We start from the raw sequence: 111031 nt of genomic DNA, 5'->3' as shown, positions 1-111031 counted from the left end.
GAAGAGGCCGACGGTCCAGAAATCCGGGCCTTTGTCGGGAAGACGGGTGGAACTACCGTTGCCGAGCTGGTCGTAGTGGATGACGGGACGGCCGTCGAGGGCGGCGATGTCCTTGAAGGAATCGACATAATCATGCGTGCAGCCGGGCCCTCCATGGGCGACGACGAGCGGCAGCTTGCCTCTGTCAAGCGATCCGGTGACGCGATACCAGGTGCGATAGTCGCGAAAGGGCAGATAGGCTTCACTCGTTGCGATTTCGGCCACCGGCGTCTCCATCTCTTGGGCGTTTGGAAACCATAATGCGGCGGCAGCGGCGAAGGCAGCTATCACAACTTATAGGGTGGGCCCGGGAACCGCTCTAGCTTCGGCCAGGCTCCTCGAGCAGGCGGTAATGGGTGGCGCGCACGACGGCCTGGGTGCGGTTGCGGGCGCCGAGTTTCTTGGCTGCGGCATTGAGATGCATCACCACGGTCGGCACGGAACGGCCGATGATGCGCGAGATTTCCTTGGCGGAATAACCCTCCGCCGAATGACGCAGGCATTCGCGTTCCCGCTCGGTCAGATGGATGGTGCCGACGCTGCGCGCCTTCCTGTCAAAAAGCGAATAGGCCGTCTCGTGGAAGACCTGGGCGAGCAGGTTGAAGTCGGCGATATAACGCAGCGCATGCCGTTCGAAATCGCTGTCTTCGCCGAAGCGGATGCCGGTGACGGTCGCATAGTCGCCGCCCGGCATATGGACCGGCACGGTGACGCCGGTCGACATGTCGCGTTCGCGGAGATAGCGCGTCACTGGCGCGGTGTCGTCGCTCATGAAGCGGTTGATCAGCGTGTCGGCATTCGGATCGTAATTCCAGAAGAAGGGCGCGCTGCTGCGCAGCGCCACCTGCTGGACCGGATCGATGCGGAAATAACCGCGGCCGAACCAATAGTCGTGCATGTCGTCGGCGATGTTCCGGAGTTTCAGCAGCGAGGGTATCATGATCGCGCCGTCGAGATCGTAGGGCACCGGCGTATAGTCATAGATCAGGGCCTCGAAGCCCAACCGCTTCATCGCCTCGAAGGCCTGATCGATCCGGCCGTCCAGCGTTTCATGCGCTGTAAACTGCCGTCTGATCGTTCCGATGTCGTCAAGCATGGGCAGTTCCCCGGTTCGGATGCGCCCTACCCTATCACTTCTTATAGCTGGCACGGGACGCGATTTCCGGTAAAAATTTAACCATGCCCAAATATTGAGCAAGCGAAATCTTCTGCTGGAGCAATCAATGTGGCGTGAAATACAGCCGGACGACCGTTTCGACATCGATGTCGATGGCTATCGCGTTATTGCCTATAGTTTCGGGTCCGGCAGCGAGACGGTTTTTTGCCTGAACGGCGGTCCCGGCCTGCCCTGCGATTACCTGCGCGAGGCGCATTCCTGCCTGATCGACCAGGGTTATCGTGTCGTCGCCTTCGATCAGCTTGGCACCGGTGCCTCCGATCGGCCGGACGATCTCTCGCTCTGGACGATCGGCCGTTATGTCGAGGAGACCGAGACCGTACGCAAGGCGCTGGGGCTCGGCAAGGTTCACCTGCTCGGCCACTCCTGGGGCGGGTGGCTCGCGATCGAATACGCGCTGACCTATCCCGAGAACCTCAAGACATTGATCCTCGAAGATACCGTCGCTGACATGCCGCATCTGATCTCGGAGCTGGAGCGGCTGCGGGCCGCACTCGGCCCCGAGACCGTGTCGATGATGCAGAAGCATGAGGCTGCGGGCACCTACGATCATCCGGAATATCTCGCCGCCATCACCATCCTCAACTATCGCCATGTCTGCCGCCTGTCCGAATGGCCGGCGCCGGTGCGCCGCTCGCTCGACGACTGGAACATGGCGCCCTACGCGACCATGCAGGGCCCGAACGAGTTTCTCTATATCGGCAACCTCAAGGACTGGAACCGCATCCCCGATCTGCCGCGGCTGACGCTGCCGGTGCTGATCACCACGGGCGAGCATGACGAGCTGACGCCGGCCTGCGCGCTGAGGATGAAGCTCGCATTGCCGAATGCCGAATTGAAGGTATTTGCCAATGCCAGCCACATGCCATTCTATGAACACCCGCAAGATTATTATCCGGCGCTTTTCGATTTTCTAGCCCGGCACAAGGCAGCCTGATGCAAATGGAAGCGGCTCCAACCCGACGAAGACAGAGGGGCGATCGCCGCCATGCATCGCTATAAATTCGTTCTGACGCGACCGCTGCAGTTCCTGCCGGTCATTTTCGGCATCAGCGTCATCACCTTCATCCTTGTCCGGCTCATTCCCGGCGATCCCGCGCGCAACATCCTCGGCACGCGGGCGACGCCGGCAGCGCTCGCCAGTATCCGCGCTCAATACGGCCTGGATCAGCCGATGTGGCTGCAATATGTCTATTTCCTCAAGAACCTCGCCAATGGCGAGATGGGCAAATCGATCCTCTACAAGATCGACGTGCTGAAGCTGATCGCAACCCGCATCGAGCCGACGCTCGCGCTGGTCGTTTCCAGCGTCATATTGTCGGTGCTGATTGCCGTGCCGATGGCGGCGATCGCCGCGCGCAATGCCGGCCGGGCGCCCGATCATGCGGTGCGCATCGTCTCGACCTTCGGCATCGGCTTCCCGCCCTTCTGGCTGGGGCTGATGCTGATCATCCTCTTCAGCGTCGAACTCGGCATGCTGCCGGTTTCCGGTTACGGCGCGACGATCGGCGACAAGCTTTCGCATCTGGTGCTGCCGAGCCTGACGGTGGCGCTGTCGCTCTCGACCGTGCTGACGCGCAGCCTGCGCGCGGCGATGATCGAGGCGCTGAAATCGGATATCGCGACGGCGGCGCGCGCCCGCGGCATGCCCGAAGGTATCGTTTTCTGGCGCCACGTGCTGCCGAATTCGCTGGTGCCGACGATCAACCTGCTTGCCGTCAACATCGGCTGGCTGATCGGCGGCACGGTGGTGGTCGAGAGCGTCTTCGCGCTGCCCGGCATGGGGCAGCTGCTCGTCAGGGCGATCTTCTCGCGCGACTACATGGTGGTGCAGGGCGTCGCCATGGTCTTTGCCTGCGCCACCGTGCTCATCAACTTCATCGCCGACATCGTTACCGTCGCCGTCGATCCGAGGGTGAAGCTATGAGCATCGAGGCGACCGCTCCCGCATCCCACGGCTGGCACCGGTTCTTCGGCCGGCGGCTGATGTTTGCCGTCGGCGCCGGCATGCTCTTGTTCTTCGTCTTGCTGGCGATCGGCGCGCCCATCATCGCGCCCTACGATTCGATCATGCAGAATGCCGCGGTGCGCCTGCAGGCGCCGTCGCTGCTGCATCCCTTCGGCACCGACAATTTCGGCCGTGATATCCTTTCCCGGGTCATCTGGGGCGCGCGCCTCGATCTGCAGATGGCTCTCATCGGCGTCGCCTTCCCCTTCCTGATCGGTACGACTGTGGGCACGATAGCCGGCTTTTACGGCGGCATCGTCGATGCGCTGTTCATGCGCCTCGTCGATATCATCCTCGCCTTCCCCTTCCTGGTGTTGATGCTGTCGATCATCGCGATCCTCGGTCCCGGCCTCGGCAGCTTCTATATCGCCATGGCGCTGGTCGGCTGGGTCTCCTATGCGCGGCTGATCCGCGCGCAGATGCTGGTGCTGAAAAGCAGCGATTACGCGGTCGCCGCCGTCAGTCTCGGCTTCAGCCGCCCGCGCATCATGTTCCGGCACCTGCTGCCGAACGCGATCGCCGGCTCGATCGTCTTTTCGATGTCGGATGCGACGCTGGTGCTGCTGAGCGGCGCCGCCGTCAGCTATCTCGGTCTCGGCGTCCAGCCGCCGATCGCCGAATGGGGCGTCATGGTCGCGGAAGGGCAGAGCTTCATCACCACCGCCTGGTGGATCACGCTGTTTCCCGGCCTTTCCATCGTCTGCCTCGCCTTCGGCTTCAGCATGCTGGGCGATGCTCTCGGCGAATTGCTGGGGGTGCATGAATGAGCGGCTCCGTGCTTTCCGTCCGCGATCTGACCGTCCGGGCGCATCTCGATTCCGGCCCGCGCACGCTGCTCGACGCGGTCTCCCTCGATCTCGGCAAAGGAGAAATTCTCGGTCTCGTCGGCGAGAGCGGCTCGGGTAAGAGCCTGTTCTGCCGCTCGCTGGTGCGCTTGCTGCCCTCCTCCCTGTTGAAGATCGAGAGCGGTTCCGTGCTTCTCGAAGGGCGCGACCTCATGCGGGTCGACGATAGCGAGATGCTGAAAGTGCGCGGCGGCGAGATCGGCATGATCTTCCAGAACCCGACCAGCCATCTCGATCCGGTCATGCGGATCGGCGACCAGGTCGCCGAGGGTATTCGCTACCACCAGGGCCTTGGCGCTCGCGAGGCCCGCGCCGCGGCGGTGGACATTCTGGCGCAGGTCGGCTTTCCCGATCCTGCCCGCCAGTACGACCGTTATCCGCATGAATTTTCCGGCGGCATGCGCCAGCGGGCGATGATCGGCGTCGCCCTGTCCTGCAATCCGAAGATCCTGATCGCCGACGAGCCGACGACGGCGCTCGACGTGACCATCCAGGCGCAGATCCTGCGGCTCCTGATCGACATTCGCGATCGGCGCGGGCTGTCGATCATCTTCATCACTCACGATCTCGGCATCGTTGCGCAGACCTGCGACCGCATCGCCGTGCTGCGCAATGGCAAGCTCATCGAAGAAGGGCCGAAGCGGACGATCCTGGCACGGCCGCAGCACCCCTATACGATTAACCTGATCGACAGCCACCCTTCCATTTCAGGCGAGCAGCTCGTGCCGCCGTGCGTTCATGGGGAGACAGCCGGATCGGCCAGACCGCTGCTGGAGATCGACGATCTGCATGTGCGCTTCAGGGGCGGCGGACTGTTCAAGGGCGGCGCCAAGACGATCAGTGCCGCTGCCGGCATCAGCCTGAAGATCATGCCGGGCGAAACCGTCGGCATCGTCGGCGAATCCGGCAGCGGCAAGAGTACGCTTGCCCGCGCCGTGCTCGGGCTGACGCCGCTTTCCGCCGGCCACGTCACCTTCGACGGCATCGACCTGGCGCAGCAGAGGAGCGCGGGCTTGGCAAAGCTCAGGCGCGAAACGGCGATGGTGTTCCAGGATCCCTACAACGCGCTCAACCCGCGGCTGACGATCGGGCAGATGCTGGCCGAGGTATTGAAGGTCCAGGGCAAGGTCGCCAAGGCCGAGATCCCGGCGCGCATCGGCGAGTTGCTCGATCTCGTCGGCCTTGAGCGCGAATTCGCCGACCGCAAGCCGCGCAGCATGAGCGGCGGCCAGTGCCAGCGCGCCGGCATTGCCCGCGCGCTCGCCGTCGATCCGAAGCTGATCATCGCCGACGAATGCGTGGCGGCGCTCGACGTCACCATCCAGGCGCAGATCATCGAGCTTTTCCGGCAGCTCACCGCGAAGATGAACCTGACGCTGATGTTCATCGCCCATGATCTCGCCATCGTGCGCAATCTCTGCGAACGCGTCGTGGTGATGTATCGCGGCGAGATCGTCGAGGAAGGCCGTTCGGAAGAGGTCTTCGCCCGGCCGAAGCACGCCTATACCGCGGCGTTGATCGCAGCCATCCCCGACATCGATCCCGACAAGCCGCTGCTGCAGGGCGCCGGCCGCAGCCAGGATCCGCAATCCGTATCAATCAAGCGCATACCATAACAACGAAGGGAAACGAATTCATGACGAACAACTGGAAATCAATCGGGCTTGCAGCCCTGCTCGCCGGCCTGACGCTCGGCGCAAGCTATGCCGAGGCCGCCGGCGTGCTGACCATCGGCCGCCGCGAGGATTCGACGACATTCGATCCGATCAAGACCGCGCAGAATATCGACAACTGGGTGTTTTCCAACGTCTACGACGTGCTGATCCGCGTCGACAAGACAGGCACAAAGCTGGAGCCGGGGCTTGCCGAAAGCTGGACGGTGTCGGATGACGGTTTGACCTATACTCTCAAGATCCGCGATGCGAAATTCTCCGACGGTTCGCCGCTGACGGCGGAAGATGCGGCTTTCAGCCTGTTGCGCATTCGAGACGATGCCGCCTCGCTCTGGAGCGATTCCTACAAGGTGATCGACACGGCGGTGGCGACCGATCCGCACACGCTGACGATCAAGCTGAAGAACCCCTCCGCGCCGTTCCTGTCGACGCTGGCGCTGCCGAACGCGTCGGTCATCTCGAAGAAAGGCATGGAGTCGCTGGGCGCCGACGCCTATGCGGAAAAGCCGATCGCATCCGGCGCCTTCGTGATCGACGAATGGCGGCGCGGCGACCGCGTCATCCTCAAGAAGAACCCGAATTTCTGGGAAGCCGACCGCGTCAAGCTCGACGGCGTCGAGTGGATCTCGGTGCCCGACGACAACACCCGGATGCTAAACGTTCAGGCCGGCGAACTGGATGCGGCGATTTTCGTTCCCTTCTCCCGCGTCGAGGAACTGAAGAAGGATCCGAACCTCAATGTCGGCATCGACGCCTCGACCCGCGAGGATCATCTGCTGATCAACCACGCGCATGGCGCGCTCGGCAAGAAGGAAGTCCGCCAGGCGCTGGATCTTGCGATCGACAAGAAGGCGATTGTCGACACGATCACCTTCGGCCAGGGGACGATCGCCAATTCTTACATTCCGAAAGGCGCGCTCTACTATTATGCCGACAATCTGCAGCGGCCCTATGATCCGGCAAAGGCCAAGGAAATGCTGGCGGCAGCCGGGGTCTCCGACCTGACGCTGAATTACCTGGTCCGCGCCGGCGATGAAGTCGACGAGCAAACGGCCGTATTGGTCCAGCAGCAGTTGCAAAAGGCCGGCATCACCGCCAATCTGCAGAAGGTCGATCCGAGCCAGCAATGGGATATGCTGGTTGCCGGCGACTACGATGTTTCGGTCAACTACTGGACCAACGACATTCTCGACCCTGACCAGAAGACCACCTTCGTCCTCGGCCATGATTCCAACAATAACTATCTGACCAACTACAAGAACGAGGCAGTGAAGGACCTGGTCGCCAAGGCCCGTCTCGAGCTCGACCCGAAGAAGCGCGAAGCCATGTATGTCGATCTGCAGAAGATGGCCAAGGACGACGTCAACTGGATCGACCTTTATTACAGCCCCTACATCAACGTCTCGCGCAAGAATATCGAAAATTTCTACCAGAACCCGCTCGGCCGGTTCTTCCTCGAGGATACGGTGAAGAACTAAGGTCCGGCAGCATGCAAATGCTCCGTCGCCGTAAAGGCGGCGGAGCTCCACTTATTGCTGCGACGGGCCGCTTTTTTACTCGGCGGCCGCGAGCTTGTCCTGCGTTTTGGTCTCGAAGTCGCTGGCGTCGTGACGCTCGTGCAACTGGCTCGAAGGCTCGCCGGAGAGGCGGTTGACCATCCGGCCGCGCTGCACGGCCGGCCTATTGTAGATGGTATCGGCCCAGCGCCGCACGTTCTTGTAGTCCTCGACCTGCAGGAATTCGGCCGCACCGTAGGTCCAGCCCTTCACCAGGCCGCCATACCACGGCCAGACGGCAATGTCGGCGATCGTATATTGGCTGCCGGCCAGATACTCGCTTTCGGCCAGGCGGCGATCGAGCACGTCGAGCTGGCGCTTCACCTCCATGGCGAAGCGGTCGATCGCATATTCGATCTTCGTCGGCGCATAGGCGTAGAAATGGCCGAAGCCGCCGCCGAGATAGGGTGCGCTTCCCATCTGCCAGAACAGCCAAGACAGGCATTCGGCGCGTTCGCCCGGTTCGGTCGGCAGGAAGGCGCCGAACTTTTCGGCGAGATAGGTGAGGATGGCGCCGGATTCAAAGACGCGGATCGGCTTTTCGCCGCTGCGGTCCATCAGCGCCGGGATCTTCGAGTTGGGATTGATCTTGACGAAATCGCTTCCGAACTGGTCGCCATCGCCGATCCGGATCAGCCAGGCGTCGTATTCCGCACCGCTGTGGCCGAGCGCCAGCAGTTCCTCGAGCATGATCGTGACCTTCTGGCCGTTCGGTGTGCCGAGCGAATAAAGCTGCAGCGGATGACGGCCGATCGGAAGCTCCTTCTCATGCGTCGGCCCTGCGATCGGGCGATTGATGTTGGCGAACTGGCCGCCATTCGCCTTGTTCCAGGTCCAGACCTTCGGGGGTACGTAATCGGGAGAACCGCTCATCTTTCAAACTCCTGGCATTGGTCGGATAGAGCACGGCGCCTGGTCGGGCCGCCGCATTTTTCCTGACATAGCAGAGGCGACGAGGGTTTGTCACAGGTCTCAGAGCTGTTTCACGCAATCGTCAGAGCCTTGGCAAAGCTCAAGAAAAGAGGGGTTTCAGGCGTTGGCTTCAGGCAGGCGCCTGCCCGTCGCGGCCGAAAACAGATGTTCGCCGGCCGCCCGCAAGGTGAAGCGGATGGTGTCGCCGGGCTTTATCGCGATGCGCTCGCGAAACAGCATATTGACGTTTTCTTCGCCGATCCGGGCGACGACCTGTGTCTCTGCCCCGGTCGGTTCGACGACGACGATCTTCGCCGGTGTCCCCTCCTCGGCGATGGCGAATTGTTCCGGCCTGATGCCGTATATAAGCTCTTCGCCGGGATCGGCCGTGCCGGGGCGCAGCGACAGCGGCATGGCGACGCCGCTGTCGGTTCGGAAGATCGAAGGCGCATCGGCCTGGATGCGGCCCCTGAGCAGGTTCATCGCCGGCATGCCGATGAAGCCGGCGACAAAGGTGGTCGCCGGGCGGTCGTAGATCTCAAGCGGCGTTCCGATCTGCTCGACGATGCCGTCACGCATCACGACGATGCGGTCGGCCATGGTCATCGCCTCGGTCTGGTCGTGGGTGACATAGACCGTGGTGATCTTCAGCCGCTGGTGAAGCTCCTTGATCTCGGCGCGCATGGCGATGCGAAGCTTGGCGTCGAGATTGGAAAGCGGCTCGTCGAAGAGAAACACTTTGGGATCGCGCACGATGGCGCGGCCCATGGCCACACGCTGGCGCTGGCCGCCCGAGAGATGGCGCGGATGTCGGTCGAGATAAGGTTCCAGCGCAAGGATCCTGGCGGCGGACTGCACCCGCCTGCCGATCTCGTCCTTGGCCGTGCCGCGCAGCCTCAGGGAAAAGCCCATATTCTCGGCCACCGTCAGATGCGGATAGAGCGCGTAGCTCTGGAACACCATGGCAATGTCCCGCTCCTTCGACGGCAGATCGTTGACCATGCGGCCGTCGATCGAAAGCCGGCCTTCGGATATCGTTTCAAGACCGGCAATCATCCGCAGCAGCGTGGACTTGCCGCAGCCGGACGGGCCGACGAGCACGATGAACTCGCCATCGTCTATATCCACGTCGACGCCGTGGATGACAGGTAGCGTGCCGTAGGATTTGCGGATGTTGTGAAGCGCGATCGACGCCATGATGGTTCCTCCCCTGTCGTGTTCAGGCCGCGCCTTCGCCTTCATGGTTGACCGCCGTCCGGGTGCCGGAGGAGAACATGATCAGGGCGAAGAGCGGTTCGGTGCCGAGTGCGCGCGCCCAATGGCGGACATTGCGGGGAATGCGGATCGCGTCGCCGGCTTCGAGCCGGTAAAGCGCATCGCCGAGCTTGTGTTCGCAAAGGCCGGAAACGACGTAGAGGATCTCCTCGCAATCGGGATGCGAGTGCAACTGGTTGCGCTCGCCGGGATTGATGCGGCAGGTGCCGAAGGTCATCTCGGCGCCGGGCGTGCCATCGCCGGTGATCTTCCAGTTGAGTTCTCCCCATGTGGTCGGCATGAATTCGCCGCCGGCTTTCCTGAAAATAATATCGGTCTCGCTCAAGGCGGTCCCTCCCCGTCAGAGATTGGTGGTGACGCCGGCATCCGTGCGTCGGTAGAATTCGAAGAGCTTCATGATCTCGCGGGCGATTTCGAGCGTGCCCCGGGTGATCGATGTGCCGGAAAGGATCGCATCCGTCAGGTGCAGGATCTCTCCCACATAGCCGAGATAGAAGAGATTGTTGTTGTAGAGCTGGCCGAGCGAATGTTCCGGCTCGTAGATGAGCGCGGCATTCTCGTCCGGCTGGATGAAGCTTGCGGCGCGGCCATAGGACGGCAGGTCCGCCTTGCGGAAATAGGTCAGACGGCTGCCGTTTTCGACGATGGCGTTGGCGCCCTCGCCGATGATTTCGACCCGCTCGAAGATACTGCCGCCCGATTGGCCGGCGGCAAGGTGCAGCGTGCCGATCGCGCCGGAGCGGAAGCGCAGGCTGGTGACGGTTGCCCCGGTCAGCGCTTCCCACTCGTAGCCTGCGCGCTCGATCTCGCCGCCGAGAAAATTGAGGATCGCTCCTGGATGGTAAATATGATCGAGGAAGCTCTGCATCTTGACGAGGTCGGCGCGGTCTTCCGGGCTCGGCAGGCTCTGGGGATAGCGGACATTGATCGAGGTCAGCCGGCCGAAGCCGGGCGAGCCGATCAGGTCCTTGAGTTTCTCGATCGTCGGAAAGAAAGTCTTCTTGAGCCCGGTCATCACCATGCGGCCGGCCGCCGCACTTGCCGCCTGCAGCCTTTCGATATCGCCGATGCTTGCCGCTGTCGGCTTTTCCATCCAGACGTGGGCGCCTGCTGCCAGCGCGTCGAGGGCCAGATCGGTCGCCTGGACACGGCCGTCGGGATGATAGGCGGTGACGAGAAAGACCAGTTCCGGCTTTTCCCGCTCCAGCATCTCGCGATGATCGGTATAGGCTTTGCCGGCGCCGAAGAGTTTTGCGAATTTCTCGGCGCGGCCGAGATCGAGATCGCAGATGCCGGCAAGTTCCACCGGCGCATAACGCAGCGCCGGATAGACATTGCGGTAGGCATGGCCGCCGGCGCCGATGAAGCAGGCCTTGATACGGTGATCGAATTCGAAATTGTAGCGGATTTCCCGCTGGACGTGATGCGACATGGTCAGCCCTTGATTGCTCCCTGCGTCAGCCCCTCGGTGAAGCGGCGCTGCATCAGGATGTAGAGAAGAATGATCGGCAGGAACGAAATGACGGTGCCTGAGAAGACCAGGCGGTAATCGGAGGCGTAGGTGCTGGCGAAACGAACCAGCCCGAGCGGCAGCGTCTGCACCTCGGGGCTGATCAGCACGATCAGCGGCAGGAAGAAATCGTTCCAGGTGGAGAGCGCGCTGATGATGACGAGTGCCTGCACGGCGGGCGTCGAGATCGGCAGAAAGACCTTGGTGAGGATCTGGAAATGCGACGCGCCGTCGATCTTGGCGGCCTCGATCAAATCGTCGGGCACGCCGATGAAGAAGCTCCGCATCAGGAAGATGCCGAAGGGAATGCCGTTGCTGACCTGCACCAGCACGATACCAGCCAGCGTGTTGACGAGGTTCAGCCCGAAGAGCACCTGGTAGAGCGGGATGACGATCGCCTGGACCGGCACGGTCAGCCCGAGGATGAAGGCATAGAACAGCCATTCCCGGCCGGGGAAACGGATCTTGGCAAGCGCATAGCCGGCCGGTGCGCAGGTGATGAGCGACAGGGCGACGACGCCGGCGAGGTTGATGAGGCTGTTGCCGACGAGATCGCCGAAGCCGCCGATCTGCCAGGCGTCGAGATAATTCCGCCACATCAGGTCGGCGGGCCAGGTGAAGGGATCGGCCTGGCCGATCTCGGCCTCGGTCTTGAAACTTGAGACCAGCAGCCAGGCGAAGGGGGCGAGGATCAGGATCAGAACAGGGGTCAGCGCCAGCGCCACCGGCCATTCGCGATTGCGCACACTCATTGGGAGAGCCTCGCGCGCCAGCGGTTGAAGACGATGGTGATGGCGATCGCGAGCAGGCTGAGCAGGATGCAGAGCACCGCAGCAAGCCCATGATCCTGGGACTGGAAGGCAAGCCGGTAGATATAGGTCGTGATCAGCTCGCTCTGATAGAACGGCCCGCCATTGGTCATGACGAAGACCGTGGCGAAGCCCTTCAGGCCGTTGATCATCGCCAGCGAGACGACGAAGGTCGTCACCTCGCGAAGCCCCGGCAGTGTTACATGGATCAGCTTCTGGAATGCGTTGGCGCCGTCCACCTCAGCCGCGTCGTAGAGCGAACGGTCGATATTCTGCAGGCCGGCGATGAAGAGCAGCATGTAAAGGCCGAAACCCTGCCAGGAGCTTGCGAGATTGACGGAAAAGAGCACCAGCGCCGGATCGGAAAGCCAGCCCTGCGTGAAGGCGCCGAGCCCGATCCGCGTCAGCGCCGTATTCATGAGCCCGAAAAACGGATCGTAGATATTGGCCCAGATGACGCCGACCACGGCCAGCGACACCAGATGCGGCAGAAAGAACGCGGTGCGGAAGAAGACCTGGGTGATCCTCAGCCTGCTGACGGCGAGCGCCAGCAGCAGGCCGAGACCGCCCGCCATCACCACATGATAGGCGAGCCAAATGAAGGTATGGACCAGGCTCTTCCAGACGATCGGATCATGCGCCGCCTTGGCATAATTGCCGAGGCCGACGAAGCTCGCCGAGGTGTTGAAGCCGGCCGAGCTGTTGAAGCTCAGCCAGAAAGTGGCAGCGATCGGCAACAGCGTGAAGACAGCATAGAGGCCGAGCGCCGGCGCCATCAGCCAGAACGCGGTGCCGGCATCGCCGTCGGGCGAAGCTGACCTGGCCGTCCGGCGTTTGGACCTACGGGCGGACAGGCCGCCCGTAGGTCCCGCCACGGCAGGTGCATCCCTGAGAGGAGCCACGACCTTGCTTCCGGGCGTCTCTGGAATGACCACTATTTCGCCTCTGCCATTTTGGCCTGGATCTGCTTCATGCCTTCCTCGCCGCGGATCTGGCCGGAGATCAGGCCCTGGATGACCTGGAAATAGGTGTCGAGCACGGTGCCCGGCAGATAGACGCTCGGATTGTAGCCGACGCCGCCGGCCGCGGCCGCGAAGATATCCTTGAGCACTGGCGTCGGAGGTTCGATGCCGGGGATTTCGCGCGGATAGATCATCGTGCTTGCCGGATCCTGGGCGCGTTTCTTCATCACCGCGTCCGACAACATGAAGTCGATCCATTTCATCGCGAGTTCCGGCTGCTTGGAGTTGACGGGCACCAGCCAGCTCCAGCCGACGCCGCCGGTCGGCATCGCCGCGCCCTTGATGTCGGATGGCATGGGCGCATAGCCGGCGTTAGTGAGGTCATAGCCTGCCTTGCGGGCATTGGCGGTGAACCAGGGGCCGGCGACGAACATGGCCGCGCGTTTGTTGAACCAGAGGCGCGAGGCGCCATCGAGATCGAGACCCGCCATTTCCTTCTTGATGTAGCCCGCCTCGACGAGCTTCTGCAGCCGGATGGCGCCGGCGGCGACCGATGGGTCGTCCCAGGCGATCTCGCGGCGCAGCGCCTTGCCGATCACCTCCTTGCCGCTTGCCGATTGCAGCAGGTTGCCGAAGAGATGGCCGGCGCTGCCCGGCGTACGCGGGCCGATGGCGATCGGGTGCACACCGGTCTCGTCGATCGCTTTCATCAGCGTTTCGAATTCGCCCCAGCTCGCCGGAATCTTCCAGCCCGCCTGCTCGAAAATATCCTTGTGATACCAGATGCCCAGCGCGTCGAGCCCGTCGGGAACCTCATAGATCTCGCCGCCGAACTGGCCCTTCAGCTCGGTGTAGAGCCAGGGATAGATCTGGTCCTTCCAGCCGCGCTTTTCATATTGTTCGGTGAGCGGGATCACCTGCTTGGCGTTCTTGACTACGCTGATGCGGCCGATGCCTGAATTGGTGAGGATCACATCCGGGCCGGCATCCGACTGGATCGCCGCCTGCACCGCGCCGTTGCTGATCGTTCCGGTCGGCGGCATGAACTCGACGGTCACGCCGGGATTGGCCTTTTCGAAATCGGCCTTGATGCCGTTCCAGAGCTGCGCGACCAGCGGTTCGGTGATCTGTTCGGGACCCCACATCTTCAGGGTTTCGGCATGTGCCGTCAGCGAACTTGCGGCAAGCATCGCCGCCAGTGCCGTGCTGCGGACAGGAAATTTCAACATTGTTCCCTCCTCCGGGCCTCTCCTCGGCCACGTTTTTACTGTTGAAAAGGAGACCTCCCTCTCCTTCACGTTCTCGGCTAACCCTTCTGAAACCGCGCCATGACCGCCTGCTGGACGTCGCTGATATGCGCGTGCATCAGCGCCTTCGCGCGGCCAATGTCGCGCGCCCGGAAAGCCTGCAGGATCTGATCGCGCTCCTCGGCCGCCCTTTCGGCCAAGTCGCGGCTCTCATTGGCGATCGAGCGGCAGATCTGGATCTGCAGCGCCAGCCGCGCCAGCGTCTCGATCAGCGGCAGGCTTCCCGAAAGCTCGGCGATGGTCTCGTGAAATTCCTTGTCGCGAATGCCGTAGGTCTCCATGTCGCCGCGGCGCAGCGCCGCCACCGCCTCGTCCAGGATGCGTTCGAAGCCTGAAATATGCCGGTCGCTCATCTGAGGGACGGCGAGCTCGACGGCGAAACATTCGAGCGTCTTGCGCAGATTGTAGAGATCGTCGATCTCCTTCGGCGTGAAGCTGCGCACGAAGAAGCCGCGATAGGGCTTGATCTCGATCAGCCCTTCCTTGGCCAGCGTGCCGATCGCCTCGCGGAACGGCGTGCGGCTGACCTGCAGGCGTTCCGTCAGTTCCTTTTCATCGATCGAGACGCCGCTCGGCAGTTCGCCGGAGACGATGAGCCGAACGATTTCCTCGTAGATCCGCTCGCGAAGGGTGAGGTGGCGCGGTGCGTTCATGGTCTCCATTTCCGTCTGGCGTTCGTGATTTAAGTATGCAATATACGAAAGAATATACAATATGGAAAATACAAAATCGGGAATTTTATCGAGACACACACAGAGAAAGTCCAAAAAGAGGAGGAAAACCAATGGGAAAGGTCTATGTCGTCGGCACCTGTGATACCAAGGAAGCGGAACTGAACTACGCCGGGGAGGCGGTCCGTGCCGCCGGCGCCGATGCTGTGCTGGTCGATGTCGGCACGCTTGGGGAGGGTGCAGGCGCCGATATCCGGGCGCGCGAAGTCGCGGAATTTCATCCCGAGGGTGCGCCGGCCGTGCTCGGGCAGACGGATCGGGGAACGGCGGTCTCGGCGATGGCCAAGGCGCTGACGGCGTTCCTCAGATCGCGGGATGACATCGGCGCCGTTCTCGGCCTCGGCGGAACCGGCAATACCGCGCTGGTGACGGAGGCGATGCGCTCGCTTCCGATCGGCCTGCCGAAACTGATGGTCTCGACAGTCGCCTCAGGCAATGTCGCGCCCTATGTTGGACCGAACGATCTGACCATGATGTATTCGGTCGTCGACGTCGCCGGCCTGAACGCGATCTCGCGCAAGGTGATCGGCAATGCGGCGAACGCGGCGGCCGGCATGGCCCGCAACCCCATTCCCGCTTCGAGCGACGATCGGCCGGGTATCGGCATGACCATGTTCGGCGTCACCACGCCTTGCGTCACGCAGGTGCGCGAGATGCTCGGCAAGACGCATGAAATCTATGTCTTCCATGCGACCGGCGTCGGCGGGCAGTCGATGGAGAAACTTGCCGATTCCGGCCTGCTGCAGGGCGTGATCGATGTGACGACGACGGAGGTTCCCGACCTTCTCGTTGGCGGTGTCTTTCCCGCCACCGAGGATCGCTTCGGCGCCATCATCCGCACCGGCCTGCCCTATGTCGGTTCGGTCGGTGCCGTCGACATGGTCAATTTCGGCGCGCGGGAAACCGTGCCCGTGCCTTTCCGCGACCGCCGGCTTCACGTCCATAATGCGCAGGTAACGCTGATGCGCACCACGCCGGAGGAAAACGGCCGGATCGGCGCCTTCATCGTCGAAAGGCTCAACCGCATGCAGGGTCCGGTCCGTTTCCTGCTGCCGCTCCAGGGCGTTTCGGCCATCGACGCCGTCGGTCAGCCGTTCCACGATCCGCAAGCCGACGCGGCGCTGTTATCAGCCATCCGCAACGGCTGGCGCGATGCGCCGAACAGGCGTCTCGTCGAGATCGACGCCCATATCAACAGCCCGGAATTCGCTGCGGCACTCGTCGCCAATTTCCATGACATCCATGCCTCAAGGAGGGAATTTTGACCCGTATCGACAGAAACGACATTCTGAACAGGCTTCGCCGCAAGATCGCCGAGGGCCGGCCGATCATCGGCGGCGGCGCCGGCACCGGCCTTTCCGCCAAAAGCGAGGAAGCCGGCGGCATCGACCTGATCGTGATCTACAATTCCGGGCGCTACCGCATGGCCGGGCGAGGCTCGCTCGCCGGCCTCCTCGCCTATGGCAATGCCAATGAGATCGTCAAGGAGATGGGCCGTGAGGTTCTGCCGGTCGTGCGCCGCACACCGGTGCTCGCCGGCGTCAACGGCACCGATCCCTTCATGCTGCCCGATCACTTCCTCGACGAGTTGAAGGCGATGGGTTTTGCCGGCATCCAGAATTTTCCCACGGTCGGGCTGATCGACGGCACTTTCCGCGCCAATCTCGAAGAAACCGGTATGGGCTTTGGGCTGGAGATCGACATCATCGCCCGCGCCCACGCCAAGGACATGCTGACGACCCCTTATATTTTCAGCAGCGAGGATGCCGTCGCCATGACCAAAGCCGGCGCCGATATCGTGGTCTGCCATCTCGGCCTGACCACGGGCGGCGCGATCGGTGCCGAAACAGCGCTGACGCTCGACGGATGCGTGGAGAAGATCAATGCATGGGCCGATGCCGCGCGGTCGGTGCGCGACGACGTCATCGTACTCTGCCATGGCGGACCGATCTCCATGCCGGCGGATGCCGCCTATGTGCTCGCCCGCTGCAAGGGCTGCAACGGCTTCTACGGCGCAAGTTCGATGGAGCGGCTGCCGACCGAGATCGCGATCCGTGCGCAGGTCGAGGACTTCACCAAGATATAGGAGTGGCTTGGACCGGCCGAGTGCCAGCTGCCGGCGCCTCCCTCGCGGGGTGCCGGCAGCGGCTCTAAGGCATGACCATCGCGCCGGTTTCCGACGGTGCGAGGATCTCGTCCAGCTGCCTGACGAGGGCGCGGTCGCCGTCCACATCCGCCGCCAGCCGGGAGAAAAGCTCGGCCATGCCCCGAAAAATCGTTGCTGCCGGATCGTCCTCTCCGAGGAAATCGGCGATCTCCTGCATTTCGGCAACCCAACGATAGGCCTTCGGATACATATCGGGAATGGATTTCGACAGCTTGCGCTCGATGTCGGGAAGGCTTTCCGCGAGCTCGGCCTTCAGGCTCTCGGCGGCACCCGAGCGCGATGCGGCAAGCAGGATTGCGGCACCAAGCCCGGCAAGTCCCTTGTTGATGCCGGCATAACACATCTTCAGCGCCGATGCCGCGCCGAGCGGTCCGTCGAGCCTGCGGACTTTCAGGCTGTGCTCCTCAAGCAGCCGGCTCCGGCCCGTGCTATCGCCGCTGACATAGATCGTCGGACCAGATTTGCCGGCAGCAGGCGGACCGCCGATGATGGCGCCATCGAGGACTTCTACCCGGCTGCCTTCGAACCGCGCCGCCAGTGCCTGCATCGTTTTCGGCGCAATTGCATTGAGGTCGATGAAGGGCGGCGGCGCGGGATTCTCCCGTGATATTTCCGCGACTTGTTCGGCGACCTTGATCGCTTCCGCTGGCGGAACGATCGACAGGATCAGATCGGCCTTCGCCAGCTCCTTGAGCGCGACCGGAATCATTCCGGCTGCTTGCGCTCGTGCGATCGTCGGCTCGCTCCGGCCGTCGAGATAGGTCAGTACCTTGGCGCCATGGTCGATCAGCCGTTTGGCGACGGCGCTTCCCATCGCGCCCGATCCGATGATTGCGATATTGCCCATGTAAACCTCGATGATTGACGATATCGCGGTAAAGCTATTGCCGACGGCCGTGCCGTCAACTGCGACGATCCGCCCGAGCCCTTCCGGATGGCCGCTTCCTGCGTTGCGATGTCGCGGCATTTCTGCTTGATATCGGTCAAAGCAGAGGTGGCCGGCGCCGGGTATGATCGGCGAGGCTATTCGTATTCGGGGATATTGAGCTCAATGTATCGGACGATCATCTGCGGCATCGGCATGGGTTCCCGGGAAACGGCAATCCGCCTCCTGCGCCGGGCGGCGGCGCTGTTGGACCAAGGCGGCAGCATTGTCGTCCTGCACGTCGTCGAGAATATTCCGCACCGCCACCTCATGGATCTTCCGGAGCAATTCGAGACGACGGCGATGGCCGACTCCGAAAGGAAGCTCGTATTGCTCTGTCGGGAATTTGGTGTCCCGGCAACGGTCGAGGTTCGTATCGGCGTTGCGGCCTCCATGCTCGTGTCGGCCGCCAAGGAGAGATCGGCCGATCTCATCCTGCTGTCATCGCATGTCCCCGATATCACCGACTACGTCTTTTCCTCGATCGTCGAAAAGGTTGTGCGCCACGCGCGCTGCTCGGTTCTCATCGATCGGCGTACCGATCAGCCGCGGGAAGACGAAGCGCTGTTGTAGCTCTCCACAGCCTCCCCTCCCCTCCGGCGCCCTGACCACCTATATTTCAGGCAAATCAACGGCAGAATTGGCTGCCTGAGCGGAGACATGCATGAGCCAGGATCCCTATGAGCTTCTGGGCGTGAAGCGGGATGCGTCGCAAAAGGATATTCAAAGCGCGTTCCGTAAGCTTGCCAAGAAATTGCACCCCGATCTGAACCCCGGCGACAGAAAGGCCGAGGAGCGTTTCAAGGAAATTTCGACCGCCTACGAGATTTTGAGCGACGAAGAGAAGCGCGGACGCTTCGACCGCGGCGAGATCGATATGACGGGCGCCGAGCGGGCGCAGCGCAGCTATTATCGCGACTATGCCTCGGCCGGCAGCGCCGATAATCCCTATCGCAGCAGCGCCGGCTTTGCCGACTTCGGCGATGCCGACGACATCTTTGCGAGCTTCTTTTCACGCCGCACCGGCGGCGGCCGCGCGCGCAGCCAAGGCCAGGACCGGCGCTTTTCGATGGAGGTCGATTTTCTGGAGGCCATCAACGGCACTAGGACCGAGGTCAAGCTTCCGGATGGCCCGGCGCTCGAGGTGGGGATCCCGCCGGGAACGCGCGACGGCCAGACCTTGCGGTTGCGCGGCAAGGGGGAGCCGGGTGCTGGCGGCGGGCCGGCGGGCGATGCGCTCATCGAAATCCGTGTGCGTCCACACCGCTTCTTCACGCGCGACGGCGACGACATCCGCCTGGAGCTGCCGATTTCGCTCGGCGAAGCGGTGCTCGGCGGCAAGGTTCGCGTCCCCACGCCTTCAGGCCCCGTCAATCTGACGCTGCCGCCTCATTCCAACACCGGAAAAGTCCTGCGCCTCAAGGGCAAGGGCGTTCCGAAGCGCGGCGGCGGGCACGGCGACGTCTATGTCTCCCTGAAGATCGTCTTGCCCGATCAGCCTGACGAGCGGCTGACGTCCCTGGTGAAGGAATGGGCGGCGGCACATCCACATGATCCGAGGAAGAACATGGAGGCCTGATCATGGATGATCATGAGTTCCGTCTTTACTTGCAAATCGATGTGGTCCAGCTCGATTTCTGGATCGAACAGGGCTGGCTTATCCCGGAGACCTCAGGCGAAAAGCGACAGTTTCGCGATGCCGACGTCGCCCGCGCACGGCTGATCCTGGATCTCATGGGCAATATGGGCGTCAACGAGGCTGGCGTCGATATCGTCATGGATCTGGTCGATCAGCTTCATGGCATCAGGGGAACGATGGGCAAGCTGATGGCGGCCATTTCCAGGCAGGAGCGCGATGTCAAGCAGCGGCTGGTCGAAAGTCTCGAGGATTTGGAACGGTTTTGACGAGGCCGCGGCTCGTGCCTATGTCGTAAACCAGTAGCGAACGATATGGAAGAACAGCGGCGCCGCGAAAGTGATGGAGTCGAGGCGGTCGAGCACGCCGCCATGGCCCTCGATCACATAGCCCCAGTCTTTGGCGTTGAGATCGCGCTTGATGGCCGAGAGCACGAAGCCGCCGAAGAAGCCCGCAACCACGATGACGGTACTGACGGCCGCCGCCTGCAGGGGTGAGAACGGCGTCAGGCGATAGAGCAGCGTCCCGACGAGGATGGCCGAGGCGCCGCCGCCGATCAGGCCTTCGAGTGTCTTCGATGGGCTGATGTTCGGCGAGAAGCGATGCTTTCCGAGAAGCTTGCCCCAGACATACTGGAAGACGTCGCTGAGCTGCACGACGATGACGAGATAGACGAGGAGAAGCGCCGAAGGCGTGCCGGTCTCAAGCATCAGCAGCGCCGGCGCATGGCTGATCGAATAGACCGTCAGCATCAATCCCCATTGCACCCTGGCGGTTCGCGCCAGGAATTCGTTGACGTCGCCCGTGAGCGTTGCCACCGCCGGCAGGATCAGGAAGGCATAGACCGGGATGAAGATCGAAAACAGGCCGTACCACAGCGTCCCGAGCAGCACATATTGCACCGGCAGGACGACGAAGAAGGACAGGAACAGCGCCAGGTGATCGCCGCGCCGCGATGGCGTCAGCGTCCAGAACTCTCGGAGCGCCATGAAGGACAGGAAGGCGAAGAGGATGACCACCGCCGTATCGCCGAGCAGGATCGTGCCGCCGAAGACCGCGACCATGATCCACCAGGAGCGGATGCGGGCATTGAGGTTCTGGACGGTGGCGACGGAGCCGGGTTCGGTCGCGCGCCGTTGCAGGATGAAGCCGATGGCGGAGGCAACGGCGAGCAGGCCGAGGATCGCGGCAAGAACGATCGAGAAAAAGCTGGTCATGCGGTGCGCCCTCTGTCTGCCAGCTCGATGATCGCGGCCCGCGCCCGCGCCAGGAATGCGTCCTTGCCTTCGCCCGGTTCGACGCGCAGCGGCTTGCCGAAGCGGGCCGTGCAGGTGATCGGCACGATGAGCCAGCTTCCCTTGGGCAGAATGCGTTGTAGATTGTCGAGATGGATCGGCACGAGATCGACATCCGGGAAGCGGCAGGCAAGGCGATAGATGCCGCTGCGGAACGGGACGATCTCTTCGGTGGCGCTTCTCGTTCCCTCGGGAAAAATCAGGATCGAACGCCCTTCCTCGAGCAGGCGCTCGAGCGGCTCCAGCGGATTGCTGTCCGGCAGAGGCTTGCGGTCTATCAGGACGGCGCGCAGGCCCTTTTCCGCGATGAAGCGGCGAAAGGCGCTCGTTCCCCAATAGTCGCGCGCCGCCACCGGATGGGTCAGCCGGCGCACGTGATACGGCAGGGCGGCCATGACGGCGACGGTATCGACATGGCTGTTGTGATTGGCGAAATAGATGCGGCGGCGCGTGTCGGGCGTGCAGCCCCGCCACTCGCTTCGCGCGCCGACCATGATACGGACGAACAGCACGAGAAGACGACGGACGAGTACGGTCATGGTCTCTCCAGCGAACGGGCAAGCGTGCGCGTCACGCCGGTGCGCGCCAGCCACGCACTCAGGCCGATCGCCCGGGACGACGACCGGCTCGCGATCGGCCGCCGCGAGGCGCCTTCTTCATCATTCATTTTCTTGTGTCCCCACCCCAACAGTTCTCTGCATATCCTGCAAATATCGTCGCGCCAAGCCCTGCAGATCCGGCCCGAGCTCTCCTCGCGCCGAAGCGAAGGAGGCGCTTGTTGGAATGGAAATTCTCAACCGAAAAGCGCGGCGGCATCGGGGTGCAGCCTGCCACGCCACGTTCTTTCCGCCAAGTCGGGACGCCCGGCTGACACGCAAAAATTCGGCGGTGGTGGAAAGAGCCTAAAGGGTCGATCAGCCTGATTTTTAAGCCTGTTCTCTCCTTGACACATTTTTAGGCGCTACTATGATTTTTGAACCAGATGGTAAAAAAGGGGAGCAATCGATGACCAAAGACATCCTGATTTCACGCCGGGCCGTGATCGCATCGGGCATTGCGCTCGGCGTGAGCAGCCTCGCCCCGCTCGCAAGGGCTGCCGCCCCGCTGAAAGTTGCCGGCATTCATGCCTCGCCGGTTGAAAACGCCTGGAATTCCTGTCTTCACAAGGCCCTTCAGGACGCCGCCAAGGAAGGCGTCATCGAATATGTCTTTTCCGAAGGTGTCTCCGGCACCGATTATCCGCGCGCCATGCGCGAATATGCCGAACAGGGCAACAAGCTGATCATCGGCGAAGCCTATGCGGTGGAGAAGGAAGCCCGGCAAGTCGCGGCCGACTATCCCGAGACCGCCTTCGTGCTCGGTTCGAGCGGCGAGCAGGCCGGCGACAATTTCGGCGTCTTCGGCACGTGGAACCATGACGGCGCCTATCTGGCCGGCATGCTTGCGGGCAAGATGACCAAGTCGAACGTCGTCGGTTCGGTCGGCGCCATTCCGATCCCCGAAGTCAACATGCTGATCAACGCCTTTGCCGCAGGCGTCAAGGCTGTCAATCCCGACGCAAAGCACCTAGTCTCGTTCATCGGTACCTTCTTCGACCCGCCGAAGGCCCGCGAGGCCGGTCTCGCCCAGATCGACGCCGGCGCCGACATCCTGTTCGGCGAACGCATCGGCACGGCCGATGCCGCCAAGGAACGCGGCATCAAGTCCGTCGGTTCGCTGGTCGATTACACGCCGCGTTATCCGGACACGGTGTTTGCCAACGCCATGTGGTATTTCCGCCCGATCCTCAATGCCGCGATTGCCGATGTCGCCGCCGGCAAGCCGGTCGGCAGGAACTACACGTCCTACGGCCTGATGAAGGAAGGCGGCAGCGATATCGTCTTCGTGAAGGGCGTGGCGCCTGCCGAGGCGGAGGCCGCGATGGAAGCCAAGCGGACGGAGATCAAGGCCGGCACCTTCGAAGTGCCGAAGATGATGGAAGAGCCGAAGTAGTTCGGCTGATGCAGGGCGACGCGACGGAACTGGCGGCAGCGATCAGGCATGGCAGCCTGAGCGCTGCAGACGCGATGCAGACCTCCCTCGAGGCCGCCGCGCGGCATGAGCCGCTCGGCGCGATCGCCTATCTCGACGGCGCCATGGGCCTCGCGGCGGCGCAGGCTTGCGACCGGGAGCGGCAGCGCGCGCCCGATCGTTTCGCGGCGCGGCCCTTTGCCGGCGTGCCCACCTTGGCGAAGGATCTCGGCGGTCCCTTCCGAGGACTGCCGGTAACGGCCGGTTCCCGCCTCTTCGAGAGAAATGGCGGCGGAGCCGACTCCGATCTTGCTGCGCGGTTCCGCGAGGCCGGCTTCTGTCTGTTCGGCCTCACGACGAGCCCGGAATTCGGTCTTTCGCTCGCCAGCGAACCGGCAATCGGGCCGGTCTGTCGCAACCCGCTCGATCCCACGCGCACCGCCGGTGGCTCGTCCGGCGGTGCGGCGGCAGCCGTTGCCGCCGGGATCGTCGCGATTGCCCATGCCACCGACGCCGGCGGCTCGATCCGCGTGCCCGCCGCCTGCTGCGGTCTCGTCGGAATGAAGCCGACCCGCGGCGCCATCCCCGGCGGACCATCTTTCGGCAATCACCTTGCGGGAATCGCGAGCGAACTTGCGGTCTGCCGCTCGGTGCGGGATACGGCGCTGATCTTCAGCCGGCTGAGCGGCAATACGCGCGGACCCGTTCCGGATCTCTTCCCCGCCGATGTCGACACCGGCCGTTTGCGGGTCGGCCTGTTGACCGATACCGGACCGGCCCACCCGACGGAGGGCGATCGCCTTGCCGCCGTCGCGGACGCCGCGCGTGTGCTCGAGAAGGACGGACACGCCATCGTTCCCTTGGGCTGGGCCGACTTCGCATGGAGCGTCGCCGCCAGCGGCCGTGCCTTTGCCGATATCATTTCCGTCAACCTCTCCGCGCTCATCGAGGCGGCAGCCCTTGAGGAAAGGAGGGCCGAGCCCCTCACGCAGGCTTTTGCGATACGCGGACGAGCGCTCACGGCCACCGAACTCTGGAAAACGCTGAACGATGCGGTTCTGGTGAGCCACGCCGTCTGGGCGCTGTTCGATAAGGTCGACTGCATTCTGATGCCGATGCTCGCCTGCGCGCCTCTTGCGATCGGCTCGTTTCCGTCCGATCATGCCGACACCGATCTGCATCTGGAGCGAATGACCGCGTTTGCGCCGCTTGCCTGCCTTGCCAATATTTCAGGTTTTCCTGCTTTGACGCTGCCTTTCGGAGAGGATGAGCACGCCATCCCGCTGCCGGTGCAGCTCATGATGCCGATGGGTCACGAGCCGCGGCTTCTGTCGCTGGCGGCACGCCTGGAAGCGGAGGGGCGATGGCAGCACCGTTTTCCGGTGGCGGGGTTGCCGTCATGACCGGGCCCGTTCTGGAAATTGTCGGCGTCAGCAAACGCTTCGGCGCCAATCTCGCCAATGACGATATTTCCATGACGCTGGCCAGGGGCGAGGTCGTCGCCCTGCTCGGCGAAAACGGCGCGGGCAAGACCACGCTGATGAGCATCCTTTTCGGCCACTATGTGCCGGATGCCGGGCGAATTCTGATCGACGGCGCCGACTTGCCGCAGGGCAAGCCGCGCGCGGCGATCCGCGCCGGCGTCGGCATGGTGCATCAGCATTTCTCGCTCGCGCCCAATCTGACCGTTCTCGAAAACGTCATGACCGGCACGGAAGGCCTTTGGTCCTGGCGATCGGCAACATCGGCGGCGCGCAAGAAACTCCTGGCGATTTCGGAGCGCTTCGGCCTTCAGGTCGATCCAGATGCCCGCCTCGGCGACCTTTCCGTCGGCGAGCAGCAGCGGGTGGAGATCCTCAAGGCGCTTTACAACGATGCCCGCATCCTGATCCTCGACGAGCCGACGGCGGTGCTGACCAACATCGAAGCCGAGCGGCTGTTCACGACCCTGAAGGAAATGGCCCGCCAGGGCCTGTCGCTGATCTTCATCTCGCATAAGCTCGACGAGGTGATGGCGGCGGCAGACCGCATCGTCGTGCTGCGCGCAGGCAGGATGGTCGCTGAGCGCAGGGCATCGGAAACGAGCAAGGCGGAACTTGCCGAGCTGATGGTCGGGCACCGCGTAACGCGGCCCGTTCGCGAACCGTCGAGCCCCGGCGCCGTTGCGCTCGAGGCTTCAAGTGTGACCGTGCGAACCGGCGGCATCGATCGTCTGAAATCGATCAGTTTCCGGCTGCATCAGGGAGAGATCCTCGGCATTATCGGCGTTTCCGGCAATGGTCAGGCGGCATTGGCGCATCTTCTTTCCGGCACGCTGGCGCGCAGCGGCGGCGACCTCAGCCTGTTCGGCGTTGCGGTCGGCAATCTCGGCGTCGCCGATGTGGTCGAAGCCGGCATCGGCCGCATTCCCGAGGACCGCAACCACGAGGGCGTAATCGGCGAAATGGCGATCTGGGAAAACGCCGTCTTGGAGCGTATCACTTCGCCGGCCTTCTCGCGCCACGGCCTCGTCAACCGCAAGGCCGGCGTAGCCTTCGCGCGCGAGATCATCGACGGCTTCGACGTTCGCGGCGGCGGCCCGGCAATCCGCACGCGGCTGCTGTCTGGCGGCAATATGCAGAAGCTCATTCTCGGGCGCAGCCTCTATCGGCGGCCGCGCATCCTGATTGCGGCACAGCCTGCGCGCGGCCTCGACGAAGGTGCGGTCGCCGCCGTGCATGCGCGCCTGCTCGAAGCCCGCCGGCAGGGAACCGCTGTACTGCTGATCTCGGAGGATCTTGACGAGGTGATCGCGCTCGCGGACCGCATACAGGCGATTGTCGGCGGCCGCCTGTCGCCGCCCGTCGAGGCCGACGGCGCCGATGCCCGCAGGCTGGGGCTGATGATGGCAGGCGAATGGCAAGAGACCCGCGAGGCCGATCATGCGATTTGAGCGCCGCGAGGACCGCCCGCTTTACCTGCTGATCGTCACGCCCGTCATCGCCGTCATCGCGGCGCTGGCGCTGGCGGGCATTCTGATCTCGATCGCCGGCCCGCCTGTTTTCGATGCCTATTGGCGCATCCTGACCGGCGCCTTCGGCTCGCGGCTTTCGGCGACCGAGACACTGACGCGGGCAACGCCGCTCATGCTGACCGGTCTTGCCGCCGCCGTCGCCTTCCGGGCGCGACTCTGGAATATCGGCGCCGAGGGCCAGTTCTATCTTGGCGCCATCGCCGTTGCGGCGGCAAGCTCGAAACTGCTCGGCAATCTTCCAACGCCCCTTCTCATTCCGCTGCTGCTGCTGATCGGCGCGATTGCCGGCATGGTGCTGATTTTGATCCCGCTGTGGCTCAGGCTGCGCTTTTCCGTGGATGAGGTCGTCACCAGCCTGCTCCTGAATTTCATCGCCGTGCTTTTCGTCTCGATGCTCATAGACGGCGTCCTCAAGGATCCGCTCGCCTTCGGCTGGCCGCAGTCGCAATCCGTCAGCGATCACGCCATGCTGCCGAAGCTGATCGCCCGCTCGCGCCTGCATATCGGTTTGGCGATCGCGATCGCCCTGGCGGTCGCCGTTCACTTCGTCCAGTCCCGCACGGTGTTCGGCATGCAGTCCCGCGCTGCAGGCCTCAATCCCGCCGGCGCGGTCTTCGCAGGCGTGCCGCTCGGCAGGACGCTGGTCAAGGTCGCCTGTGTCTCGGGCGGGCTTGCGGGGCTTGCCGGCGCGATCGAGGTGATGGGCGTCAAGGGTTATGTGACGACGGACCTGTCGCCCGGCTTCGGCTATGCGGGCATCGTCGTCGCGATGCTCGCCAATCTCAATCCGCTGGGCGTGGTCTTCGCCGCCATTTTCACGGCCACCATGTTCGTCGGCGCCGATGGCATGAGCCGGGGTCTCGGCATCCCGACCTATATTGCCGACGTCACGGTGGCGCTGTCGCTCCTGACCATGCTGATCGCCTTGTTCTTCACCCAATACAGGATAAGGCGATGACGCAGCTGTTCGATATCATCGCGTCTGCCGGGCTCTGGGCGGCAATCCTGCGGATCGCCACGCCGCTGATTTTCGGCACGCTCGGTGCGCTGCTCTGCGAACGGGCCGGCGTGCTCAATCTCGGCATCGAAGGCATCATGACCTTCGGCGCGATGATCGGCTGGCTTTCCGTCTACCACGGCGCCGATCTGTGGACCGGCCTGCTGATCGCCGCGGTCGCCGGCGGCATCTTCGGCCTGCTGCATGCGTCGCTGACGGTGACGCTCGGCCTGTCCCAGCATGTCTCCGGCCTCGGCGTCACGCTCTTTGCTTCCAGTTTCAGCTATTATGTCTTCCGGCTGATCGTGCCGCTTGCCAATACGCCGCCCACCATCGTGCCGTTTCAGCCGATCGCCATCCCCGGTCTCTCGACGCTGCCGTTCATCGGCCCGGCCTTCTTTACGCAGACGGCGCCGACCTATCTTGCTATCCTTATCGCCCTGCTGATGGCCTACATTATCTTCCGAACTCCCGTGGGGCTCGCAATCCGCATGACCGGTGAAAATCCGCATGCAGCCGAAGCCCAGGGCGTCAATCCGATGAAGGTGCGATACGGTGCAGTCATCATCGGCAGCGCCCTGATGGGAATGGGCGGCGCTTTCCTGACATTGTCGGCGTTCAACAGCTTCTTCCCGACGATGGTGCAGGGGCGCGGCTGGATCTGCATCGCGCTTGTCGTGTTCGCCTCATGGCGGCCGGGCCGGGCACTCTTCGGCGCCCTGCTCTTCGCCTTCTTCGATGCGTTTCAGCTTCGGCTGCAAACCGCGCTGAGCGGGCTCGTGCCCTATCAGCTCTTCCTGATGACGCCCTATATCCTTTCCATTGCCGCCCTTGCCGTCATGGCCCGCCGCGCCCGCGTCCCGCAGGCGCTGATGCAGCCCTATCGCCGCGGCGAGCGCTAAAGCCGTCTTTTCCAGCGAGGTTCCAATGTTCGATCTAATCGTCAGAAATGCAAATCTCCGCGATGGCCGAACCGGCGTCGATATCGGTGTCGAGGGCGGCAGGATCGTTGCCGTCGAGCGCAATCTGCAGGCGCAGGCGGCAGAGGAAATCGACGCAACCGGCAGGCTGGTGAGCCCGCCCTTCGTCGATCCGCATTTCCATATGGACGCCACCCTGTCGCTCGGGCTGCCGCGCATGAACGTCTCCGGCACGCTGCTCGAGGGCATCGCGCTCTGGGGGGAGCTGCGCCCCATCGTGACGCGGGAAGAATTGGTCGATCGCGCGCTGCGCTATTGCGATCTCGCGGTCACGCAAGGCCTGCTTTTCATCCGCAGCCATGTCGATACGAGCGATCCCAGATTGGTGACCGTCGAGGCGATGATCGAAGTCCGCGAAAGGGTCGCGCCCTATATCGATTTGCAACTGGTCGCCTTTCCCCAGGACGGTTATTACCGCTCGCCGGGGGCGATTGACGCGCTCAACCGGGCGCTCGACATGGGCGTCGATATCGTCGGCGGCATTCCCCACTTCGAACGGACCATGGGCGACGGTACGGCTTCGGTCGAGGCGCTCTGCCGCATCGCCGCCGATCGTGGCCTGCCGGTCGACATGCATTGCGACGAAACCGACGATCCGCTCTCGCGCCATATCGAGACGCTGGCCGCGCAAACCATCCGCTTCGGCCTGCAGGGACGTGTCGCCGGCTCGCATCTGACCTCGATGCATTCGATGGACAATTATTATGTTTCCAAGCTCATCCCGCTGATGGCGGAGGCCGAGATCAACGTGATCCCCAATCCGCTGATCAACATCATGTTGCAGGGCCGGCACGATACCTATCCGAAACGCCGCGGCATGACCCGGGTGCGCGAGCTGATGGATGCGGGGCTGAATGTCTCCTTCGGGCACGATTGCGTCATGGATCCCTGGTATTCGATGGGATCCGGCGACATGCTGGAGGTCGGCCACATGGCGATCCATGTCGCGCAGATGGCCGGCATCGACGACAAGAAAAGGATCTTCGACGCGCTGACCGTCAATTCGGCGAAGACGATGGGGCTTGCAGGCTATGGCCTGGAGAAAGGATGCAATGCGGACCTCGTCATCCTCCAGGCGAGTGATACGCTGGAAGCGCTGCGGCTGAAGCCGAACCGGCTGGCGGTGATCCGCCGCGGCAAGGTCGTCGCCCGCTCGGCGCCGCGCATCGGCGAGCTCTTCCTGGACGGGCGTCCGGCACGGATCGACGGCGGCCTGGACTACATACCGCGCTATTGAGAGGTGGCGGCGCGTATAACTATTCCGCCGCCCGGCGAGCGGTGATGATCCACGCCTGCGAGTCGAACAGCACACCGCTCCGCGCTTTGCCACACCATCCAAACCAGCCGCCCGCCGGGACGTATCGCCCGGCCGATATTGGCAAAGGCCTCTGCCGGATCGGCAAAAAACATCACGCCGAACCGGCTGACGCAGAGGTCGAAACTTGCCGTCGGGAATGGGTGGAATTGCGCGTCGCCCTGTTCGAACGCTACATTCCGCAAACCTTCCCCAGCGCTCCGCTGCCTTGCGACTGCGAGCATCTCTGCGGAAGTATCCACGCCGACCGCTTCCCCCTGCCTCGCGGCACGGGCCGCCTCGCGCGTCGTCTTCCCCGCACCGCAGCCGATGTCGAGCACCCGGTCGGCCGCGCCGACATCGGCAACATCCCGAAGGTGCCGATTGTGCCGCGCCAATTCCGCATCATAAAAATCAGCGCGATCCCATGCCATGACACTCGTCCTCCTCTGACTTGGCGTCCGCCAAAAACAGATTGCATATCAGGATCAGTTGTGCAAGGCTAAACCAGTTTCAATATGCAATCGGAAATGTGACGCCATGGAAGCAATAAGCTCGTCTCCCGTCGCCGACAGGATTGTCGAATTCAACGGAGTACAGCTCCAGACTCAGGCATTCGGCGATCCGGCCAACCCGCCCGTGCTGCTGATCATGGGCGTGATGTCCTCGATGTTGTGGTGGCCGGAACGGTTCTGCGAGGCGCTCGCCGCCCAAGGGCGCTACGTCATCCGCTACGACCAGCGCGACACCGGCCTTTCCACGCATTATCCGCCAGGCAAACCCGGCTATTCGTTCAGCGATCTCTCCGATGACGCGATCGCCATTCTCGACGCCTATGGCATCGAGACCGCGCATCTCGTCGGCATGTCGATGGGCGGTTTCGTGGCGCAGGAAGCCGCGTTGCGCCTTCCCCGGCGGGTGCGGACACTCACCCTGATCAGCTCTTCGCCGGTCGGAGTTGACGGCCTGCCCTCCTCCACCGCAGCTTACAAGGCACACTCCGCCGCCGCCGAAAGCATCGACTGGTCCGACCTTGCAGCCATCGCCGATTTCCTGCGCCGCGATTCAGCCATGCTTGCCGGCACCGGGCATCCGCACGACGCCGAGGCGGTGAGCGCCCTGATCGCGCGCGACATGAACCGCGCACCGTCTTTTGTCAGTGCGACGAACCATTTCATGCTGTTGAGCGACGATAAGGGTGTCACGCTGCGTGCGTCCGATATAAAGACGCCGGTTCTCGTCATCCATGGCACGTCGGATCTGCTATTCCCAATCGAGCACGCAGAGGCCTTCGCGCATGTTGTTCCGAATGCAAAGCTGCACCGGATTGCCGGCGGAGGACACGAAATTCACGATCGGGACATCGATGAGGTGGTGCGCGTGATTGCCGGCCATACACTGTCCTGAAGGTCAAGTCAGCGCCAAGCAAACGCTGGCGCGATGCATGGCCGGCATCCGTATGCCGGCCATGCATGAACAGCGTCAGGCAATCTTCTGACGGGCCGGGAGCTTCCAGCCGGGCCGGACGAAATGGCAGGTGTAGCCGTTCGGTATCCGCTCCAGATAATCCTGGTGCTCGGGTTCGGCCTCCCAGAAATCGCTGACAGGCACGACTTCGGTGACGACCTTGCCGGGCCAGAGGCCCGATGCGTCGACATCGGCGATCGTATCGCGGGCGACACGCTCCTGCTCTGGGCTCGTGTAGAAGATCGCCGAACGATAGCTCGTGCCGACGTCGTTGCCCTGGCGGTTGCGCGTGGTCGGGTCGTGGATCTGGAAGAAGAATTCGAGGATGTCCCGATAGCTGATCCGGGCCGGATCGAAGATGATCTCGATCGCCTCGGCATGGGTTCCGTGATTACGGTAGGTGGCGTTCGGCACATCACCGCCGGTATAGCCGACGCGGGTCGAAATCACGCCCTTATAGCGGCGGATGAGGTCCTGCATGCCCCAGAAGCAGCCGCCGGCGAGCACTGCACGTTCTTCGGTCATTGGGTGTCTCCTTTGTTTGCCCAAAGATAGTGTCTCGCGCCGCCGATTTCCATAAGAGGCGCCATGAGCGCAGTCTTGCTATCACCGCCAATTGAAGATGACGCTGAGACCTATGTCGCTGCCGGTTGAAAACAATCAGGCTTTGCTTTGAAAGCCTTCCTTGAGCCAGGGATGCAGCGCCTGGCTGGCGGCGAGGATATCGCCTTTCCCGTCGACTTCCGCGCCGGAAAAACGGCTGACGATGCCGCCTGCCTCTTCGACCATCAGCGCCGATGCGCCGAAATCATGGATCGAGAGCCCGTCCTCAAAGAAACCGTCCAGCCGGCCGCACGCGACATAGGCGATCGACAAAGCCGCCGAGCCGAGGCGGCGGACGCCCGCCGTGTTGGCCATCAGGCGTTTGATCGCGTCGAAATAGGTCTCTTCCGCAACGGCCTTGACCTGGCCGGGAATCGGCAGACCGGCGCCGATCAGCACGTTCTCGATGTCGTCGACATCGGCGCAGCGGATGCGCTCGCCATTAAGATAGGCGCCGCCGCCGAGTTCGGCGCTGAACAGTTCATCCTGCATGGCGTCATAGACGACACCCGCGACCATTCTGCCGCCTTCGGCGATCGAGATCGTTATGCCGAAATGCGGAACGCCCCACGCATAGTTCGTTGTGCCGTCGATCGGGTCGATGTAGATGATCGGCGCCTCCGGCCCGGCCGTGCGGTTGCCGACGGCCTCCTCTCCCTGGATGGCGTAATCGGGGAAGGCCTTGACCATTTCGTCGACGATGATCCGTTCGACGGCGACATCGATCTCCGTCTGGTAATCGCGCGGCGCCTTGGCCAGCATTTCCGCCGACGTCCGCCGCCGAAGCGAGGCGCGGGCGGTTTCGCCCGCTTTCAAGACGGTTTCGGCCAGAACGATGAGGCGGGGCGACGCGGCCGGCGAAAGACGCGCTGATATCGGGGAGGATGCCATGAGAAGATCCGGATGCTGCAGATGTGACGGAAATGACTCGTGCGGAAGCAATCCCTTCGCAGAGGCCGATGATGGTTTTATGAAGCTGACCACCGCCCCTGTCCACCAGTTGTTATATCAATCGGTCCGTCGACGCATCGAAGAGATGGATCTGGGCCGGATCGACCGAGAGGCCAATCATGTCCCCCGCCTTGACCCTGTCGCGGCGCGTCTCAACGATTGTCAGTTCCGGTTCGGTGGCTGCGACGATGAAGGTCGAAGAGCCGGTCGATTCGACGAAGGCAATCGGGACGTCGAAGCTGCCCTGCCCGGGAGCGACGACCTCGATATGTTCCGGCCGGATGCCCGCGACGAGTTTGCGCCCGGGTTCGACGGCGCGTGCCAGCGCAAGCTTCTGCTTCACCGCGCCGAAATCCAGGACCAGACCCTTGCCGTCTTCCGCGACGATCGCCGGAATGAAATTCATCGCCGGTGAACCGATAAAGCCGGCCACGAACCTGTTCGCCGGCCGGTCGTAGAGATCGAGCGGCGCGCCCTGCTGTTCGATGATGCCGTCACGCATCACCACCACATGATCGGCCATCGTCATCGCTTCCACCTGGTCGTGGGTGACGTAGACGAAGGTTGCGTTCAGCCGGTCGTGCAGCGCTCGGATTTCCTTGCGCATGTGGACGCGGAGCGCCGCATCGAGGTTGGAGAGCGGCTCGTCGAACAGGAAGGCCTTGGGATGGCGGATGATGGCGCGGCTCATGGCGACGCGCTGCCGCTGGCCGCCGGAAAGCTCGCGCGGATAACGCTTGAGCAGATGCGAAAGGCCTGTCGTCGCCGCCACGTCCTCGGCCGCTTTCTTGGCTTCCGCCTTGGCGACGCCGCGGATGCGCAGGCTGTAGGTCAGGTTCTCCTCGACCGTCATATGCGGATAGAGCGCATAGGACTGGAAGACCATGGCAACGTCGCGCTTGCGCGGCGGCACGCCGTTCATCAGCTCGCCCGCGATCTTGAGGTCGCCGGTCGAGATGCTTTCGAGACCGGCAAGCGAGCGCAGCAGCGTGGACTTGCCGCAGCCCGAAGGACCCACGAGTGCGACGAAGGTGCCCTTGGCGATCGATAGATCGATGTTTTTCAGGGCGTGGAAGGCGCCGTAATATTTGTTGACGCCTCTGAGCTCGATCTGTGTGGTCATTTAAGGGCTCCAGAGGTGAGGCCGGATACGATGCGGCGCTGCAAGAGAACGAAGATGGCAAGGATCGGCGTCACATACATCGTGGCGTAGGCCATGATGTCGTTCCACTCGTTGGTGTTCGGACCCATGAAGGAGTTGAGGCCTACACTTGCCGGCTGAAGCTCGGCGGCCTGGATCATCGATTTCGAATAGACGAATTCGCCGAAGGCCTGCATGAAGATGAGGATGGCGCTGACGAGGATGCCGTTGCGGGCGAGCGGCAATACGATGTTGAAGAAGGCGCCGACACGCGAATTGCCGTCGACGAGGGCTGCTTCCTCCAGTTCCTGCGGAACACTCATGAAGGTGGCCCTCACCAGGACGACGAAGAAGGGCATGCTCTTTGCCGCAATTGCGATGACGACGGCAAGGCGGGGATAGTTGAGCAAGCCGATCTGCGAGAAGCCGACGAAGATCGGCGTGATCATCAGCGATGCCGGCAGGACCTGCAGCATCAGAATCAGGAACAGGCCCACATCGACCCAGACGTTGCGGTATCTGGCGAGCACATAGGCGCAGCCGACGCCGAGCACGGTGATCAGCGTCATGGCGCCGAGCGCGATGATCAGCGAGTTCCAGAGATAGCGGCCCATGTCGCGGCTTTCCCAGACATAGGTGTAGGTGCCCCATTGTGGGGCGGCCGGCCAGAAGCTCGGCGGCGTGGCGAACATCTCCGAGCCGCTTTTCAGCGCCGTGATGTACATCCAGTAAAGCGGGAAGAGATAGATCGCCGCCATGACGATCGATATTGCCAGCATCAGCCGGTCGCGGTTCGTGGTTGTGCTCATCCGCGCACCTCATGACGTGTGGAGCGGACATAGACGACGGACGCGAACATCACGAAGACGATCATGATCACGGAGATCGTCGCGCCTTTGGCGAAATCATACTGGCGGAAGGAGAGATCCCAGGCCCAATATTGCGTGACGTTCGACGAGTTGTTCGGCCCGCCCGAGGTGATCGCGGCGAAGAGATCGAACTGCTGCAGGGTGAAGATCAGGCCGAGCGCGATGATGGCGCCGATCGTCGAGCGCATCATCGGCAGCGTGATCGTCCAGAAGCGCTGCCACACATTGGCGCCATCGAGTTCGGCCGCTTCGTAGAGATCGGCGGGAATGCCGGCAAGCCCGACGGACAGCAGGATCATGTTGAACGAGGTGCCGAGCCAGATATTGGCGATAATGACGGCATAAAGCGAATAATGCGGGTCCGAGCGCCAGAAGATATTGCCGGAGATGATGCCGCTTTCCCTGAGGATGAAATTCAGCACACCGAAATCACCCGAGAGAATCCAGTTCCAGATGGCGCCGACGACGAGGCCGGGCATCACCCAGGAGACGAGAAACAGCCCGCGCATCCATGAGGCTCCGGGAAAATTAACCCAGAAGAACAGCGCCAGGCCGAAGCCGATCAGGAACTGGCCGGCGATGGAGCCGGTGACGAAGAGGACGGTATTATAGAGGATCGGCAGCGTTTCCGGCTGCGCGAAGAGGTCGGTGTAATTCTTGAAGCCGACAAAGGGGCGCGAGAAAGTGCCGAGGCTGAACATGTCAACCTCCTGGAAGCTCATCACCACATTGTAGATGAGCGGCAGCCCCGCCATCAGGAACAGAAAGCCGAGCGGGAAAGCGACGAGCACGATATCGAAACCGCGGCCGTCTCTGACGCTCATCAGGATCCTCTTCATGCGTCCTCCGATGCTCCGATCGGGGCCGCCTGACGCATGATGCGGGAGACGGCCCCTGCCGGGAGGAAATGGTTGATGGTCGTTGCGCCATCGGTGGGTAGTCCCTTCTCCCCAGCGGGGAGAAGGTGGCCCGAAGGGTCGGATGAGGGGGGCGACAGGCTCGGCGTCTGCTGTTCTTCACTTGCGTTCAGAACGCTCGTCGCTTTGCTCCTCACCCCCTCATCTGCCCGTTGGGCATCTTCTCACCGCTGGGGAGAAGGGGGAGCAAGCCTCAGCCTAGTACAGCCTTGATCTTATCCGCGGCCTGGTCGAGCGCGTCCTTCGGGCTCATCTGGCCGGTCAGTGCCGCCTGGATGGCATCCTGGATCGCCTTGGAGATCTTCGGCCATTGCGGATGCGGTCCGCGCGGCTTGGCGTATTTCAGCTGCTCGAGGAAGACCTTGAGGGCGGCGTCCTTCAGCGGCTGGCCGGTCTCAGGGATCGAGATGTCGGAACGGGCCGGAAGCTGGCCGAAATTCTTGAACATCTTGTCGTCCTGCGAGGCGAAATATTCGAGCGCCTTGAAGGCTTCGGCCGGGTGTTTGCTGGTGGCGAAGATCGCCCAGTTGAAGTCGCCCATGGCCGACGAGCGCTCGGCCCCTTCCTTGGGAACCGGAAGCAGGGTGACGCCCCAGTCGAATTTCGCTTCCTGCGTCATGCGATCGAGCTCCCATGGACCCGAGATCGCCATGGCCGCATTGCCGGAATTGAAGGTGCCTGTGGAATCCCACTGGCCGCGCGTCAGAGTGTCGGGAGAAGCGAGCTTCTCGTCGATGATCGTCTTCCAGACCTCCAGCGCTTTCACCGCGCCATCGGCGTTGATGTGCTCATAGCTGCCGCCGCCCATCTGGGCCCAGGGAAGAAACTGGAAGGTGCCCTCCTCGTTGGCCTTGGCCGAGAAAGCGAGACCATAGACGTTCTTGGCGGGGTCCGTGAGCTTGCGCATCTTCGACCAGTTCGTCCCAGGTCTGCGGCGGCTTGTTCGGGTCGAGGCCCTTCGCCTTGAACATGTCCTTGTTGTAGTAGAGCGCGATCGTGTTGGTCGCCTTCGGCACGCCGTAATATTTGCCGTCCCATTCGACCGACTTTAGCGGCCCGGGGAAATAATTCTCCGGTTTGATGACGGTCGACTTCGAGATCATGTCGGTGAGGTCGAGGAAGGCGCCGCGCGACGAGAACAGCGCATGCTCCGGATTGTCGACGGCGATGATGTCCGGCGCCTGGCCGGTGGCATAGGCGCGCATCGCCTCGGTGACGACGTCATCGAACTGGATCAGCCGGTATTCGATCTTGATGCCGTTGTTCTGGGCATTGAATTCCTTGACGAGGTTCGGCGCCGGCTGGATATCCTTATCAAGCGACCAGAGCGTCAGGGTGACGTCCTCGGCCTTGGCCGAGAGGCCGAAAAGCGAAACGCCTGCAAGCGCCAGAGCGCCGAGAATTGCATATTTGCGGATAGCCATGGTTCTCCTCCTTTGTGGTTATCCCCGTTCCCGGCAATTCCTCCTTGCCGGCCACGATATCATCAGACCGGATCGACGACGAATTCGCCGCCCCGGGCATGCTTGAGGTGGTTCAACGCGTAGACTTGGCCGGTCATTTCCAGTTCGTCGCGATAGACCGGGTCGTGCCAGCCTTCGATATCGATCGAACCCGACCAGCCGGCGAGGCGCAGCTCGGAAATGATGTCGGTCCAGTTGCTGTCGCCGAAGCCCGGCGTGCGCATGAAGACGAATTTCTCCTTGCCGAAGATGCCGTGTTCCTTGATGACTTCCCAGCGGATGGTCGCGTCCTTGCCGTGGACATGGAAGATCTTATGCGCCCATTTGCGGATCTGCGGCATGGGGTCGATCAGATAGACCATCTGATGGCACGGCTCCCATTCCAACCCTATATGATCATCCGGCGTCTCGTTGAAGATCAGCTCCCAGGCGTCGGGATTATGGGCGATGTTCCAGTCGCCGCTTGCCCAGTTGCCGTCCATGGCGCAATTTTCGAAGGCGATCCTGATGCCTTTGTCGGCGGCGCGCTTGGCGAGCTCGCTCCAGATCTGCTTGTAGCGTGCAAGGCTGTCGGTCAGCGGCTTGCCGCGGACGCGACCGGTGAAACCGGCGACGCAGGTCGCGCCGAAATGATGGGCATTGTCGATGCAGTCTCTCCAGCCCTGCAGGGTCTCGAGGTCGATCGCCGTCTCCTCAAGCGGATTGCCGAACATGCCGAGCGTCGAGATGGTGATGTCGCGGTCGCCGATCGCATCGAGGCAGCGCTTGCCGAGTTCGGCAAGGTCCTGCCCCTTGGTCGTCTGCCAGAAAAAGGGTTCGAAGCTCTCGAAGCCCAGGTCGGCAATCTGGCCGATGCGCTGGGCGGCATCGCCTTTGTTGCCGCTGACCATGGTGCCGATGCGAATTGATTTTGCGGGATTGCTCACGTCACTTCATCCTATTCTGAAATTTCGATGCGCCGGCCGGTCTTTGCGCTTTCGATCGCGCCGAAGACCATGGCGAGGCTTCTGATATTGTCGGAATTGACGGTTTCGGGCTGCTTGCCGCCGCGGATCGCCGCAATGAAATCGGCGATGACGCTGGCGTGGCCGTGGGTTTCCTCGTCATGCTCGGGACCGGGAACGTTTACGGAAGCAGAGCCACGGAGAAGGCCGGGCTCTTCGCCGGCGACGGCTGCCTTGAAACTCTCCTCACCGTCCCAGATGAGCATTCCCTTCGAGCCGACGAGACGCCACTGGCTTTCCCAGCTGGTGCGCTCGCCTTCGGCGCACCAGGAGCCGCGATAGGTGAAGACGATATCGTCGGAAAATTCGAAGATGGCGTTCGCCGAAGCGCCGTGCCGATACCAGGAACCCTTCGGATTGCGCTCGACGCAATAGACGGCGAGCGGCTTCCTGTCCGCGACGAAGCGGGCCGCATCGAAAGTATGGATCGCCATGTCGAGGAGAAGCACATTGTCCATTTCCTCGCGGAAGCCGCCGAAATGTGGCGCGAGGAAGAAGTCGCAGTGAATGCCGGTCAGTTCGCCGATCGCGCCGCTTTCAACGAAACGGCGCAGGCGCCGGACACCCGATATGAAGCGGCGATTCTGGATGACGGCGTGGATGCGGCCGGTTTCGGCGGCGAGATCGATCAGCGCGGCCCCCTCGGCGAGTGAGGCCGCCATCGGCTTTTCGCTGAGCACGTGGCACCCTGCCCTCAGCGCCGTCGAAACGACGTCGTACCGGGCTGCCGGAATGACGATATCGAAGACGAGATCGGCCTTCGTCGCAGCGATGACTTCGGAAAGCTCAGAGCCGATGACGGCGCCGTCCAGACCGAACTCGGCGGCGAGCTTTTCCGCCGTCTCCCGGTTCAGGTCGACAAGGCCGACGATGGCGATGGAATCGGCGAGCTCAGGGTTGGACGCGATGGCGCGCAACCAACCTTTGGACATAGCTCCGCACCCGCACAGAATGGCACTGAATTTCACGATTTCCTCCGATGGAATGGCGCCAACTCTCCTCGTGACACGCATCCCGTAAACGTTTACGAATGTAGGCGAAAACATTTTGAACTGTCAATAGAGGCCAATCGCGAAAATGCGGACCAAGGGAAAACCGTCGTCAATGAGAGGGATTCGTCAGCTCGCGGAGCACCTTGATATTTCGATCGGCACGGTTTCCCGGGCGCTGAACGGTAAGCCCGATGTGAACGAGGAAACTCGCCGGCGCGTGCTGGCGGCCGCCGAGGAGCTCGGCTATGTCGCCAACCAGTCGGGGCGGAGCCTCCGGCAGGGAGAGACGAAGGTCATCGGCCTGATGATCGAATCCAGCCAGGAGGCGGTGGAAAATGCCGACAACTTCTTCCTCGGCGTCACCAGCGGCCTGCAGCATGTCTTTGCTCGCCACAAGCTCGATCTGCTCATGCTGCCCTGCCCGAGCGACGAGGACCCGTGCGAATATCTGAAGCGCATGGTGGCGCGGCGTGTCGTCGATGCGATGATCATCTCGAACACGCAGCGCATCGATCGCCGTATCGATCTACTCTCGCGGGCAAGGATCCCCTTCGCTGCCGTCGGCCGCAGTCTTTCGGCCGGCAATTTCCCCTGGATCGACCTCGATTTCGAAGGCGTCGCCGAACGCGCCGTCGAACGGCTGGCCGCGCGCGGCCACCGCCGAATTGCGATCACCGCGCCCTCGAGCGAGGTCAACCTCGGCTATGTCTTTGTCGAAAGCTATCGCCGTGCGCTCGAAAAGCATGGCATCCCCTTCGATCCGTCGCTCGTCATCCGCGTCAAGTCGAGCGAACAGGGCGGCTATCAGGCGGCGCATGAACTGCTGCTGCTTGAGGACCGGCCGACGGCGGTGGTCCTGATCTACGAGCTGATGGCGATCGGCCTTTACCGTCGCCTGATGGAATCGGGCATTGTGCCCGGCCGCGACCTCGCGGTGATCGGCTTCCGCGATGCGCCGCGCGCACGCTTCCTGCAGCCCTCGCTCAGTTGTTTCCGCATGTCGCTCTACGATCTTGGCATCGCACTCGGCGAGATGCTTCTCGCCAACATGCCGGCCTATCGCGAGGTCTACCCGGATGGTAGCCGCAACATCATCTGGCCGCTGGAACTGGTGCCGGGGGAAAGCGATGCCTTTGAGATCGAGGCGATGGTCTGAGGACTGTTTTCCTGTTTGCCCGAGCAGGCTCTGTCCTCGGGACCTTGTAAAGTGAATTGAATGTAGTATATTTCTGAGTAAATGTAGTATGGATGATTTCGATGAAAATGTCCTTCATGACCAGCGCCACCTTCAACCAGAATCCGAGTAAGGCGAAGAAGGAGGCGAGCGAGCGTCCGCTCGTGATCACCGATCACGGAGAGGCGGCCTATGTGCTTGTCAGCTATGCGGAATTCCAAGCGAACTGGAAGGCGCCGAAGACTCTCTTTGCCGCATTGCGCGATCCGCAGGCTGACGAAAGGGAATTCGAGCCCGAGCGACTGGACTTCGATAACAGAACGGTCGAGTTCTGATGGCATTCCTGCTCGATACGAATGTTGTCTCGGCCGCGCGGAGGGTCGAGCGACAGGCGCTGGAATTCCAGGGGTTTATGAAGGAATTTTCTGTTGCCGACGCGTATCTCTCGGCGGTCACGATCATGGAAATCCAGTTCGCCATCCAACGCGAGCAGACAAGAGATTCCAACTTTGCCGAGGATCTGCGCCGCTGGATGGATGAAATCGTGCTTGTCGAATTCGCCAACCGCATCCTGCCGTTTGATACAGCGACAGCCAGCCGGGCCGGCCTGCTGCCAACCTCGGACAAGCGCCCCTCCGCTGACGGGATGATCGCTGCCACTGCACTGGAACACGAGCTTAAACTCGTGACGCGCAATGTCGCGCATTTCCTCCCCTTCGGGGTCGAATGCGTCGATCCCTGGCGCCCGGCCGCGGCGCGGAGCTGAGCGACGGGCAGCGATGCCTCATTTACCTCAGGCGAAAAACCGGTTCTCCGGCCGCGGCAAATCAAGATGCTCGCGCAGCGTCGTGCCTTGATATTCGCTGCGGAACAGGCCGCGGCGCTGAAGCTCCGGAACCAGTCGCTCGGTGACGTCAAGAAGACCCTGCGGCAGATAGGGGAAGACGATATTGAAACCGTCCGAGCCTTCCTCCTCCAACCAGCGTTCCATCTCGTCGGCAATGCTGGCCGGCGTGCCGACGAAGGCGAGGCCGGCATAGCCGCCGTAGCGCTGCGCCAGCTGGCGCACGGTCAGGTTCTCCTCGGCGGCAAGCTTCAGCACCTGGGCGCGGCCTGTCTTGCTGGCATTGGTATCGGGAATATCGGCCGGCAGGGGGGCGTCGGGATCGAAACCTGAAGCATCATGACCGAGTGCGATCGAAAGCGAGGCGATGGCGCTGTCGTAATGCACCAGGCTATCGAGCGCGGCACGTTTGGCGCGGGCCTCCTCGATGCTATCGCCGACGATGACGAAGGCGGCAGGCAGGATTTTCAGATGGTCGCGGTGGCGGCCGATCGCTTCCATGCGGCCCTTGATATCGGCATAAAGCGCCTTGCCGGCGGCAAGATCGCGCGGCGAACAGAAGACCATTTCGGCGGTCTCGGCGGCCAACTGGCGGCCGGGATCGGATTGGCCGGCCTGGACGATGACCGGCCAGCCCTGCGGCGGGCGGGCAATATTGAGCGGCCCGCGGACGCTGAGCTCCTCCCCCTTGTGGCCGAGCACATGCATCTTGTCAGGATCGAAGAACAGGCCGCTTTCCCGGTCGCGGATGAAGGCATCGTCGGCGAAGCTGTCCCACAGGCCGGTCACGACATCGTAGAATTCCCGGGCGCGATGATAACGCTCGCCATGCTCTACATGTTCGTCGAGGCCGAAATTCAGCGCGGCGTCGGGGTTGGACGTGGTGACGATGTTCCAGCCGGCGCGGCCGCCGCTGATGTGATCGAGCGAGGCGAAACGCCGGGCGATATGATAGGGCTCGTCGAATGTGGTGGAAGCGGTGGCAACGAGGCCGATACGCTCCGTTACGGCGGCCAGCGCCGACAACAATGTGAAGGGCTCGAAGGAGGTTACCGTGTGGCTGCGCCTGAGCGCCTCGACCGGCATGTTGAGCACGGCGAGGTGGTCGGCCATGAAGAAGGCGTCGAATTTCGCCCGTTCCAGCGCCTGCGCGAAGGACTTTAGATGTGCGAAATTGAAGTTGGCGTCGGGATAGGAACCAGGATAGCGCCAAGCGCCGGTATGCAGGCTGACGGGACGCATGAAGGCGCCGAGGCGCAATTGCCGTGAACGGATCATGATTTTCCTCATGGATCGAGCAAGGCGGCCGCCTGCCCCTGACATCGATTAGGTAGGAGTTCCTCGAAAACAAATCGAGGCGCATACGGCATTTTCAACGAGGAATACCTGCCGTTCCCCCAGCGTGGCCGTTCGGCCGAAACCCTAAGCGCGTCCCGCCTGAGGCCGATAAGCAAACACTTTCTATTTTCCACTGCATCTATAGAATTTGTGCCCTTATCTTGGCGCGCGATTTCTTTCACCGATAGCATCGTCAGAATTGGAGGCATCGATGAACAGCGTGCTGAGGCAAACAGAGCATATACGGCCGGTGGCGGCTCGTATCGGCAGCGAGGAGGAGGCGATCGCGACCGCCCGAAGACTGGCCGCGCAATTTGCCGCGGGCGCCGCCGAACGCGATGCCGACCGGATCTTGCCTTTCGGCGAACTCGATCTTCTCGCCCAATCCGGGCTTCTGGCGATTACCGTGCCCGCGCAATTCGGCGGGCTCGACGTTTCCAACGCCGTGCTTGCCGAAATCACGGCGATCCTTTCGGAGGCGGACGGTTCGATCGGACAGATCCCGCAGAACCATTTCTATATCCTAGAAGCCTTGAGAACCGATGGCAGCGAAGAGCAGCAGCGTTATTTCTTCGGCCGCGTGCTCGCCGGCGACCGGTTCGGCAATGCGCTTTCCGAGCACGGCACGAAAACCGTCGGCCATTACAACACCCGCATCACCCGCGACGGTCCCGGCTACCGCATCAACGGCCGCAAATTCTATTCGACCGGCGTGCTCTTCGCCGACTGGATCACCGTCTTCGCGCTCGATGATGAGGACCGGCTGACCATGGCCTTCGTGCCGAAGGGCACCGAAGGCGTCGAGGTCGTCGACGACTGGGACGGCTTCGGCCAGCGCACCACCGGCAGCGGCACGACGATCCTCGACAATGTCTATGTCAGCGCCGATTCCGTGGTCTTCCATCACAAGGGTTTCGAGCGGCCGACGACGATCGGCTCCGTCGGGCAGATCATCCATGCCGGTATCGATCTTGGCATCGCGCGCGCGGCCTTTGCCGAAACGCTTGATTTCGTCAGGACGAAATCGCGCCCCTGGATGGATAGCGGCCTCGACCGCGCCTCCGACGACCCGCTGACGATTGCCAAGGTCGGCCAGATCGCCATCCGGCTTGAGGCGGCGACCGCCCTTGTCGAACGCGCCGGCCACAAGGTCGATGCCGCACAGGTCGAGACGACCGCGCAGAAGGTGGTCGAGGCGACGCTTGCAGTCGCCGCCGCCAAGGTGCTGACGACAGAAGTCGCGCTCGAGGCTTCGAATACGCTCTTCGAACTCGCCGGGACGTCGTCGGTGCGGATCGGTCTCAATCTCGACCGCCACTGGCGCAATGCCCGCACCCATACGCTGCATGATCCGGTGCGCTGGAAATATCACGTCGTCGGCAATTACCATCTGAATGGCGTGACGCCGCCGAAGAACGGCGCGCTCTGAAATTTTCGTCTCACTCCAAATGAAAACCCCGCTGCCAATGCCGGCAGCGGGGTTTTTGCTTTCAGGCCATGGTTGCCTCAGCTGTAGAGGCTGACCTCGGGGATCCTGTCGTTCAGAACGAATTCGCCCACTTCCCTCGCCTTGTAGAAGACCGGATCGTGCAGCGTGTGGGTGCGGACATTGCGCCAGAAACGGTCGAAGCGGTATTTGTCGGCCGTCGAGCGCGCTCCGGTCAGCTCGAAGACGCGGGAGGTGATGTCGAGGGAGACATGAGTGGCGTGGACCTTGGCGGCATAGGCCTCTGCTGCCGCTTCGCCGCGCTCGCGCGCCGTGACATTGCGGCCTCGGGCGAGACCTGCCTGCACGGCGGCGGCGGCGCTATCGGCCAGAGCCGCCGAAGCCTTTACCGCTGCGGTGAATTCGCCGACGCGTTCGAGGATATAGGGATCGTCGGCCGCCCGCTCGACGCCAGAGGTGATCCACGGCCGGGTGGTGGTGCGGACATAATCCACGGCCGCCTTCAGCGCGCCTTCGGCGGTGCCGAGATAGAAGTTGACGAAGACCAGCTGAATGAAAGGCGTGTTAAAGGTCGACAGCACCGGTGCGGCCGCATCGGGAGCGGCGGGTGCGCCGACGAAATCCTCCTCGTAGACGGGAAAGTCGTGGAACTCGACGCTGCCGCTGTCGGAAAGCCGCTGGCCGATATTGTCCCAGTCGTCATTGGCGACGTAGCCCGGGCGGTTGGTCGGCACGGCGAAACCAGCGATCTTGTCGTCGAGGGCCGCGTTGGCGTTGATGTAGTCGGAAACCCGCGCTGCCGTGGAGAAGGATTTGCGCCCGTTCAAGACATAGCCGTTGCCGCGGCGGGTGAGCACCAGCCCGGGATCGCGCGGATTGACCGCCGCACCCCAGTAAAGGTTCCTGGCGACCGTTTCACTGCCCAAGGCGTGAGCGCGCGCGCCTTCGAGCGCCCAGTAAACATATTGGCTGTTGACATAATGGTAGCCGAGCAGCTGGCCGATCGAGCTCTCGCCCCGGGCGAGGATGCGCACCAGCTTCAGTCCGTCGACCCAGTCGAGACCGCCGCCACCGATCTCGGTGGGATGCAGCGCGTTGAGCAGGCCGGCATTCTTCAGCTTGACGATCTCGGAAAGCGGCGGGCGGCCTTCGCGGTCGAGTTCGGCGGCGCGCCGCGACAGGTCGGCCGAGATCTCCTCGGCGCGGGCGAAAAGGTCTTCCCGCGTCGGGTTGCGGCTGGTCGCGAAGACGACAATGGATTGGCTCATGGGGCGGAACTCCAATTCTTTAAACAAGATGATCCGGCGGATGCCTAGGCTCCCGCCGGAAGGATCGACGTGCGCAGTCTCAGAACAGCTTGTCCGGGATCCAGCTGGCGGTCGCCGCATCGCTCGTGCTGAAGGCCGGGATCTTCTGCGCCAGATCCTCGATCGTCTTGACGCCGGCGGCACGCAGGCTTTCCTGTGTCAGAAGCGTCGGCTTCACGGTGATTTGGCGGGGAACCGTCTGCCCGGCGATTTCGAGGGCGGCGGCACGGATCGAGACGGCGCCAACGACCGCAGGATTGGTCGCGACGGTGGCGACCCAGGGGCTGCCTTCCTCGGTGATCTCCTGGATATCGGCCGTCGAAACGTCGGCGGAATAGATCTTGAGCTTGTTCGATATGCCGAGGTCGCTGGCGGCGAGTTTCACGCCGCGGGCGAATTCGTCATAAGGGGCGAAAACGACGGATATATCGGGATTGGCGGTGAGCGCGGCCTTGGCCTGGTCGGCGGTCGAGGTCGCCGTCGTGTCGCTGACATTGCCGAAGCGGGCCTTTTCGACCACGCCCTTGTTGTCGGACTTGAACTTTTCCCAGACTTCGTTGCGGCGGTCGAGCGGCGCAAAGCCGGCGACATAGACGTAGCCCGCCTTGAAGTCCTTGCCGTTGTCCTTCACCGCCTGCTCGAGGGCGAGCGAGGCAAGCTCGTGATCGCTCTGCTCCACCTGGGGGATCTTCGGGTTGTTCAGGTTGACGTCGAAGGCCACGACCTTGATGCCCTTGTCGAGCGCCTGCTGCACGACGTCGCCGAGTGATTCCGGCAGGCCGTGATCGATGACGATGCCGGAGACGCCGAGATTGATCGCCTGCAGGATCTGCTCGCGCTGTTCGGCGGCATCCTGACGTCCGGGGAAAACGCGCAGGTCGATATCCAGAGCTTTGGCCTGGGCCTCGGCGCCCGCCTGATACGCCTGAAAGAAATCACCGGCCGAGATGTAGCTTATCAGCGCCACCTTGACCCCACCCTTGTCGAAGGGAGCCGGAGCGCCGGAAAGGCCGTCGGCCCTTGCGCCCTGGGCGAAAATAAACGGAATGACGGCGGCGGATAGTGCGAGCCGTGCGAGGGATTTCATCGTCGCGTTCCTTTTAACAATAAGCGGCGTCGTCTGACAGGCGGCCCCCGCGACGCGTCAAGTTATTAGATATAATATCTATGCTTTTAGTAGATTAAATGATCCGATTTTGCGGGTTGCGGGAGATTCTTTATTTCCGGGGCGGTGGCTGCCGGGGAAATGCGTGCCTGGAATTCGACCGTCCGAACGAGGCACACTTCCGAGACAAATGTAGTCCCGGATCTTGTCGATGCCGCTTCTTCACGTTGAAAACATAAGCCGCAGTTTCGGCTCGACGCGGGCGCTTGCCGGCGCCGATCTTGTGATCGAGCGCGGTGAGATCCTGGCGCTGATGGGCGCAAACGGCGCGGGCAAATCGACGCTGGTGAAGATCCTGTCCGGCGTGCTGCCGGCCGATGGCGGCACCATCCGTCTCGGTGGCCGCGCCTTCGCGCCGCAGAGCCCGGCCGAAGCGGCAAGGGCCGGCGTCGTCACCGTGCATCAGTCGACGGATCTCGTCGGGGCGGCCGGGCTGACCGTTGCCGATGCGCTGCTTCTCAATCGCTTCGCGGATCGCAGCACGCCCTTCTTCGTCTCCCGCGCCGGCATTCGCCGCGCCGCGCAGGCAATGCTCGATGCCGCCGGCTTCACCCTGCCGCTCGATCGCGATTTCGGCGAACTCGCCAGCGCCGACCGACAATTGGTGGCGATCGCGCGCGCCCTTGCCAACCGCGCCGATCTCCTCATTCTCGACGAGCCGACGGCGAGCCTTTCCGGGGAAGAGAGCCGCCGCCTCTTCGACATCCTGCTGAGGCTCCGCAGACGCGGCCTAGCGATCCTCTACATCTCGCATCGCACCGCCGATCTCGAAGCGATTGCCGATCGTGCGCTCGTCATGCGCGGCGGCCGTGTCGTCGGCACCTTCTCGCGGCCGATCGATTTTTCGAGCGCCATCGAGACGATGATCGGCCGGAGACTCGACGCGGCGCGGCCGGATGCGCGGCTCGCGGCCGGCCCGGCCATTTTCGAGATGCGCGATGTCAGCCTGCTTCAGGCAGGCGCGACCTTCGACCTGTCGCTGCATGAGGGCGAGGTGGTGGCGGTGACCGGCGTGCTCGGCGCCGGCAAGAGCCGGCTGCTTCAGGCGATCTTCGGCGTGGCGGCGCTTCAGCGCGGCGCGATGTTTCTCGACGGCCGGCCGTACCGGCCGAGAAGCCCGGCCGAGGCGATTGCCGCAGGTGTCGCCATGGCAGCCGAAGACAGACACCGCTCCTCGCTGATGCCGCCGGCATGGCCCGGCCATTCGCTGGCGGCGACGATCAGCCTGCCGCATCTTTCCAAATGGTATCCGCATGGTTTTCTTGCCGGCGGCCGCGAACGGCGCGAGGGCGAGCAGGCGATCATCCGCCTCGGCATCAAGGCAGCCGGCCCGCTCGCCTCGGTCTGGTCGCTCTCTGGCGGCAACCAGCAGAAGGCGGTCATCGCCCGCTGGGAGGCGGAGCCGAGCCGGCTCCTGCTGCTCGACGAACCTTTCCAGGGTGTCGATGTCGGCGCCCGCCGCGACATCATTCAGGCTATCCGCGCCCGCACCGACCGGGCAACGCTGATCGCGACCTCCGATCCGGAGGAGGCCTATGAAGTGGCCGACCGCATCCTCGTCATCGACCGCCACGTGTTGAGACCCGCAGGCGGCGGAGCAGCCGCTCATCCTGAAATCCACGGAATATCCGCATGACGACGATTGACGAAGAAACCCTGTCGCAGCCAGGCGCCTTGCCACGGACCGGCCGAAACCGCCTCGCCGCTCTCGGCGCGTTCCTGCGGGCGGGTGCGGTGTTCATCCTGCTTGCGCTGCTGATCGTCGGCTTCACCGTCGCCGAGCCCGCCTTCATCACCATCGCCAATCTGATGAGCATCCTGCAGGCGGTCTCCGTCGTCGCCATCCTCGGCGCCGGCGTTACCGTCACGCTTGCCGTCGGCGGCTTCGACCTGTCGATCGGCGCAGTCGCCGCCTCGAGCGTCATGGCGGCGAGCTACGCGATGATCGTCTGGGGTTTCGATGCCTATGCGACGGTGCCGCTGGTGCTCGCCTTCGGCGCCCTGGTTGGCCTGGTCAACGCCTTCCTCATCGTGCGCCTGAGGGTGCCCGATCTCTTGGCGACACTGGCGATGATGTTTCTATTGTCCGGGCTGCAACTGATCCCCACTGCCGGTCGGTCGATTTCTGCGGGCCTCACCCTGCCCGATGGCTCGAAGGCGACCGGTGCCTATGATCCGGCCTTCCTGCTGATCGGCCGCTACAGCATCTTCGGCACCCTGCCTGTTTCCGTGGTGCTGATGGCGACGGTCGCCGTTCTCCTCTTCATCCTTACGGAACGCACCCGCATCGGCCGGCTGCTGTTTGCGACCGGCGGCAACGAGGTCGCCACCCGGCTCGCCGGTGCCTCGACCGTCAGGCTGAAGACGCTTGCCTATGTGCTGTCGGGCACGCTGGCCTCGCTTGGCGGCATCGTCATCGCTGCCCGCGTCGGGCGCGGCGATATCTCCTCCGGCGGCTCGCTGCTGATGGATTCGGTCGCTGCTGCGCTGATCGGTTTTGCCGTTCTCAACCTGCGGCGTCCGAATGTGCTCGGCACCATCGCCGGCGCCGTCTTCGTCGGCGTGCTCTTGAACGGCCTCACGATGCTGAACGCCCCCTACTACACCCAGGATTTCGTCAAGGGCGCCGTGCTCGTCGGGGCCTTAGCGCTGACCTACGGCCTCGGCCGCAGCAATCCTTAAATTCCAAGGAAGAAAGACATGACCCGTGAAATCAGGCTGAACGCCTTCGACATGAATTGCGTCGGACACCAGTCGCCGGGGCTGTGGCGCCATCCGCGCGACAAGTCCTGGACCTACAAGGATCTCGATTACTGGGTGCATCTGGCGAAGACGCTGGAGCGCGGCAAGTTCGACGGACTGTTCATCGCCGATGTGCTCGGCGTCTACGATGTGCTGAACGGCAATGTCGATGCGGCGCTACGCCATTCCGCTCAGGTGCCGGTCAACGATCCGCTGCAGCTCATCCCGACCATGGCTTACGAGACCGAGCATCTCGGCTTCGGCCTGACCGCCTCGCTCTCTTTCGAGCACCCCTACACCTTCGCCCGCCGCATCTCGACGCTCGACCATCTCACAAAGGGGCGCGTCGGCTGGAACATCGTCACCTCCTATCTCAACAGCGGCGCGCTGAATATCGGCCAGCCCGCTCAGACCAGGCATGACGATCGCTACGACCTCGCCGAGGAATATCTCGAAGTCTGCTACAAGCTTTGGGAAGGCAGCTGGGAGGATGGCGCCGTCGTTCGCGACCGGGAAGCCGGTATCTTCACCCATCCCAACAAGGTCCATGCGATCCGCCATTCCGGCAAACACTTCACCGTGCCCGGCATTCACCTGAGCGAACCCTCGCCGCAGCGCACGCCGGTGCTCTACCAAGCCGGCGCTTCCAGCCGCGGCAAGGATTTCGCCGGCGCCCATGCCGAATGCATCTTCGTCGCCTCGCCGTCGAAACCGGTGCTGAAACGCTATGTCGCCAATGTCCGCGAGGCGGCCGAGCGCATCGGCCGCAACCCGCGCGAAATTCTCGCCTTCAACCTGCAGACCGTGATCCTCGGCGAGACCGATGCCGAGGCGCAGCGCAAGTTCAACGAATATCGCAAATATGCTTCCTTCGAGGGCGCGCTGACGCTGATCTCCGGCTGGACCGGCATCGATTTCGGCCAGTTCGGTCCGGACGAGGTTCTGCGCCACCGCCACACAAATGCGGTGCAATCGGCCGTCGAGACCTTCACCACGATTGATCCCACGAAGGAATGGACGGTGCGCGAGATGGCCGACTGGGTCGGTGTCGGCGGTTTCGGCCCTATTTTCGTCGGCTCGCCGCAAACGGTCGCCGATCTGATGCAGGAATGGGTCGAGGATACCGATGTCGACGGCTTCAACCTTGCCTATGCCGTGACGCCCGAGAGTTTCGAGGATGCCGTCGATCTGCTGGTGCCGGAGCTGCAAAAGCGCGGCGTCTACAAGAGAGAATATGCCAACGGAACGCTGCGGGAGAAACTCGGGGGAGCGGGACCGCGGCTCGTCGCCCCGCATCCGGGTGCGGCCTACCGCAATCTTTTCAGCGAACCCGCGCGCATCGCTGCCAGCGGCTAAACGAATAATGGCTGGGTGACAAAAAAATGTCTCGCAGAGCCCGGCCATTTCGAATTTAACCTCTATGACTATTGGCGTTTCGCCCTGAATATGGGCGCTTGGATTTTGATCGATCAGGAGGGGTCATGACCATATCAGCTATCTCGCGGCGCACGCTGATGAAGGGCACCGCGCTGCTGCTTGCCTCGACGGCTCTCGCCCGCCAGGCGCTGGCGCAGGCAGCAACTGGCGGTGGCCGGCTGATCGTTGCGGCCGATTCCGAGCCGAAGAACCTCAATCCTGCCATCGTCGCTTCGAACGGCGTCTTCTTCATCGCCAGCAAGGTGATCGAGCCGCTGGCCGAAGCCTCGTTCGACGGCAAGGACGGGCTTGCGCCACGCCTTGCCACCTCCTGGGAGGGCTCGCCCGACGGCCTTTCCGTCACCTTCAAGCTGCGCGACGGCGTCACCTGGCACGACGGCAAGCCGTTCACTTCGGTCGATGTCGCCTTCTCCGCGCTCAACATCTGGAAGCCGCTGCAAAATCTCGGCCGGCTGGTCTTCGCCAATCTCGAAGCCGTCGATACGCCTGACGATTACACCGCCATCTTCCGCTTCTCCAAGCCGACGCCGTTCCAGCTGATCCGCAATGCCCTGCCGGTCGTCACCAGCGTCGTCGCCAAGCACATCTTCGAAGGTTCCGATATCGCCGCCAATCCTGGTAATAACAAGCTCGTCGGCACCGGTCCGTTCACCTTCGCCGAATACAAGCCCGGCGAATATTACCGGCTGGCGCGCAACGAGAATTACTGGGACAAGGACCAGCCGAAACTCGACGAGATCATCTACCGCGTGCTGCCCGACCGCGGATCGGCGGGTGCGGCGATCGAAGCCGGCGAAATTCAGCTTGCCGCTTTCTCGGCAGTGCCGCTCGCCGATCTCAACCGCATTTCCAAGGTCGAAGGCATCAAGGTGATCTCCAAGGGCTACGAGGCCTTGACCTACCAGCTCATCGTCGAGATCAATCACCGCCGCAAGGAATTGGCCGACCTCAGGGTCCGCCAGGCAATCGCACAAGCGATCGACAAGAAATTCGTGGTCGACACGATCTTCCTCGGTTACGCCGCTGCCTCGACCGGGCCGGTGCCGAAGAACGCGCCGGAGTTCTATACTTCAGATGTCGCGACCTATGAGTTCGACCCCGCCGCCGCCAACGATATTCTCGACAGGGCCGGGTATAAACAAGGGCCGGATGGCAATCGCTTCAAGCTGAAGCTCCGCCCCGCGCCCTATTTCAACGAGACCCGTCAGTTCGGTGATTATCTTCGCCAGGCGCTCGCCGTGATCGGCATCGATGCGGAGATCGTCAATGCCGATGCGGCTGCGCATCAGAAGGCTGTCTATACCGACCACGATTTCGATCTCGCCGTCGGTCCGCCGGTCTTCCGCGGCGATCCGGCGATCTCCACCACCATTCTCGTCCAGTCAGGCACGCCTGCTGGCGTACCCTTTTCCAACCAGGGCGGCTACGTCAATCCGGAGCTCGACAAGATTATCCTGCAGGCTTCGGAGACAGTCGACACGGCGGCGCGTACCGATCTCTACCGCAAGTTCCAGCAGCTCGTCGTTGCCGACCTGCCGCTGATCAACGTTGCGGAATGGGGTTTCATCACCGTGGCGCGCGACACCGTGCTCAACGTCGCGAACAATCCGCGCTGGGCCGTCTCGAACTGGGGCGATACCGCGCTTCAGTCATGATAGGATCGGCGGCAAATCTCTTCCAGAGGCCCTGTCCGGCGTGAAACGTGCACTCATCCTCTTGAGGCGCAGGGTGATCAGCAGCATTCCGGTGCTGCTGATCGTGGTGGTCTTCACCTTTTTCCTGCTCGAATCCGCCTCGGGCGACGCCGTCGACGCCTATCTCGGCTCGATCGGCGGCGGCGATGCGGCACTCAGGCAGTCGCTGCGCGAGAGCTACGGTCTCGACCAATCCATGCTCGCCCGCCTTTGGCTCTATCTTTCCTCATTGGCGCGCTTCGATCTCGGCTGGTCGGTCGCCTTCGGCCGGCCGGTCGGGCAACTGATCGCCGAACGTCTGCCCAATACGCTGCTCTTGATGGGCAGCGCGACCGCGCTTTCCTTCGGTCTCGGCTCGGCGCTCGGCATCCTTGCCGGCGCCCGGCCGGGCAGCCTGCGGGACCGGCTGCTGTCGATGGGCTCGCTGATCGTCTACGCCATTCCAAGCTTCTGGCTTGGCCTTGTCCTCAGCATAGCCTTTTCGGTGAAGCTGCGCTGGTTTCCGATTGCCGGCATAGAGACCATCGCCTCCGGCAAAACGGGCTTTGCCCGCGCCCTCGACATATCAAATCATCTGGTCCTGCCGGTCGGAGCGCTTGGCCTTATCTACCTCGCCTTGTTCCTGCGGGTGATGCGGAGCAGCATGGCGGAGGCATGGAAGCTGGATTTCGTCCTTTTTGCCCGCGCCAAGGGCCTGTCGTGCAGCCGCATTGTGCTGCGCCACGTTGCGCGCAATGCGCTGCTGCCGCTCGTCACCATGCTCGGGCTGCAATCGGCGGCCATGCTCGGCGGCAGCGTGGTGATCGAAAGCGTTTTCGCCATTCCCGGGTTCGGGCGGCTGGCGCAGGAGGCGGTCAGCGGCCGCGATGCGCCGCTGTTGATGGGCATCGTCGTCACCAGCGCCGTTCTCGTCATCTCGGTTAATTTCCTCATCGATCTCGTCTATGCCGCGCTCGATCCGCGCATCGGCGCTTCGGAGGGCGGCGCATGACCAGTCTCAAGCGTCTCCTCGGCACGCCGGAGGGCCTGGTCGGGTTTGCGATCCTTCTGATCCTACTATTGGCCGGGCTCTGCGCTCCCATCATTTCGCCGGGCGATCCGCTGAGGATCGCCGGCCGGGCACTGATTGCGCCCTTCACCGATCCGGCTTTTCCGCTCGGCACGGACCGTCTCGGCCGCGACGTGCTCGCCGGCCTGCTTTATGGCGCGCGCGCCTCGCTTGCGGTCGGCCTCGCGGCAGCTTTTTCAGCCATGATCCTCGGCGTATGCGTCGGCATGGCTGCCGGTTTTGCCGGCGGGATCGTCGACGAGGCGCTGATGCGCGTGGTCGATGCCTTCCAGATCGTGCCGGCCTTCCTGCTTGCGCTCGCCTTCGTCAGCACCATCGGGGTCTCGACATCGGTCGTGGTGCTTGCCATCGCGCTTGGCGCCTGGGCCGATCCGGCACGGCTGATGCGGGCGCAGGTGCTGACGATCCGCGAACAGGATTACGTCGCCTCGGCAAGGGTGATCGGCATGCATCCCGTCGAGATCGCCGTCCGCGAGATCCTGCCGAACGCACTGCCGCCGGTGCTGGCGCTTTCCGCTACCATCGTCGCCGGCGCGATCCTCACCGAGGCGGCCCTTTCCTTTCTCGGCCTCGGCAATCCCAATATCGCCACCTGGGGTTCGATGATCGCCGAGGGCCGCAGCGTGCTGCGCTCGGCCGCCTATCTCTCGGTCATCCCGGGCGCAGCACTTGCCGTGACCGTGCTCGGCGTCCATCTCTTCAGCGAGGGTCTCGGCAAGGCGCTTGGCGATGACGGCGGGAGGGCGGCATGAACGGTATTTTCTGCAGCCTCAGACAGCTTTCGGTCACCTACGGAAGAAATCGTGCTGCCGCGCTCGATCGTATCGATCTTGATATCAAGACCGGCGAGAGGCTGGCGATCGTCGGCGAAAGCGGCTCCGGCAAGAGCACGCTTGCCCGCGCGCTTGCCGGTCTACTGCCCGAGGGGGCGAAGGTTGGCGGCGAGACGTTCTGGCCTGCACTTGGTCACTTGCCTCGCCCCGGCCGCGATTTCGGTTTTGTCCTTCAGGATCCGGGCGTCAGCCTCAATCCGGTCCTGACGATCGGCGAGCAGATCGCCGAAGGCGCCAGGCGCCATCTCGGCCTCGGTTGGACACAGGCTTACAGCCGGGCCGAGGAACTGCTTCAGCGGGTGCGGATGCCGCAGCCCGACAAGGCGATGCGGGCCTTTCCGCATCAGCTTTCCGGCGGCCAGCGCCAGCGCGTGGCGATCGCGGCGGCAATCGCGGCCAAACCGGCGCTGCTGATCGCCGACGAGGCGACGAGCGCGCTCGACGTCGTGGTCCAGGCGGAGATCGTCCGCCTGCTCGACGGGCTGGTGCGCGAAGACGGCATGACGCTGGTCTTTATCACCCACGACATCGCGCTCGCCTCCGGCTTCGTCGACCGCATCGCCGTTTTCCATGATGCGCGGCTGGTCGAGGCGGGTCCTGTCCGTTCGGTGCTGTCATCACCGGCGAGCGACTATACCGCCTCCCTCATCGCCAGCCATCGCGACCTGACGACGCCGCCGCTGATCGCAGGGGGGCCGTGATGAACCCCGTGCTGCTTTCCATAGAGAACGTCTCGAAAGGTTTCTCGTCCTCCGGGCGCAAGGTCGCCGCTCTCGACAAGGTTTCGCTGACCATTGCAGCCGGAGAAACGCTCGGCCTGGTCGGCGCCTCCGGCAGCGGAAAATCGACGCTGTCGCGCATCCTCATGCGCCTTCTCACGGCAGATGCCGGTGCGATCCGCTTCGAGGGAGAGGATTGGCTCGCGTTGAACGGTGCGTCCCTGCGCCGCAAACGGGCGCGCATGCAGATGGTATTCCAGGATCCGCTCGCGGCCTTCAATCCGCTGGCGACTGTCGGCACCGTTCTCGACGATCCGCTGCGTATCCACCGCGCGGTTCCGAGGCAGCGGCGCGCCGGCGAGATAGCGATGCTCCTCGAACGAGTAGGCTTGCCCGCCGACTATTCCAGCCGCCCGGTCCGCGCCCTCTCCGGCGGCCAGCGCCAACGTGTGGCGATTGCCCGGGCGATCGCGACGCGGCCGTCGCTCCTGGTGCTGGACGAGGCGGTCTCGGCGCTCGACGTCACCCTGCGCGGAAGGATCCTCGAACTTCTGGTCGCCCTGCAAAAGGAGCAGGGCATTGCCTGTCTCTTCATTTCGCACGATCTTGCCGTGGTGCGCGCCCTCTCCCACCGCATCGCCGTCATGGATGGCGGGCGGATCGTCGAGACCGGCCCGGCGGCGGCAGTCGTTGCCGAACCGAAATCGGCTGCCGGCCGCGCGCTCGTGGAAGCGGTCCCCCGTCTCGTCACTGATCCGTCCTGAAGGAAACGTCCATGTTCGATCCTGGTTGGAATCCCCTGCACGGCCTCCCCTCCTATCCCGCGGAACGCTATGCAGCCCTGGCCGACAGGATCGGCGGCATCTTGCAGAGCCGCAACGATATATTGCTGGTGCAGGCCGAGGCGGTGGTGGCGCTGGAGGCAACAGCCGTCAGCCTTGCGCGTCCCGGCCTTTCAGTCCTCAACATCGTCACCAGTCCCTATGGCGGCTGGTTCGGGCAATGGCTGCGTCGGGGTGGTGCCGCGGTCCGGGATCTCGTTGCCGAACCGGGCCTGCCGATCGAGATCGAGGTAGTCGCCACGGCGCTCGATGCCGCTCCTCGCATCGACGTGCTCGCTGTGGTTCACGCGGAATCCGCCAGCGGCATTCTCAACCCCCTGCCCGAGATAATGGCGCTTGCCCGCGCCCGCGGCATCGTCACAGTCGTCGATGCGGTCGCCTCGATCGGCGGTCATCGGTTCGAGATCGACAACCTCGGCATCGACATCGGCGTGATCGGCCCGCAAAAGGCGCCCGGCGGTCCGGCAGGCGTATCGGCGCTCTCCGTCAGCCGCCGCGCCTGGGAATTGATCCTCAAGGACGGCGCGCCGCGCAATTCGATCCTGTCCCTGGCCGATCTGAAGGCATGGATCGACGGCGGCCGACAAGGCTTGCCGGGCACGCCGGCCCCGCTGGAATTCTTCGCGCTGGAGACAGCGCTTGACCGTATCGAGGCCGAAGGTGTCGAAAACGTCGTCGCCCGCCATGCACTGGCGGCAGCGGCAACACGGGCAGGTCTCGCCGCGCTTGGCGCCGCGGCCTGGGTGCCGCCGGCAAAGGCTTCGAACCTGGTGACGGCGGTGCCGGTGCCGGAGGCGCTGGAGCCTGTGGCCCTGATTGCCGCTGCGGCGCGGTTGGGAGTCGAACTGACCGAAAGTGTCGGGACCGCGCCGGCCCGCCTCCTGCGACTGAATCACACAGGTCCGCGGGCCGTATTTCAAACCGTTCTCGCGAATGTCGTGGCCTATGGTGCGGCGCTCAGACAGGCCGGCCATCCGGCTGATATCGCCGCCGCCTCGGAGGCGATATCAGCAGCCTACAGCCGATGAAAGCTGCATGCGGGCCTTGATCATCGCGGCTCGGCAAGGCAGGACAGTGGCATCGCGGAGACTGGAAGCAGATGACGACATTGCTGGATGCGCAGGGCCTGGAGATTGTGCATGCGGGGCATCGAACCCGTCTGAAATGGCACCGGTTGCGCAAGCGGTTCGCCGATCCGCTGTTTTCCGCCGAGGTGATGGCGGAGGGTTTTGCAGCCGGCGCCTCGATGGAGCTCGATCTGCGCGTGCGCGCCGATGGCGGCTTTGTCGTACTGCACGACGAGGAGCTCGAAGGCGAAACGACGGGCCGTGGACCGATTGCCGGCAGCAGCATCGGCGATCTCCGCGATATCAGAATGCAGGAAGGCGGCCGGCCGCTGATCCTCAGCGAGGATCTCGCCGCCATGATGCAATCGACGCATCCGGCCGCACTGCTGCAATTCGACATGAAGGACGATTATGAGACGATCGGCGCGAAGGGCATCGAGCATCTTGCCGAGCATTTCCGGGATATCGCCGCTTCGGTGATCGTCAGCGGCGGCAGTCTCGATCTCATCGTCGCGGTCAAGGAAAAGCTTCCGCATCTGTTGCGCGGTATCGATCCGACCGACAAGCTTTACGAGATCGGGAAAGCCGGCGGCTGGAAGGCCGTCGAGATGGAGCTGCGCGTCGATCTCAGCGGTCCGACCGAGTCGGACACGATCTATCTCCACTGGCCGCTGATCCTCAATGCCGCCAAGGACGGCCTCGATATGATCGCGCTCTGCCAGGACCATGGCAAGCGGGTCGATGCATGGACCTTTACGTTGAAGGATCCGGAGGCCGGCTTTACCGACGAAGAATGGCAGAATTTCTCGGCGCTGATGGCGCTCAAGCCGGATCAGATCACCACCGACGAGGCGCCGGCGACCGAACGCGCCTGGCGCCTGCGTGTGGCGAGTTAACCGGAAACGGGCGCCAGCCCTTCAATATCGAGGATGAAGGCGAATTCGCCGGCCAGCCCCGGCGAATGGGCGATCACCGGCCCGCCTTGCGCAAGCAATCTTTCGACCGGCGGCATCGCCACCATGGCGCCCGCCTCTTCGGCGATCAGCGCGCCGGCGAGCATGTCCCATGCATTGAGATGGCGTTCGTAATAGAGATCGGCAGCGCCTTCGGCGACGCGGACGAGGTCGATGGCAGCCGCGCCCATGCGGCGATAATCCATGCCGCGCTCGTGGAGCCGCCTGGAGAGCGCGAGATAATCGTCGAAGCTCGTCTTGCGGGAATGGCCGAGAATGACCAGCGCGTTGGCCGGATCGGCGGTTGCAGCCGCATGCACCGGAAGCCCGTCCTTGAAGGCGCCGCCGCCGCGCACCGCGTGGAAGACCTTCTCCTCAGTGGCGTCATAGACCACGCCGATCTCGACCTTGTCGCCGACGACGAAGGCAATCGAGACGCCCCAGTGGCGAAAGCCGCGGATATAATTGGTCGTGCCGTCGATCGGATCGACGACCCAGGTGCCGGCTTCGCCCGATCGCCCGCCGCTCTCCTCGCCCATGAACGTATCATCGGGAAGGCGCGAGAGAAGTCCATCGCGGATCGCCTGCTCGGCCCTTCGGTCGGCGACAGTGACGAAATCCTGCAACCCCTTGTTTTCGACGGCAAGCGTGCCGGGATTGGAGTCGCGCCGAAACCGCGCCGTTTCCCGTCCAACTTCGAGAGCGACGGCGATCGCGACCTCCGCTCGAGCGCGGATGGCGGCGGCATCCAATACGGAATTCATCAGGCAGTCCTTCTTTTTATCAATGTCACCGGCGTGAACTCGACGCGCGCCGTCAGATCGGGTTCGGCGATCCGGCTCATCAGCAGATCGACGGTCTGCTCGGCCTGGATATCGCAAGGTTGGCGGATGGTCGTGAGTTCATAGGCGCTCCAGCTCGCCTGCGGAATATCGTCATGGCCGATGATGCGGATCGGCGGCGTATCATCGCGGCCGCGACCCTGCATGATGCAATCGATCACGCCGCAGGCCATATAGTCATTGGCGCAGAACAGCCCGTCGATGCCGGACGCCAAAAGTTCGCCTGCCGCGGCATAACCGCTCTGATAATCGTTGATCCTGACCTGCAGAAACTGCGCCTCGACGCCGAGCTGCCTGCAGCGCGCGATGAAGGCCTCGCTGCGCCGCCGCGCCGTATAGGAGACGGCGGGGGCGGCCATCACGGCGGGCTTTCGCACGCCGCTGTCGATGAAGTGGTTCGCGGCGAGATGCCCGGCCATACGGTCGTCGGATATGATGCGGTCGACGAAGGGAATGTCGTCGCCCTTGTTGATCAGCACGATCGGAACGCCCTCGGCGGCGCACTGCTCGCAGATCTCGGTCGGCGGGGCGTCCGAGGTGACGATGACGCCGGAGACGGCATAATGCAGCAACTGGCCGATGACGGTCGATGTATCCGCTTCCTGTGAGGTCGGCAGCAGGATGGGGCGGAAATTGCGGGCGAGCAGCATCTTCGACAGATGTTCGATTTGCAAGGTGCGGAACGGATTGTCGAGGCCGGCGGCGACAAGGCCGACGAGATCGGAGCGTTTGTTGGTGAGGCTTCGGGCAAGATAGTTCACCCGGTAGCCGAGTTCCTTGGCCGCCTGGTAGACCTTTTCGCGCGTTTTCGGCGAGACGCTGGCATCCGGCGTGAAGGCGCGCGAGACGGCGGCGCGCGAGACGCCGGCCACCCGCGCCACGTCGAAGGAGGTTACCTTGCGCGGTCCCTTATCCCTGTCTGGCAACGGCCTTTTCCCCCTCTGCCGGCGGCCGCATCAGATCGGGCAGATCCGTGCAGATGCCGAGAACCGGAAGCTTCATGATGTCATCGAGAACGGCTGGCCGTTCCTCGTGCCAGAGCACGATCTCGCGGCCCGCCTCGAAGGCGCTGCGCATCAGCGCGTCGGTGACGAGGTCCTGCGGCCGTTCCCCTGCCCTCTCCCAGCAGAGATGCAGAATATCGGCGCCGGCCTCGTCGCCGAGGAGATGCGGATCGTGACCGACACGGATCAGCACCGAGAGCGGGAAGTCGCAGCCCGCATCGCTGAGTTCGCGCAACTGCGCCGTATCGAAGGAGCCGAGGCAGGCGAAACGCTGGTTCATCTCGGCAAGGTGGCGCCAGCAGAGCAGGCCGGTCCCAGCTGCCTTGAGCTCGACATAGAGACCGGTTCCGGTCTCGCGGCCGAGAGCAGCCACTTCCGCAAAGCTCGGCACGTCGGCGCCGTCGAGAGCGGCGAGTTCGGCCGCCGTCATTTCGGAAATGCGGCGGTCGATGCCGAAGACGCGCTCGAGATGATCGTCATGCGAGACGACGACCAAGCCATCTTTCGTCAGCTGCGTATCGAGTTCCCACATCTCCGCGCCGAGTTCGGCGGCGCGGCGGAAGGCGGCGATCGTGTTCTCGCGCTCGTGACCGCTGGCGCCGCGATGACCGATGCAGAAGGGAAGCCGGCCCTTGGCCGCCGGCCAGCCGTAACGCTCGAAGAAGGCTGAGAAATCGCGGGTCATCAGAGCCTCCCGCCCTGTTCGTCGAAGACGAGCACGCTGCGGCTGTCGATCGCCCAGCGAACGTCGTCGCCGACGTGGATATCGCTGCGCACCGGCTGGATCGAGCGCAGCAGCGGACCGCCGGCAAGAGCGACGTCGTAGAGGTTTTCGCGCCCTTGCGTTTCGGCGAAGGTGACCTTGCCGGAGACGGGCGTGTCGCCCGCCGGCGTAAAATGCTCCGGCCGGACGCCGAGCATCACCTTCGTGCCCTCGGCGGCACCGACGGTGGCGGGCAGCGGCACGCGGATCTCGCTTTCCGGGATTGCGAAAGCCCCCTTATCCAGGACGCCGCGCAGGAAGGTGATTGGCGGGTTGCCGAGGAAGCCGGCGACGAAAGCGGTTTTCGGGTCGTTGTACATCTCGGCCGGCGTGGCGATCTGGACGATCTCCCCTTCCTTCATGATGGCGATGCGGTCGCACATGCTCATCGCCTCCACCTGGTCATGGGTGACGAGGATGGCGGTGATGCCGGTCTCCCGCTGCAGGCGGCGGATTTCCGAGCGCATTTCGAGACGAAGCTTGGCGTCGAGATTGGCAAGCGGTTCGTCGAGCAGCAACACATCAGGCTTGCGGATTAGTGCGCGGGCCAGCGCCACGCGCTGCTGCTGGCCGCCCGAAAGCTCGGCCGGCCGGCGGCCCATCAGATTGCCGATCTGGACGAGGGTCGCGATCTTGTCGACCTCCTTGCGGATCTCGGCGGCGGGCACGCCCTTCACCTTCAGCGGAAATCCGATGTTTTCGGCAACCGTCATATGCGGGTAGAGCGCATAGGACTGGAAGACGACGCCGACATTGCGGGCCTGGCTCGGCAGATCGGTGACGTCGCGGTCGCCGAAGAGGATGCGTCCGCTGGTCGGCCGGTGAATGCCGCAGACCGCGAACAGCGTCGTCGACTTGCCGCAGCCGGAAGGGCCGAGCAGCGCCAGCATTTCGCCGTTGCCGACTTCGAGCCGCATATTCTCGATGACCTTGGTCGAGCCGAAGCTCTTCGAAAAATTGTCGAGGAGGATGCGCATCAGCCTTTGCTCCCGCCGCCGTAGATGTTCATGAGATATTTGTTGAAGAGTGCGTAAGCGATCAGCACCGGAATGAGGTAGAAGAGGCCGACTGCCTTGAACATGTTGAAATCGTAATTGTTATCGTCGGCGAGAAAGCCGGCGAGATAGACCGATAGCACCTGCACGTCGTTGCCCGGCGCGAGCACCTGCGGCAGGATGAACTCGCCCCAGCCGGCGAGAAAGGAAAACAGGCCGAGCGCCATGATGCCGGGCTTGACCTGCGGCAGCACGAGGCTGCGCCAGACGCGAAAACGCGAAGCGCCGTCGACGACGCCGGCCATTTCGATCTCCCAGGGCACGGTGTCGTAAAAGCCCTTCATCAGCCAGATGCCGAGCGGCAGGTCGATCGCGGCCTTCACCAGGATGACGCCGATCAGCGAATTGTAGAGGCCGATCATCTGCAGCACGATGAAGATGGCGATGATCAGCGTCACCGACGGGAAGGCATGCAGCACCATGACGCCGGCGAGGAAGAAGCCGCGCGCCGGCACGTTCAGCCGCGACAGCACGTAACCGGCCATCGACGAGACGATGAGCACCAGGCTGGTGGTGCAGGCCGAAAACAGCAGCGTATTGACCGTCACCTGCCAGATGTTCGCCTTGCCTGGGTTCGTCTGCCACAGGAAGCGCCAGTGATCGAGCGTCACGCCCGAGGGCAGCAGCGCGCCCGCCTCCTTCACCGTCACGGTGTCGAGGAAGAGATAGACATACATCAGGAGCAGCGGCAGGCTGACGATGGTGAGCGCCGCCATGACAGGCCAGCTGCTGTAATTTGCCGAGGGCTGCGATCGTCCGGCCATGGTCAATCCTCTATCAGGGGCTTGGCGACAAGCGTGCCGTAGTTGAAGACGCGGAGATAGAGGAGCGACAGCACCACGCCGATGACGACGAGCACCAGCGCCATAGCCGCGCCCAGCCCGTATTCGAGATTGCCGGCATAATTTCTGAGCGCCGTGTGATAGGCGGCGAGCGCCCAGACTTCGGTCGCGTTGCCCGGCCCGCCATTGGTGGCGAGCAGGATTTCATTGAAGGAGGCGAGCAGCGACAGCGTCTGATAGCAGGTGACGAAGAGGATCGGCCAGCGCATCTGCGGCAGGATGATGTAGCGGATCTGCTGCCAGCGCGAAGCGCCGTCGACCTCGCTCGCATGGAACTGGCTCTTCGGAATGGCCTTCATCGCTGAGGAGAACACCAGCATGCCCATCGAGGCACCGATGAAGCCGTTGATCAGCACGACGAAGAACCAGGCATTATAAGCGGTGTCGAGAAGGTAGTTCTTCGGGGGATAGCCGAACTTGCCCATCAGGACGGAGATGAAACCGGTATCCCAAGCGAGCCATTTCCACAGCATCACATAGATGACGACGGGGGTTATGCGCGGCAGGAGCCAGATCCCGCGGAAGATCGAGGCGGGCGCCGGCGGCATGTAATGTGTCAAGACCGCCAGCACCAGCGCATAACCGACATTGAAGAGCGTCAGCACCAGCGCGACGTAGAGCGCGGTGTTGAAGAGCACCCGCGCCATGTCGGGCGAGGTGGCGATGCGTTTGAAATTGTCTGATGTCCAGGTCCAGCCGGTATAGGTGGCCTCGGCCACCTTTTCCTTCTGTTCCGGCGTCAGCTTGAGACCGAGGGTGTCCAGCGCCGAAAACAGCTTCTCCTTGCTGTCGAAGCGGGTGTTGACGACGGAGCGGTTGAACTGTTCGGAGATTTGCTTGACCTCGCGCGTCGAAGGCCGGTCGGCGAGGTCCTTGATCATGCGCTCGGCTTCGCGGCGCGTCGGGAAGACCTCGCCGGCATGTTTGGCGCGCAGCTCCGCGGCGATACCCGGCGCAAAGCCGAGACCCTCCACGGCCTTGAGGCCCGCCTCGTCGATCGCGTAGCGTGGTTCGGCCATCTCGGCGGCGATGTCCGGCATGGCCGATTTCAGTACGATCAGGGAATTCGGCGCGATCTGGTAGACGCCGCCGGAAATACCGGTGGCGGTCGTCATATTGGTCATCGAGAAGACCGCCGTCAGAACGACCGGCAGCAGGAAGAAGAGGACGATCATGACCGCGGCGGGCGCGATCATCACCAGTCCGAGCCTTCTGGACGATTTCATGGAAGCCTCCTCGCGGGACCAATCGGGCGGCGGGGCCGCCGCCGCCCGGAAGGATGCTTCTGTTTTAGCGAATGACGATTTTGTCGCCGAGCGTGTTTTTCAGCTCGCTTTCGGCATCGCCGATGGCGGCGTCGACGGTCTTGTCGCCGGTCCAGGACGCCTGAAGGTTCTTCCACATGATGTTCCAATAGGTGCCGAAATCGGAATTGTTCGGCATCGCATTGGCATGCGGCAGCAGGCGTTCGGTGGCTTCGCGAGCCCAGCGGTCGTCCGCGTAGAAATCCACTTCGGCTTCGGCTTCGGAAATGCCGAGATGGGCGGATTTGATCGCATGCAGCGCGTTGATGCGCGGCTCGGAGGCGATCGTGATCAGCTGGGCGGCGATCTGCGTATCTTCTTCGCTGTGTCCTGCAGTCACCATGTAGACGAGCGGATGCGTCAGCGTGTTGGCCTTGCCGCCCTCGCCGGCCGGGATCAGCGTGAAGACGATGTTATCGAAGAAATCCTTCAGGCCTTCCTGGTTGACGAGGCGGGCGTAATGCCAGGTGCCGGCGTCCCAGATGCCGGCCTTGCCGGTGGCGACTTCCTTCCACCATTGATCACCCGGCATGCCGATGTGGTTTTTCTTGGTGACGCCCGACTTAACGGCATCGGCGATGAACTGATAGGTGCGGGTCATGGCCGCCTTGTCGAAGACGAGCTTGCCGTTTTCTTCCATCGTGCCGCCGAAGCTGGTGTAGAACTGCCAATAGTCCGGGCCGTTGCTTGGGCGCGGATAGAAGCCGTAGCCGGGCTGGACGAGGCCCTTGTCCTGCATCTTCTTGGCGTCTTCGAGCACGTTCTTCATGGTGTACTTGCCATCCTGAACGTTCTGCGGCAGCGCATCGAGATCGGCGTCGCTATAGCCGATCGCCTTCATGTAAGGCTTCCAGAAGAACATCGGGCGGGATTCGGCATCCTGCGGAATGCCGTAGACCGCGCCGTTGTAGGAGGCGATCTGCATCAGGTTCTCGTAGATGCCGTTGAGCGGCCAGGCGTCGAGATCGACGTGATCCTCGATCGGAACGATGAGGCCGGCCTGCGACCAGGGCGCGATGTCTTCATGACCGCTGGCGACGATGTTCGGGGCGGTCTTGGCTTCCGCGGCAAGCGTCAGCGCCTGTTTGAAATCGTCCCAGCCGGAATAGGCCTTCTTCTCGATGGTTATCTTCAGGTCTTCACCCTTGAGCGCGGCTTGGCGCTGCAGCTGCTGGGCTGCGATCTCGATGGCGTCGAGGCGATAGACGTCGTTCGGGCCGGTGCCGCCGGCCCAGACGCTGATGGTAACGTCCTTGGCGAGTGCAAATGCGGAAGTCGAAGCCAGGATGGCGGCCGCAACGGTGAGGGACTTCAGTGTCGGCAAAATGGTCATTTTCTTCATCTCCCCAGAAGAGCAGTGTGAGGCCTCTTTGACGGGTCATCACTGGTGTTGACGACCGCTCCGAAAGACCCACGAAAACGTGACAAGTCCCGCTCTATGGGCTGAACGTAACGACCGAATGACAAAATTGAGCACGTGTGCAAAAATTATTATGACGATGTTGGAGACGCGGTCAACTCCCGGCGGAAGCACCAGATCGGTTGCGCGTGGAAATCCTTGCCGAAGAGATGAAATCAGCCTGAATGGAGGCCGCCCGGCGGCCTATCCGATCTCCGCCCAGAGTTCGCGGAGCATCTGGCGAAGCAGCAGTGCCTCCGTCCATCGATTGGTGGTATCGTTGCCGTCGGCGCCGGTGATCGCATAGGGCTTTGGCCCCAATTCGCAGGTAAAGACCAGCGCATCGTCGGCGCCGGCGCGATTGCGCCATTCCCGCATGCCGTAGCTCCACCATTGCAGAAACAGGTCGACCCAGGGGCGATGGTGCGGAAACGAGATCTCGATCTGAACCTGTTCGCGCGACGCGACCCTGCCGTGAAAAGCCCGGGCGTTGCGCAGGATGCGATGGATCATGGCGTGATTTTCCGCATCGACCGGATAGTCAAACTCGCGCGCGACGAGGAAATGCGAGAGGTCGGCAAGCAGCGGCAGGTCGGGGCGCCGGTCGAGCAGGTCGAGCGTGAAGAACAGATCCGACGTCATCCTGTCGCGATGGGTTTCGATGAAGACAGGAATGCCGGCCTCTTCCGCAAGCTGCATCCAGCCGTCTAGCAGCGGCAGGCAATTCGCGACACGGCGCGGGCGGATATCGGGCTGCAGGTTGATGTGGCTGACCGGAAATTCTCCGGCAAGTTCGAGCGGCAGATGCAGATCCTCGACGCTGCGGGGAAAGCAGGTCCCTTCGATCTTCAAGCCCGTGCCGCAGATTGCATCGTTCAGGCGTTCGACGTCGCGACGGTTGGTATAGTGCGCGCTGATGCCGTCGAACCCCGCCTCCGCGATCATCGCGATGTTTTCGTCGAGGCTGCGCTCGTAACCGTCCGTATCCCTGCGCTCCATTGCCCAGAGCGACTGGAAGATCAGCAGTCGTTGCATCACGCCGCCCTGGCGCTCTTCAGCAGCGCTTTGAGGTTCACACCGGGATCGGCGAGTGCCGCCGGGTCGGGTTCGACGCCGGCGGCGATGAGCATCTCCGCCAGCTTGATCTCCTTTGCCAGGCTGTTGCCACGGCCCAGAGCCGCGGCAGCCACGAGCCGGCTTCCGTCGAGGTAGAATTCGAGTTCTCCCTCCGGCAGCGCACGGACCACGCTTCGGTGCGCCGGCTGCGGCAGTCCGGCCACCTGAAGCCCGAGATCGTATTGATCGGACCAAAACCACGGGATTGCGGCAAATGCATCCTGAGCGCCGGTCATATTGCGTGCGGCAATCTCGGCCTGGGCCCTTGCGTTTCGCCAGCTTTCGAAACGAATGTGCCCTCCCCCGGGTTGGACGATCGCCGCGCAATCGCCCGCCGCGAAAATATTCGGCCTGCTGGTTCGAAGGCAGGCGTCGGCCAGAATTCCGTTGCCCGTCGCCAGTCCCGCATCCAGTGCCAGAGCGGTCTCCGGAATAACGCCGATCGCACCGATGACGAGATCGCCTTGCACCACATCGCCGCCGGCCAGCACGACGCCATCTCCGGTGATTTCGGCAATACCCCGCTCCAGATAGAATTCGACGCCTTCGGCGGCATGCCTGGCATGCAGCTTTTCGGCGAAGCGCGAGGGAACGGCACGTCCGAGCGGCTTTGGCGCCGCTTCGATGACGCTGACCGCGATGCCTTTGCCGCGAAAGACCGCAGCAAGCTCCATGCCGATCAGGCCGCCGCCGATGATCGCGACGCTTGCGCCCGAGCCGACATTGGCGAATATCGCTTCGGCGTCGGTGTGGGTGCGGAAGTCGAGCACGCGCTCGGCGCCGGGGCAGGCAAGCCGCCTCGGGCGCGCGCCTGTCGCAAGAAGCAATTTTTCATAGGGCAATACGCTTCCGTCGCTCAAGGCGACGGTGCCTGCATCGGCATCGAGCTTCAGGGCCGACACGCCCTTGGCATAGTCGATGCCGGCGGCTGCCAGGCTATCGAGCGTGCAGATCAGTTTCATCTGCGCCGTCTCGCCCATCGGCTTTGACAGCGGCGGCCGTTCGTAAGGCAGGTGGGGCTCGGCTCCAACAAGCGTGACCGGTCCGGAATATCCCGCCTCGCGAAGCGCGAATGCCGCGCGTGTGCCGCATTCGCCCGCGCCGATGATGACAATGCCGTTCATGCAGGTCTCCATAAAAGAGCGGCCGGCGCTCGTGAGGAGGAGACGCCGGCCGGGGAGGATCAGTTCTTTTTCGCGTATTCGACCATGTTCTTCGGCGTGACCAGTTCGAAAGGCACCCAGACCTCCTTGTCGACGCTGTTGCCTTTTGCCAGGGCGACGGCTGCATCCACCGCACTTGCCGCCTGTTGTTTGGCGTTTTGGAAGACCGTCACGTCAAGATCGCCCGCCGCCATCGCGGCCAGCGCATCCTGCGTCGCGTCGATACCGACGACGATGACATCGTCCATCGATACGCCGGAGGCCTTGAGCGCCTGAATGGCGCCAAGCGCCATCTCGTCATTATTGGCGAAGATGAGGTCGATCGGCCGGCCGGCCGTGATCCAGTTCGTGGTCAGGTCCATTGCGTTGGTGCGCGTCCATGCGGCGGTTTGTTCGTCGGCGATGGTGACGCCCTTGCAATCGCCGGCCGCCAGCGTTTCCTTGACCGACGAGGTGCGGTCGCGCGAGGCCTGATGCGCCAGATCGCCCATCAATATGTAAGCCTGCGCGTCGTTCGCCTTGCCGTTTTTCTTCAGAAGCTCGCAGGCGGCTTCGGCGCCGTGCTTGCCGGAGTCGGTCTCCTTCGATCCGACATAGGCCTGCTTTTCCGGGAGATGAGCGATATTTTCCGGCTCGAGATTGAGGTAGACGAGCGGGATTCCGGCCTTCCGGGCCGCCTCGCTGATGCCGGTGGCGGCAGATGTATCGGCGAGCGTCATGATGATCGCATCCACCCCTGACGCGATGAAATTGTCCACCTGGCTGCGCTGTCTGGAAACGTCGGTCTGCGCATCCTCGATCTGAAGGCTGACGCCGTTCAGCTTGGACGCCTGTGCCTGAAGTCCCTCGCGCAGCAGCGTCTGGAAGTTGTTGTCGAAACTCTGCATGGACACGCCGATCGTCTCGGCCGAGGCAGCAGTCGTCGTCAGGGCGGCCAGGACGGCCGCCACACAGATGGATTTCATGTTTTCCTCCCAATGGGCGCCGGGCCGCCCCAACCGTTCCGGAGACCGCTCAGGCCTGCCGATGTTGCGGGCTCAGGTGAGAGCCACGCGAACCTCCCCGTCGACCACTTCGGCCGGATAGATTTTCAGGTTCTCGCAGGCGGGAAGCCTCAGCGCCTCGCCAGTGCGATAGTCGAAAGCGCCGGAATGTTTGGGACATTCCACCTCGAAATCCATGACCAGCCCGTCTGCCAGATGGATCGCCTCGTGCGTGCAGAGGCCGGCCGTGCAATAGACGCTGTCGTCGGGGCCGCGATAGATGGCGTAGGTGCGGCTGCCATGATCGAAGCGGATGGCGCCTTCCTGCTCGATGTCGTCGAGCTTGCAAGCAGTGATCCAGCTCATTCGGCCGCTCCGGTGATTTCCATGCGGGCTTTGCGGGCCGCGAGTTTCTCCTTCCGCCGGCGATAGCGCTCCTGCATCAGGGCTTCGCCTTCGGGCGAGCCGTCGTGCCAGGTGCCGAACCACTTATCGAGCGGGATCAGCGCATCGCCGTAATTCACCTCGAAGTATTTGTGGTGCAGGTAATGCGCATAGGCATGGCTGTCGACGAGCTTGTCCCCGCCGATTTCGACCTTGTCGAAGCCCACATGGCCGGGAATGGCGCCGAAGCCGGCATAATGCAGCTGGTAGAGCATGAGGATCGGATTGGACGGCAGGATGAGGTGATAGAAAGCCGTGCCGAGATAGAGCAGGTGCTCGATTGGATGCATCGACAGCGATGACCAGGGCGAGGGATTGACCGAGTTATGGTGGACCGAATGCACCCACTTGTAGAGGAAAGGCGTATGAATGAGCCTGTGGATGCAGAAGAAGTGGAACTCGTGAATGATCGGCACGACGAGCGCAACGAGGGCAAGCGTCCAGGGGCGCTCCGTAAAGCTCAGCCAAGGCGCGTAACCGTTGGCGTAGGCCCACAGCATGGCAGCCTCGATCGCCGTCCAGATCGTCACGCCCGATAGGAAGGTGCGCAGCATGTTGTCGACGTTCTGGCGCTCGAACCAGAAGGCTTTGTTCTTCTGCTCGGACGGAAATTTTCCATTGTACTTGAAGCGGTTTTCCTGCCGCTTCAGCACATAGAGATGCACCTCGAAGGCGCCGTAGAAGAGCAAGACGCAGATCGCGTTGACCGCATACAGCCAGGCGATCCAGCCGATGCCGAGTGTCTGCATCGTTTCCATCGGCGGGATGACCCAGGCCCAATAAGCGACGGCGGAAGCGGCGAAAATCGCATTCCAGGGAAAGAAGTAATGCGGCAGCCATTTCAGGATCGCCACCAGCCGCGGCGGAAACGCAAACAGCGGGGCGGTTTCGGCCGGCTGGTTCGGCGCCCAGTCGCCGCGCTTGTTGCGCGTGCCGAATTTCAGATCGTCCATTGCTCTCTCCTCCGGGCGGATGGGAACCTCCCGTCCGCATATGTATCTTGATCGGAGGAGCGCGCTTTTCGCGCCGGGATGTCGCGGCTTTCGACGCCTGCTCTCCTCCTGTCTTGAAAGTAGCAGGAGACCTTCGCGGCGACGAAGCCATTCTTGATCAAATTAGATCAAGCGCTTTCCTTAGTGATTGTGATGAAGCGGATGGGCGCGCGATCCGGCTCGATGTCGGTCAAGCCGGTCCGGCGCAGGATCAGATCGAGCGATCGCCTGGCCTGCGCCTCGGGCGCCTGGTCCAGCACCACATCCATGATACCGTCCTGCAGGGCGCTGCGGGTATAGTCAGTGAGCTCGTGACCGACGAAAAAGATGCCGCGCTCGCGCGCCTGCCGCCGCAGCACGCTGATCAGCGCGGAATTGCCGCCGCCGGCATTGTAGAGGCCGGCAAGGTCCGGATACATCTGCAACGCCGAGGACAGGAGTTCAGCGCCGAGATGCTCTTCGTCGAGGCCGAACCCTAGGCACTGGAAGCTGGTGGCGCCGGAGTGCTCGAGAAAATAGTCCGAAAAGCCGCGGATGCGATCCCGGTGCACCTGATAGATCGGATGACAGATTGCAAAGACGGGACCGGTCCGCCGCGCCATTCGGCTGGTGAAGAGCGCCGCCGTCCGGCCGGCGGCATAATTGTCTATGCCGACGAATTCGCCTGTCCGTTCCGAGGCGCGGGTGACGACGTGGACCACCGGCAAGCCCTGGGCGCTGACCTTCTCGACGGCCGCGCCGATCACGGGATTGCTCGGCACCGCCAGGATCAGGCCGGCGCGCCGCTGGCCGGCCGACAGAATGCGGCGCGCGATTTCCTCCGGCTTCATCTCTTCAGTAAAGCTGCGATGCACGATGACAAGCGGGTCGAGGGTTGCCGCGATCCTCTCGAAGGCCGCGGAAAGTCGCTGGTAGAAGGTCGTTTCAGGACGCACCATCAACACCTCTATGCGCAGCAGGCCGCGATGGGTGTCCGGGAGCTTACGGGGGTAATCCAGCGCGCGCGCGGCAATGATCACCTTCTCCACCAGTTCAGGGCGCACGCCGCCGCGCCCGTTCAGGACCCGCTCGACGGTTGCTGTTCCGACGCCCGCCTGGCGGGCGATGTCCCGATAGTTCGGCTTGCTCACTTTGCGATCCTCAAAGGACTCCGGCAGATTGGGGCTCCGTGGGCATTTCTGCAATAATACCCGCTAAGGGAATCTGAAGTTCTCTGTTCGCGCGGATCGGCCTGAAACCTTCGAGGGGTCGGTCAAAGAATGATGGCGTTGATGACGAGGAGATTTCGCGACCGACGATGCGCCTTGGCGAAAGCGACATCCTCGACAGAGAGCGCGTAACGCGCCAGGGCTCTTTCATAAACGTCGGGCGGCTCGAACAGAGTGGTGCGCGACTGCGCATGGAGGAAGGGGATCGCAGCCCGCGGCACCGGGGACGAGATTCTCTGCTCTCAAACCAGCATCGACTGCTGGGCGAAGATACCCGCCATCGCGCCTTGCCATGATGCCGTAGTGACCGAGGGCATTCCGGGGTTGGCGAGGTCGCCGGCGGCGTAGATACCCGGCATGTTGGTCTCGCGGCGCTCATCGACCTTGAGGGCGATGCCGCTGGGCGTATCGACTGTGGCGAGGCCCAGCGATTCATGCAGGCTGGCTGACGGCTTGTTGCGCGGATGCGCGAACAGGATGTCGACCGCGACATCGGGGCCGATATCGATTTTGACAGTGGCGCTATGGCCTCCGTGACGAGCGATCCCGGTGATCCGACCCTCGACGACAGGGATGCTGCGGCGAGCCAGATCGGCCCGGATATCGGGCGGAATGTCGTGACCATCGGCGAACAGCGTCAACCTGTCGGTCCAATCGTGGAAAAGCCTGACCTGATTGTGCGACTGCCGGCCGGACCAGACGAGGCCCCAATGCTGGCCGGCGACTTCGAAGCCGTCGCAATAGGGGCACGGCACGATCGACGTACCCCAGCTTTCGGCAAAGCCCGGAACATCAGGCATCTGGTCCGCAATGCCGTAGCTCAGGATCACGCGGCGCGCCTTAAGACTTTCGCCATCGCCAGTGAGGACGTTGAAATCGTCGATGGCGCCGGAGACACTGTCGGCCCGGGCACTGACCAGCTTGATCGTGGGATAGCGCGCCAGTTGCTGCCGCGCCTCGGCCAGGATGTCCAGCGGCGGCTTGTGATCGTGGCCGAGCAGGCCATGCGAGTGGCCGGCGAAGCGGTTGCGCGGCAGGCCGGTATCGAGAACGGTGACCTTGCGGCGGGCGCGGCCGAGCTGCAGCGCGGCGGCAAGACCGGCAAAGCTGCCGCCGATGATAATGACGTCATCCATGGTGATAAGCTCCGTGCTGTTGAGGGAGTGTGATTGGTTGAGCCTTGGCGCGTCTCGTCCGCCGGTACGCATCGATATGGCCAAGCGGCTTAGAGAAGTTCGATCTGGGGGACAGGATAAAATCCGTTCTTCGGCTTGCAATTTTCCGATACTGTGTGGTATCGTAAAGCATGAATAACGATACTGTCAAGGATCTTAATGGTCGTGACCGAAAATAGTCGAGGCCGGCGCGGCCGGCCAGCCAACGAGGCGCTTGGCCAAACGATAGTCGACGCAGCATACGAACTCTTTGTGGAGTTGGGTTTTCAAGCGACGACATTGGACAAGGTCACCCAGCGAGCGAAGATATCCAAGCTCAGCATCTATCGGCACTTCGAGAACAAGGAGGCGCTGTTCAGCGCGGCCATCGCCGCCCGCTGCCATCAATTTGCACCACAGGCCCTTTTCGAAGGCATCGACGGTTCGGCTGAAGATCAGCTCATGGCGGTGGGATCATCCCTCCTTCGCACGCTGTTGAGCCCGGACGTCCGCAGTGTCGAAGCCATGGTCATGGCCGACAAGACGAATCAAAAGTCATTAAGCAAGCTCTATTACGAAGCCGGCCCCGCCCATGTCATCGCGCAGATCGAGGCCCTATTGCGTCAGTTGCACGCGAAGGCGGTTCTGAACGTGCCCGATCCTCTCCAGTCCGCCCGCTTGTTTGGCGCCCTCTTCAAAGGATCCGATCTCCTGATTACTGCACGCTTCGATGAGGCGCGAGCAGAGGACGACACCGAAATCGAAGCCTATTGCCGATCAGCCGTCACCATGTTCATCGCCGCGCACGGTGGCAGCGACCACGCGGGCGGATCACCTGGTTAAGAACGGATCAGAACAAGGATATGGCATGGCAGAGAAAAATGTTTATCAGGTAGCCGACTGGAATGGCCAAAGCGGGGAGCGCTGGGTCGCTTACCAGGCCCGGCTCGATGCCATGATGGCGGTTTTCGGCCAGGCCGCGATCGAAGCCGCCGCGCCCGCCGCGGGCGAACGCGTGCTGGACGTCGGCTGCGGCGCGGGGGCGTCTAGTCTGGATCTGGCCGGCCGCGTCGGCGCGGCGGGCCATGTGCTCGGCGTGGACATATCCGAACCGCTGATCGATAGAGCGCGCGCACTTGCGCCACAGGATACGCCGGCCCTGTTCCAGGTGGCCGACGCCAGCAGCGCCGAGCTGCCCGAGGGCGCGTTCGACATCCTGTTCTCGCGCTTTGGAGTGATGTTCTTTGACGATCCTACAGCGGCGTTCGCGCATATGCGCCGTGCGCTTAAGCCGGACGCGCGGGTCGCTTTCGTCTGCTGGCGCGGCATGGCCGAGAACGATTGGGTGCGCTTGCCGATGGGCGCGATCAAAGGCATCCTCCCGCCGACGGCGCCGCCCGATCCCGAAGCGCCCGGCCCGTTCTCTTTTGGCGACCGGGGGCGGGTGGCGCGTATCCTGACGGTGGCTGGCTTCACAGATGTCGCTATCGTGCCATTCGATGCCTCCATCCCGTTCGGCGAGGGGGAGACGCGGGACGTGGCGATCGACGACGCGGTGGAGATGACACTCGAGGTCGGCCCGCTGTCGCGCGCGCTCGCTGATCAGCCAGACGACATCCGCGCCCGCGCCTCGGCCGCGGTTCGTGCCGCCTTCGCGGACCGCCCCAGCGAGCGGTCGGTGATGATTGACGGCGCGGCATGGATCGTCACGGCGCGCAATCCGGCAAGCTGACAGGGATTAGCAGGGGGAACAGCAATGCCCACAGAACCCCAGTGTGCGGTGTCCGCGAACCATACGATGGACAGCCGCCTGATTGAAGTTTCTGGAATATCGGGCTAGGTAGCAATGCGTGAATTTTCCACGGCCGCGTCATCGCGCGGCGTTAGACGCGGTTCTTTTTCGAAGTATCCTGTCCCATGAGCCTTGAATCCGTTCGCGCCTTTCTCGGCGCCCATGCACCCGATATCGAAATCATCGAGACCGCCGAGAGTTCCTCGACGGTGGCGCTTGCTGCCGAAGCCCACGGCGTCGAGCCGGCCCAGATCGCCAAGACGATCTGCCTGCGCGTCGGCGAACAGGCGATGCTGGTCGTTGCCGGCGGCACGGCACGGCTCGACAATCGCAAGTTCAAGGATACGTTCGGGGCCAAGGCGCGCATGCTCGATGCCGAGGAAGTCGTGGCGGTGACGAGCCATCCCGTCGGCGGCGTCTGCCCGTTCGGCCTGCCGTCGCCGCTGCCGATTTACTGCGACGTCTCGCTGAAGCGCTTCGATGAAGTCGTGCCTGCGGCCGGCTCGACCAATTCAGCCGTACGCATCGCCACCGGCCGGTTGGCGGAACTGACCGGCGCGCGCTGGGTCGATGTCTGCCAGTAAAGCGGCAAAAGAACTTCAAACCCGGGAAAGACTACCTATATTAGCTCTCGATTGCCGTGGTGAGCATGACAGGAGATCAGAATGCCGGGTGCCGTTTCGCGTTTTGCCAAGTTTGCGGCGATTGCCGTACTGACGAGCGCTACCGTTTTTGCTTCGCTCGGGGATGCCGAGGCGCGCCGTGCCGGCGGCTCCGGTTTCGGCAGCCGCGGCACGCGGACCTTCCAGGCCCCGCCCGTCACCCAGACAGCGCCGACCACTGCCGCGCCGATCGAACGGTCGATGACGCCGCGCACAACTGCCCCTGCTACGGCCCAGCAGCCGCTCGGCGCCCAGCGGCCCGGTTTGTTCAACGGCTTCGGCCGCTCGATGATCGGCGGCCTGATTGCCGGCGGCCTGCTCGGCATGCTGCTCGGCCACGGTTTCGGCGGCGGCTTCGGCTTCCTCGGCATGCTGCTGCAGATCGCTCTGGTCGGCGGCGCCATCATGCTCGCCATGCGTTATTTCGCCAACCGCCGCCAGCCTTCCTATGGCGTCGGCGGCCAGAGCCGGTCCTACGGCCAGTCCTTCAACATGGCGCCGGCGAACAATTCGTCTTTCCAGATCCCGGCAATCGGCTCGGGCGCGGGTTACGGTGGACAGGCGCGCGGCAATCGGGCGAGCGATGAGATCGGGCTGGCGCAGGCCGATCTCGACCAGTTCGAGGAATTGCTGACGAACGTACAGACCGCCTACGGCGCCGAAGACTACGGCACGCTGCGCCGGCTGACGACGCCGGAGGCCATGTCCTACCTTGCCGAGGAACTCGGCGAGAACGCCACCAATGGCGTGCGCAACCGCGTCTCCGACGTCAAGCTGCTGCAGGGCGATATCGCCGAGGCGTGGCGCGAAGACGGCCAGGAATATGCGACGCTCGCCATGCGCTATTCCTCGATCGATGCCATGGTCGAGCGCGACAGCGGCCGCGTGGTTTCCGGCGACGACCGCCGTCCGAGCGAAAGCACCGAAATCTGGACCTTCGTGCGCAAGCCCGGCGCGGACTGGAAGCTTGCCGCGATCCAGGGCACCGGCCAGCGCGCCGCTTAACGCAAGCCTCTTTTCATGCCGCCCAGGCTGCCGGTCAGCCTAGGCGGCTTTTCAATTGACCGCGACCGGTTTGGAGCGCATGCGCGAGACGGTCTCGCGTTCGGCGCGTTTGCAGCGCATTGGCGGCAGGCCGCGATCCATCAGGTCCATGTCTTCGAGCACCATGTCGCCCATCTTCTTGAAGGCGCTGTCGAGTGCGCCGGCGCGGTGCGCCGAGCGGATGAATCCTTTGAGGCTGCGCACCGGATGTCCGGCCGGCAGCGGCTCCTCAGGGTAAACGTCGCTTGCCGCGACGATATGGCCGGACGAGACGGCGGCCATCAGCGCATCGAAATCGACGACATCGGCGCGGCTGAGAAGGATGAAGGCCGCGCCCTTGCGCATGCTGGCGAAGGCCTCGGCGCCAAGAAAGCCTCTGTTCTCGCTGGTGACGGCTGCGACGACGAAGACGAAATCGCTCTTCGTCAGCACATCCTCGAGGCTCGCCGGCTCGACGCCGCTTTCCTCGAGAATCGAGCCCGGCAGCCAGGGATCGAAGACTCTGATGCGCGCCCTGAAGCCGGATAGCACGCGGCGCAGCGCCCTGCCGAGATCGCCAAAGCCGATGATGCCGATCTCGGAACCTGCGACAAGCCGCGCGCTCGCATTGCCCTCCCCGCCCCAGAGCTCGCTGCCCTCGCGGAAGGCGACGTCCGCATCGACGATGCCGCGCGCCAAGGCCAGGGCGAAGCCGAGGCCGATTTCGGCGACCGGCTCGGCGAAGACCTGGCCTGTCGTCACGACATGAATGCCGCGCTGGAAGAGCACGTCATAGGGCATGTTGTTCAGGAGATTGCTCTCGACGTTGAGGATCGAGCGCAGGGCCGGCATTCTGGCGAGCGTTTCGGCCGAAAGCGGCGGCTGGCCGATGATATAGCGCGCCCTGCCGAGGATCTCGTCGCCGAGGCCGGCGATATTTTCCGGGTCGGCTTCGACGATTTCGTATTTCGCATGCAGTTCGGCGCGCGCCTTGTCGGTGAAGATCAGATCGAGCGTGCGCGGTTCGGGCGCACTGATCGCCAGGGGCCGTTCGGTATTGCTCATGGGCGTCCTCCTCTGTCTCAGTTCGACGATTGATAGCTGCTGGGCGAGGCCCTTTCCAGTTGGCGAAGCGGAATATGAGCGAGTTGGCGGTGAAATGCTTCGGTCTTGCGCAGTCTCGCGCCAGAAGAAAGCAATCGAAAGCGGCATTTGCCTATCGGATAAGCAATTGAATTGCTTGGCATTTGACAGGTTTTTCGTTGACGATGCAAATTCCTTGATCTAGCGTAATGCGCGCGACTTTGAACCATTCCTATGTTCGGCGGCGCAGGAATTTGCAATTTCACGAGGGAATCGAGCAATGAAATCAGCACTCAAGAGCGTCCTTGTTGCCTTGGCCGCCGCAGCGCTTCCGGCCATCGCCTCGGCTCATCCGGCCATCGGTGAAGCTGCCGGCTTCAGCCATGGTTTTGCTCATCCGATGTCCGGCCTCGATCATATGCTCGCAATGGTGATGGTCGGGGTTTTTGCCTTTCAGCTTGGTGGCCGCGCCACCTGGCGCGTGCCGACGACCTTCGTTCTGGTGATGGCGCTCGGCGGCGCTCTCGGCGTAGCCGGCATCAATATTCCCTTCGTTGAGACCGGCATTGCGCTTTCGGTCGTCATCCTCGGCGCCATCGTGGCGCTCAACGTCAAGGCGCCGCTCGCCGTGGCGACGGGTCTCATCGGTTTCTTCGCCATCTTCCACGGTCACGCGCATGGCGCCGAAATGCCGGAAAATGCCGCCGGCGCCGCCTATGCCGCCGGTTTCATGGTCGCGACGGCACTGCTGCACGCCGCCGGCCTCGTCCTTGGCTACGCCGTCGGGCGCGCCGGCGAACGTCAAGGCGTCCTAGTGACGCGCACGGCTGGCAGCATTGCTGCGCTTGCCGGCGTCGGCATCCTCTCCGGCTTGATCTGAGCCGGACACTATTCCAGCCGCCTCCGCAGCGGGGCGGCCGCACCTGATATCGCAGTCACCAAACGCCCGGTAACACATTGCCGGGCGTTTTTGCGTCATCTCGCAAATTGGTCCGGACTTGACTTAAGTCAAATCCAGCCGTGCCGGGTCGGGCTATATATGGTGCACGATCAACGAACCGACGGACATCCAAATTGACGCAGGCCCGCCTTGCAGATTGTCGGCCGGGTCCGAAAGTCTGTATAGTCATTTCAGAAATTTCTGAAATCACAGACGCAACGGAAATGCTCATGAACCTTCCGCCTCTTGTCCAGTCCTTCGTTCTCCATTTCGGCGAAATGGGTTCCCGCTGGGGGATCAACCGCACGGTCGGCCAGATCTATGCGCTGCTGTTCGTCTCCCCTGCACCGCTCTCCGCGGAAGAGATCGCCGATTCCCTCGGCATCTCGCGCTCCAACGTGTCGATGAGCCTGCGCGAATTGCAGGCCTGGAACCTCGTCCTGCTTAAGCACAAGCCGGATGACCGTCGCGATTTCTTCACCACGCCGGATGATGTCTGGCAGATATTGCGGACGCTCGCCGAGGAACGAAAGAAGCGCGAGGTCGATCCGACACTGTCGGTTCTGCGCGAAATCCTGATGCAGCGCCCCGCCAGCGAAGCCGAGCGCTATGCGCAGGAGCGCATGGGCGAGATGCACACGCTGATCGAACAGCTGACGCATTGGTACGAGGATGTAAAACAACTTGAAACAGAAAGGCTCGCAACGCTACTCTCGCTTGGCGCGAAAGTGACAAAGCTTCTGGAGGCCAAGGACCGGGTCATCTCGCTCGGCCGCAGCCGCCGGCCGAATCCTGCGAACAAGAGTTAGCGCCATGGGCACCGCTTTCTTCGACGCGACAAACCAACCGGAAGTCCGGCCACGGGATGACGATGCCGTCTCGCCCGGCGGCAGCGCGGCGAAGGGCCGGCTGCGCAGGGCGGCGATGCTGCAGGCGCTGGCCGCCGCCATCTGGATCCCGCAGGCGGGGTTGCTGGCCATCTCCGTCGGCCGCATCGCCGGCGGCGGCAGATTGCATGACGTTCTCTGGCCGGCTGTCGGCATCCTTCTCCTTGGATTGGCGAGGAGCTGTCTCGATGCGGCTGGCAGCCGCCTCGCCTTCCAAGCCGCGCGCGCCGAACTCAGCCGCAGACGCCGGATCGCCGTCTCGGCCCTTTCCATGTCGTCGCCGGTCGATCGCGGCCAGCCGGCATCCGGCAAAGCCGCAAGCGTAATCGGCGAGCAGGCCGAACTCATTGTTCCCTATCTCGCCCGTTTCCAGCCGGCGCGCGTGAAGGCGAGCCTCGTGCCGCTGGTCATCCTGGCCTTCATCCTGCCGGTTTCCTGGATCGCCGCGCTGGTTCTGTTGTTCGCCGCGCCGCTGATCCCTGTTTTCATGGCGCTGATCGGTTGGCGTGCCCAGGCAGCCAGCGAAAGACAGCTTGTCGCGACCGGCGGCCTTAATGGCTTTCTGCTCGATCGCCTGCGTGGACTGGCAACGATCCGGGCGCTCGATGCGGTCGATGCAACTGCGCTCAAGCTGCGGGATGAAGCCGAGTCGCTGCGCAAGCGCACCATGGCGGTGCTGAGGATCGCCTTTCTCTCTTCGGCCGTGCTCGAACTCTTCGCAGCACTCGGTGTGGCGATGATCGCCGTTTATGTCGGGTTCAGCCTGCTCGGCGAGATTCGCTTCGGCACCTGGTCAGGCCGGCTCGATCTGACGGAAGGCCTCTTTATCCTGCTGCTTGCGCCTGCTTTCTTCGAGCCGCTGCGCGAACTCTCGACCGTCTGGCACGACCGGGCGGCGGGCGAAGCGGCGCTGAAAGCGCTGGACTCCCTTGCCGTCGGCAGCTTGTCCATTCAGGGATCGGGCGAAGTGAAGGCCTCTGCAAGCGACGAGGCGCCCGCCATCCGGCTTGAAAATCTCGCCTTTCGATATGGCACCGACGCGCCGCTGATCTTCGACGGTTTCAGCCTCGATATCGCCGCCGGCGAACATCTGGCGCTGCTTGGCGCCAGCGGTTCCGGCAAGTCGACACTTCTTTCGTTGATCGCGGGGTTGGCCCCCTGCACCGACGGCCGCATCGTCATCGGCGGCGTCGAACTTGGGGATGAGACGGCGGCTGCTCTGCGCGGCGGCATGGCCTGGATCGGCCAGAAACCGCATATCTTCGCCGGCACCATCACCGGCAATATTTCGCTCGGTAGGCCCGGCACTGCGCGGGGCGACGTGGCAAAGGCGCTTGATGCCGCGAGGCTTGGAAAGGTGGCCGATGCCTATGGCAACCGGCCCCTCGGTGAAGCGGGAATCGGACTTTCCGGCGGCGAAGCGCTGCGGCTTGCGATCGCGCGGGCGGCCTGCAATCCGCATCTCAAGATCATCCTGGCCGACGAACCGACCGCGCATCTCGACGCCGCGACCGCCGCCGAAGTGACGGAAAGCCTGCTTTCGCTTGCACGCGGACGGACTTTGATCGTTGCGACCCACGATCCGCTGCTGGCTGCCCGCATGCATCGCAGCATGCGCATCGACGCCGATCTCATCATCCGGGAGGCAGCCGAATGAGCACATTTGTTGCAGACCTCAAGCCGATCCTGCGTCTCTTCCTTGCCGAACGCCGGCGCGCGCTGCTGTTTGGTGCGATGCTTTCGGCTGCGACGGTGACCGCGGGCATCGCGCTGCTCGGCCTGTCCGGCTGGTTCATCACCGCCACCGCGCTCGTCGGTCTTTCGGCGGCGGTCGCCATGACCTTCGACGTCTTTGCGCCGGCGGCCGGCATCCGCCTGCTTGCCATCGTCCGCACCGCAGCGCGTTACGGCGAAAGGCTCGCGACCCATGACGCCACGCTCGGCGTGCTTGCCGCCCTCCGCGAAAGGCTGTTTCGCGGCTTTGCCGAACCGGGCGCTGCCCGCGCCCTGCTGCATCGCCCTGCAAGGCTGCTGTTCCGGCTGACGGCCGATATCGATGCGCTCGACTCCCTCTATCTTCGTATTCTCGTGCCGGCCGTCGTGGCGGTCGGTGCGGCATTGGCCGCAAGCGGGGTGCTCGGCCTGATGCATCCGGTGTTCGGTCTTTGCTTCGGCCTCTTTCTCGCCGGCGCCGGCCTCGGCCTGCCTTTGATCGCCGGCCGCGCGGCGCGCAAACATGCGCGTAGGCGCGCCCATGGCATCGAGGCGCTGCGGTCGCGGACGATCGATCTTGTCGCCGGTCAGACCGACTTGCTGATGGCCGGCCGGCTTGATGGGCAGACAAGCGCGATCATGGCCGCCGATAATTATACCGCCCGTGCCGATGACCGGCTGAACCGTGTCGAAACCGGTCTGACATTCGGCTTCGGCCTCGTCTCCACCCTGCTGCTGACGGCGTCACTGCTCGCCGTCGCCGCTTTGGCTGAAACGAAGGCGATCACTGCGCCTGTCGCGGCCCTTGGCCTTCTCGTCGCCTTCGCGGCCGTCGAACCCTTCGCGGCGCTGCGCCGTGGCGCCCTGGAGCTCGGCCGGACGCTGCTGGCCGCGAAGCGTATCTCGCCGCGGCTTGCCGTCGCGACGGCGGCTGAACCATTGGCGCCGCCGATGCCGGGATATGCCTTTTTGCTGGCTGGTGTGACCGCCTTCCATGAACGCTCGGCCGTGCCCGCCCTTCAACATATCGACTTCGTGCTCAAGCAGGGCGAACGGCTGGCCGTCATCGGCGCCAGCGGCGCCGGCAAATCCAGCCTGCTTGCTCTGCTTTCCGGCGAATTGGCGGCGGAGGCGGGAAGCGTCGCGGCGGTGGCGGCGACCCTGCTGACGCAGCGGACGGAACTCTTCGAGGATAGCCTGTGCGGCAATCTCATCCTGGCGAACCCTGATGCGAGCGAAGCCCGTCTCCGTGATGCGCTCGCAGCCGCAGGCCTGCTTGCCGATATCGAGGCAATGCCACAGGGCATGGATACGCGGCTTGGCGAAGGCGGCCTCGGCCTTTCCGGCGGCCAGTCGCGCCGGCTGGCGCTGGCCCGACTCTTCCTGCGCGACACGCCGCTCTGGCTGCTCGACGAGCCGACCGAAGGCCTCGACGGTGCCACCGCCCGCGATGTGCTCCGGCGCCTGTCGGGGATGGCAGCGGGCCGTTCGCTTGTTATCGCGACCCATATCCGCCGCGAGGCCGCGATCGCAGACCGCATCGCCGTCATCGAAGGCGGCCGCGTTTCTGAAGTTTCGCGCCGTGGAGAGGCGGCGTTCGAAAAGGCGCTCGACCGGCTTCGGCCGGACTGAGCGAGACCTGCATGCCCTCAACCGCCACCCGGCGCTGAGGAACGCTCCGTACCCCGTGGGACCGTGGGAGAAAGACAATGGAACTAGATATCGTTGCGCTATCGCGCTTCCAATTCGCGCTGACCGCCCTTTACCACTTCCTGTTCGTGCCGCTGACGCTCGGCCTGTCCGTGCTGCTGGCGATCATGGAAACCGTCTATGTCATGACCGGCCGCCAGATCTGGCGGCAGATGACGAAATTCTGGGGCACGCTGTTCGGCATCAATTTCGTGCTCGGCGTCGCCACGGGCATCGTCATGGAATTCCAGTTCGGCATGAACTGGAGCTATTACAGCTATTATGTCGGCGACATCTTCGGCGCCCCGCTGGCGATCGAAGGCCTGATGGCCTTCTTCCTGGAGGCGACCTTCGTCGGCCTGTTCTTCTTCGGCTGGGACAAGCTGTCGAAGGTTGGCCATCTCGTCGCCACCTGGGCGGTGGCGCTCGGCTCGAACTTCTCCGCGCTTTGGATCCTCATCGCCAATGGCTGGATGCAGAACCCTGTGGGATCGGCGCTCAATCCGCAGACGATGCGCATGGAGATCACGAGTTTCTTCGACGTGGTCTTCAATCCGGTCGCCCAGGCGAAATTCGTTCATACGGTATCGGCCGGCTATGTCTGCGCCTCGATCTTCGTGCTCGGCGTCTCCGCCTGGTACGTGCTGATGGGCCGGCATATCGAGCTTGCCAAGCGCTCGATGACGGTCGCCGCCTCCTTCGGCCTGGCCTCGGCGCTTTCGGTCGTCGTACTCGGTGACGAGAGCGGTTATCTCGCGACCGAGAACCAGAAGATGAAGCTTGCCGCGATCGAGGGTATGTGGAAGACGGAGCCGGCGCCCGCCGCCTTCACCGCCTTCGGCTTCCCGGATCAGGAGGCGCGCGAGACGCATTTTGCCGTGCACATTCCCTGGGTGATGGGCCTGATCGGCACACGGTCGCTGACGACCGAGATCCCCGGCATCGACAAGCTCGAACAGCAGGCCGAGGTCCGCATTCGCGACGGCATCAAGGCCTATGACGCGCTGATGCAGATCCGTGCGGCGCCCGCGCAGGATCAGGTCGCCCAGGAAGTGCGCAGCTCCTTCGAGGATCTCGGCCATGATCTCGGCTACGCGCTTCTTCTGAAGCGCTACGTCGACGATCCGCGCCAGGCGACCGACGCGCAGATCGCTCAGGCGGCGCGCGATACCATCCCGCATGTACCGACGCTCTTCTGGTCCTTCCGCATCATGGTCGGCCTCGGCATTTTCTTCATCCTGCTGACATCAACCTTCTTCTGGCTGTCGGCGCGGCGCCATCTCGACAAGTACCCGCTGCTTCTGAGGATTGCCGTGCTGGCGATCCCGCTCCCCTGGGTCGCCATCGAGCTTGGCTGGGTGGTCGCGGAATTCGGCCGCCAGCCCTGGGTCATAGAAGGCGTGCTGCCGACGGCAGCAGCCGTCTCCAGCCTCGGCGCCGGCACCGTGCTTTTGACGATCATCGGTTTCGCCGCGCTCTACACGGTGCTGATCGTCATCGAGATGAGCCTGATGATCAAGGCGATCAGGCAGGGACCCGAGCCGGACGACGAGCCGGAAGCCGTCCTGATATCCGAAACCCTCGTCCCCGCCGCGGAGTGACCTGCCATGATCCTTCACGAACTCATCGACTACGAAACCCTGCGCCTCATCTGGTGGCTGCTGCTCGGCGTGATATTGATCGCTTTTGCAACGACAGGCGGCTTCGATCTCGGCGTCGGCACGCTTCTGCCCTTTGTCGCCAGGACCGACGCGGAGCGGCGCGTGGCGATCAATACGATCGGCGCCACCTGGGAAGGCAACCAGGTCTGGCTGATCCTCGGCGGCGGCGCCATCTTCGCCGCCTGGCCGCCGCTTTACGCGGTCTCCTTCTCGGGCTTCTATCTCGCCATGTTCGCGATCCTTTTCGCGCTCATCCTGCGCCCGGTCGGCTTCAAATACCGGTCGAAACGAGAAAGCGTCCGTTGGCGAAACGGCTGGGACTGGGCGCTTTTCATCGGCGGCTTCGTGCCGGCGCTGATCTTCGGCGTTGCTGTCGGCAACGTGCTGCAGGGCGTGCCCTTCCGCTTTGCCGACGATATGCGGATCTTCTACGAAGGCTCGTTCTTCGCTTTGCTCAACCCCTATGCCCTGCTCTGCGGCCTGTTGTCCGTCGCCATGCTGACGATGCATGGTGCGGCCTGGCTGGTCCTGAAGGCGAGCGGGCCGGTTGCGGAGCGCGCAAGAAGCTATGGCAGTATCGCCGCCCTTGCCGCAATCGTGCTCTTTGCCCTTGGCGGCCTCTTCCTGTGGATCGGCGTTGGCGGCTATCGCATCACCAGCGATATCAGCCCGATCGGACCGTCAAACCCGCTGTTGAAGAGCGTGGTGATCGAGAACGGCGCATGGCTTGCCAATTACAGCGCCCATCCGTGGATGATCGTGGCGCCCGTCCTCGGCTTTGCCGGTGCGGCACTGGCCTTCCTCGCCATGCGGGCCGGGCGCGAGGTGATGACGCTGATCTTCAGCAAGGTGGCGATACTAGGCATCATCTCGACGGTCGGTCTGGCGATGTTCCCGTTCATCCTGCCCTCCTCGCTCGATCCGCGGTCGAGCCTGACGGTCTGGGATGCATCCTCCAGCCATTTGACGCTGTTCATCATGCTTGTCGTGACGGTGATCTTCCTGCCGATCATCGTCGCCTACACGGCCTGGGTCTACAAGGTTTTGTGGGGCAAGGTCGACGAGAAGTCGGTCACCGATAAGAGCAGCCACGCCTACTGAGGGAGACGAAACGATGTGGTATTTCGCATGGATCCTCGGCCTGCCGCTGGCAGCCGCCTTCGCTGTCCTCAACGCTATGTGGTATGAGTTGATGGACGACGCCGCCAAGAAGAAGGCGTCCGAAGGGATGAAGTAAATATGAAAGGGCGCGGTTTCGAGCCGCGCCCTTTCTTCTTTTATCAGCCTTCCAGCCACTTCACCTGATCGGGCGTCAGCCGGATGTCGAGCGCCGAGAGGCTGTCTTCCAGCTCGGCGACGGTGCGCGGCCCGATCAGCGGGATGACCGGGAAAGGCTGGGCGATGACATAGGCAAGCGCGATATGGATCGGATTGCGGCCGAGCTTGTTGGCAAGCTCGATGGCGCGGTCGCGGCGTCCGAAATTGCGTTCCGAATACCAGACGCGCACGATCTCCTCGTCGTCCTTCTTGTCGCGGCCGGCGCGGTCGGTAAAGAAGCCTCGGCCCTGGCTGGACCAGGCGAAGTTCGGGATCTGCTTCTCGTTCAGCCATTTCTTCCAGTCGTCGTCGGAGGCGGCGACGCAGCCGGCCCAGATCGGATCCAGCATCTCGGCGAGCGAGAAGTTGTTGGAGAGTGCCGCAGGTGCGGCCTTGCCTGATTTTTCGGCATAGGCGATCGCCTCGTCGAAACGCGCGCGTGTCCAGTTCGAACCGCCGAAAATGCCGCGGATGCGCCCGCGCTTGACCTCGGCATCCATGGCGTCGACGAATTCGCCGACCGGCACGTCGGTATTGTCGCGATGCATGAAATAGATGTCGACATAGTCGGTCTTCAGGCGGGCGAGCGACTGATCGAGCTGCTTGGCGATCATGTCGGGATAGCAGAGCGGCGAATGCGCGCCCTTGCCGATCAGCACGATCTCCTCGCGCGGCACCTTGCGGCTCGTATGCCAGTCGCCGAAGATCGTCTCTGTCTTGCCGGCCCCATAGACATAGGCCGTGTCGAAGGCGTTGCCGCCGGCCTCGTAGAAGGCGTCGAGCGTCAGCGAGGCCGACGCAAAGTTCGGGAAGAACTCGAAGCCGAGTGTCACGACCGAGGCCGGCTTGGAGATGCCTGGAATCTGGCGCTTCGGAATGCTGCTGCCGTGCGTGACCGTGCCGCCGGCAATGTTGGCCGTGCGCTTTACCGCCTTCTCGACGCCGTATTCGAGACCGACCGAGGCGCGCCATTGGTCGAGCACCCGCAGGTTCCCGATCGAATCCGCCCAGCTCATGCCGGGAGTGCTGAACTCCGTCTTGCCGGCGCGGATGGCATCGCCCGCCGCATCCGCCTCGAAGGAATAGAGCCAGCGATCTTCCTTGATCTCGACGGTTTCCTGTTTGCCGCCCTTGAAGATCTCGATCTTGCCGACGCCGCCCTTATGGCCGGAGGCGAACCAGAAGTCCGCGACCTCGATCCGGCCTTCGGAGCCGATGATGCGCAGCACGTTATCCTGCTGGGCCATGATCGAGCAGGAGACCTCGGCGATGATCTCGTTGGGGAACTTCAGCACGGCGGAAGCCCATTCGTCGACGCCGCTCTCTCCGAGATGGGCGACGCCCGAAACCTTCTCCGGTTCGAGGAAGGCTTTGCCCTCCGCCGCACCGGCGATCAGCCTCGCCATCGAGACCGGATAGCCGCCAACATCGAGAATGCCGCCGCCCGCCGTGTCATTGGCGAAGAGCCGGTGCTCCGGCCGGTAGCTGCCCATGTTGAAGCCGAAGCTCGAGCGGATGATGCGGAGCGTGCCGATCATGCCGCTCTTGATGAGTTCGACCAGCTTCTCCGTCTGCGGATGCACGCGGTACATGAAGGCTTCGCCGGCAAAGACGCCGGCCTTCTTCGCTTCGTAGTAGACGGCCTCGGCATCATAGGCCGAAAGCGCGATGGGCTTTTCTACAAGAATATGCTTGCCGGCGCGTGCCGCCTTGATCGCCCATTCGGCATGGCCGGTGTGAGGCGTGGAGATATAGACCGCGTCCACTTCCTTGTCGGCGAGCAGCGCCTCGTAACCATTGACGATGCGGGCGCCGGGGAAGTTTTCGGCAAGTCCAGGCTTGGAAGGATTGCGGGTGGCGATCGCCACCAGTTTGCCGGTGCGCGAATGGGCGACGCCGTCTGCAAAGGTGCGGGCGATGGTGCCGGGGCCGATGATGCCCCAGCGGATCGGTTGATCGGAAGTCATGGAAACCTCTTTCGTCTTTCTGCCTTGGGATTGCGACAGAGCATGATGCCGAAAAGTGTGAGCGGTTTTCGGACGACATCATGCTCCAACTCTTTAATTTAGAACAGGATTCAGATTTCAGGCCGGTCCGGCCTGAAATCATCCTGTTCTAGCGAAGCCGTTTGCCGGCGCCGTCGAAAAGGAATGTGCGGCTGGCGGGAAGGCCGACCGTCAGGGTCTCGCGGTTGCCGGCGGTGCGCGATTCCGGCCGCTCGATGATCAGCTGCTCGCCGCCGATGGCGGCATAGATGTAGCTGGTATTGCCGAGGTGTTCGGCAACATCGATGGCGACGGTGAGATCGGCATCGCCCATGCCGGCATCGACGAAATGCTCGGGGCGGATGCCGAGCGTCACCTTGGCGCCTGCTTGGACGGGATCGGCGACGGGAAGCGACAGGCGCGTATTGGCATCGCTTTCCAGCGCGATCACCACCCTGCCCGGCTGCGTCTCGACCACGATGGCCTTCAGGAAATTCATCTTCGGCGAGCCGACGAAGCCGGCCACGAACTGGTTGGCGGGATCGTCGTAGAGATCGAGCGGCGCGCCGATCTGCTCGATATTGCCGGCGCGCAGCACGACGATCTTGTCGGCCAGTGTCATCGCTTCGGTCTGGTCATGGGTGACGTAGATCATCGTCGTGCCGAGCTGCTTGTGCAGCCTTGATATCTCGACGCGCATCTGCACGCGCAGCTCCGCATCGAGGTTCGACAAGGGTTCGTCGAACAGGAAGACCTGGGGCTCGCGAACGATGGCGCGGCCGATCGCGACGCGCTGGCGCTGGCCGCCGGAAAGCTGCTTCGGCCGCCGCTTCATCAGCTCGGTGATCTGCAGGATGTCGGCGACATGGCGCACGCGCCGCTCGGTATCCGCTTTCGGATTGCCGTTCATGCGCAGGCCGAAGCTCAGGTTCTCCTCGACCGTCAGATGCGGATAGAGCGCATAGGACTGGAAGACCATGGCGATGCCGCGATCGGCCGGCTCGACATCGTTGACGACCCTGCCGCCGATCCGAAGCTCGCCTGCCGTAATATCCTCGAGGCCTGCGATCATGCGTAAGAGCGTGGACTTGCCGCAGCCCGAGGGGCCGACGAAGACGACGAATTCGCCGTCCTTCACCTCCAGATTGGCGCCGTGAATGATCTCGAAGCCGCCGAAGCGCTTGACGATATTGCTGAGTGAAAGCTCCGCCATGCGGCCTCCCCGATTACTTGATTGCGCCGGCCGCGATGCCGGCGATGAAATAACGCTGCAGAGCCACGAACACGACGAGGATCGGCGCCGTCAGCAGCACTGCCCCCGCCATGATGCCGCCCCAGGAAACCTTGGTCAGGCCGATCAGCGTTCCCAATGCCACCGGCGCCGTCATCATTCCCGGTTTGGAATTGATGAGCAGCGGCCAGAGGTAGTTGTTCCATGAGGCGAGGAAGAGAATGATCGCCAGCGCCGCCATGGTGGGGCTTGCGAGCGGCAGGGCGATGCGCAGGAAGATCTGCCATTCCTTGACGCCTTCGACCCGCGCCGCGTCGAAAAGCTCGCCCGGCATCATCGAGAAGGATTGCCGCATGAACAACACGCCGAGCGAGTTGAACAGCGGCGGCACGATCAGCGCCACCCAGGTGTTTGCCAGCTTGAACTCGCGTGCCACCATGATGAATTGCGGGATGACGACCACGGAGAAGGGAAGCGTGATCGTGCCGATGATGATGGCGATGACGACGGTGCGGCCGACGAAACGGTAACGTGCCAGTGCCCAGCCGGCCATCGAAGTCAACAGCACTGACAGGAAGGTGTAGATGATCGCGACGCCGACGGAGATCACCATCGCGCCGATGAAATCGGTGTCGGCCTGCAGGTTCTTGAAATTCTCAATGAAGTTGGTTGATGGCCAGAGGACGATCTCCGGGCTGAAGATGCCGTTGTCGGGCATGGTGGAGAAAACGAACATCATCCAGAGCGGAAACAGCCAGATCACCGCGAGCGGCGCCAGCACGGCGTGCAGGGCGATCTGGCGCAGGAGGAGGGATTGCGACCTGGATTTCATTTCGGATCCCTCCCGACCCAGAGATTGAGAAGCGAGATGACCACGGCAAGGGCCGCCATCGTATAGGCGATCGCCGAGGCATAGCCGAAATTCAGCGAGGTGAAGCCCTGGCGGTAGAGGAAGAGGCCGAGCGTCTCGGTGCCGCCGCCGGGACCGCCGCGATTGGTGATGAGGAAGGGCTCGGTGAAGAGCTGCATGGTGCCGATCACCGAAAGCACGACGCAGAACAGGATGATCGGTTTCAACAGCGGCAGGGTGATGTGGAAGAATTGCTGCACCTTGCTCACGCGGTCGAGCGTCGCTGCCTCATAGACATCCTCGGGAATCGACTGCAGGCCGGCGAGGATGATGATGGCGTTATAGCCGGCCCAGCGCCACGTGACGGCAAGGATGATCAGCCCCATGGCGGCATTCGCATTGTCGAACCAGGAAACCGGGCTCAAGCCGACGGCGGTGATCAGCTTGTTGATGATGCCGAAATCGAGGCTGAACATCAGCCGGAACACTGCGGCGTAGGCGACTTCACCGACGACCACGGGGGCGAAGAAGGCAAAACGGAAGAGCGGGCGTGCTTTCAGAAGCGGCGAATTGAGCATGACGGCCATGACCGTCGCCAGGGCGATCATCACGGGCACCTGGATCAGCAGGATGATCAGCGTGTTGTAAAGCGCATTATAGAAGGCCGGGTCGTAGAAGAGCCGGCCCCAATTGGCCTGGAAACTGAATTTCCACGGATTGATGCGGGTGTTCTGAAAGGAAATCAGGAACGAATCGATGATCGGCCAGACCCAGAAGGTGGCGAAAACAAGCAGATAGGGGGCGAGGAACGCATAGGCGCTCCGGGTTCTGAACGGCATCAAGCCTCCTCCTCTCGAACGAACGAATGACTGGCCGCGTTGCAAGCCGGGAAAGCCGGGCGCATCAAGCGCCCGGCATCGTCATTCATTGTGCGATCGGAAGACCGGTCGCCGAGGCGATCTGGTTGGCGGCGTCGTCGAGCGCCGCCTTCGCATCGGGGTAGCCGCCAGCGAAGAACTTCGTCTGCGTCGCCTTGAAGATGGCTTCGGCATCGCTCTGGAAGGCGGTGCCGCGGCTCGGCACGATCTTCGGCAGCGTCGCCAGGATATCTGCCCAGACCTTCTGGCCGCCCCAATAGGGCTGCGGCTCATTGACGAAGGGATCCTTCTCGGCCGAAAGCAGCGACGGAACCAGGCCGAATTCCTTCAGCATCGTAACCTGGCCCTCATTGGTGCCGAGGGCGTAGTTGACGAATTTCCAGGCTGCTTCCTTATTTGCGGAGGTCGCGGAGATGGCGAGCGACGAACCGCCGAGATTGGCCGCATGCGGACCGTCGGCGGTCAGGCTCGGCATTTTGTAGACGCCCCACTTGCCCTTGAGATCGGGCGAGGTCGAACGAACGGTGCCTTCATACCAGCCGCCATAGAGCTGGCTTGCTGCCTTGCCGGCGGTATTGGCCTGAATCTTTTCGTCCCAGTTGGCCGATGTCAGCGTGCCGGCGTCCTTCATCTCCTTCACCTTTTGCAGCGAGGCGACGCAGGCCGGCTGGTTGATGGTGATGTTCTGGCCGTCGGTCGAGAAATAGCCGCAGCCCTGCTCGTTGGCGATCATACGGAACCATTCGCTGTCGCCGTTGAAATCCGCCTGTGCCATGACGACACCGGGGTTGGCGGCGGAGATCTTCTTGCCGGCGGCGATGAAATCGTCCCAGGTGCTGATCGTGCTCGGATCGACGCCGGCCTTTTCGTAGAGGTCGCGGCGATAGAAGACGGCGACCGGGCCGGAATCCCACGGCATGGCGTAAGCGACGTCGCCGACTTCAAGCTCGGTGCGTTTGAAGTCGGGGAATTTCGCCTGGATCTCGGGCGTATAGCCAAGTTCCTTCAGATTGGCGAAGCAGTCGGGGAAACGGCTCCAGAAAATTTCAGCCTCGAAATTCTCGATGCTGACGATGTCGGGCAAGCCGTCGCCGCCGGCGGCGCAGGCCGCCAGCGTCTTGTCGAACACCTGGCTGTTTCCAAGGTCCTCCACGGTGATCTTGATATCGGGAAACTGCTTGTTGAAGCCGGGCAGCGTGGATTTCAATGCCGACGCGGCGACATTCCAGCTCCAGATGGTCAGGTTGGCCGACTGCGCGAAGGCGGAGCCGGAAGCAAGCAGTGCGACAGCTGCGGTCGCAGCAAGAAGTTTGAAGCGCATTGAAAATCCTCCCTTTTCAATTGCCGATCTTTCACGAACGCGGTTAGACTATCCGCAAGGGAGCGCCTGTCTCCTAAAAAGGGAATATGGATTTGGCGGAAAGTAAGATCGGCACGAGTGCAATCTATCGGCCTGGCGCCAGCAGCATCGAGGGCTCGCCGACCGCGCTGCAGATGTTTCATGCCCATCCGCTCGTCATGGCCATGCCGCACTGGCATGCGCAGGTCGAGGTCAACTACGTCATGCGCGGCACAGTTCACTATCGGATGAGCGATCACGAATTCCGGCTGAACGCCGGCGAAATGTGCCTCTTCTGGGGCGGCCAGCCGCATCAGATGGACGAATCCTCGGATGATTCGCTCTATGCCGGCGCCCATCTGCCGCTCATCTATTTTTTCCGGCTGCGTCTGCCGATCAGCATTTCCAGCCGGCTGATGAAGGGCGAGACGCTGCTGACCTCGGCGACGGATGCCGCCGACAACGAGAATTTCGCCCGCTGGTTCCGCTATTCCAAGTCCGGCGATTCCGCCAAGGCCCAGCACGCTGTCGACGAACTGCTGCTGCGCATCGAGCGTATTGCCCTCGAACCCTATTCGATGACGACGTCGAAGACGACCGTCAGCCTGGAAGGCGACCAGCCGCATCCGAATTCCTCGCGCAGCGTCGCGCGCATGTGCGATTTCATCGCCGCCAATTTCCTGCAAGACATCGATTCGGTCGATATTGCCCGCGCCGCCGACCTGCATCCGAAATATGCGATGAACCTGTTCAAACGATCGACCGGCATGACGCTCAGCAAATATGTGACGCTGCTCAGGCTGTCGCGCGCCCAGGCGATGCTGATGAGCGAAGGCGCCAATGTGCTGCAGGTCGCGATGGACAGCGGCTTCGGCTCGATCAGCGCCTTCAACAAATCCTTCCGCCACATCGCCGGCATGTCGCCATCGGATTTCCGCCGCGATATCAGGCTGGTGACGACGATCTCCGCCGACGCCTTTCGGAATTAGCTCAGCTGGCCGTTGGCGTAGCGCTTGCCTGAATGTGAAATTGCAAGATTGGCCACTCCACATTCGGCCGTGCTTACGTGTTTCAGAATCAGGCTGAACGGAGAATATCTCTCAGATGCTGGTGCGGCGGCTCCAGCCACCCACGGGATTAGGTACTGTCAGGCGGCGAGAAGAAGCAGTTCACGTCGTTTTCCGTCGGATGAAGGCAGATATGATACCGGCCATCGCCGGAGAGGATCTCGTTTCCGTACGGAATGAAGAAAAGGTGTGGTTTTGTGGCGAGATGGTGAGCGCCCGCACGCAGGAAAACCGAGAAACCACGAGGCCCTCGACGGATGTCCTGAGCGGAAATGGCCGCGCAATCGTCGTGAGCATTGCAGCACGCTGGAGGATAGGTCCAGCCGCTATCTGCTTGATGGGCGTCGGTGCGAGCCAGAATGCCGACGGAGACCACGGCAAACGTGGTCAGGGATATTGTCGATGTGGTGAGTGTCATTGCACACCTCCTTGGAGGCAGTCCCCCGAAAAACGCCGAGAGATTGCTCGCTAGCTGGAAGAACGCGTAGTCTACTCAGTCGATCGATTTATCGTTGGCGGACACTGGGCCGCCCCTTGAGGGTGGCCATCACTCCAATAAGAACATGGCTGTGACGAAGGCGAGTTGCAGCAGCCTTCGGGTCGAAAGCGCCATCGGACGATGCGCTCTCTTAACATACCGCTCTGCTGCGTTGAGGTGAAATCAACTTCTGCCGCGCTGCTGCACGGATGATTCTCTGTGCTCCGACAATCTCCATCTTGTGCCATACCCGAGATGATCTGGTCATAAGGGCATTGTTCAACGTGCTTTTAGGCTTCCGCATTTAAGGAAGTAGCTGAGGCCAATGGCAGATGGCTTACTTCTTCTCAGCAAGCTCGATCTGGATGCCATCGGGATCGCGCAGGAAAGCGATCTTGTGCAGCACCTCGGCATTGACCGCCAGGCGCGGCCGTTCCTTAATCTCGACGCCTGCCTTCTCCAGCCGGGCGAAGGTCTCATCGACGCTTTCGAACAGGAAGGTCAGATGGCGCAGACCTGCCGTACCATCAGGAACATCCACCGCCCTTGCCGCGCCGCCGGCCGGCGCGGAAATTTCCAGCATGCCACCGCCCGCATCGAGAAAGGTGACCTCGGAGCCGTCGGCCATCTTCTTGCGCAAGTGCAGGCGCAGGCCGAGCAGGCCGCAATAGAAAGCGACGGTGCGGTCCATGTCGCTGACGGTCATGCCGACATGCTCGAAGGATTTCAGCACGGGAGCCCCTCGCCTTCTCAGACGCTCGCGGCCGCGCGTCGTTCTTCTTCCGGAAGCCAGGAGCGGTAGAGCGGATGATCGGCGGCGATCGGCATCGGCGTCGGCTGCCCGGTGCGCTGCGAGAAATAAGCGGCCGTCACCAGTTCCAGCGAATTGCGGGCATCCTGCAGCGTCACCGGCGGGTCGGTATCCTCGGCGATTGCCTTGTGGAAGAGTTCGAACTGGCGGGTGTAGCCATCCTCGCTGGGCACGTAGCCAGCGAGCGCCTCATCGATCCGCGCCTGATGTTCCTCTGTCCCGGCGACGAACGTCCACGGATCACGGCCCATCGTATAAGGTTCGATGATACTTTCGGCGACGAGGTCGTTGAAGCAAAAGCGCAGCCGCGAGATCTCCTTGCGCGAGCCGAGCGTCATCGACAGCGTCGCCAGCGAGCCGTTCTGCATCTTCACCGAAAGGGCCGCCGTATCCTCGACCTGGATCGGATTGACCAGGGTGGCGCCATAGGAGAACACCTCGGCGCAGGGGCCATGCACATAGTTCAGCATGTCATGGGCGTGGATGGCGTGGCCGAGAAGACCGCCGCCGAGCTCGGTCGCCCATTTGCCGCGCCATGGCACGGCATAATAATCCGGGCCGCGCCACCAATGCGTCTCGATCGTCGTCAGGAACGGCTTGCCGGCAAGGCCTTGCTCGATCAGCAGCTTCAGCTTCTGCAAGCCGGAACCGTATCGATACTGGAAGATCGGCATCAGCTTCCTGCCGGGGAAGCGGGCGAGGATGCGCTCCATCTCGTCGACCTCGGCGATCGAACCGAACAGCGGCTTTTCGCAGATCACGTGCTTGCCGGATTCGATGCCCTTGCGGCAAAGCTCGAAATGCGAGCTCGGCGGCGTCGAAATGTCGATGATATCAAGGTCGTCGCGAGCAAACAGCGATTCCGCATCCTGCGTATATTCGCCGATGGCGAATTCCTCGCAGAGCGCCTTGCCGCGATCCTCGTCGAGCGAGCAGAGCACCGGAACTTCAAAGAGATCCTTGTTCCAGCCGAAGCCGGTCAGATGCCGCGCGGCGATGCCTGCGCCGATGACGCCGACGCGTAATTTTCTGGTCATGATATCCTCCTCAGCGAGCGCCGATGCGCGCGGCTTTCGTCTGGGCTTCGAGCGAAAGGCGGCAGACTTCGAAAACATGATCCTGTGTCATCGCCGTCTGCGTGCGATTGCCGACATCGGCAGTGAAAGCATCGAAATAATCGAGCTTTTCGCCGCTGCAATCGATGTGGGTCATCTCCTTGCCGTTGACGAGGAAGAGGTGATCCTTACCCGGCCGGCCGGCGATATCGATGTATTTGCGCAGCTCGATATAACCCTCGGTGCCGAGGATGGTCAGGCGTCCGTCACCCCAGGTCGGCAGCGCCTCCGGCGTGAACCAGTCGACGCGGACGTAACCTGCCGCCCTGTTGGAGCGCAGCAGCACTTCGCCGAAATCCTGGAAGGCGGGTTTGTCGGGCATGCCGAAATTGCCGATCGAGCTGGCGATGACTTCGCCTGCGGTCGAGCCGGTATAGAACAGGAACTGATCGACCTGATGGGAGGCGATATCGACGATGATGCCGCCGAAATATTCCGGATCGAAAAACCAGTCCGGCCGGGTCGGCAATTGCAGCCGGTGCGGACCGACGCCGAGCGTCTGGATCACCTTGCCGATCGCGCCTTCCCTTACCAGCTTGCCGGCCTTGACCGCGGAGCGCACGCAATGGCGCTCGGAAAAGCAGATGGAAAAGATCTTGCCGGTCTCGGCGACGGTGCGCTTGACCTCTTCGAGCTGGGCGAAGGTGGTAACACCAGGCTTGTCGGTCATCACGTCTTTGCCGGCTTTCATTGCGCGGATGGCAAGGCCGGCGCGATCGCGCGGGATAGCCGAAATGCAGATGACGTCGATCGAGGGATCGTCGAACAGCTTCTCCCGGTCGATCTGCGGCGCGTCGGGATAAGTCTTTTCAAAGGCTTCCCGCAGTGCCGGCACGGAGGTCTGCGGGCAATAGCCGACGAACTCGCCGCCGGCGGCGAGCAATCCCTTCACATGATCGAACGTATGCCCATGGTCGATTCCGACGACGGCAAATCTCAACATCGCTGCAATATCCTCCCGGGATTTTCCTGGCACCGGCCACGCCGGCATCCTCCATTTCGGCCAAAACAGATAACGAAAGCTGGCTCCTGTCAAGGCGAGAACAGCGGCGAAATCGCCCAAGCGCCTGATTAAGCATGTGAAAAATAACGATTATTTTGTATCTAAATAGTTATTTTGCCGCACGTACGATTGGAGATCCGCGTTTCGATCCGATCGGGCGAAAGTCTTTTTCCCCGGCGTATCTTGCCCGATCTCCATGAATGTGATCGATTTCGGCCGCCGCCGGGCTGGAGGGCGGCAATGACTTCGAAAATTTTCAAAGAGCGCTCCCCGCTTGCCTGTGACGGAGGATCACCATGTCTCATCCCCTTCTCGATGCCGCCGCTTCGGGTGGTCTGTTTGTCGGCCGCGTCTGGAGCCCTGAGGCTGCCGGCCCGAGCATCGTGACGCTTCGTGAGGGGATGCTGATCGACATTACCTCGCGCGAGGCACCGACGCTGAGCGCCTTGCTCGAAAGGGAGGATGCCGCCGGCTTCGTCCGTGCCGCAAACGGTAAGGCGATCGGCCCGCTTGAGGAGGTTGCTGCCAACAGCACCGGAGCGCCGGATACCGCACGCCCCTATCTGCTTGCGCCCGCCGACCTGCAGGCGGTCAAGGCCTGCGGCGTCACCTTCGCCCAGTCGATGATCGAGCGCGTCATCGAGGAGAAGGCAGCCGGCAATCCCGATCGCGCCGCCTCGATCCGCGAACGCGTCAGCGCGCTGATCGGCGGCAGCCTCACCAATCTCAAGGCCGGTTCGCCCGAGGCGGCCAAGGTCAAACAGGCCCTGATCGATGAGGGCATGTGGTCGCAATATCTCGAAGTCGGCATCGGCCCGGATGCCGAGGTCTTCACCAAGGCGCCGGTGCTCTCCTCGGTCGGTTGGGGCGCTGATGTCGGGCTGCATCCGATTTCGACCTGGAACAATCCCGAGCCGGAAATCGTGCTGGCGGTCAACAGCCGCGGCGAGATCAAGGGCGTGACGCTCGGCAACGACGTCAACCTGCGCGATGTCGAGGGCCGCTCGGCGCTCCTGCTCGGCAAGGCCAAGGACAACAACGCCTCCTGCTCGATCGGTCCCTTCGTCCGACTGTTCGATGCCGGTTACGGCCTCGATGACGTGCGCAAGGCCGAACTCGACCTGAAGGTCACCGGCGAGGACGGCTTCGTGCTCAACGGCAAGAGCTCGATGTCGCAGATCAGCCGCGATCCGACCGATCTCGTCAAACAGACGCTCGGCCGCCATCATCAATATCCTGACGGTTTCATGCTTTTTCTCGGCACGCTGTTTGCGCCGACGCAGGATCGCGACGCGCCGAAGCAAGGCTTCACCCACAAGATCGGCGATGTCGTCGAGATTTCCTCGGCTGGCCTCGGCGCGCTCGTCAACACGGTGCGCCTCTCCACCGAATGCCCGCCCTGGACATTCGGTATTTCGGCGTTGATGGGGAATCTCGCAAAGCGCGGATTACTGTAAGTTATTGAGCGCATAGCTTGTCGCGAAATGCACCGGCTTGGTGTCAGCCGCTCTGACCAACAGGTTTGCTATGAAAAATAGCTCGTTACAAAGCGGTAGCCACGAACGCTCAGATGAAGAAAAAGTGCGCCTTTGTGCCGCTAACAATGCCGACCTGTATCAGGCAATATTCCGTGCCCATGGATTGCCTGATCAGCGAACCGGCGCATTTTGGACAAGTGATGCAGTCGCACCTCCATACTATTCTAACATGACGACCCTCGACCGGGATGCAACAGAGGAGCAGCTGATTGAAATCGATCGGCTAACAGATCGGCTAGGACGGCGACCTGGAATCAAAGACAGCTATTCCAAGTTAGATCTTAACAACAACGGGTTTCGGTTGTTGTTTTCCGCATCATGGATTTGGGCTGAACCACATAAAAGTTTATTCAGTGCGCCTCAAGGTTGGGTACGCGTTCGCGAGGCGGCTGCGCTGGATCGCTGGGAACGTTCCTGGAAAAAGTCTGGTAGCCCGACCAATGCCAACGTCTTCACTTCTGCCCTGCTTTCCGATCCCGACATGCACATCTACGGTCGACTGGCCGGCGACGCATTTGATGCGGGATGCATCGCAAATCGATCGCCGCAGGTTGTAGGGATCTCCAATATTTTTAGTTTGGCTGGTACGCCGCAGGCCTTCCAAGATGCAATTTCATTGGCCACTATCACCTTTTCTGTCGATTCGCCCCTTGTCGGATATGATCGCGGTGAAGCTCTAGACGAAATGAAAAAGCTGGGTTTCAAGCCCGTCGGCCAATTGCGGATCTGGCTATCTGATGAGGGCGCATAAACACTTTCCCCTTCGTTCTCCATTAGCGTTGTATAGCTGGAAAACAACGGTACGCCCTCTTACTGATTCCGCCGCCTGCCTTGCAGCAGATCGAGCACGGAGTTCGCGGCTTCCAGAACGTTTGTGCCCGGACCGAACACGGCGGCAACGCCGTGTTCGTGCAGGAATTCATAATCCTGCTGCGGGATGACGCCGCCGCAGACGACGATAATTTCGCCCCCGCCCTGCGCCTTCAGGCTGTCGATCAACTGCGGCAGCAGCGTCTTGTGGCCGGCTGCGAGCGATGAAACGCCGATAACATTGACCTTTTGACCGAGCGCCATCTGGGCGGCTTCATCAGGTGTTTGAAACAGCGGTCCGGCAAGCACGTCGAAGCCGATATCGCCGAAGGCCGAGGCGATCACCTTGGCGCCGCGGTCGTGGCCGTCCTGGCCGAGCTTGGCGACCATGATTTTCGGCCGATGGCCCATGGCATCGGTCACCTCCGCCATGCGGGTCTTGAGCACGGCAAGTTCCGGCTCGCTTCTATAGGCATCGCCATAGACATCCTTGATCACCTCGGGCGTTGCCGCATGATCGCCGAAGGCCTGCCGCATCGCGTCGGAGATTTCGCCGACGGTGGCGCGGGCGCGCGCCGCCTCGACGGCGGCGGCAAGCAGGTTGCCCTTGCCGCTGCGGGCGACCTCTGAAAGTGCGGCAAGCGCTTCTGCGGCCTTTGCGCTATCGCGCCGCCGCTTGGTTTCCTCGATCCGCCTGACCTGCGCGCTGCGCACGGCGGCGTTGTCGATCGCCAGGATGTCGATCTCCTGCTCGGTCTCCAGGCGGTATTTGTTGACGCCGACGATGACTTCTTCGCCCTTGTCGACCGCCGCCTGGCGTCGGGTCGCAGCCTCCTCGATCAGCCGTTTCGGCAAGCCCTCGTTGACGGCTTTTGTCATGCCGCCGAGCGCCTCGACTTCCTCGATCAGCGCCCATGCCGTGTCGGCAAGTTCCTTCGTCAGGCTCTCGACATAATAGGAGCCGGCCAGCGGATCAACCACATTCGTCACGCCGGTTTCGTGCTGAAGGATCAGCTGCGTATTGCGGGCGATGCGGGCGGAAAATTCCGTCGGCAGCGCGATCGCCTCGTCGAAGGAATTGGTGTGCAGCGACTGCGTGCCGCCAAGCACGGCCGACATCGCCTCGAAGGCGGTGCGGATGATGTTGTTGTAAGGGTCCTGCTCCTGCAGCGACACGCCGGAGGTCTGGCAGTGGGTTCGCAGCATCAGCGACGACGCCTTCTTCGGCTGGAATTCCTCCATGATGCGGGTCCAGAGCAGCCGGGCGGCGCGCAGTTTCGCGGCCTCCATGAAGAAGTTCATGCCGATCGCGAAGAAGAAGGAGAGCCTGCCGGCGAAATCGTCGACATCGAGGCCTTTGGCGATGGCGGCCCGGACATATTCGCGGCCGTCGGCAAGCGTGAAGGCGAGTTCCTGCACCAGTGTCGCTCCGGCCTCCTGCATGTGATAGCCGGAGATGGAGATCGAGTTGAACTTCGGCATCTCCCTTGCCGTATATTCGATGATGTCGGCAACGATGCGCATCGAGGGTTCGGGTGGATAGATATAGGTGTTGCGGACCATGAACTCCTTGAGGATGTCGTTCTGGATCGTGCCCGATAGGTCGGATCGCGAAACGCCTTGTTCTTCACCTGCGACGATGAAGGAGGCGAGGATCGGGATGACCGCGCCGTTCATGGTCATGGAGACGGAAATCTTCTCCAGCGGAATGCCGTCAAACAGGATCTTCATGTCCTCGACGCTGTCGATCGCCACACCCGCCTTGCCGACATCGCCTTCGACGCGTGGGTGATCACTGTCATAGCCGCGATGGGTGGCGAGATCGAAGGCGACGGAAACGCCCTGCTGGCCGGCGGCCAGCGCCTTGCGATAGAAGGCGTTCGAGGCCTCCGCCGTGGAGAAGCCGGCATATTGGCGGATCGTCCAGGGGCGCCCGGCATACATGGTCGCACGCGGGCCGCGGGTAAAGGGCGCAAAACCCGGCAGCGAGCCGAGATGTTCGGCGCCATCGATATCCTCGGCCGTATAGAGCGGCTTGACGGCAATGCCTTCCGGAGTTTGCCAGGTCAGCGTTTCGGGCGCGGCGCGCAATTCCTTCTGCGCAAGTTCCGCCCAATCCGACAGCGTCTTCTTCGTCATGCGTCTCCTCCGGCTTTTTGATCCGCACCTTATCATTTCACAGGCGCTTGATGCGATACAGCCTTAGGACAATTCGCGCAGCAAAGCATTCACGGCGCGCGTTCCGCCGCAAGCTTCTGCCCTGGATCTATTTATGATCCAGTTTGGCCACCAGCCGGTCGCCGACCCATTGGATGCCGCAGACGAGGACGATGAGGACGGCCACGACCGCGATCATCACATCGGTTTCGAAGCGTTGATAGCCGTAGCGGATGGCGAGATCGCCGAGGCCGCCGGCGCCTATCGCGCCTGCCATGGCCGAAGCGCCGATCAGAGTGACCAGCGTGACGGTGAAGCCGGCGACGATGCCGGGCAGCGCTTCGGGCACGAGCACTTCGCGGACGATCGTCCAGCGATTGCCGCCCATGGCGCGCACGGCATCGATCAGCCCACGGTCGACCTCACGCAGCGATACTTCGGCGATGCGGGCGTAGTAAGGTGTTGCGGCGATGGCGAGCGGCACGATGGCTGCCCAGGTGCCGAGCGCCGTGCCGACGATCAGCCGCGTCAGCGGGATCAGTGCCACCAGCAGGATGATGAAAGGCACGGAGCGGAAGCCGTTGACGACAGCACCGAGCGCGCGATTGATCCAGAGATTTTCGGCAATGCCGCCGCGCGCCGTGACGACAAGCGCAAGGCCGAGCGGCAGGCCGGCGACGAGCGAAATCACACCCGAGGCGAGGGTCATCAGAACCGTCTCCCAAAGCGAACGAAGAAGCAGTTCAAACATGATCGGTGTCATAACCAAGCACCTCTACCCGGGCCGACCGGGACGTCAGGAATTGTTCGACCTTCCCGGCGAGCGCGGGATCGCGGGTGGGAACGGCGATGAAGAACCGCGCCACCGGCTGGTTCTGAATGTGGTCGATTCCACCGTGAACGAGGCGGAAGGAACGGGGCAGCGCAGCTGAAAGATCGGCAAAAAGAGCGCCTTGGGCTTCAGGTCCGGCAAGATCGATGCTGAGGATCGCCTCGCTTCCTCCCGTTGCCGAAAGCCGGCCGGCAATATGGGCAGGGAGCTGCGGGCGGATACCGCCGAGCAGGCTCCTTGTGATCGCTTGCTCCGGATTGGCGAAGACCGACCAGACCTGCCCTTCCTCGACGATCCGCCCGGCATCGATGACCGCGACGCGATCAGCAATGCCGCGCACGACTTCCATCTCATGCGTGATCAGCAGGATCGTCAGTCCAAGCTTACGGTTGATGTCTTTCAACAGCGCCAGGATCGACCGGGTCGTCTCGGGATCGAGCGCGGATGTCGCCTCGTCGGACAAGAGCAGCGCCGGGCGTGCCGCAAGCGCCCGCGCGATGCCGACGCGCTGCTTCTGGCCGCCCGAGAGCGACGCCGGATGGGCCCTCGCCTTGTCGGCAAGACCGACGAGATCGAGCAACTCATGCGCCCGCTTCAGGCGCTCGGCCTTCGCAACGCCCTCGATCTTCAGCGGTAGCGCGACATTATCTTCGACCGTCTTGGCGGACAGCAGGTTGAAATGCTGGAAGATCATGCCGATGCGGCGGCGCAGCGGCTGCAGCTCCTGTTCCTGAAGGCCGGTGATGTCGCGGCCTTCGATGCGGATCTCGCCGCTGTCAGCGCGCTCCAGCCCGTTCAGGCAGCGGATCAAGGTCGATTTGCCGGCGCCGCTGCGGCCGATGATGCCGAGAATTTCGCCTCTCTTCACCTGCAGCGAAATGCCGTCGAGCGCAGCCGTCGCTCCGAACCGCCGCTTGACGTCGGTCAGTCTCACCACTTCTTCGGCCGCGCCAGCTTGCGGCTGTGCCTCGACCTCGGTGGTGGAAACAAACGAATTCATGTGCTTTTCCTTACAAACACCGAAGGCGGCCCGGGCAAGAAACGCCCGGGCCGCCTCTCGGCAGGCCTTAACCCCGGCCTTATCTCGGATCAATAGGCGCTGAGACCCGTTCCCTTGTAAACCTTGTCGAATTCAGCCTTCACGGTGTCGTTCTGATAGGAAGACACCAGCGTCCTGACCCAGTCGGCATCCTTGTTCTCTTCCTTGACCGCGATGAAGTTGCGGTACGGATTGTCGGCGATTGGTTCCTGTGCAATGCGCTCGGCCGGCGAAAGACCGCTCTTCAGCGCCCAGTCGGTATTGACCACACCGGCATCGAGATCATCGATCGAGCGGCCGACGATGCCGGCATCGAGCTCCTTGATCTCGATCTTCTTCGGGTTCTCCGTAACGTCGGCGACCGTCGCGAGAATCCCCGCATCTTCGCTGAGCTTGATGAGGCCCTCATTCTGGAGAACGCGGAGCGCCCGGCCTTCGTTCGAAGGGTCGTTCGGAACGCCGATCACGGCGCCCTCTGGGATTTCGGCGACGGACTTGTACTTCTTGGTGTAAAGGCCGATCGGCCAGACGCCGGTATAGCCGACAGGGGCGATATGATAGCCGTGCTGCTTGACCTGATTGTCAAGATAGGGCTGGTGCTGGAAGGCGTTGGCGTCGATTTCGCCGCGCTCCAGCGCTTCGTTCGGCTGCGTGTAATCGTTGAAGATGACGGTTTCGATCTTGAGGCCCTTCTCGGCCGCCTCGCTGGTGACCACCCGCCATACATCTTCATCCTCGCCGGCCATGATGCCGACCTTGATCGACTTGTCCTCGGCAAAGGAAGGAGCGGGTGCTGCAAAGGTGAAAAGCGCGGCGGCGGAAACGGCGACGGCCGCAAGAGCGGCGCGGCGCGAAAAGTGAAAGCCGTGAAGGTTTTTGTTCTTGGTCATTGTATATCCCGTCTGACTGAATGAGGCCGAACGCCCCGAGCAGGCTGATCATTGCAAATGCGCGGATCGCGAGCGAAGCACGAAAGTCTGATGTATTGGAAAGGCCGGAAAAACTCTTGCCGCGCCATCGATATCGGCAGGATAAATTTCCATTAAATTTGTGGATTTATTACGGCTCGTAAGCACATTCTAAAAAATGAAACGGCGCCCCGAGGGCGCCGGTTCGAACCTATTTGGGCACTCTTCACTCGGCAGCGATAAGCGCTCGGTTTTGGATGGGAAAGAAGGCCGACAGCTCGCCGATGACCTCTCCGATGCGCTTGGAAAGCGGCTCGGATGAGACGCGATAATCGGTGAAATCACGGTCGGAAGCATAGACCGCGGTCGGCAGCGTGTGTGACATGAAGAAGCCGAAGAGCGGCCGCAGCTGGTGCTCGACCATCAGCGCATGCCGGTCACCGCCGCCGGTCGCGGTGATGACGATTGGCTTGGCGCGCAGCTCATGCGGGTCGATCAGGTCGATCAAATGCTTGAAGAGACCGGGATAGCTGCCCTTGTAGGTCGGCGCTCCGATGACCAGAAGATCGGCGTTGACGATGTCGTCGATGACCTCTTTGGCGCGGCTGTCGAGATCGTCACGGCGCAGCGCCTGGCCGAGCGAAGGGCCGACGTCGGTCAGGTCATAGAGGGTGTTCTCGAAGCCGTATCTTTCAGCAGCGAGGCCGGCGACGTTTTCGACAAGCGCGAAAGTCTTCGAGGGGCGGTTGAAGCTACCGGCGAGGCCGACCAGTTTCAGAGCAGACATGCCATTTCCTTCCAATATCGTACCGGGACCGACGTCATTATTGGCACGAATATTATCTATAAAAATAGTGGATTAAAGGAATGGCGATCCCTCTTCGCGATAGGAGAGGAAAAATACGTGCGTCCCATCCGCAGCCCGCTGGGTGAAATCGCGGAAGCATCACGCGCGGAATATCGGCGATATTCCGGGCGTGAACGCGTCTTTCTCTGCGGGCGACCGGCTCAGGCCGGCTTCTGCTTGGGAATGCGCGGCAGGAAGACGGTCAGGAGACCAAGCAGCGGCAGGTAGGAGCAAATCCGGTAGACGAAATCGATGCCATGAGTATCGGCGAAATCGCCAAGCAATGCTGCGCCGAGCCCCCCTGCCCCGAAAGCGAAGCCGAAGAACACGCCGGCAATCAGCCCGACGCGCCCGGGCACCAGTTCCTGTGCGAAGACGACGATCGCCGAGAAGGCCGAGGCGAAGATTAGGCCGATCACGATGCTGAGGACGCCTGTCCAGAAAAGATTGGCATAAGGCAGGAGCAGGGCAAAAGGAATGACGCCAAGGATCGAGAACCAGATGACGAAACGGGCGCCGAAGCGATCGCCGATCGGCCCGCCGAGGAAAGTGCCGACGGCGACCGAGCCTAAAAAGAGGAAGAGCATCAGCTGCGCCTGCTGCACGCTGAGTTGGAATTTGTCGATGACGTAAAAGGTGAAGTAGCTCGACACGCTCGCCATATAGACGTTCTTCGTCGCCGTCAGCAGCACGAGGATCAGCAGCGCCCAGACGACCCTGTTCTGCGGCAGCGGCAGGGCTCTGCTTACCGCCGGCTTGCTGGCGTTCTGGCGCCTGTGGCTCATGTACCAGTTTCCGACCCAGCTCAGCACGATCATGCCGACCATGGCGATGGCGGAGAACCAGGAGACGCTGTGCTGGCCGAGCGGCAGCACGATGAAGGCGGCAAGCAGCGGGCCGATCGCCTGGCCGGCATTGCCGCCGACCTGGAAAAAGGACTGCGCAAAGCCGTGACGGCCGCCGGAGGCAAGACGGGCGACGCGCGAGGATTCCGGATGGAAGACCGCGGAGCCGAAGCCGATCAGGCTTGCGGCGACCAGCAGCAGCGAAAAGTTGCCGGCGTTGCCGAGAAGAATGAGGCCGCAAAACGTGCTCGCCATGCCGACCGGCAGCGAATAGGGCATCGGCCAGCGATCGGTAACGATGCCGACCAGCGGCTGCAGCAGCGAAGCTGTGACCTGGAATGTCATGGTGAGGAGGCCGATCTGAACGAAATCGAGATCGTAGTTCGCCTTGAACAGCGGATAGAGCGAGGCGAGCAGCGACTGCATGATATCGTTCAGCATATGACAGAAGCTGACCGCCATCAGGATAGACATGGTTGTCTTTTCAAAACGAGGCGCGCTCTCGGCAACGGTTGCCATGAATATTCCTCCTGCACAGGCACGTTCAGTGCCGTGCCGCATCGATTTTTTACGGATTTTCGAGCGATCGGGGCCGGGAGACACTCGAGCGGCGGTCGCTTCAGTGGATTTAACGTAAGCCGGGCGGCAAGCACAGCCCAGTTTTAACAGTATCGGTACGGATTTTGTTCGATTTATTCTTCCGCCGATCGGATTTCGCTGAGTTCCGGTCTCGCATGGCGGTTTTCATATCACAGTCCGTCGCGATCAATCGCATGTCGGATATGCTATGTGAAAACAGCCATGGAAAAGCAGCGCGGGGGATACTACAGCTGCGCCGATTGAAAATGCGATCGAGGCTGAAAACACGCGATGAATGTCAAGACACCCAATGCAATAGACAGCTATGTCGGCGCCCGCATAAGAATGCGTCGGCAATTGCTCGGAATGAGCCAGGAGCGGCTCGCCGATCAGATCGGGGTGACCTTTCAGCAGGTTCAGAAATACGAGAAGGGCATCAACCGCATCGGCGCGAGCCGCCTGCAGCGGATTGCCGAAGTGCTTCACACCTCGCCGAGCTTCTTCTTCGAGCAGGGCGATTCCGAACCGCTGACGCTGCAGGGGCTGGACCTGCCGGCGAATGGAGATCCGGTGACTGAATTCCTCAGGACGAAAGAGGGTCTGGTGCTCAACCGCGCCTTCCTGAAGATCGCAGACCAGAATATTCGCGAAACGATCATCGCGCTGGTAAATGCAATGGCCCAGGCAGAAAGCAACGGCGCAACATTCGGGGGCTCTTTGCCGGATGGCGTCCATCCGCCCGGGAGATAACCGAGAAGTTCTGGGCATTGCGGGTGATGCCCCCCCCGCCCGCGTTGGTGTCGAGCAGATGCACTTGGCCGCTGCGGGCCCGCAGCGGTAATCACGGCTGCGACCATTCTCGATATTTCGATTCCGACGCATTGTGATCGGTTATGATGCCGGTTTGCGGCTCAGGCGAGTCGGCAGATGCATGCGAAGTTACCCACCGGACCGCGGCCTGTTGGCGGACTCAAGCCTTTGAAAAAGATTGGACAACCTCGCGATAGGGTCTTGTTAACCCTATTTGCCTTGCGACTCGTTCAGAATCGGCGCTAAATGCGCTTTCATAGTGCGCAGGGCTTTTAAATCGCATTTTCGAGATTTCCATGAATATGGCGCCGCAGATAGAAAAGGCAATTTCTGATGTCGACCAGCTGATTATTGGTCAGGCGCAGGAACTGTCCGACAAGCTCAAGCAGCATCGGCTGGAAATGTTTCCGCCGCGCGCGCTGAAGGGCCTGCGGCAATTTCAGTTGGCCGAAGTCGCGCGCTTCCTCGGCGTCACCAGCGGCTATCTTCGCAATTTATCGCTGGAAGGCAAGGGCACCCTTCCCCAGGTCACGCCCTCGGGCCGCCGCTCCTATACGGCGGAGCAGATGGAAGAGATGCGCGCTTTCCTGGAGCATCATGCGCGTGCGGGAACACATTATCTGCCCCATCGCCGCGGCAACGAACATCTGCAGGTCGTGGCCGTCGTCAACTTCAAGGGCGGCAGCGGCAAGACGACGACTGCCGCACACCTTGCCCAGCACCTTGCGCTTACCGGTCATCGCGTCCTCGCCGTCGATCTCGACCCGCAGGCTTCCCTCTCCGCCATCCATGGCTTCCAGCCGGAATTCGACGTCAACGAGAATGAGACGCTCTACGCCGCCATTCGCTACGACGATCAGCGGCGGCCGCTGAGAGAGATCATCCGGCCGACGAACTTCCCGAACCTTCATCTGGTGCCGGGTAATCTCGAACTGATGGAATTCGAGCATGATACGCCGCGCGTCCTCGCCCAGGGCAAGACCGGTGACTATGGACGCGTCTTCTTCGCGCGGCTGGACGAGGCGCTCTCTTCGGTGGCAGACGATTACGATATCGTCATCATCGACTGCCCTCCCCAGCTCGGTTTTCTCACCATGAGCGCCATCTGCGGCGCGACGGCGGTTCTGATCACCGTCCACCCGCAGATGCTCGATGTCATGTCGATGTGCCAGTTTCTGCAGATGCTCGGCGAAGTGCTGAACACGCTGAAGGGCGCCGGCGGCAACATGAACCTCGACTGGCTGCGTTACCTCGTGACCCGCTACGATCCGCAGGACGGACCGCAGACGCAAATGGTCGCCTTCATGCGATCGATGTTCAAGAACCATGTGCTGACCAATCCGATGCTGCGCAGCGTCGCGATCTCCGATGCCGCCATGACCAACCAGACGCTTTACGAGGTCGAGCGCAGCCAGTTTACCCGTGCGACCTATGACCGGGCGATGGAAGCAATGGATGCCGTCAACGCCGAGATCTCCGATCTCATCCACAAGGCTTGGGGGCGGAAATGACCGGGAAGTTTACTGCGGTAAACTGCAATAGGGAGCGGGCTGATGGCGCGTAAGAATCTCCTCTCGGGACTGATGGACGATTCCAAGAAGTTTACTGCGGTAAACAGTGAGGACGAGCCGCTTCACAAGGACGAGAAACAGCAGATCACCTATAAGGGGATCGGTGCTCTCGGCGCCGTGACGCGCAGTATCGACGCGCTGGCTGCCAAGGCCGATGCAGCCAAGGCGATCGAAGAGAAGCTGGCGACGGGTGAGACGGTGATCGATCTCGATCCCGCCCTGATCGAGGATTCCTTCGTGACCGACAGGCTGGCTCATACCGACGAGCAGTTCCGCGAACTGGTCGAAGCAATCCGCCTGCGCGGCCAGGATTCGCCGATCCTCGTGCGTCCGCATCCTGAAAAGGACGGCCGGTATCAGATCGCCTTCGGCCACCGCCGCGCCCGGGCCGCCAAGGAGCTCGGCCGGCCTGTTCGCGCCGTGGTCAAGAAGCTCGACGATCGCGACCACGTCATCGCCCAGGGGCAGGAAAATTCGGCGCGCGCAGATCTTTCCTTCATCGAAAGAACGAGGTTCGCCGACAAGCTCGACACGCTGGGTTTCGACCGGGAAACGATCATGTCCGCGCTCAGCGCCGACAAGACGACGGTGTCCAAGATGCTGTCCGTCACCAAGCGGATTCCGGCCGAGGTTCTGGCAGCGATCGGCGCGGCCAAGACAACTGGCCGCGACCGCTGGCACGATTTGTCGGTGCGGTTCGAGACCGAGACTATCGGCGCTCGCGCGATCGAATTCACCAGGTCGCAGGAATTCGAGACGGCGGAGCCGGACGCCCGTTTCGACATGCTCGTTGCCTTTATCAGCAGAAGGCCGCAGCAACCCTCATCCATAGCGGGCCCGAAGCCGGTTCGCGCCTGGCAGCGTCAGGACGGCGCGGTCAAGGCGAAGATCAAGGATGACGGAAAACAGTTCACCATCGCGCTGAAGGCCGAGAAGGCATCTGCTTTCGGGGCCTATATCGCCAGCAATCTGGACCGTCTCTACGAGGCGTTCGAGAAGACACAGGATTTGACGAAAAACGGAGATCAATAAGCAAAAGAAAAGGCCCCCGAACGTTGCCGTCGCGGAAGCCCTCTCTGATCTAGACACCCAGAGAATCACATTTCCGCGAATCATAGTCAAGAGTCTTTGGCACCGAATTTGGTGAGCCGTGATCTTTTGCCTTGAAGAAGGCGAAAAGAATGGAAAGCGGAAGTGTGACGACGCCTTTTGGGCGGCGGCCGATGACGCTTGGCATGTTGGCAAGCCAAGCGTCGGCCCGAAAGATCGAGCCCGGCCAATCAATCGACAAGTGGAAACTTTACCGCGCCCTGTGCGAGGCCAAGCCTTTGCTTGGGATCACCGACCGGGCGCTCGCTGTGCTGAACGCCTTGCTGAGCTTTTATCCCAAGGGCGAACTCTCCCGGGAAAGCGGGCTCGTCGTTTTTCCTTCCAATGCGCAGCTCTCGCTGCGCGCGCATGGCATGGCGGAACAGACCATTCGCCGTCATCTCGCGGCGCTCATCGAGGCGGGGTTGCTCATCCGCAAAGACAGCCCGAACGGCAAGCGCTATGCGCGCAAGGAACAGGGCGGGGAGATCCGCGAGGCGTTCGGTTTCTCGTTGGCTCCGTTGCTCGTGCGCGCCGAGGAGATCGAACGGCTGGCGGCCGAGGTGGCGGCCGAACGGCTGCAGTTGCAGCGGCTGCGGGAACGCCTGACGCTTTGCCGCCGTGATATCGCCAAGCTCATCGAGATGGCTTTGGAGGAGGGGGCTGCCGGCGGTTGGAACAAGATCCATCTGCATTTTCGCGCCGTCATCGAGCGCCTGCCACGGTCACCTTCCGCCGATCAAGTGGCCACCACCCTCGATGAGCTGGAGTTGCTGCGCGAAGAAATCGTCAATCAATTGGAAATGCAGGTTAAAGCTCAAAATCAAAGCGGCAATGCCCAACATTTTGAGCGGCACATACAGAATTCAAACCCACATCCCTTTATTGAACTTGAACCAAGCTTCGAAACGAAGCAGGGCGCAACCGCAGATGATCGATCGGCAGGCTGGGCCGAGCCGATAACACGAATACCGAAAAACGAAGAGCGGGACGGGCGTGCCGCGACTACGAAATCGGCCTCCTCTACCAACGACAGGCTGAAATCCTTCCCGCTGGGGCTCGTGCTGCAGGCCTGCCCCGAAATCGCAGCCTATGGGCCGCAAGGCTCGGTCGGCACGTGGCGCGACCTGATGGCGGCGGCCGTGGTCGTGCGCTCGATGCTCGGCGTCAGCCCGTCGGCCTATGAGCAGGCCTGCGAGATCATGGGTCCGGAAAATGCCGCCACCGTCATGGCCTGCGTTCTCGAAAGGGCGGGGCACATCAACTCCGCCGGCGGTTATCTGCGCGACCTGACGCGCCGCGCCGAAAGAGGGGAATTCGCTATCGGACCGATGTTGATGGCGCTTGCCCGCAATTTACCGGTCAGAGGGAGGACAGGATGAATTTGCTTCCACGGTCCTGACGAAAATTATTATGGTTAACGAAGTGTGACGGAAATGAAGGGCCAAATAGCTTCTGGTTGGCAGGTTCCCGCTTTTGTATCAGCAGTTTAGAAATTCTCAAACGGCCGTACGGGGCGTGCTGCCAAGCCTGAAACGCTTTTTGATCCTGTCGACGGGTGTTCCGTTCAGAAGCGGAACCTGCACAAGCCTGTCATAGGGCTCGAAGCCCATTTTTGCGTAATAGGCGAGACCGCTGACGTTGTCGGCGCGAATGGTGGCATTGATGAAGGCGAGGCCGAGCTCATCGGCTGCTGCCCGAGTTGCGGGAAAAAGCGCACGACCGACTCTGGGGATCTTCGGATCGATACGGGCAAATGTCGCGATATCGGCATATCCTTTCGGCGGGTCGTCATAAAGGCTGAGCGACTGGAAGCCTGCAACCGACCGATCCTGCTCGGCGACATGGCAGACAAGGGGAATGCGCCGTCGATGAACCAATCCGCGAACTCCGAAGCCGAAAGAGGCGTCTCGAGCGCCGTTGTTCCGCCCGCCGCAATGATCTCGTTCAGGAGGCTGCACAGCTCCTCCGCGTCGGCGGATACCGCTTTTCGAATATGCATGTCTTTCCTACCTCGCATTGGGACAGCGTAGCGACGGCGTCAGAAGAGCACAAGCGACCATCTCGGCCGTCGACGAGCGTGCTTAGACGAAATCCTGCAGTTGACGGCAAAACACTTTTTGACGATAGGGCAGGGGTAGCGGAACGGCGCCGCTTGGCAATGGAAGAAGCAGGGAGCATGCGTTTGAAACGGGCGGTGGATTTTTTCCTGGCGGTCATTGCGTCGCTGGTGCTGCTCGTTCCGAGCCTTGTCGTCGCGCTCTGTGTTCGCCTTACCTCGCCGGGACCGGTGCTCTATTGGTCAAAGCGTGTCGGCCGTTTCAATGAGATCTTCCTGATGCCGAAATTCAGGAGCATGCGCATCGACACGCCGACGGTCGCCACGCATCTGCTCGACAATCCGGACCGGTTTCTGACCCCCATCGGCTCGTTTCTTCGCAAATCCAGCCTCGATGAGCTGCCGCAACTCTGGTGCATTCTCACGGGGAAGATGAGCTTCGTCGGACCGCGTCCGGCGCTCTATAATCAGTATGATCTGATCGAATTGCGGACGGCCCACGGCGTCGACAAGCTCCTGCCGGGGTTGACGGGATGGGCGCAGATCAACGGACGAGACGAATTGCCGATTCCTGAGAAAGTGAAATTCGATGTTGAATATCTCGAGCGGCGCTCGTTCGGCTTCGATCTGCGCATCCTGTTTCTCACCGCAGAAAAGGTGATCCGCCGAAAGGGAATCACGCATTAACTTGCCTACCTCAGATAGATAAGCGGTTCGAAAGGCCGCGCTTTCCGATTATTTCAGTTGCGCTCGTTGCAGAAAATGACAAGAAGGTGTTGTCCATTTGATCGCGAGACGCCGGTAAGCAATGCCTGAAAATACCCCCACTGAGACGCCACGCTCGGGATGGTTCTTAGTGCCGATGCAGGCGCTCGTCGCCCCTCTTCTGGCAATGCCGCGCGCTGCCAAACGCGCACTGGCATTGCTGGTGGATTCCGCCTTTTGCGTGCTGACGATTTGGCTCGCCTATTGCTTCCGTCTCAACGAATGGACGG

105 protein-coding genes and 4 pseudogenes (1 of these 109 cut by a window edge) are annotated in these 111031 nt (G+C 62.5%); 51 read left to right on the top strand and 58 right to left on the bottom strand.

Annotation, left to right across the window (positions count from 1 at the left end; all coding sequences use genetic code 11):
* Positions 1-264, bottom strand: partial view of a proline iminopeptidase-family hydrolase gene (locus tag ATY76_RS11210; protein WP_088674837.1) — the 5' end (the start) only. The gene continues 639 nt to the left of window position 1, outside the view; 264 of the gene's 903 nt are visible here — the first part of the coding sequence; its start codon is at positions 262-264; its stop codon lies off the left edge, out of view.
* Between the two features lie 94 nt (positions 265-358).
* On the bottom strand, positions 359-1135 hold the full coding sequence (locus tag ATY76_RS11205; RefSeq protein WP_088674836.1) for a LuxR family transcriptional regulator: 777 nt from the start codon (positions 1133-1135) through the stop codon (positions 359-361).
* A gap of 127 nt (positions 1136-1262) precedes the next feature.
* Here ATY76_RS11205 and ATY76_RS11200 point away from each other — a divergent pair, with 127 nt between their 5' ends.
* From ATY76_RS11200 to ATY76_RS11180, 5 genes are read left to right on the top strand one after another with little or no spacing between them, the layout of a single operon-like run.
* Complete coding sequence (locus ATY76_RS11200; RefSeq protein WP_088674835.1) at positions 1263-2153, top strand: proline iminopeptidase-family hydrolase; 891 nt, start codon at positions 1263-1265, stop codon at positions 2151-2153.
* Between the two features lie 51 nt (positions 2154-2204).
* Positions 2205-3143, top strand: a complete 939-nt coding sequence (locus ATY76_RS11195) for an ABC transporter permease (RefSeq protein WP_088674834.1) — start codon at positions 2205-2207, stop codon at positions 3141-3143.
* Entirely contained in the window at positions 3140-3991 is an 852-nt protein-coding gene (locus tag ATY76_RS11190) for an ABC transporter permease (protein ID WP_088674833.1), read from the top strand. The genes ATY76_RS11195 and ATY76_RS11190 overlap by 4 nt, the downstream gene beginning before the upstream one ends.
* A complete protein-coding gene (locus ATY76_RS11185; RefSeq protein ID WP_088674832.1) occupies positions 3988-5685 on the top strand; it encodes an ABC transporter ATP-binding protein in 1698 nt (565 codons plus the stop codon). The genes ATY76_RS11190 and ATY76_RS11185 overlap by 4 nt, the downstream gene beginning before the upstream one ends.
* A gap of 20 nt (positions 5686-5705) precedes the next feature.
* Positions 5706-7220: an ABC transporter substrate-binding protein gene (locus ATY76_RS11180; RefSeq protein WP_088674831.1), complete on the top strand. Its 1515-nt coding sequence runs from the start codon at positions 5706-5708 to the stop codon at positions 7218-7220.
* A gap of 75 nt (positions 7221-7295) precedes the next feature.
* Here the strand turns inward: ATY76_RS11180 and yghU are convergent, their stop codons facing one another.
* The 8 genes from yghU to ATY76_RS11140 all read right to left on the bottom strand — a co-directional run bounded on the left by yghU (position 7296) and on the right by ATY76_RS11140 (position 14726).
* Positions 7296-8171 (bottom strand): glutathione-dependent disulfide-bond oxidoreductase, encoded by an 876-nt coding sequence (gene yghU, locus ATY76_RS11175; protein WP_088674830.1) that lies wholly within the window; start codon positions 8169-8171, stop codon positions 7296-7298.
* Positions 8172-8327: 156 nt separating this feature from the next.
* Complete coding sequence (gene ugpC / locus ATY76_RS11170) at positions 8328-9407, bottom strand: sn-glycerol-3-phosphate ABC transporter ATP-binding protein UgpC (protein WP_088674829.1); 1080 nt, start codon at positions 9405-9407, stop codon at positions 8328-8330.
* A gap of 22 nt (positions 9408-9429) precedes the next feature.
* On the bottom strand, positions 9430-9810 hold the full coding sequence (locus ATY76_RS11165; protein WP_049731596.1) for a cupin domain-containing protein: 381 nt from the start codon (positions 9808-9810) through the stop codon (positions 9430-9432).
* Positions 9811-9825: 15 nt separating this feature from the next.
* The gene (locus tag ATY76_RS11160; protein ID WP_088674828.1) at positions 9826-10917 is read right to left on the bottom strand and encodes a Gfo/Idh/MocA family oxidoreductase; all 1092 of its coding nucleotides are present in this window, start codon (positions 10915-10917) and stop codon (positions 9826-9828) included.
* Positions 10918-10919: 2 nt separating this feature from the next.
* Complete coding sequence (locus ATY76_RS11155) at positions 10920-11747, bottom strand: carbohydrate ABC transporter permease (protein ID WP_088674827.1); 828 nt, start codon at positions 11745-11747, stop codon at positions 10920-10922.
* Positions 11744-12679, bottom strand: a complete 936-nt coding sequence (locus ATY76_RS11150) for a sugar ABC transporter permease (protein ID WP_088674897.1) — start codon at positions 12677-12679, stop codon at positions 11744-11746. The genes ATY76_RS11155 and ATY76_RS11150 overlap by 4 nt, the downstream gene beginning before the upstream one ends.
* 59 nt (positions 12680-12738) lie before the next feature.
* Entirely contained in the window at positions 12739-13995 is a 1257-nt protein-coding gene (locus ATY76_RS11145) for an extracellular solute-binding protein (RefSeq protein WP_088674826.1), read from the bottom strand.
* Between the two features lie 77 nt (positions 13996-14072).
* A complete protein-coding gene (locus ATY76_RS11140; protein ID WP_049731592.1) occupies positions 14073-14726 on the bottom strand; it encodes a GntR family transcriptional regulator in 654 nt (217 codons plus the stop codon).
* Positions 14727-14857: 131 nt separating this feature from the next.
* On the opposite strand from ATY76_RS11140, the gene ATY76_RS11135 reads away from it, so the two are divergent.
* Together ATY76_RS11135 and ATY76_RS11130 are read left to right on the top strand one after the other, a co-directional pair.
* Positions 14858-16069 (top strand): Tm-1-like ATP-binding domain-containing protein, encoded by a 1212-nt coding sequence (locus ATY76_RS11135; protein WP_088674825.1) that lies wholly within the window; start codon positions 14858-14860, stop codon positions 16067-16069.
* Positions 16066-16890, top strand: a complete 825-nt coding sequence (locus tag ATY76_RS11130; RefSeq protein ID WP_088674824.1) for a phosphoenolpyruvate hydrolase family protein — start codon at positions 16066-16068, stop codon at positions 16888-16890. The genes ATY76_RS11135 and ATY76_RS11130 overlap by 4 nt, the downstream gene beginning before the upstream one ends.
* Before the next feature lie 64 nt (positions 16891-16954).
* On the opposite strand, the gene ATY76_RS11125 is transcribed toward ATY76_RS11130, so the two are convergent.
* Positions 16955-17818, bottom strand: coding sequence for an NAD(P)-dependent oxidoreductase (locus ATY76_RS11125; protein WP_088674896.1), 864 nt, complete (start codon positions 17816-17818; stop codon positions 16955-16957).
* A gap of 204 nt (positions 17819-18022) precedes the next feature.
* Between ATY76_RS11125 and ATY76_RS11120 the strand changes: the two genes are divergently transcribed.
* The 3 genes from ATY76_RS11120 (at position 18023) to ATY76_RS11110 (ending at position 19801) form a co-directional block, all read left to right on the top strand.
* Positions 18023-18469, top strand: coding sequence for a universal stress protein (locus ATY76_RS11120; protein ID WP_088674823.1), 447 nt, complete (start codon positions 18023-18025; stop codon positions 18467-18469).
* 91 nt (positions 18470-18560) lie between these two features.
* Positions 18561-19475, top strand: coding sequence for a DnaJ C-terminal domain-containing protein (locus tag ATY76_RS11115; protein ID WP_088674822.1), 915 nt, complete (start codon positions 18561-18563; stop codon positions 19473-19475).
* Between the two features lie 2 nt (positions 19476-19477).
* Positions 19478-19801: a chaperone modulator CbpM gene (locus tag ATY76_RS11110; RefSeq protein ID WP_088674821.1), complete on the top strand. Its 324-nt coding sequence runs from the start codon at positions 19478-19480 to the stop codon at positions 19799-19801.
* Between the two features lie 18 nt (positions 19802-19819).
* Here the strand turns inward: ATY76_RS11110 and ATY76_RS11105 are convergent, their stop codons facing one another.
* The 3 genes and pseudogenes from ATY76_RS11105 to ATY76_RS34450 all read right to left on the bottom strand — a co-directional run.
* Positions 19820-20749, bottom strand: coding sequence for a phosphatidate cytidylyltransferase (locus ATY76_RS11105; protein ID WP_088674820.1), 930 nt, complete (start codon positions 20747-20749; stop codon positions 19820-19822).
* On the bottom strand, positions 20746-21366 hold the full coding sequence (locus tag ATY76_RS11100; RefSeq protein WP_088674819.1) for a lysophospholipid acyltransferase family protein: 621 nt from the start codon (positions 21364-21366) through the stop codon (positions 20746-20748). The genes ATY76_RS11105 and ATY76_RS11100 overlap by 4 nt, the downstream gene beginning before the upstream one ends.
* A gap of 29 nt (positions 21367-21395) precedes the next feature.
* Positions 21396-21494, bottom strand: a pseudogene (locus ATY76_RS34450) (CDP-alcohol phosphatidyltransferase family protein); the annotation flags it as partial.
* Positions 21495-21832: 338 nt separating this feature from the next.
* Between ATY76_RS34450 and ATY76_RS11090 the strand changes: the two are divergent.
* From ATY76_RS11090 to ATY76_RS11065, 6 genes are read left to right on the top strand one after another with little or no spacing between them, the layout of a single operon-like run.
* Positions 21833-22819 (top strand): BMP family protein, encoded by a 987-nt coding sequence (locus ATY76_RS11090; RefSeq protein WP_088674818.1) that lies wholly within the window; start codon positions 21833-21835, stop codon positions 22817-22819.
* An 8-nt stretch (positions 22820-22827) separates the two neighbouring features.
* The gene (locus ATY76_RS11085; RefSeq protein ID WP_088674817.1) at positions 22828-24240 is read left to right on the top strand and encodes an amidase; all 1413 of its coding nucleotides are present in this window, start codon (positions 22828-22830) and stop codon (positions 24238-24240) included.
* A complete protein-coding gene (locus ATY76_RS11080; RefSeq protein ID WP_088674895.1) occupies positions 24237-25769 on the top strand; it encodes an ABC transporter ATP-binding protein in 1533 nt (510 codons plus the stop codon). Before ATY76_RS11085 ends, ATY76_RS11080 begins: the two co-directional genes overlap by 4 nt.
* On the top strand, positions 25759-26808 hold the full coding sequence (locus tag ATY76_RS11075) for an ABC transporter permease (RefSeq protein ID WP_088674816.1): 1050 nt from the start codon (positions 25759-25761) through the stop codon (positions 26806-26808). Before ATY76_RS11080 ends, ATY76_RS11075 begins: the two co-directional genes overlap by 11 nt.
* The gene (locus ATY76_RS11070; RefSeq protein ID WP_088674815.1) at positions 26805-27749 is read left to right on the top strand and encodes an ABC transporter permease; all 945 of its coding nucleotides are present in this window, start codon (positions 26805-26807) and stop codon (positions 27747-27749) included. The genes ATY76_RS11075 and ATY76_RS11070 overlap by 4 nt, the downstream gene beginning before the upstream one ends.
* Before the next feature lie 25 nt (positions 27750-27774).
* A complete protein-coding gene (locus ATY76_RS11065; protein WP_088674814.1) occupies positions 27775-29064 on the top strand; it encodes an amidohydrolase family protein in 1290 nt (429 codons plus the stop codon).
* A gap of 74 nt (positions 29065-29138) precedes the next feature.
* Here ATY76_RS11065 and ATY76_RS11060 read toward each other — a convergent pair.
* A pseudogene (locus ATY76_RS11060) lies at positions 29139-29555 on the bottom strand (class I SAM-dependent methyltransferase); the annotation flags it as partial.
* Between the two features lie 106 nt (positions 29556-29661).
* Here ATY76_RS11060 and ATY76_RS11055 point away from each other — a divergent pair.
* The gene (locus tag ATY76_RS11055; RefSeq protein ID WP_088674813.1) at positions 29662-30528 is read left to right on the top strand and encodes an alpha/beta hydrolase; all 867 of its coding nucleotides are present in this window, start codon (positions 29662-29664) and stop codon (positions 30526-30528) included.
* 75 nt (positions 30529-30603) lie between these two features.
* On the opposite strand, the gene msrA is transcribed toward ATY76_RS11055, so the two are convergent.
* The 8 genes and pseudogenes from msrA to ATY76_RS11010 form a co-directional block, all read right to left on the bottom strand.
* Entirely contained in the window at positions 30604-31113 is a 510-nt protein-coding gene (gene msrA / locus ATY76_RS11050; protein ID WP_088674812.1) for a peptide-methionine (S)-S-oxide reductase MsrA, read from the bottom strand.
* Between the two features lie 135 nt (positions 31114-31248).
* Positions 31249-32082 (bottom strand): inositol monophosphatase family protein, encoded by an 834-nt coding sequence (locus tag ATY76_RS11045; RefSeq protein WP_088674894.1) that lies wholly within the window; start codon positions 32080-32082, stop codon positions 31249-31251.
* A 112-nt stretch (positions 32083-32194) separates the two neighbouring features.
* Positions 32195-33265, bottom strand: a complete 1071-nt coding sequence (locus ATY76_RS11040; protein WP_088674811.1) for an ABC transporter ATP-binding protein — start codon at positions 33263-33265, stop codon at positions 32195-32197.
* Complete coding sequence (locus ATY76_RS11035) at positions 33262-34092, bottom strand: carbohydrate ABC transporter permease (protein WP_088674810.1); 831 nt, start codon at positions 34090-34092, stop codon at positions 33262-33264. The genes ATY76_RS11040 and ATY76_RS11035 overlap by 4 nt, the downstream gene beginning before the upstream one ends.
* Positions 34089-34991, bottom strand: a complete 903-nt coding sequence (locus ATY76_RS11030; protein ID WP_088674809.1) for a sugar ABC transporter permease — start codon at positions 34989-34991, stop codon at positions 34089-34091. The genes ATY76_RS11035 and ATY76_RS11030 overlap by 4 nt, the downstream gene beginning before the upstream one ends.
* Positions 34992-35262: 271 nt before the next feature.
* Positions 35263-36493: pseudogene (locus ATY76_RS11020) on the bottom strand (sugar ABC transporter substrate-binding protein).
* A gap of 62 nt (positions 36494-36555) precedes the next feature.
* Positions 36556-37458 carry a sugar phosphate isomerase/epimerase gene (locus ATY76_RS11015; protein ID WP_088674807.1) on the bottom strand — a complete coding sequence of 301 codons (903 nt, stop codon included), beginning with the start codon at positions 37456-37458 and terminating at the stop codon, positions 36556-36558.
* A gap of 11 nt (positions 37459-37469) precedes the next feature.
* A complete protein-coding gene (locus ATY76_RS11010; RefSeq protein WP_088674806.1) occupies positions 37470-38504 on the bottom strand; it encodes a Gfo/Idh/MocA family oxidoreductase in 1035 nt (344 codons plus the stop codon).
* Between the two features lie 136 nt (positions 38505-38640).
* On the opposite strand from ATY76_RS11010, the gene ATY76_RS11005 reads away from it, so the two are divergent.
* From ATY76_RS11005 to ATY76_RS10995, 3 genes are all read left to right on the top strand, one after another.
* A complete protein-coding gene (locus ATY76_RS11005) occupies positions 38641-39684 on the top strand; it encodes a substrate-binding domain-containing protein (RefSeq protein ID WP_088674805.1) in 1044 nt (347 codons plus the stop codon).
* A gap of 92 nt (positions 39685-39776) precedes the next feature.
* Positions 39777-40037, top strand: a complete 261-nt coding sequence (locus ATY76_RS11000; RefSeq protein ID WP_088674804.1) for a type II toxin-antitoxin system Phd/YefM family antitoxin — start codon at positions 39777-39779, stop codon at positions 40035-40037.
* The gene (locus ATY76_RS10995; RefSeq protein ID WP_088674803.1) at positions 40037-40468 is read left to right on the top strand and encodes a type II toxin-antitoxin system VapC family toxin; all 432 of its coding nucleotides are present in this window, start codon (positions 40037-40039) and stop codon (positions 40466-40468) included. The genes ATY76_RS11000 and ATY76_RS10995 overlap by 1 nt, the downstream gene beginning before the upstream one ends.
* 27 nt (positions 40469-40495) lie before the next feature.
* Here the strand turns inward: ATY76_RS10995 and ATY76_RS10990 are convergent, their stop codons facing one another.
* Positions 40496-41824: an LLM class flavin-dependent oxidoreductase gene (locus ATY76_RS10990; protein WP_088674802.1), complete on the bottom strand. Its 1329-nt coding sequence runs from the start codon at positions 41822-41824 to the stop codon at positions 40496-40498.
* Between the two features lie 271 nt (positions 41825-42095).
* Between ATY76_RS10990 and ATY76_RS10985 the strand changes: the two genes are divergently transcribed.
* Entirely contained in the window at positions 42096-43313 is a 1218-nt protein-coding gene (locus tag ATY76_RS10985) for an SfnB family sulfur acquisition oxidoreductase (RefSeq protein ID WP_088674801.1), read from the top strand.
* 77 nt (positions 43314-43390) lie between these two features.
* Here ATY76_RS10985 and ATY76_RS10980 read toward each other — a convergent pair whose 3' ends face one another.
* Both ATY76_RS10980 and ATY76_RS10975 read right to left on the bottom strand, forming a co-directional pair.
* Complete coding sequence (locus tag ATY76_RS10980) at positions 43391-44599, bottom strand: acyl-CoA dehydrogenase family protein (protein ID WP_088674800.1); 1209 nt, start codon at positions 44597-44599, stop codon at positions 43391-43393.
* Between the two features lie 79 nt (positions 44600-44678).
* A complete protein-coding gene (locus ATY76_RS10975) occupies positions 44679-45725 on the bottom strand; it encodes a substrate-binding domain-containing protein (RefSeq protein WP_088674799.1) in 1047 nt (348 codons plus the stop codon).
* A 229-nt stretch (positions 45726-45954) separates the two neighbouring features.
* On the opposite strand from ATY76_RS10975, the gene ATY76_RS10970 reads away from it, so the two are divergent.
* The 10 genes from ATY76_RS10970 (at position 45955) to ATY76_RS10925 (ending at position 57102) form a co-directional block, all read left to right on the top strand.
* Complete coding sequence (locus ATY76_RS10970) at positions 45955-47439, top strand: sugar ABC transporter ATP-binding protein (protein WP_088674798.1); 1485 nt, start codon at positions 45955-45957, stop codon at positions 47437-47439.
* The gene (locus ATY76_RS10965; RefSeq protein WP_088674797.1) at positions 47436-48485 is read left to right on the top strand and encodes an ABC transporter permease; all 1050 of its coding nucleotides are present in this window, start codon (positions 47436-47438) and stop codon (positions 48483-48485) included. The genes ATY76_RS10970 and ATY76_RS10965 overlap by 4 nt, the downstream gene beginning before the upstream one ends.
* Positions 48486-48503: 18 nt before the next feature.
* Positions 48504-49901 (top strand): LLM class flavin-dependent oxidoreductase, encoded by a 1398-nt coding sequence (locus tag ATY76_RS10960; protein WP_088674796.1) that lies wholly within the window; start codon positions 48504-48506, stop codon positions 49899-49901.
* Positions 49902-50026: 125 nt separating this feature from the next.
* Positions 50027-51637, top strand: coding sequence for an ABC transporter substrate-binding protein (locus ATY76_RS10955; RefSeq protein ID WP_088674795.1), 1611 nt, complete (start codon positions 50027-50029; stop codon positions 51635-51637).
* Positions 51638-51677: 40 nt separating this feature from the next.
* Complete coding sequence (locus tag ATY76_RS10950; RefSeq protein ID WP_088674794.1) at positions 51678-52667, top strand: ABC transporter permease; 990 nt, start codon at positions 51678-51680, stop codon at positions 52665-52667.
* Positions 52664-53497, top strand: coding sequence for an ABC transporter permease (locus ATY76_RS10945; RefSeq protein ID WP_088674793.1), 834 nt, complete (start codon positions 52664-52666; stop codon positions 53495-53497). Before ATY76_RS10950 ends, ATY76_RS10945 begins: the two co-directional genes overlap by 4 nt.
* Positions 53494-54279 (top strand): ABC transporter ATP-binding protein, encoded by a 786-nt coding sequence (locus ATY76_RS10940; RefSeq protein ID WP_088674792.1) that lies wholly within the window; start codon positions 53494-53496, stop codon positions 54277-54279. Before ATY76_RS10945 ends, ATY76_RS10940 begins: the two co-directional genes overlap by 4 nt.
* Positions 54279-55061, top strand: coding sequence for a dipeptide/oligopeptide/nickel ABC transporter ATP-binding protein (locus tag ATY76_RS10935; protein WP_088674791.1), 783 nt, complete (start codon positions 54279-54281; stop codon positions 55059-55061). The genes ATY76_RS10940 and ATY76_RS10935 overlap by 1 nt, the downstream gene beginning before the upstream one ends.
* Before the next feature lie 11 nt (positions 55062-55072).
* Positions 55073-56167 (top strand): aminotransferase class V-fold PLP-dependent enzyme, encoded by a 1095-nt coding sequence (locus ATY76_RS10930; RefSeq protein WP_088674790.1) that lies wholly within the window; start codon positions 55073-55075, stop codon positions 56165-56167.
* Between the two features lie 71 nt (positions 56168-56238).
* Positions 56239-57102 carry a glycerophosphodiester phosphodiesterase family protein gene (locus ATY76_RS10925; protein WP_088674789.1) on the top strand — a complete coding sequence of 288 codons (864 nt, stop codon included), beginning with the start codon at positions 56239-56241 and terminating at the stop codon, positions 57100-57102.
* Here ATY76_RS10925 and ATY76_RS10920 read toward each other — a convergent pair.
* The 15 genes from ATY76_RS10920 to ATY76_RS10855 all read right to left on the bottom strand — a co-directional run bounded on the left by ATY76_RS10920 (position 57099) and on the right by ATY76_RS10855 (position 71410).
* Positions 57099-57923 carry an inositol monophosphatase family protein gene (locus ATY76_RS10920; RefSeq protein ID WP_088674788.1) on the bottom strand — a complete coding sequence of 275 codons (825 nt, stop codon included), beginning with the start codon at positions 57921-57923 and terminating at the stop codon, positions 57099-57101. The two genes, ATY76_RS10925 and ATY76_RS10920, sit on opposite strands and share 4 nt — an antisense overlap.
* Positions 57923-58927, bottom strand: coding sequence for a LacI family DNA-binding transcriptional regulator (locus ATY76_RS10915; RefSeq protein ID WP_088674787.1), 1005 nt, complete (start codon positions 58925-58927; stop codon positions 57923-57925). Before ATY76_RS10915 ends, ATY76_RS10920 begins: the two co-directional genes overlap by 1 nt.
* Positions 58911-59690 (bottom strand): glycerophosphodiester phosphodiesterase, encoded by a 780-nt coding sequence (locus ATY76_RS10910; protein WP_088674786.1) that lies wholly within the window; start codon positions 59688-59690, stop codon positions 58911-58913. The genes ATY76_RS10915 and ATY76_RS10910 overlap by 17 nt, the downstream gene beginning before the upstream one ends.
* A complete protein-coding gene (locus tag ATY76_RS10905; protein WP_088674785.1) occupies positions 59690-60745 on the bottom strand; it encodes an ABC transporter ATP-binding protein in 1056 nt (351 codons plus the stop codon). Before ATY76_RS10905 ends, ATY76_RS10910 begins: the two co-directional genes overlap by 1 nt.
* Positions 60745-61587 (bottom strand): carbohydrate ABC transporter permease, encoded by an 843-nt coding sequence (locus tag ATY76_RS10900; protein WP_088674784.1) that lies wholly within the window; start codon positions 61585-61587, stop codon positions 60745-60747. The genes ATY76_RS10905 and ATY76_RS10900 overlap by 1 nt, the downstream gene beginning before the upstream one ends.
* A gap of 2 nt (positions 61588-61589) precedes the next feature.
* Complete coding sequence (locus ATY76_RS10895; protein WP_088674783.1) at positions 61590-62891, bottom strand: sugar ABC transporter permease; 1302 nt, start codon at positions 62889-62891, stop codon at positions 61590-61592.
* Positions 62892-62955: 64 nt separating this feature from the next.
* Positions 62956-64302, bottom strand: coding sequence for an extracellular solute-binding protein (locus ATY76_RS10890; RefSeq protein WP_088674782.1), 1347 nt, complete (start codon positions 64300-64302; stop codon positions 62956-62958).
* A gap of 270 nt (positions 64303-64572) precedes the next feature.
* Positions 64573-65403 carry a xylose isomerase gene (locus ATY76_RS10885; protein WP_088674781.1) on the bottom strand — a complete coding sequence of 277 codons (831 nt, stop codon included), beginning with the start codon at positions 65401-65403 and terminating at the stop codon, positions 64573-64575.
* The gene (locus tag ATY76_RS10880) at positions 65403-66608 is read right to left on the bottom strand and encodes an FAD-dependent oxidoreductase (protein WP_088674780.1); all 1206 of its coding nucleotides are present in this window, start codon (positions 66606-66608) and stop codon (positions 65403-65405) included. The genes ATY76_RS10885 and ATY76_RS10880 overlap by 1 nt, the downstream gene beginning before the upstream one ends.
* 59 nt (positions 66609-66667) lie before the next feature.
* Entirely contained in the window at positions 66668-67612 is a 945-nt protein-coding gene (locus ATY76_RS10875) for a substrate-binding domain-containing protein (RefSeq protein WP_088674779.1), read from the bottom strand.
* Between the two features lie 72 nt (positions 67613-67684).
* On the bottom strand, positions 67685-67996 hold the full coding sequence (locus ATY76_RS10870) for a MocE family 2Fe-2S type ferredoxin (protein ID WP_088674778.1): 312 nt from the start codon (positions 67994-67996) through the stop codon (positions 67685-67687).
* A complete protein-coding gene (locus tag ATY76_RS10865; RefSeq protein ID WP_088674777.1) occupies positions 67993-69027 on the bottom strand; it encodes a sterol desaturase family protein in 1035 nt (344 codons plus the stop codon). The genes ATY76_RS10870 and ATY76_RS10865 overlap by 4 nt, the downstream gene beginning before the upstream one ends.
* 167 nt (positions 69028-69194) lie before the next feature.
* Positions 69195-70196, bottom strand: a complete 1002-nt coding sequence (locus ATY76_RS10860) for a LacI family DNA-binding transcriptional regulator (protein ID WP_088674776.1) — start codon at positions 70194-70196, stop codon at positions 69195-69197.
* A 122-nt stretch (positions 70197-70318) separates the two neighbouring features.
* Entirely contained in the window at positions 70319-70495 is a 177-nt protein-coding gene (locus tag ATY76_RS33155) for a DUF4158 domain-containing protein (RefSeq protein ID WP_141105003.1), read from the bottom strand.
* Between the two features lie 21 nt (positions 70496-70516).
* Positions 70517-71410 (bottom strand): NAD(P)/FAD-dependent oxidoreductase, encoded by an 894-nt coding sequence (locus ATY76_RS10855; protein WP_088674775.1) that lies wholly within the window; start codon positions 71408-71410, stop codon positions 70517-70519.
* A 204-nt stretch (positions 71411-71614) separates the two neighbouring features.
* Here ATY76_RS10855 and ATY76_RS10850 point away from each other — a divergent pair, with 204 nt between their 5' ends.
* The 4 genes from ATY76_RS10850 (at position 71615) to ATY76_RS10835 (ending at position 74887) form a co-directional block, all read left to right on the top strand.
* Entirely contained in the window at positions 71615-72271 is a 657-nt protein-coding gene (locus ATY76_RS10850) for a TetR/AcrR family transcriptional regulator (RefSeq protein ID WP_088674893.1), read from the top strand.
* A gap of 25 nt (positions 72272-72296) precedes the next feature.
* Positions 72297-73160 carry a class I SAM-dependent methyltransferase gene (locus ATY76_RS10845; RefSeq protein ID WP_088674774.1) on the top strand — a complete coding sequence of 288 codons (864 nt, stop codon included), beginning with the start codon at positions 72297-72299 and terminating at the stop codon, positions 73158-73160.
* A 185-nt stretch (positions 73161-73345) separates the two neighbouring features.
* Positions 73346-73804: a YbaK/EbsC family protein gene (locus ATY76_RS10840; protein WP_088674773.1), complete on the top strand. Its 459-nt coding sequence runs from the start codon at positions 73346-73348 to the stop codon at positions 73802-73804.
* 81 nt (positions 73805-73885) lie between these two features.
* Positions 73886-74887, top strand: coding sequence for a Tim44 domain-containing protein (locus tag ATY76_RS10835; RefSeq protein WP_088674772.1), 1002 nt, complete (start codon positions 73886-73888; stop codon positions 74885-74887).
* Positions 74888-74938: 51 nt separating this feature from the next.
* On the opposite strand, the gene ATY76_RS10830 is transcribed toward ATY76_RS10835, so the two are convergent.
* Positions 74939-75970: a hydroxyacid dehydrogenase gene (locus tag ATY76_RS10830; RefSeq protein ID WP_088674771.1), complete on the bottom strand. Its 1032-nt coding sequence runs from the start codon at positions 75968-75970 to the stop codon at positions 74939-74941.
* A gap of 298 nt (positions 75971-76268) precedes the next feature.
* On the opposite strand from ATY76_RS10830, the gene ATY76_RS10825 reads away from it, so the two are divergent.
* From ATY76_RS10825 to cydX, 7 genes are all read left to right on the top strand, one after another.
* The gene (locus ATY76_RS10825; protein WP_088674770.1) at positions 76269-76868 is read left to right on the top strand and encodes a HupE/UreJ family protein; all 600 of its coding nucleotides are present in this window, start codon (positions 76269-76271) and stop codon (positions 76866-76868) included.
* A gap of 290 nt (positions 76869-77158) precedes the next feature.
* Entirely contained in the window at positions 77159-77737 is a 579-nt protein-coding gene (locus tag ATY76_RS10820; RefSeq protein WP_088674769.1) for a GbsR/MarR family transcriptional regulator, read from the top strand.
* Between the two features lie 4 nt (positions 77738-77741).
* Entirely contained in the window at positions 77742-79472 is a 1731-nt protein-coding gene (gene cydD / locus ATY76_RS10815; RefSeq protein WP_088674768.1) for a thiol reductant ABC exporter subunit CydD, read from the top strand.
* On the top strand, positions 79469-81160 hold the full coding sequence (locus tag ATY76_RS10810) for an ATP-binding cassette domain-containing protein (RefSeq protein ID WP_088674767.1): 1692 nt from the start codon (positions 79469-79471) through the stop codon (positions 81158-81160). The genes cydD and ATY76_RS10810 overlap by 4 nt, the downstream gene beginning before the upstream one ends.
* Positions 81161-81237: 77 nt before the next feature.
* Complete coding sequence (locus ATY76_RS10805; protein WP_088674766.1) at positions 81238-82818, top strand: cytochrome ubiquinol oxidase subunit I; 1581 nt, start codon at positions 81238-81240, stop codon at positions 82816-82818.
* A 6-nt stretch (positions 82819-82824) separates the two neighbouring features.
* Positions 82825-83979 carry a cytochrome d ubiquinol oxidase subunit II gene (gene cydB, locus ATY76_RS10800; protein WP_088674765.1) on the top strand — a complete coding sequence of 385 codons (1155 nt, stop codon included), beginning with the start codon at positions 82825-82827 and terminating at the stop codon, positions 83977-83979.
* Between the two features lie 13 nt (positions 83980-83992).
* Positions 83993-84115 carry a cytochrome bd-I oxidase subunit CydX gene (gene cydX, locus ATY76_RS10795; RefSeq protein WP_088674764.1) on the top strand — a complete coding sequence of 41 codons (123 nt, stop codon included), beginning with the start codon at positions 83993-83995 and terminating at the stop codon, positions 84113-84115.
* A 43-nt stretch (positions 84116-84158) separates the two neighbouring features.
* On the opposite strand, the gene ATY76_RS10790 is transcribed toward cydX, so the two are convergent.
* The 5 genes from ATY76_RS10790 to ATY76_RS10770 form a co-directional block, all read right to left on the bottom strand.
* Positions 84159-86162, bottom strand: coding sequence for an aldo/keto reductase (locus tag ATY76_RS10790; protein ID WP_088674763.1), 2004 nt, complete (start codon positions 86160-86162; stop codon positions 84159-84161).
* A 148-nt stretch (positions 86163-86310) separates the two neighbouring features.
* A complete protein-coding gene (gene ugpC / locus ATY76_RS10785; protein ID WP_088674762.1) occupies positions 86311-87393 on the bottom strand; it encodes a sn-glycerol-3-phosphate ABC transporter ATP-binding protein UgpC in 1083 nt (360 codons plus the stop codon).
* A 13-nt stretch (positions 87394-87406) separates the two neighbouring features.
* Positions 87407-88243: a carbohydrate ABC transporter permease gene (locus ATY76_RS10780; RefSeq protein WP_088674761.1), complete on the bottom strand. Its 837-nt coding sequence runs from the start codon at positions 88241-88243 to the stop codon at positions 87407-87409.
* Complete coding sequence (locus tag ATY76_RS10775) at positions 88240-89100, bottom strand: sugar ABC transporter permease (RefSeq protein ID WP_088674760.1); 861 nt, start codon at positions 89098-89100, stop codon at positions 88240-88242. The genes ATY76_RS10780 and ATY76_RS10775 overlap by 4 nt, the downstream gene beginning before the upstream one ends.
* Before the next feature lie 85 nt (positions 89101-89185).
* Entirely contained in the window at positions 89186-90460 is a 1275-nt protein-coding gene (locus tag ATY76_RS10770) for an extracellular solute-binding protein (RefSeq protein ID WP_088674759.1), read from the bottom strand.
* An 86-nt stretch (positions 90461-90546) separates the two neighbouring features.
* Between ATY76_RS10770 and ATY76_RS10765 the strand changes: the two genes are divergently transcribed.
* Positions 90547-91467, top strand: a complete 921-nt coding sequence (locus ATY76_RS10765; RefSeq protein WP_088674758.1) for a helix-turn-helix domain-containing protein — start codon at positions 90547-90549, stop codon at positions 91465-91467.
* Between the two features lie 148 nt (positions 91468-91615).
* On the opposite strand, the gene ATY76_RS10760 is transcribed toward ATY76_RS10765, so the two are convergent.
* The 4 genes from ATY76_RS10760 to ATY76_RS10745 form a co-directional block, all read right to left on the bottom strand.
* Positions 91616-91963 carry a hypothetical protein gene (locus tag ATY76_RS10760; RefSeq protein WP_088674757.1) on the bottom strand — a complete coding sequence of 116 codons (348 nt, stop codon included), beginning with the start codon at positions 91961-91963 and terminating at the stop codon, positions 91616-91618.
* A 397-nt stretch (positions 91964-92360) separates the two neighbouring features.
* Positions 92361-92756 carry a VOC family protein gene (locus tag ATY76_RS10755; protein WP_088674756.1) on the bottom strand — a complete coding sequence of 132 codons (396 nt, stop codon included), beginning with the start codon at positions 92754-92756 and terminating at the stop codon, positions 92361-92363.
* A gap of 17 nt (positions 92757-92773) precedes the next feature.
* Positions 92774-93871 carry a Gfo/Idh/MocA family oxidoreductase gene (locus ATY76_RS10750; protein WP_088674755.1) on the bottom strand — a complete coding sequence of 366 codons (1098 nt, stop codon included), beginning with the start codon at positions 93869-93871 and terminating at the stop codon, positions 92774-92776.
* A 10-nt stretch (positions 93872-93881) separates the two neighbouring features.
* Complete coding sequence (locus ATY76_RS10745) at positions 93882-94892, bottom strand: Gfo/Idh/MocA family oxidoreductase (protein ID WP_088674754.1); 1011 nt, start codon at positions 94890-94892, stop codon at positions 93882-93884.
* A gap of 356 nt (positions 94893-95248) precedes the next feature.
* Between ATY76_RS10745 and ATY76_RS10740 the strand changes: the two genes are divergently transcribed.
* Together ATY76_RS10740 and ATY76_RS10735 are read left to right on the top strand one after the other, a co-directional pair.
* Positions 95249-96409 carry a fumarylacetoacetate hydrolase family protein gene (locus ATY76_RS10740; RefSeq protein ID WP_088674753.1) on the top strand — a complete coding sequence of 387 codons (1161 nt, stop codon included), beginning with the start codon at positions 95249-95251 and terminating at the stop codon, positions 96407-96409.
* Between the two features lie 70 nt (positions 96410-96479).
* Positions 96480-97241, top strand: coding sequence for a hypothetical protein (locus ATY76_RS10735; protein WP_088674892.1), 762 nt, complete (start codon positions 96480-96482; stop codon positions 97239-97241).
* 59 nt (positions 97242-97300) lie between these two features.
* Here ATY76_RS10735 and scpA read toward each other — a convergent pair whose 3' ends face one another.
* The 6 genes from scpA to ATY76_RS10705 all read right to left on the bottom strand — a co-directional run bounded on the left by scpA (position 97301) and on the right by ATY76_RS10705 (position 104447).
* Positions 97301-99439 (bottom strand): methylmalonyl-CoA mutase, encoded by a 2139-nt coding sequence (scpA, locus tag ATY76_RS10730; protein WP_088674752.1) that lies wholly within the window; start codon positions 99437-99439, stop codon positions 97301-97303.
* A gap of 127 nt (positions 99440-99566) precedes the next feature.
* The gene (locus ATY76_RS10725; RefSeq protein ID WP_088674751.1) at positions 99567-100220 is read right to left on the bottom strand and encodes a methionine ABC transporter permease; all 654 of its coding nucleotides are present in this window, start codon (positions 100218-100220) and stop codon (positions 99567-99569) included.
* Positions 100201-101289, bottom strand: coding sequence for a methionine ABC transporter ATP-binding protein (locus ATY76_RS10720; protein ID WP_088674750.1), 1089 nt, complete (start codon positions 101287-101289; stop codon positions 100201-100203). The genes ATY76_RS10725 and ATY76_RS10720 overlap by 20 nt, the downstream gene beginning before the upstream one ends.
* Positions 101290-101378: 89 nt before the next feature.
* Positions 101379-102218 carry a MetQ/NlpA family lipoprotein gene (locus ATY76_RS10715; protein ID WP_088674749.1) on the bottom strand — a complete coding sequence of 280 codons (840 nt, stop codon included), beginning with the start codon at positions 102216-102218 and terminating at the stop codon, positions 101379-101381.
* A 244-nt stretch (positions 102219-102462) separates the two neighbouring features.
* Positions 102463-103023 (bottom strand): FMN reductase, encoded by a 561-nt coding sequence (gene msuE / locus ATY76_RS10710; protein WP_088674748.1) that lies wholly within the window; start codon positions 103021-103023, stop codon positions 102463-102465.
* Between the two features lie 221 nt (positions 103024-103244).
* Positions 103245-104447, bottom strand: a complete 1203-nt coding sequence (locus ATY76_RS10705; protein ID WP_088674747.1) for an MFS transporter — start codon at positions 104445-104447, stop codon at positions 103245-103247.
* A 351-nt stretch (positions 104448-104798) separates the two neighbouring features.
* Between ATY76_RS10705 and ATY76_RS10700 the strand changes: the two genes are divergently transcribed.
* The 4 genes from ATY76_RS10700 to repC all read left to right on the top strand — a co-directional run bounded on the left by ATY76_RS10700 (position 104799) and on the right by repC (position 109359).
* Positions 104799-105257 (top strand): helix-turn-helix domain-containing protein, encoded by a 459-nt coding sequence (locus tag ATY76_RS10700; protein ID WP_088674746.1) that lies wholly within the window; start codon positions 104799-104801, stop codon positions 105255-105257.
* A gap of 356 nt (positions 105258-105613) precedes the next feature.
* Positions 105614-106828, top strand: coding sequence for a plasmid partitioning protein RepA (gene repA / locus ATY76_RS10695; protein ID WP_088674745.1), 1215 nt, complete (start codon positions 105614-105616; stop codon positions 106826-106828).
* A gap of 42 nt (positions 106829-106870) precedes the next feature.
* Positions 106871-107920: a plasmid partitioning protein RepB gene (gene repB, locus ATY76_RS10690; protein ID WP_088674744.1), complete on the top strand. Its 1050-nt coding sequence runs from the start codon at positions 106871-106873 to the stop codon at positions 107918-107920.
* A gap of 149 nt (positions 107921-108069) precedes the next feature.
* Positions 108070-109359 carry a plasmid replication protein RepC gene (gene repC, locus ATY76_RS10685; protein ID WP_088674743.1) on the top strand — a complete coding sequence of 430 codons (1290 nt, stop codon included), beginning with the start codon at positions 108070-108072 and terminating at the stop codon, positions 109357-109359.
* A 117-nt stretch (positions 109360-109476) separates the two neighbouring features.
* Here repC and ATY76_RS10680 read toward each other — a convergent pair.
* Positions 109477-109979 (bottom strand): annotated as a pseudogene (locus ATY76_RS10680) (GNAT family N-acetyltransferase).
* A gap of 177 nt (positions 109980-110156) precedes the next feature.
* Here ATY76_RS10680 and ATY76_RS10675 point away from each other — a divergent pair.
* Both ATY76_RS10675 and ATY76_RS34105 read left to right on the top strand, forming a co-directional pair.
* Positions 110157-110723: a sugar transferase gene (locus ATY76_RS10675; protein ID WP_088674742.1), complete on the top strand. Its 567-nt coding sequence runs from the start codon at positions 110157-110159 to the stop codon at positions 110721-110723.
* A gap of 121 nt (positions 110724-110844) precedes the next feature.
* On the top strand, positions 110845-111031 hold a 187-nt coding region (locus ATY76_RS34105; RefSeq protein WP_141105002.1), incomplete at its 3' end, for a hypothetical protein.

The sequence above is a fragment of the Rhizobium sp. R339 genome (assembly GCF_002211395.1).
Classification (GTDB): Bacteria; Pseudomonadota; Alphaproteobacteria; order Rhizobiales; family Rhizobiaceae; genus Rhizobium.
The sequence above is the reverse complement of the archived record's forward strand: the minus strand, read 5'-3'. Positions and strand labels throughout refer to the sequence as shown.

What these genes read in the sequence shown, in the direction of transcription:
- ATY76_RS11205 (WP_088674836.1), bottom strand. Translation starts at nt 1,135, where the DNA reads ATGCTTGACGACATCGGAACGATCAGACGGCAGTTTACAGCGCATGAA.
- ATY76_RS11200 (WP_088674835.1), top strand. Translation starts at nt 1,263, where the DNA reads ATGTGGCGTGAAATACAGCCGGACGACCGTTTCGACATCGATGTCGAT.
- ATY76_RS11195 (WP_088674834.1), top strand. Translation starts at nt 2,205, where the DNA reads ATGCATCGCTATAAATTCGTTCTGACGCGACCGCTGCAGTTCCTGCCG.
- ATY76_RS11190 (WP_088674833.1), top strand. Translation starts at nt 3,140, where the DNA reads ATGAGCATCGAGGCGACCGCTCCCGCATCCCACGGCTGGCACCGGTTC.
- ATY76_RS11185 (WP_088674832.1), top strand. Translation starts at nt 3,988, where the DNA reads ATGAGCGGCTCCGTGCTTTCCGTCCGCGATCTGACCGTCCGGGCGCAT.
- ATY76_RS11180 (WP_088674831.1), top strand. Translation starts at nt 5,706, where the DNA reads ATGACGAACAACTGGAAATCAATCGGGCTTGCAGCCCTGCTCGCCGGC.
- yghU (WP_088674830.1), bottom strand. Translation starts at nt 8,171, where the DNA reads ATGAGCGGTTCTCCCGATTACGTACCCCCGAAGGTCTGGACCTGGAAC.
- ugpC (WP_088674829.1), bottom strand. Translation starts at nt 9,407, where the DNA reads ATGGCGTCGATCGCGCTTCACAACATCCGCAAATCCTACGGCACGCTA.
- ATY76_RS11160 (WP_088674828.1), bottom strand. Translation starts at nt 10,917, where the DNA reads ATGTCGCATCACGTCCAGCGGGAAATCCGCTACAATTTCGAATTCGAT.
- ATY76_RS11155 (WP_088674827.1), bottom strand. Translation starts at nt 11,747, where the DNA reads ATGAGTGTGCGCAATCGCGAATGGCCGGTGGCGCTGGCGCTGACCCCT.
- ATY76_RS11145 (WP_088674826.1), bottom strand. Translation starts at nt 13,995, where the DNA reads ATGTTGAAATTTCCTGTCCGCAGCACGGCACTGGCGGCGATGCTTGCC.
- ATY76_RS11140 (WP_049731592.1), bottom strand. Translation starts at nt 14,726, where the DNA reads ATGAACGCACCGCGCCACCTCACCCTTCGCGAGCGGATCTACGAGGAA.
- ATY76_RS11135 (WP_088674825.1), top strand. Translation starts at nt 14,858, where the DNA reads ATGGGAAAGGTCTATGTCGTCGGCACCTGTGATACCAAGGAAGCGGAA.
- ATY76_RS11125 (WP_088674896.1), bottom strand. Translation starts at nt 17,818, where the DNA reads ATGGGCAATATCGCAATCATCGGATCGGGCGCGATGGGAAGCGCCGTC.
- ATY76_RS11120 (WP_088674823.1), top strand. Translation starts at nt 18,023, where the DNA reads ATGTATCGGACGATCATCTGCGGCATCGGCATGGGTTCCCGGGAAACG.
- ATY76_RS11115 (WP_088674822.1), top strand. Translation starts at nt 18,561, where the DNA reads ATGAGCCAGGATCCCTATGAGCTTCTGGGCGTGAAGCGGGATGCGTCG.
- ATY76_RS11110 (WP_088674821.1), top strand. Translation starts at nt 19,478, where the DNA reads ATGGATGATCATGAGTTCCGTCTTTACTTGCAAATCGATGTGGTCCAG.
- ATY76_RS11105 (WP_088674820.1), bottom strand. Translation starts at nt 20,749, where the DNA reads ATGACCAGCTTTTTCTCGATCGTTCTTGCCGCGATCCTCGGCCTGCTC.
- ATY76_RS11100 (WP_088674819.1), bottom strand. Translation starts at nt 21,366, where the DNA reads ATGACCGTACTCGTCCGTCGTCTTCTCGTGCTGTTCGTCCGTATCATG.
- ATY76_RS11090 (WP_088674818.1), top strand. Translation starts at nt 21,833, where the DNA reads ATGACCAAAGACATCCTGATTTCACGCCGGGCCGTGATCGCATCGGGC.
- ATY76_RS11085 (WP_088674817.1), top strand. Translation starts at nt 22,828, where the DNA reads ATGCAGGGCGACGCGACGGAACTGGCGGCAGCGATCAGGCATGGCAGC.
- ATY76_RS11080 (WP_088674895.1), top strand. Translation starts at nt 24,237, where the DNA reads ATGACCGGGCCCGTTCTGGAAATTGTCGGCGTCAGCAAACGCTTCGGC.
- ATY76_RS11075 (WP_088674816.1), top strand. Translation starts at nt 25,759, where the DNA reads ATGCGATTTGAGCGCCGCGAGGACCGCCCGCTTTACCTGCTGATCGTC.
- ATY76_RS11070 (WP_088674815.1), top strand. Translation starts at nt 26,805, where the DNA reads ATGACGCAGCTGTTCGATATCATCGCGTCTGCCGGGCTCTGGGCGGCA.
- ATY76_RS11065 (WP_088674814.1), top strand. Translation starts at nt 27,775, where the DNA reads ATGTTCGATCTAATCGTCAGAAATGCAAATCTCCGCGATGGCCGAACC.
- ATY76_RS11055 (WP_088674813.1), top strand. Translation starts at nt 29,662, where the DNA reads ATGGAAGCAATAAGCTCGTCTCCCGTCGCCGACAGGATTGTCGAATTC.
- msrA (WP_088674812.1), bottom strand. Translation starts at nt 31,113, where the DNA reads ATGACCGAAGAACGTGCAGTGCTCGCCGGCGGCTGCTTCTGGGGCATG.
- ATY76_RS11045 (WP_088674894.1), bottom strand. Translation starts at nt 32,082, where the DNA reads ATGGCATCCTCCCCGATATCAGCGCGTCTTTCGCCGGCCGCGTCGCCC.
- ATY76_RS11040 (WP_088674811.1), bottom strand. Translation starts at nt 33,265, where the DNA reads ATGACCACACAGATCGAGCTCAGAGGCGTCAACAAATATTACGGCGCC.
- ATY76_RS11035 (WP_088674810.1), bottom strand. Translation starts at nt 34,092, where the DNA reads ATGAGCACAACCACGAACCGCGACCGGCTGATGCTGGCAATATCGATC.
- ATY76_RS11030 (WP_088674809.1), bottom strand. Translation starts at nt 34,991, where the DNA reads ATGAAGAGGATCCTGATGAGCGTCAGAGACGGCCGCGGTTTCGATATC.
- ATY76_RS11005 (WP_088674805.1), top strand. Translation starts at nt 38,641, where the DNA reads ATGAGAGGGATTCGTCAGCTCGCGGAGCACCTTGATATTTCGATCGGC.
- ATY76_RS11000 (WP_088674804.1), top strand. Translation starts at nt 39,777, where the DNA reads ATGATTTCGATGAAAATGTCCTTCATGACCAGCGCCACCTTCAACCAG.
- ATY76_RS10995 (WP_088674803.1), top strand. Translation starts at nt 40,037, where the DNA reads ATGGCATTCCTGCTCGATACGAATGTTGTCTCGGCCGCGCGGAGGGTC.
- ATY76_RS10990 (WP_088674802.1), bottom strand. Translation starts at nt 41,824, where the DNA reads ATGATCCGTTCACGGCAATTGCGCCTCGGCGCCTTCATGCGTCCCGTC.
- ATY76_RS10985 (WP_088674801.1), top strand. Translation starts at nt 42,096, where the DNA reads ATGAACAGCGTGCTGAGGCAAACAGAGCATATACGGCCGGTGGCGGCT.
- ATY76_RS10980 (WP_088674800.1), bottom strand. Translation starts at nt 44,599, where the DNA reads ATGAGCCAATCCATTGTCGTCTTCGCGACCAGCCGCAACCCGACGCGG.
- ATY76_RS10975 (WP_088674799.1), bottom strand. Translation starts at nt 45,725, where the DNA reads ATGAAATCCCTCGCACGGCTCGCACTATCCGCCGCCGTCATTCCGTTT.
- ATY76_RS10970 (WP_088674798.1), top strand. Translation starts at nt 45,955, where the DNA reads ATGCCGCTTCTTCACGTTGAAAACATAAGCCGCAGTTTCGGCTCGACG.
- ATY76_RS10965 (WP_088674797.1), top strand. Translation starts at nt 47,436, where the DNA reads ATGACGACGATTGACGAAGAAACCCTGTCGCAGCCAGGCGCCTTGCCA.
- ATY76_RS10960 (WP_088674796.1), top strand. Translation starts at nt 48,504, where the DNA reads ATGACCCGTGAAATCAGGCTGAACGCCTTCGACATGAATTGCGTCGGA.
- ATY76_RS10955 (WP_088674795.1), top strand. Translation starts at nt 50,027, where the DNA reads ATGACCATATCAGCTATCTCGCGGCGCACGCTGATGAAGGGCACCGCG.
- ATY76_RS10945 (WP_088674793.1), top strand. Translation starts at nt 52,664, where the DNA reads ATGACCAGTCTCAAGCGTCTCCTCGGCACGCCGGAGGGCCTGGTCGGG.
- ATY76_RS10940 (WP_088674792.1), top strand. Translation starts at nt 53,494, where the DNA reads ATGAACGGTATTTTCTGCAGCCTCAGACAGCTTTCGGTCACCTACGGA.
- ATY76_RS10935 (WP_088674791.1), top strand. Translation starts at nt 54,279, where the DNA reads ATGAACCCCGTGCTGCTTTCCATAGAGAACGTCTCGAAAGGTTTCTCG.
- ATY76_RS10930 (WP_088674790.1), top strand. Translation starts at nt 55,073, where the DNA reads ATGTTCGATCCTGGTTGGAATCCCCTGCACGGCCTCCCCTCCTATCCC.
- ATY76_RS10925 (WP_088674789.1), top strand. Translation starts at nt 56,239, where the DNA reads ATGACGACATTGCTGGATGCGCAGGGCCTGGAGATTGTGCATGCGGGG.
- ATY76_RS10920 (WP_088674788.1), bottom strand. Translation starts at nt 57,923, where the DNA reads ATGAATTCCGTATTGGATGCCGCCGCCATCCGCGCTCGAGCGGAGGTC.
- ATY76_RS10910 (WP_088674786.1), bottom strand. Translation starts at nt 59,690, where the DNA reads ATGACCCGCGATTTCTCAGCCTTCTTCGAGCGTTACGGCTGGCCGGCG.
- ATY76_RS10905 (WP_088674785.1), bottom strand. Translation starts at nt 60,745, where the DNA reads ATGCGCATCCTCCTCGACAATTTTTCGAAGAGCTTCGGCTCGACCAAG.
- ATY76_RS10900 (WP_088674784.1), bottom strand. Translation starts at nt 61,587, where the DNA reads ATGGCCGGACGATCGCAGCCCTCGGCAAATTACAGCAGCTGGCCTGTC.
- ATY76_RS10895 (WP_088674783.1), bottom strand. Translation starts at nt 62,891, where the DNA reads ATGAAATCGTCCAGAAGGCTCGGACTGGTGATGATCGCGCCCGCCGCG.
- ATY76_RS10890 (WP_088674782.1), bottom strand. Translation starts at nt 64,302, where the DNA reads ATGACCATTTTGCCGACACTGAAGTCCCTCACCGTTGCGGCCGCCATC.
- ATY76_RS10885 (WP_088674781.1), bottom strand. Translation starts at nt 65,403, where the DNA reads ATGCAACGACTGCTGATCTTCCAGTCGCTCTGGGCAATGGAGCGCAGG.
- ATY76_RS10880 (WP_088674780.1), bottom strand. Translation starts at nt 66,608, where the DNA reads ATGAACGGCATTGTCATCATCGGCGCGGGCGAATGCGGCACACGCGCG.
- ATY76_RS10875 (WP_088674779.1), bottom strand. Translation starts at nt 67,612, where the DNA reads ATGAAATCCATCTGTGTGGCGGCCGTCCTGGCCGCCCTGACGACGACT.
- ATY76_RS10870 (WP_088674778.1), bottom strand. Translation starts at nt 67,996, where the DNA reads ATGAGCTGGATCACTGCTTGCAAGCTCGACGACATCGAGCAGGAAGGC.
- ATY76_RS10865 (WP_088674777.1), bottom strand. Translation starts at nt 69,027, where the DNA reads ATGGACGATCTGAAATTCGGCACGCGCAACAAGCGCGGCGACTGGGCG.
- ATY76_RS10855 (WP_088674775.1), bottom strand. Translation starts at nt 71,410, where the DNA reads ATGGATGACGTCATTATCATCGGCGGCAGCTTTGCCGGTCTTGCCGCC.
- ATY76_RS10845 (WP_088674774.1), top strand. Translation starts at nt 72,297, where the DNA reads ATGGCAGAGAAAAATGTTTATCAGGTAGCCGACTGGAATGGCCAAAGC.
- ATY76_RS10840 (WP_088674773.1), top strand. Translation starts at nt 73,346, where the DNA reads ATGAGCCTTGAATCCGTTCGCGCCTTTCTCGGCGCCCATGCACCCGAT.
- ATY76_RS10835 (WP_088674772.1), top strand. Translation starts at nt 73,886, where the DNA reads ATGCCGGGTGCCGTTTCGCGTTTTGCCAAGTTTGCGGCGATTGCCGTA.
- ATY76_RS10830 (WP_088674771.1), bottom strand. Translation starts at nt 75,970, where the DNA reads ATGAGCAATACCGAACGGCCCCTGGCGATCAGTGCGCCCGAACCGCGC.
- ATY76_RS10825 (WP_088674770.1), top strand. Translation starts at nt 76,269, where the DNA reads ATGAAATCAGCACTCAAGAGCGTCCTTGTTGCCTTGGCCGCCGCAGCG.
- ATY76_RS10820 (WP_088674769.1), top strand. Translation starts at nt 77,159, where the DNA reads ATGAACCTTCCGCCTCTTGTCCAGTCCTTCGTTCTCCATTTCGGCGAA.
- cydD (WP_088674768.1), top strand. Translation starts at nt 77,742, where the DNA reads ATGGGCACCGCTTTCTTCGACGCGACAAACCAACCGGAAGTCCGGCCA.
- ATY76_RS10810 (WP_088674767.1), top strand. Translation starts at nt 79,469, where the DNA reads ATGAGCACATTTGTTGCAGACCTCAAGCCGATCCTGCGTCTCTTCCTT.
- ATY76_RS10805 (WP_088674766.1), top strand. Translation starts at nt 81,238, where the DNA reads ATGGAACTAGATATCGTTGCGCTATCGCGCTTCCAATTCGCGCTGACC.
- cydB (WP_088674765.1), top strand. Translation starts at nt 82,825, where the DNA reads ATGATCCTTCACGAACTCATCGACTACGAAACCCTGCGCCTCATCTGG.
- cydX (WP_088674764.1), top strand. Translation starts at nt 83,993, where the DNA reads ATGTGGTATTTCGCATGGATCCTCGGCCTGCCGCTGGCAGCCGCCTTC.
- ATY76_RS10790 (WP_088674763.1), bottom strand. Translation starts at nt 86,162, where the DNA reads ATGACTTCCGATCAACCGATCCGCTGGGGCATCATCGGCCCCGGCACC.
- ugpC (WP_088674762.1), bottom strand. Translation starts at nt 87,393, where the DNA reads ATGGCGGAGCTTTCACTCAGCAATATCGTCAAGCGCTTCGGCGGCTTC.
- ATY76_RS10780 (WP_088674761.1), bottom strand. Translation starts at nt 88,243, where the DNA reads ATGAAATCCAGGTCGCAATCCCTCCTCCTGCGCCAGATCGCCCTGCAC.
- ATY76_RS10775 (WP_088674760.1), bottom strand. Translation starts at nt 89,100, where the DNA reads ATGCCGTTCAGAACCCGGAGCGCCTATGCGTTCCTCGCCCCCTATCTG.
- ATY76_RS10770 (WP_088674759.1), bottom strand. Translation starts at nt 90,460, where the DNA reads ATGCGCTTCAAACTTCTTGCTGCGACCGCAGCTGTCGCACTGCTTGCT.
- ATY76_RS10765 (WP_088674758.1), top strand. Translation starts at nt 90,547, where the DNA reads ATGGATTTGGCGGAAAGTAAGATCGGCACGAGTGCAATCTATCGGCCT.
- ATY76_RS10760 (WP_088674757.1), bottom strand. Translation starts at nt 91,963, where the DNA reads ATGACACTCACCACATCGACAATATCCCTGACCACGTTTGCCGTGGTC.
- ATY76_RS10750 (WP_088674755.1), bottom strand. Translation starts at nt 93,871, where the DNA reads ATGACCAGAAAATTACGCGTCGGCGTCATCGGCGCAGGCATCGCCGCG.
- ATY76_RS10745 (WP_088674754.1), bottom strand. Translation starts at nt 94,892, where the DNA reads ATGTTGAGATTTGCCGTCGTCGGAATCGACCATGGGCATACGTTCGAT.
- ATY76_RS10740 (WP_088674753.1), top strand. Translation starts at nt 95,249, where the DNA reads ATGTCTCATCCCCTTCTCGATGCCGCCGCTTCGGGTGGTCTGTTTGTC.
- ATY76_RS10735 (WP_088674892.1), top strand. Translation starts at nt 96,480, where the DNA reads ATGAAAAATAGCTCGTTACAAAGCGGTAGCCACGAACGCTCAGATGAA.
- scpA (WP_088674752.1), bottom strand. Translation starts at nt 99,439, where the DNA reads ATGACGAAGAAGACGCTGTCGGATTGGGCGGAACTTGCGCAGAAGGAA.
- ATY76_RS10725 (WP_088674751.1), bottom strand. Translation starts at nt 100,220, where the DNA reads ATGACACCGATCATGTTTGAACTGCTTCTTCGTTCGCTTTGGGAGACG.
- ATY76_RS10720 (WP_088674750.1), bottom strand. Translation starts at nt 101,289, where the DNA reads ATGAATTCGTTTGTTTCCACCACCGAGGTCGAGGCACAGCCGCAAGCT.
- ATY76_RS10715 (WP_088674749.1), bottom strand. Translation starts at nt 102,218, where the DNA reads ATGACCAAGAACAAAAACCTTCACGGCTTTCACTTTTCGCGCCGCGCC.
- msuE (WP_088674748.1), bottom strand. Translation starts at nt 103,023, where the DNA reads ATGTCTGCTCTGAAACTGGTCGGCCTCGCCGGTAGCTTCAACCGCCCC.
- ATY76_RS10705 (WP_088674747.1), bottom strand. Translation starts at nt 104,447, where the DNA reads ATGGCAACCGTTGCCGAGAGCGCGCCTCGTTTTGAAAAGACAACCATG.
- ATY76_RS10700 (WP_088674746.1), top strand. Translation starts at nt 104,799, where the DNA reads ATGAATGTCAAGACACCCAATGCAATAGACAGCTATGTCGGCGCCCGC.
- repA (WP_088674745.1), top strand. Translation starts at nt 105,614, where the DNA reads ATGAATATGGCGCCGCAGATAGAAAAGGCAATTTCTGATGTCGACCAG.
- repB (WP_088674744.1), top strand. Translation starts at nt 106,871, where the DNA reads ATGGCGCGTAAGAATCTCCTCTCGGGACTGATGGACGATTCCAAGAAG.
- repC (WP_088674743.1), top strand. Translation starts at nt 108,070, where the DNA reads ATGGAAAGCGGAAGTGTGACGACGCCTTTTGGGCGGCGGCCGATGACG.
- ATY76_RS10675 (WP_088674742.1), top strand. Translation starts at nt 110,157, where the DNA reads ATGCGTTTGAAACGGGCGGTGGATTTTTTCCTGGCGGTCATTGCGTCG.